This window comes from Planococcus soli (assembly GCF_016881065.1).
GTDB lineage: Bacteria > Bacillota > Bacilli > Bacillales_A > Planococcaceae > Planococcus > Planococcus soli.
This window is the reverse complement of sequence record NZ_WXYN01000007.1, coordinates 1-114631: the sequence shown is the minus strand read 5'-3', so window position 1 is coordinate 114631 and position 114631 is coordinate 1. Positions and strand designations below refer to the sequence as shown.

Sequence of the window (114631 nt, the reverse complement as noted above, 5' to 3'; positions counted from 1 at the left end):
TTTATATACAGCAAGCGTTCACTCCTACACCAAAAATGAAACCAACGACATTTCAGTATCAAAAGATTTTCTTCAAAAAGATGACGTTGTGCTGGTCATGGATGATTTTCTGGCAAACGGACAGGCGGCATTAGGGTTATTGGATATTGTTGAGCAAGCTGGCGCGAAGTTGGCTGGCATCGGAATCGTTATCGAGAAAGGGTTTCAGCCGGGTGGCGGTTTGCTTCGTGAGCGTGGTATCCGTGTCGAGACATTGGCAAATATTTCGTCTTTGGAAAATGGAAAAGTGACATTTTTTGAGGAGGCGAAAAATCAATGAAAAAAACATTGGGTGAAACGGCTTTAGGATTTCAACATGTATTGGCCATGTATGCAGGCGCGGTATTGGTTCCGCTTATTGTCGGAGAGGCTCTTGGGCTGACAGCAGAACAGCTGACGTATCTGGTCGCGATTGATATTCTGCTTTGTGGTGTAGCCACCATTCTTCAAATCGTCAGCAACCGATTTTTTGGCATCGGCCTTCCGGTTGTCCTTGGCTGTACGTTTACTGCTGTTGGACCAATGATTGCTATTGGCGGGCAATACGGCATCTCCGCTATTTACGGGGCTATTCTCGTTTCCGGGGTGTTCGTTGTTTTAATCAGCGGGTTTTTTGGCAGTTTGGTCCGATTTTTCCCGCCAGTTGTCACAGGGACAGTCGTTACTATTATCGGAATCACGTTAATACCTGTAGCCATCAACAATATGGGAGGCGGACAGGGAGCCAGTGATTTTGGTTCACTCGTCAATATCGGGCTGTCGTTCGGTACTCTTTTGTTTATTGTGTTCATGTATCGATTCTCAACTGGTTTTCTAAGAGCCATTTCCATTTTAGTGGGATTGATTGTTGGAACGGTCGCGGCTGCTTTTTTCGGAAAAGTAGATGTTTCACCTATTGCTGATGCTTCGTACTTCCATATGGTCGAACCGTTTTACTTTGGAGCTCCGACTTTTGAATGGCCGGCTATCCTGACGATGATCTTAGTGGCAATGGTGTCCTTGGTAGAATCCACGGGCGTCTACTTTGCACTTGGTGACATCACGAAAAAGAAAATCGCCGAGAAAGACTTGGCAAAAGGATACCGGGCGGAAGGATTGGCCATTGTACTTGGAGGGATATTCAACTCGTTCCCTTATACAGCATTTTCACAAAACGTCGGGCTGATCCAAATGTCGGGCGTCAAATCGCGTAAAATCATTCTGATTGCCGGCATTATGCTGATCACCCTTGGATTTGTTCCGAAAATCGCTGCTGTGACAACAATTATCCCACCTTCTGTTCTTGGGGGAGCCATGATTGCGATGTTCGGTATGGTCATTGCACAGGGCATTAAGATGTTAAGCACAATTATTACCGACTCTCAGGAAAATTCCATGATCATTGCCTGTGCAGTCGGCATCGGACTTGGGGTTACTGTAGTTCCTGAATTGTTTGTTCAATTGCCGTCAAGTGTTCAAATTTTGACAAGCAACGGAATCGTGGCTGGGAGTGTTACCGCTATCGTTCTGAATATCTTGTTCAACATGCTGCCTTCTAAAAAACGGAAGCACGCGGCAGCTGTAGTAAAGGAAAGTGCAATAAATCAAGGATGAACCAAAAACGAGCAAGCCGCAGATAAGCGGCTTGCTCGTTTTTTACGTTACTGACTATGGATGAAAAGAAACTGGAGAGTTTTATCAAGTGTTTCCCGCGCATCTTCCGTGCTTAAATCGTATTGATACTCGTGCTTCAGATTTTTTTGGGTACCTTCAAAAAAGATAGAACTGACTGGAACGTCATAAGATTGCAGAACATCGGCCAGTTCAGTGGATTGCGACACAAAAGGATCTGCGTCACCGACTGTGATGAAAGCGGGCGGAAAGTTCGAGGTGACATGTTGGACCGTCGAAAGCTCATCGATCCTCTGGAACGATTCGAATGGTTCTGCCCCTGTGTAAGCTGATAGATATACATCAATATTGGGAAAGGCCGTGGCTCTGACCGTGTCCAAGTTGTACAAGCCGCACAAAAGCAATGCTCCTTGAAGTTGGCTATTGGCGATAGCTGGTTGAATCGCCATCGTTTCGGCCAATTCTACATTCGATACAAGCGAAGCAACTTGGCTGGCGATCTGCGCTCCTGCCGAATCGCCGCCTACAAATACACGGTCCATGTCGCCGCCGTATTCAGCTGCATGAAGCTGCATATAGGCAAGTGCTTTGTTCGCCTGCAGCACTGGACCTGGATAAAGCGACTCTGGGGCTAAGGCATAATCGATGTTTGCTACTACATAGCCGGCATCTGCCAAAGCCATTGCATAGTCCTGGCGGCTGTCTTTGGAACCTCCAACATAGCCGCCGCCATGAATCCATAAAATGACCGGCATTGAAGCGGCTCCATCTTTAGGATAATAAATATCCAAAAAGCTGTTAGCGGTATCACTATAAGATAAATTTTTTCTAACTTCGACCCGCTCGCTGATTTCATTGATGTTTGGTGGAGAGCTGAAGGCTGCGGAGCCTGCAATTTGTATGGATGCCGAAGCATCGGGGGAGGAGGTGATTTCCCCAAAAGCGGCCATGATAAATAACAGGGCAATCAAGAAAACAGGCATCATCCATTTTTTTTGAATCCAGTGTCTGAATTGAGCTCCCACAGTATCCATCCTTTAAAGTGAATTTTCACTAATAATCATCGTGTTAATTGACCGGCTGGTGCATGTTATAAGAAGATCGGTTTCAAAGTTGCGTGACTGCAATTGTTTTTTTTTAGCTTCTTTATATAATAACTATGCTAACACGAAAAAAGATAGTGACCAATAGATTAATTTCATCAAACTGAAATATGTTTGTAATGATAGAAGAGCAGGAATGCAACATAATATGGGTACCTTAGGAGGTAGAGCTTTTTGGGCTTTCGAAAAGGAGTGAGCGAATGTTCGGATTAGCCGATTTAGTAGCATTGATAATTTCCGCATTTATTATCTTGCCGGTTGTCGTCTTTTTAAGAGAGTCGGGTTATTTAATAATGAGCTTGATTTTGGGCGTGAAAAACCCGCGAATGACGATTGGTTCGGGTACAAGGATTATTAAAATAGGAATGTTCGACATACGGAAATATTATCATCTGTATAGCTGGTATTCGTATGATTCTCTGAAAAGGGAAGGGAAGTTTGCTTATGTATCCCTGTATGCAAGCCCTATTTTAGTGAATCTGGTAGTGGCCGTCACGATAAATGCCATGTTGGCGAATGGCATGCTGGAAGAGTATGCCACTTTCTGGGACAGATTTGTCTTTTATGCTTTTTACTATGTATTATTTGATATTGTTCCAATGAAAACGGCCAATGGGATGCCGAACAACGGACTGATCATTTATGATATGCTCCGTCATGGTAGAAGAACGGATTATAACAATGAACCTTTCCTTCCCTCCACCTCTGAAGTGGAAGATGAGTACCAAGAGGAAGTAGAAAAAATAGAAGAAGTCAAAGAGCATCAAAAAGATCAAGTGGAAGAAGAACACGAAAATTCGAATATCTCTAAAACAGAAGAACAGCAGCGAAAAGAGAAAATTGAAGAAGAAAAACAGCACAACAAAGAAAGCTTGGAAGAAATTAAACAACAGCGAGAAGAACAGTTGGAAAAGCATGAAGACAATAAGCCGCAATGAAGTTTTATTGCTAAATAGTGTCTGAACACAGAATTGCAATCAATATTTCTAATTCGAGATAATACAATGGTAAGATAACCATATAGTTGTAATGACAAAGGAGTGCTGCGCAATGGCGAAGAAGTCAATGGGAATCCATCATATCACTGCAATTGTTGGAGACCCGCAAGAAAATGTAGATTTTTACGCAGGTGTATTGGGGTTGCGCTTGGTAAAGAAAACAGTGAATTTTGACGATCCAGGAACCTATCATCTATATTTTGGTGATCAAACTGCAAAGCCCGGAACCATCATTACCTTCTTTCCCTGGGGAGATGCCTACAAAGGGAAAATCGGGGATGGCCAAGTTGGTGTCACCACTTACGCAGTTCCTGTTGGAGCTCTGGTTTTTTGGGAAAACAGGCTGGAAAAGTTCAAGGTTCCGTTTTCAAAAACAAAGCGTTTTGAAGAGCAATATTTAACATTTGATGATCCTCATGGCTTGCATGTGGAACTGGTTGAAAGACAGCAAGGCGAAGCAAACAGCTGGGGAATTGGTGAAGTTACGGAAGAGGTTGCGATCAAAGGATTTGGCGGGGCTACTTTATATACGGCCAATGCGGAAAAAACCGCTGAATTATTAGAGACGGTCATGGGACTCGAACGGACAGGGGAAGAAGACGGCCTCTTGCGTTTCCGTGCTGCAAGCGATCTGGGCAATATCATTGATGTAAAATTGTCTCCGGTTGGTACAGGGCAGATGGGCGTTGGAACTGTGCACCACATTGCGTGGCGTGCGCAGGACGATGCTGATCAATTGGATTGGAAAGAGCATGTAGAAACTTACGGATTGGGAGTGACCCCTGTTCAAGACCGCAATTACTTTAATGCCATCTATTTCCGGGAATACGGAGACATCTTATTTGAAATCGCAACCGATCCTCCAGGATTTGCAATAGATGAATCTCCCGAATCGCTCGGAGAAGCGTTGATGCTGCCACTGCAATATGAAAGACATAGAAAGAACCTTCAGCAAGAACTGCCGCCAATCCAAGTAAGAAACTTGGATTAAAAAAAGAAAAGCGGAAGCGCCCAAAAGCAGAAGCTAACCTAAGAACGCGACCTCGTGTCGCAACGGTTAGCTGACCCGCATCCTGCGGTCCCTCGACGGGCATAAGACGCACTGGCGAAGCGGCGTTCTTTGCCGAATAGCCAGAGTGGCTTATGACCCTAGAATCTGGGCGCTGGAGTCTGGCCAAAAAGAAAAGCGGAAGCGCCCAAAAGCAGAAGCTAACCTAAGAACGCGACCTCGTGTCGCAACGGTTAGCTGACCCGCATCCTGCGGCCCCTCGACGGACATAAGACGCACTGGCGAAGCGGCATTCTAAAGCGTTTCTTTTGTTCAACTTATATAATGGACAAAAGAAGCACCTCCGAAATCTGGAGGTGCTTCTTTTTATTTAGAAACTAAACTTTTCAACGCCAAGTTGATGTTTTGAGGTCTTTCAGCCAATCGTCTCATATAATACGCATACCAGTCCTGGCCAAAAGGAACATAGGTTGTGAATGCAAAACCTTCTTTTGCCAGATCCTTTTGCATTTCTGTCCGAAAACCGTATAGCATCTGAAACTCAAAGCTGTGCAGTGGAATATTTTCCTCTTTTACAAACGCTTTTACCTGTTCAATAATATGATGGTCGTGCGTTGCGATCGATGTATATCCAGGAGCTTGCAGGTGGAGTTTGATCAGCTTCAAATAATTTTCATCAATCTCTTTTTTCTCCTGAAGGGAAACTTCCGGGCTTTCTTTATAAGCCCCTTTTACGAGGCGGAGCCGAACATTCTTCAAGTTTTCTAGATCTTTTTCGGCTCGGTATAAATAGGCTTGGATCACGGTTCCGACATTATCGTATTCCTGAAGCAGGATGTTGAGGATATCCAATGTTTGCTGCAGATGATCATAATCTTCCATATCCAAATTAATGAAAATATCATAGTTTGCAGCAGCTGATACAATTTCCTGGATGTTTTCCAGACAGAAATCCGGGTCTACATCCAAGCCGATTTGTGTCAATTTGATAGACATATGTGCATTAACGCCATGAACTTGAATGGCTTCCAGTGTTTTTAGGATAGCTTCTTTGGCTTGTGTCGCTTCTTCTTTGGTCTGTACAAATTCACCCAAGTTATCGATTGTGGCACTAATTCCATTCGCATTCAGTTCCTTGACCGACTGCATCATGCTTTTGATGTCAGTTCCGGCAACTACTTTTCCGGCGCCTAATTTTAAACCCCATCTTTTAGCCCCGCTATTGAGCGCCTGGTTTTTGGATAAGGCGATAAAGAAGCTTCTTGTTACACCCACGTTTAATTCCTCCTATACTATGAGAACACGATGTCAATTTATTAAGCCTTTACCATAGGGAATTGCTTCCTCAATGAAATACCACTCATTGTTATCTCAGAGCATATCACATATTAACTGAAAACAAAAAATCTTAAGAAGATGCCGTGAGATTAGTGCAGCCTTAGCCGCCCAGTCCTGAAATCAATCCGAAATCCATGGAACTTGAAAGAATAGTGCAACAAAAGGTGTAGAATGAAAAGAAATGATGGAGCTAGTCAAAGGGGGGATGAAATGAATCAGAAAGCAGCTTTAGGATTTATTTTTTCAGTTTCGGCGTATGCTCTCGTGCATTTTGTCACTTACTTTTTTAAACGCGATGCTCCCAATTTTAGGCGTGCTAATCTTATTGTCGGCCCTGTTCTTGCTGCCATTGAAAAAAGTTCAACTGCAATTGTTCTTGATTGCCGCGGCTTTGATAGTACTCTTTTTTACAAGCAATTCTTTTATGAGTGGTATATTCGAGGGGCTGAAGCAGATGAGAAGCCTCATTGGATTACTGCTGATCGTTCCAATGATCAGCTGGGTTTTGAAAGAAGAACCTTATATAGAAGAGATTATGAGTTTCGCCCATAATTTGCTAAATAAGAGCCAGAAGTTTTACTTTGGGCTGATGGCAATGACCCAAATAATTTCTCATTTCCTGCTGTTTGGGGTGGTGCCGATGATGTACCGCTTTATCGATGTGTTTTTAAAAGAACATAAAGACGAGGCCTGGGAAAACTTTAAAGGAACAGCTATCTTGCGCGGCTTTGGATTGTCTACATTATGGGTCATCAGCATCCCCAGCTTTATTTTTGCAGTGGAAGCACTTGAAGCGACTCTTTGGAAGTCGATGGCGCTCGGGTTTGCTTTCGCTTTCGCAGGAACGATTTTATCTGTAATTTTCTCTTATTTCCAGGAAAAGAAGTACGGAGTGGACTTTACCTACGTTTTGAAACAGGAAATTGATAAAGCTATGAAGAATTCACGGAACCAAGGAAAGTGGAATAAGGATGTGGCAGAGTTTGTGTTCCTGTTCATTTCCCTGTTTGGGACCATTTTCATTGTGCATGAAATGACCGGTTTGGAATTTTTGTTGGCCATTCCATTAGTAATCCTCGGATGGACCATGCTGTATTTTTTAGTCAAAAGAAAACCTTCCAGTTTTGTTGTGGAGGCCCGGTATTATTTTACGGTAGGAATTGCAAAACAGGCGCAGCAGTTCAGCATTTTAATTGCCGCGGGTTTGTTGATCTATGCACTGAATCAGTCAAATGCGGGTGACTATGTGATCGACGGCATGAACTATTTGACTGGAATCGTTCCAGTGCTCAATGTTCTGTTCCTGGTTCCGTTCATTATCATTTTCCTGGGCTTTATCGGTTTGGGGCCGTTGCCGGTCATCGTTTTGGTGACAGGGGTTTTAGAGGCGATCCCTTTTCCATACCCACCGGAACTGGTTGTACTGGCCGTGACTTCGGGAAGCGTCATCTCCATCATTTTATCTCCTTTTGTGATGCCGGTTATTATTTTGAGCAGCGTCAATGGATTGAGCGGCATCCGGAATGGCCTGCAATTCAACTTGAAGTTTGCTGTCGCTTTTTATATCATGGTCCAATTATTCATCCAGACGGCAATTCACTTGTAACGGAATCTTCCGCTGATTTGCTCCATCTCTTTTAAGAATACAGCGGAAAACATGAATTTGATTTGAATTTACTCTACTTCTTAGCGATGGCGCATCCACTGGCTTGTTGTAGGAGCACTCCCCTTTGTCCTGCCCAAAGCACAGAGTAAAAGTTGGTTCCTTTATTTCAGCATATATATTTTACTAAGATAAAAATTGTAAGCTTCCAAAACATATCGTATACTTTAAAATATCTGAATATTAGAACGGGGAGGAGTGGCAGAAGATATGACAAATCAACAAAAAACCCGCCATATGGATATGACGGGTTTCCTCTTTTATTTTGGCTGGGGTGCATGAATTTCCCAGGATAGTTTCAAGGCATCAGCCAAGTAATCAGCCGCTTCTTCCGCTTTGAAATTATCGACCTGGAACTTGGAATGATTTAAAGAATAAATCGTTTGCCGTTCAAGAAACAGCGTTTTCATGTCTTCGAGAGACCGTCCTTTTAAAAGAGGGCGGTTGTCGACGAGGATATGGATGCGGTCTTTCCATGATTCCCATGAGATATCGAGAAACAGGACGATGCAGTCGGCCATGCAGATGTCCTGTATTTCTTTTTGCAAAAAGGCACCGCCGCCGACAGAAATGATGTTCAGCGGCTGTTGGCTGTATTTCACAATCAGTTCTTTTTCTTTGGCACGGAAGGCCTGTTCCCCGTAGATTTCGAATATTTGTGAAATCGGCATAGCAAATGCCTTCTCAATCTCCACATCAATATCGACGAAGTTGCGATACAGTTTTTGGGCCAGCAGTTTTCCAACAGTTGTTTTTCCGACTCCCATGAAGCCGATGCACACAATGCTTTTTTCGCGGACGGATAAACCGAAGTTTCTCATGGACAACCTTCTTTCTCGTATAATAGACTGGTCAGGTTTCATAGCTTACTTTAACTCATCTTCACCGGAAATTCACGGGAATTTAAAATTTTATAATTGGACGAAGAAGTTGCGTCCGTGCCATACCCGCACTAAAAGTGGAGAAGTTTGCTTTGTACTAGAAATCGAGGAGGAATTTGATGGCATCCAGCTACCTGCTGACAGGATCGTATTCATCAGAAAAAGAACCGGGCATCAAACTTTGGGAGTTTGAAGACACCACGGGGGAATTAACAGAGCTAATGGGCATAGCGGGTATTGAACGCCCATCTTTTATCGCTGTTCATCCGAACGGCACAAGTTTTGTAGCTGCCAGTGAAGTGGGCAATGGCGAACTTGTCAGCTATTGGATCCAACCGGCAGCCAGGAAAATAGTGGAAATCAACCGCCAATCTTCCAACGGGGACCATCCGGCTCATGTCACCATCGATGAAACGGGACAATGGCTGCTCACTGTTACATATTCAGGCGCGACCGTGAATGTTTATCCGCTCCATGCTGATGGAGCGATTGGGGAGCTAGCGGCTTCAGTAAAGCACGAAGGCTCCGGGCCGAATCTGGATCGGCAAGATGCTGCTCATCCGCATTCAGTCATACAAGTTCCGGGGGAAAATTTGTTTTTGGTATCAGATTTGGGGACAGATACAATATCCACCTATAAACTGGATGCCAATACCGGGACATTAACGCTGAAGTACAAAGTGAAAACAGAGGCGGGAGCAGGTCCGCGTCATTTAAGCTTTCACCCAGAAAAACCTTTAGTCTATTCCTTAAACGAAATTAACTCCACGCTGTTGGTCTACAAAATCAGCCAAGATGGGCAATTGGAATTTTTGCAGCTGCTGCCTTTAGTGCCTGACAGTTACACAGGAGAAAATACCAGCGCAGAAATTACTGTTTCAAGCGATGGCCTGTTTGTTTACGCATCAAACCGCGGACATGACAGCATCGCATCTTTTGCGGTTCAGGAGAATGGTACATTGGAAAATATCGGATTGACCAGTTCTGGAGGCGAAGGGCCGAGGCATTTTACTTTAATCCCCGGCAATGTCTGGATGGTAGTAGCGAATGAAAACTCACACACACTTGTTGTTTTAAAGATCGTCGGTTCAGGTGCTCCTTGTGCGGTTGAGAATACCATACAGACCACCGCTCCAGTGTGCGTCAAAGTCATAAAGTAAATGCAATAACGAAAAACAGCCCGAGAAAAATTCTCGGGCTGTTTTTTAGTTACCAATCCGTCGATTCTTTTTCCATAATGCCCAATTCTTTCATCAGCCGGATAAATCCACTGTCCCGATTGCCTTCAAAGGCTTTTTCGGTACAGGAAGAATGTGGAGGATAGTTGAGCTCTTTGGCTGTCTCCAGTGTTGATTCTTCCAGGAAATTAGTGGCTTCTGCCTGTTCGAAGCAGGAAGGCGCTATATACGTCCTAAAGGAATGTTCCAGGATGACTCGGCTTTCATCAGCCGGAACATTTTCACGTGGAATGAAAAAAAGGAGGAGCAATGCGGCGGCAGCAAGCAGGAGGGCGACCGTCCAGATTTTTTTCTGTTTCATCTGCTATTCCTCCGTCAGCAGGATTTCTGCGTCTGCTAAAATCTCTTCAACCGGTGGATTTAATCCGTCATATGATTTCATGATGACACCTTCTTGATCGACTAGATAAAAGTAAGTGCCATGAATAACCTGGTCGTCATTTTCAGGTTTTCTTGCTAAAGTCTCGAAATTTTCCATGGCAAATTCATCTATTTCCTGGGGGGTATAGCCAGTCAGCAAATTCCAGGCAGATAAATCGGCGCCATAGTTCTCAGCATAGGATTTTAGAATCTCAGGCTTATCAAACGCGGGATCCACACTGAAGGAAACAATCTGGACATCCAGTCCTTCAGCTGCCAACTGTGCCTGCAAGTCGGTCATATTGGCCATCATTGGCAGGCAGACTGTAGTGCAATTGGTGAACACAAAGTCGGCAAGCCAAACTTCGCCTTCCAGGTCAGCCAAGCCGAACTCTTCATTATTTTGGTTGGTAAAAGTAAATTCTTCTATTTCCCACTCGAGCGGATCTTCAATGCCCTGATTGCATGCGGCCAAAAAGATACTGAAGAAAACAGCCAGCAGCAGTGCTCTATATTTTCGCACAAATTTCAGCCTCTCTTTCAAATAATAGCTATCTTCCTAAGCCTAGTGGATATTCTTCCTTCAAACAAGGGTATAAGAAGAAAGAAATGTGTAGACATTTCGAACGAAGAGACAGCAGAATTTTCAATTTATCGAATTTTTTGAACAATTATCTTTCTTAACAAGGAATTTACAATACTTATGTAGAATTAAAAGAAGACGCGGAACTGTAAAAAATTTGGAGGTGTCAAGATGAATGACCTGCAAAGCCGTCTTACTCAGGAACAGCTGGATGCTTTCCATGCGGGCTTGATGAAAGACGCTTATCTATATTTTGGAGCACATGCAGCTGCAGATACAACAAGGTTTACGATATGGGTTCCGGATGTGGCAAATGTAGAAGTAGCTTTTACGGGTCCTGAAAGTATGGTAGAAGAAGTTTTTCAAATGAAACAGCATCCTCTCGATGAGACAATCTGGGACATACAAATTCCACAGAAGCTTACCGGCTATTCGTATGAATATATCATCGAAACAAGAGATGGCAAGAAGCTGCGGAAGTCGGATCCCTACGCGTTTGAAGGCGAATTGAGACCGGGTACCAAATCGGTGGTAGCAGCAGCCTCCAAGCATAAATGGTCGAAAACAGTTTTGCAGCAAAAGAAAATACAAAATAATGACCACCGTGAAAAACCCATGGCAATTTACGAATTACATATCGGGACATGGAAGCGCAATGCCGAGGGAGGATTTTTGAACTACCGTGAATTGGCTTCAAAACTGATTCCGTACGTCTTGGACATGGGCTTTACGCATATCGAAATCTTGCCCATCACAGAGCATCCACTGGATGAATCCTGGGGATACCAGACTACCGGTTATTTTGCGCCAACCAGCCGCTACGGAACAGCTGATGACTTAAAATACTTTATCGCACAATGCGCTGAGAATAAAATCGGATTGATTCTGGATTGGGTTCCTGGACATTTCTGTGTTGATGAACACGCGCTAGCTCTCTTTAATGGCAGTCCCTTGTACGAGGATGAGCGGGAGGAACGGGGGGCCAATCCTGACTGGGGCACCTTAAATTTTGATATTCAAAGAGGAGAAGTCGTCAGCTTTTTAATATCGAGCGGGCATTACTGGCTCAATGAATTTAAATTTGACGGCTTCCGAATGGATGCATTGGTTTGTTTATTGTTCATCCCAAACAGAGAAGAGCGTCCGCATAATCAGGAAGGCACTGATTTTCTGAGGAAACTGACAAATAGTTTAAGAGAATTTTACCCTGAAGTGCTATTGATCGCCGAAGATGCCTGGCATTACCCAAAAGTGACGCACGAAGTTTCTGAAGGGGGTGTCGGTTTTCACTATAAATGGAACTTTGGGTGGATGCGTGACACGCTGGATTACATGGAAATACAGCCATCCGAACGCTCTGAAGCACACCAAAAGATGAACTTTTCTCTCGTATACCAGTACGAGGAGCGCTACCTTCTCGCGCTGTCGCATGATGAAGTCGTAAATGGAAGAGGCTCCCTATTAAATAAACTTCCTGGAACGCTGGATGAACGCTTTCTGCAATTGCGGCTGCTGCTCGGTTTCTGGATTGCCCATCCCGGCAAGAAATTGCTGTTTATGGGTCAGGAGTTTGGCCATTTCGAAGAATGGGAATTTAAACCAGAGTTGGATTGGGCTTCGTTGGAAACTGAAGAACATAAGAAAATGGCTGATTATACAAGAGATCTGCTGGGATTTTACAAAACAGAAAAAGCATTATTTGAACTGGACGACCATCCGGATGGCTTTTCCTGGATCGATGCAGATAACAATGAACAAAGCGTGGCTGCCTTTATTCGAAGAGGATTCATGCCAGAAGATGAATGCATTGTCGTCTGCAACTTTTCGAGTCGCCGGTACGAGAATTTTAAGGTGGGGGTTCCAAAAAGTACGGAATATAAAAAAATCTTTACATCAGGAAATGATGCCCCAAAGGCTGTTATTGGAACCTTTGATGATCCATACGATGATCTTCCGTACTCCGTAGAAATGGATTTACCTGCATTTACGATGAGCATATGGAAACAAAAACAAGATGGGAGTGAAGCATGATGAACGATAAAGTAGTCGCAATGCTGTTGGCCGGTGGACAAGGAAGCCGATTGAAATCATTAACTTATACGATAGCCAAACCTGCGCTTCCGTTTGGGGGGAAATATCGCATCATTGATTTCCCGTTATCCAACTGCACCAACTCAGGCATCGAAACTGTCGGTGTGCTGACGCAATACCAGCCGCATGTTCTGCACGAGTATATCGGGTTGGGAACCCCGTGGGATTTGGATCGCCACAACGGCGGAGTCACAATGCTCCCGCCCTACGCGGAAATTGATGGGATAAAATGGTACGCCGGAACAGCCAGCGCCATTTATCAGAACATCAGCTTTCTCCAATCCTGTGATCCGGAGTATGTATTGATTCTTTCAGGGGATCATATTTATAAAATGGATTATGAATTACTCGTCGATTACCATAAAGAGCATGAAGCTGACGTGACAATTTCCGTCCTGGAAGTCCCGTGGGAAGAAGCCAGCCGATTTGGGGTCATTAACGTCAACGACGAGATGGATGTGTTGGAATTTGATGAAAAGCCGGAAAATCCGAAAAGCAACTTGGCTTCCATGGGTGTGTATGTATTCAAATGGGAAAAATTGAAAGAGTATTTGGAGACGGACAATGTAGATGAAGAGTCTTCCCATGACTTTGGAAAAGACATTTTACCTGCCATGCTGCAAAAAGGCGAAAAAATGGTTGCCTATCCGTTCAAAGGATATTGGAAAGATGTCGGAACCGTCGATAGTCTATGGGAGGCCAATATGGATTTACTGGACTTGAATTCTGGCCTCAATCTGCACGACCCGGGTTGGCGTATTTTTTCTTCGAATCCGCAGCTTCCTCCCCAAGTCATCAATGAAACCGGGAATGTTCAGGGATCCATGGTAAATGAAGGGTGTGTCATTTCTGGTGACGTTTCAAAATCTGTTATTTTTCAAAAAGTGAAGATTGAAGAAGGCGCCTCGGTTTCGGAAAGTGTGATCATGAGCGGAGTAACAATCGGTAAAAACGTTAAACTTCACCGTGCGATTGTGCCGCCGCGTCTTGATGTGCCGGAAGGGTTTGAAGTATTGAACCAGAAGGATGAAGTGGTTTTGTTGACGCAAGAGCAGTTGGATGAATGGAAGGAGCGTGGCGGAAAATGAATTTAATGGCAGTAGTAGACGCCTCTGTTAAAAAAGAAGGACTGCAGGATCTGACAATGCAACGGACCGTTTCTTCTGTGCCATTTGCGGGGCGTTATCGGTTAATCGACTTTCCTTTATCGAATCTTGTGAATTCCGGTGTTAATACGGTAGGTGTCTTCCCTACCTACCCCTTTGCTTCATTGCTGGATCACATTGGTGTAGGCAAGAGCTGGGATTTGGACAGAAGAAAAAATGGCCTTTTTTTCCTTCCAGTTACACAGCGTGATGGCGGATTATCGAGTGTTGGGGCATTTGCGGCTTTGGAAGAGCATATGCAGTTTTTCACGAAAAGCATTCAGCCGCATGCTGTTGTCATCAATAGCTTCATTGTAAGCCAATTGGATTTCAAAGACATGCTGGATCAGCATATCCGATCAGGAGCAGATATCACTGAAGCGGTAAGTGGAGGTGCTTCCTTAAAAACCTATATTTTGTCCAAAGATCTGCTGATTGAATTGATCCGCACTCACAGGGACAAAAAAGTGGTAAGCGTCGAAGATGTGGTGAATTTAAAGAAGAGTCCATATAAATTCAACGAATATGAATATGAAGGGTATTTTGCCATTATCGATTCTGTTCAAAGTTACTTTCAGGCATCATTGGCTTTGCTGGATGAAGAAAATCGGAAACAGCTGTTTCTGGCTGACCGTCCGATTTATACAAAGGTGAAGGATGAGCCGCCGACACGATACGTAAGCGGTTGCCACGTCGAACGCGCCCTCGTCGCAAATGGCAGTACGATCATGGGGCAAGTGGCTGACAGCATCATCAGCCGTGCCGTTTATATTAAAAAAAGTGCACGTGTCGAGAAATGCATCATCATGCAAAAATGCGTTATTGAAGAAAATTGCGACTTGTCTTATGTCATTGCAGATAAAGACGTCTACATCGGTGAAGGGGTGGTTTTGCATGGGACACCTGAACAGCCGATTGTCTTGCGCAAAGGGGAAAAGGTCACTAAGGAGGACATGCGATGAAAATCATTATGGCAGCAGCAGAATGTGCGCCTTTTGCAAAAGCCGGAGGACTGGCAGATGTAATAGGTGCGTTGCCGAAAGAGCTCAGCAGATTAGGCCATGAAGTCAATGTCATCGTACCCAAATACAGTTTAATTTCAGAAGAATATGCATCTGAATTTGTCCGGAAAGAGTCATTGGAGTTCGATTTTAAAGGGCTGCCGGAAACTTTCGGCGTTTTTGAATATGAGCACGCGGGTGTGAAGTTCCTGTTTGTGGAAAACGACAAATACTTCCAGAGAGATCAAATTTATGGTCAGGCAGATGATTCGGAGCGATATGCTTTTTTCAATCGTGCGGTGCTGGAAATCGTCCTGCACCAGAAAAAGCGGGCAGATCTGCTTCATGTGCACGATTGGCATACGGCCATGGTTCCGTTTCTACTGAAGGAAGATGAACGGTATACGTCCATTCGTTCGATGAAAACTGTCTTGACCATTCATAATTTGCAATTTCAAGGGAAATTCTCAAAAGATGTTTTCCTTGAAGATTTTGAAATGGCTGCACGTTATTATGACGATGGCATTGTGGAGTGGCGCGGCAGCTTTAACTCATTAAAAACTGGGATATCCTATGTGGACAAAGTGACGACTGTCAGTCCCACTTATCGAGATGAAATCTTAACGGACTTTTATGGGGAAAAGCTGAACAGCTTCCTGCAGGAAAGACAGCAGGACCTGGTTGGCATTTTAAATGGCATTGACACCGAAGTTTATAATCCTGCGACGGACCTGTCCATTGAACACGAGTTTGATGCGATGAGCATGGAAGGCAAACTGGTCAATAAGCGGGCAATCCAAAGACGAGCTGGACTACCGGAGCGCGGGGATGTCCCGCTGCTGACGATGATTTCCAGACTGTCAGGGCAAAAAGGGATTGACGTTTTGGAGGAGGTGCTTCCGATATTATTGGCAGAAGAGGATCTTCAGTTTGTCTTGCTGGGTTCTGGAGAAGACCAGTATGAACAGTTTTTCCGGAAGCTGGCAGCTGATTTTCCAGATAAAGTCTATATCCATGTGGGCTTCGATGAGGCGTTCGCCCATCTCCTGTATGCAGGAGCAGACATCTTCCTGATGCCTTCCCACTTTGAGCCGTGTGGCCTCAGCCAGCTGATTTCGATGCGTTATGGAACGGTACCGGTAGCCAATAAAACAGGCGGCTTGAAAGACACCGTAGTAGAATACGACGAACAGCTAAAGGCCGGAAATGGTTTTTTAAGCGATTTTTCACAAAGCCAACCATTTGGTCTGGCACTCGCACGAGCCCTGGCTTTTTATCAGCAGCCAGAGCATTGGGAAGCCGTTAAGACAAACGGCATGAAAGGTGATTATTCCTGGTCGCGCTCTGCGGGAGAATACGCTAAACTCTATGAAAGGATAATCTAAAGGGGTGTGTCAATAATGTTTTCTTCCAAAGAAGAGTTTAAGAAAAGCTTTGTCACTCGAATGGAACAAAAGGGAATGGGGAAAACTGCAGAACTGGCCTATGAAACCCTTTGGGAAATGACCCAGGAGTGGATACAGGACCGTTGGAATCGGACAAGCCAATTATATAAAGATAATAACGAAAAGCAATTGTATTATTTCTCTATTGAATTTCTGATTGGACGTGTTCTAGGACAAAACCTCATCAATTTAAACTTTTATGATACCGTAAAAGAAGGGCTTGATGAATTGGGTCTTCAACTATCTGAGATAGAAGAGCTGGAAACAGAACCAGGTCTTGGAAATGGCGGTCTGGGAAGGTTGGCGGCTTGCTTTGTGGATTCTTTAGCTTCTTTGGGCTTGCCTGGAAACGGCTACGGCCTCAGATACAAAGGCGGTTTGTTCACGCAGCATTTTGTGAATGGCTACCAGACAGAACAGCCGACCCAGTGGATCCAACAAAAACACAATGTAGACGTTCGCCGCGAGGATCTGGTGGTAGAGGTTCCATATTACGGAGAGGTCCAATTGGTCATGGGGATGGATGGGCTTAAAGTCAAAGTGGAAAAACCAGAATGGGTCAAAGCAGTTCCTTATGATATGCCGGTTGTAGGGGCAAACGGCGGTACGGTCAACACCCTGCGATTGTGGCAGGCGGAAGTTTCTGATCGTCCGTTACCCGGCCATAAAGATTATGCGGTCTATGAGCACGATACTGCTAAAATCACTGATCGGCTTTACCCGGATGATTCCTTGGAAGCCGGAAAAATTCTGCGCCTGAAACAGCAATATTTCCTATGCAGTGCATCACTTCAAACTATTTTGAATGAGGGCAGCTTCTCTATAGAGGAACTTCCTGAAAATGTTGCCATCCAAATCAATGACACGCACCCCGCTCTAGCAGTTCCGGAATTGATGCGCTTGTTGATGGATCATCATGCCTTGAGCTGGGATCAAGCCTGGGATATCACTACCCGCACTATTTCCTATACAAATCATACGATCCTGGAAGAGGCAATGGAGAAATGGGACAGTCGGCTGATCCAAACTTTGCTTCCAAGAATTTATATGGTCATTGAAGAAATCGATCGGCGCTTTAAAGAAAGCCTGCAGGAGCAGGAACTGGATGATGAAGCCCTTCATAAACTATCCATTATCGAAAATGGCGTCATTAAGATGGCGGTGCTGGCGGTAGTAGGAAGCTATAAAGTGAACGGCGTTGCAAAATTGCACACCGAGATTTTAAAAAAACGTGAAATGAAAGAATTGAGTGAACAATTTCCGAATAAGTTCCATAACAAGACTAATGGCATTGCCCATCGCCGGTGGTTGCTAAAAGCTAACCATGAGTTGTCCGGGCTGATTACGGATACGATTGGGCCGCAATGGGTTAAAGAACCTGAACGCTTGAGCGAGTTGCATTACTTTTCGCAAAACCATTCATTTCTTCAGGATTTCCAAGCGATCAAGAGCTTGAAAAAAGAGCAGTTGATCCATCATCTCCAAAGAAACCAAAATGTCATCGTGGATCAGGATTCAATTTTTGATATTCACATCAAAAGGTTCCATGGTTATAAGCGCCAGTTGATGAATATACTTCACATTCAGATGCTGTACGATCGGATTAAACGGGATCCGACGTATCGGCCATATCCGCGAACTTTCTTTTTCGGTGGAAAAGCGGCTCCCAGCTACCATTTTGCTAAACAAGTCATCAAAATGATCAATACAGTAGCAGCAAAAGTGAACAATGACCCTCTAGCAAGAAAACACCTTCATGTTGTTTTTGTTGAAAACTACAACGTGACACAGGGGGAATACATGATTCCAGCGGCAGATGTCAGTGAACAAATATCAACGGCATCCAAAGAAGCTTCAGGAACAGGCAATATGAAGCTGATGATGAATGGTGCACTGACAATTGGCACTTTTGATGGTGCGAATGTCGAAATATTTGAACAGGTCGGCGAAGAGAATGCTTTTGTTTTTGGCATGCTTGCCGAGCAAGTTATGCAACACGAAAAGGAAAAATCCTACAATCCGAAGAGCATAATTGATTCGGACCCGGAAATTGCACAATTGATGGAAGAACTGATCAAAGGGGAATGGACAGAAGGCAAAACAAATGTCGATTTTATCGTGGAACAATTGTTGGGGGACGGCGATCCTTATTTTGTATTAAAAGATATTCGCAGTTATTCAAAAGCGCATGAACAGATTTTAAACGCTTATGCGCATCCTGAAAAATGGGCTGAAATGTGTGTCAAAAACATCGCAGCTTCCGGATATTTTTCAAGCGATCGCACCATCCAGCAGTATTCAGACGATGTCTGGCATTTAACGAAAATTCCCAGTTTGTATTAGAAGTTGAAAGGGTGGGAATATGGCAGATAAAGAATTCGACAACACTGATTTGAAAGACTATAAAGCCAGTGGGGTACTCGTCGGGAAAGTGGCTATTGTCACGGGTGCCAGCAGCGGCATTGGCCAGGCGGTGGCAATTGCTTATGCTAAGGAAGGTGCAAAAGTTGTCATCGGATATCTCGGTGACGACGAAGGCGCACAAAAAACCATTCAGCTGATTGAAAGCTATGGCGGCAAAGCCAAAGCGCTAAGCGGTGACTTGGGGAAATCGGAGAATTGCGACCAACTGGTCCAATTTACGTTAGCAGAATTTGGGCAGGTAGATATAGTAGTCAACAATGCCGGCTACCAATATCCCCAAACTTCCCCTTTGGATATTACGGATGAGCAGATGCTGAAAACGTTCGAAATTAAGGCATTTGCCATGTTTTATTTAACACGGGCAGCCTTGCCGCATTTGAAAAAAGGTTCGCGGATTATCAATACAGCCTCCATTAACGCTTACCGCGGCCATTCGGATCTGATTGATTATGCAGGAGCCAATGGTGCAATGGTGGCCATGACCCGTTCGTTGGCAAGGCGTTTAGTGCGGGAGGAAATTGCAGTGAATGGAATTGCGCCAGGCCCAATTTGGACTCCCTTAATCACCAAAACTTTCGGTGATTTAAATCCGGATGTGGCCGAAGGTTTTGGTGAAGATGTTCCGGCAGGGCGTCCGGGACAGCCATATGAGCTGGTGAAAGCATATGTGTTTCTGGCCGATCCGCAGAACTCGTATATGACGGGCCAGTTTCTGCATATGAACGGCGGCGACTACATGTCTACGTAAATGGCAGCAGGCCAAGGGATTTTCCTTGGCCTGCTTTTTCATTTCGATTTGCTTGTGGTAAAATTCACTGGAGATAGAGGAGTGAGTTTTTGAAAAAGATCATATGGACCATATTGGCAGTCCTTGTTTTTGTGCTGCTTGCAGCTTGTACGCAAATAGCCGTACAGCCGGAGGAAGAACGCAATAATGAAAAAACAGATCAAAAAAATGACCAGTCGCAAGCGGAAGAACCCGCTGCAGAAGAAGTTAGCCAGGATGGTTTGACAGTGCATTATATTGATGTCGGACAAGGGGATTCCACGTTGCTTGAATTTGAAGGGTTTACGATGCTGATCGACACAGGCAATTGGAATTCGTCAGAAGCAGTGGATTACTTGAAGCAGCAGGGCATTCAGGACATTGATATTGTCGTCGGTACCCACCCGGATGCAGACCATATTGGGCAGCTGGCACAGGTTGTCGGCGAATTTGAGGTTGCAGAAGTATGGATGTCCGGCAACACAAGCAGCTCCAATACATTCCTTAATGCTCTGCAAGCTATTGAAGCGAGCGGCACGGATTATGTGGAACCTAGAAGCGGAGACCATTTTGATGTAGGCTCCATGCAGATCGAAGTGCTGTACCCGGACGAAATTACGGGTGCGGCAAATGAAGAGTCGGTATCATTGAGAATGACCTATGGCGACGTCCGTTTTGTTTTCACAGGGGATGCGGGTGTTAAAGAGGAACAGGAAATGATCGACAGCGGCATGGAACTCGAAGCGGAAATTCTGCATTTGGGGCATCACGGTTCCAACACATCGACAAGCCCTGCTTTTTTAAAGGCAGTAGCTCCTGAAGTGGCGATTTACAGTGCGGGTGCTGACAATTCTTACGGACATCCGCATGCAGAAGTGATTGCAGCTGCAGAAAATGCAGGGGCAGAAGTGTTCGGAACAGATGTCAATGGCACTATCCTGGTTGAAACAGATGGCCAGTCCTACAGTGTGGAAACACAGCAGGAAGGGGTTCCAACTGAAGGTGAGAACCGTTGCATCGATCTGAATATAGCTTCTTCAGCGGAATTGCAGGAGATTACAGGAATAGGTGAAGTTTATGCGCAGTCCATCATCAACCAGCGGCCGTTTGAAAGTTTGGAAGAATTGCTTGATGTTAAAGGAATTGGCCAGGCAACTCTGAATGATATTCAAGATCAGGGTCTGGCATGCATAGGAGGGTAAGGCGATGAAAGGGATTCTGGATCGGATTGAAGACGACATTTATGCAGTCATTTTAGTGGAAGAAGAAGGGGTCGAATTGGTCTTGCCCGCCAATCGCTTGCCAGAAGGAAGCCGGATCAATTCCTGGTTTACCATTGATGCTGAAAACGGTCAACTGGCAGTCACTTTGGATGAGGAAACAAGCCTGATGAAAAAGAGGCGAGCAGAAGAGCTCATGGCCAGGCTGCGGACGAAGAAAAAAGGCAGCCGCTTTAAGCGGAATTAAAAAGAAGTCCGAGACCTGTACGAGGTTTCGGACTTCTTTTGTCATGGATTGCATCCTACGGCTCTGAAATCGCAGCCGTTTTTTTTTTACACAATAACCCATCTAAGCCTGCTCCACTAATTCCAAGTAATAATCAGCTACTTGGCCTGGCTTGTACAAGTCGGTGATAGAAGTAGAATAATTAGAAATGGAAGCCTCGAATTCCAGTTTTTGCGCTGGAACCCGGATTCGGAAATTCATTTCATACAGCAGTACCGCAATATCATGGTATTCTTCGCTGGTCACTTTAAAGTCGAATGAGATTTTTCTTTTTCGCTGTTGAGAATTGGGTTGTTTACTCAATTCTTTTGTGAAATTAAAAGCATGTATTTCGGTATCGTTGATCCAGACGGTTGTTTCCATCGCTTATTTCACCTCTGTTTTTGAATGTTGTGTAAATTCATTGATTGCCTGCGCCGCCAATTGGGCCTTGACCATGTCTTCCATCGGCGGATTGTAGAGCCCTGCACGAACGTTGAGGTAATGGCGATGCATCGGATTTTCTTCGGAAAGGGCACGGGAGCCAACGATTTTCATGGCCTTGTCAACAATCTCCATCGCTGCTTGAGTAACGGCTATTTTCGTGATATTCAAAGCTTCTTCCATTTCCGCTTTGTTGGCAGCGTGCACATAACGTTCTACAGTGCCATATAGAAGATGGCGGGCAGTGGCGAGCTGAAGTTCCATTTCACCAATGGTCTGCTGGATGGGGGGTGTCTCTGCAATTGGCTTGTCGAGAGATGCCGGACTGTAGTTGGCGGCGAATTCGACTGCATAGGCTCGTGCAGCCGAAGCAATTCCAATATAGCAGGCGGGAATATGAAGCAGCCAGCCTTTAGCAGCAGCCGTGACTCCGGCTGGTTTTAAAATATGGGTGTTTGGAATCCGAACGCTGTCGAGAACCAGTGTGTGACTTGCAGTACCTCTCATAGCGAGCATGTCCCAAGTTTCGTCGATCGACACTCCCTCGGCGTGGCGCGGAATGATAACGGTGATGACTTCATCCGTTTCTGTTGCCGCGGTCACGAAAATATAATCGAGTGCGGGGGCCATGGAAGTATAAGTTTTTTCGCCAGAGACGATATAGTGATTTCCATCAGCGATAGCGGTGGTCTGCGGCAAGGCGCCTCGGGCTGGGCTGCCGGCATTGGCTTCTGTTGCTGCCGTGTTGATGAGTGCGCCATTTGCAATCTCTGCCATCAGCCAATCAGCGGATTGAGGCTGCCAATGGCGATTTTCAGCGTATTCCAGAACAATGCCGACATGCCAGCCGATTGAAAGTGCGGTTGCTCCAGACCCTTCAGCGATGGCTTCCTGTGCCAATACATATTCATACAGCCCGAATCCTTGGCCGCCATGTTCCTGCGGCAAGGTAAGGGTATGATAGTCCAGTTGTTTCAGATCTTTGATATTTTCAAAAGGGAAGGAATCGCGTACATCCAGTTCCGGCTCGCGCGCCTGGAAAGCGGGCTGCAGAGCACGAAGTTGATCGATTAATGCTTGTTGTTCCGGTGTTTTGATAAACTGATTCATAAGGAGGCTCCCTCCGATTTTCTTTGTCCAGAATCCAGCGGCCAGATTATCTTGGACCGCTTCGGCTTTTCTTTGTCCAGACTTCAGCGGCCAGATTCTCGGGGTCATAAGCCACTCTGGCTGTGCGGCTGAAAACATGCCGCTTCGCCAGAGTGGCTTATGCCTGACGAATCTACATGGCCGCTTCCACTTTTCTAAATTAACGGTACCATAAAAAAGCCGCCAAAGCAGTGCAGCAGGCTTTGGCGGCTTGGTTGTCAGCGGGTAAAACCCGCTTAGGAATGCTTCTTTTTATGCGGTTTTCGGATGTCGGCAAAAATTAACGCTCCAACTAGGAAGAAGCCGAGGTAGCCAACGATTGGATAAAACAGACTTACGAGTTCGGTAAATCCGACAAAACTTAAGATGTAAGCGACAACTCCAACGATGATGACAAATATGCGGAATTTTTTTGTGCCCATTACGACAAAGCGTGCCGAAAACGAAAACAGCATACTGACTGCCGTATTGTAAATCATGCCGAAAAGGATGACCGACATAAAGACCCCGAGAACCGGTGAAATGTCATCGGCAATTTGCAGCAATGGCATTTCTGCACTGCCGACAACATCCACTTTGGAGAAAATCGCCAAGTGGCTCAGAATAATCAGGCCTCCGAGAATCAAGCCGCCGATCAAACCTCCGCGTGCAGCAACTTTCTCGTCTTTTTCCGTTCCACCCATGACGATGGCCATTGAAGCACCGACTGCGATGTTGAATGACACATAATTGATCGCAGACAGGAACCAGTTTGGCAAAGTCGACGTTTGTTCGTTGGCGATTGGATTCAAGGATGCAAACGTGGAATCCATCGTTATCAAACTGTAAACAGCCAGACCGATAACTGCGATGATCAGAAACGGTGTAATGCTGCCGATAATGGCAATAACTTTTTGGACGTTCATCATAATGGTCAAAACGACCAGAATGACCATAACCGTACTGCCCAGCGGTGCCGGCAAATTAAATTGCTGTGAAAAGATAGAACCTGCTCCAGCAATCATTACGACTCCCACGCCGAATAAAGTAAGGATGATAATATAATCAACGATAGTCCCAATTATCTTCCCGCTAATGCCAAAAACAGCTTCTTTATGTGAAGTGGTTTTCATACGGCTTCCCAGTCGGGTCAAGCTCATCCCCAGATACGCAAATAAAGCGGTTGCAAGAATGGCTGCGGCTGTCCCCATATAGCCGAAGCTGGTGAAATACTGTAAAATTTCCTGGCCAGAAGCAAATCCGGCACCGACAATAATGCCGACAAAGGCGCTCCCCATTTTTAAACTTTTCATGTTGTTCCCCCTTGATGCAAATTGATGCATGGATAAGTTTTTTAAAAATTAAAAAATCCCTATCTAAATATAGCAAAAATTGAAAGGGGATACAACGTAAAAAAGGTTCTAATGCTATATATAACACAATATACCTATGCTTGCATTTGGTTAAAAATAACATATTAGAATAATTAAATAATAACAACCAAGTCAAGTTTTTTGCATAAAAAAGCATCACCTAATATATAGGTGATGCTTTGGAAATTAATTATTAACGTTTTTATTCGCGACAATAACCAATTTGCCTTTATCAAGCTCTTCTTCGTACTGCTCAGCTTCCTGATCAGATAACCCAGCAGCTGCCAGTTTCGCACGAAGTTCGTCGCCTCGTGAGCTGGTCATGTTTTTCATGCTGTTTAGGAAGCCTTGTTCTTTCACGCCAACCTCTTCTGTGTCTAAGGCTTTTGTAATGTCCTTGTTGCGTTTTTTATCATGCGCAAAAATATAAATATCATCGTGCGTGTATCCTTGCGTCTCTAATTTCTCGATTTCTTTTTTTGCTTGCACTGCGTTTTCAACTGTCATTTTTAAAGTCAATGTAATCCCTCCAAGTAAATTTCTATCTTACTTCTATGCATACCACCACGAGTAGAGGATTAAACAACAGGAACTTTAAAGAATCGGTTATACTGAAGAAAATTAGAGACAGGGAGTGGTTTTTTGAAAATCATACCGATTGGCATTTGGGGCGGCTATCCCAATAAAAACGAAGCAACTTCGGCCTTTTTGATTGAGCAGGACGGTTTCCGCTGTCTGATTGATTGCGGCAGCGGAGTATTGGCGGCAGTTCAGAATTACACAAAATTGCAAGATTTAGATGCTGTTATCATTAGCCATTATCATCCGGACCACATTGCTGACATTGGCGTACTGCAGCATGCCGCTATGGTAGGCATGCAGTTGAAAGAATGGGATACTCCATTGTTTATCCATGCCCATGACAAGGATCCTGATGAGTTCGAGAAGCTGTCTTATAAAGGCGTTACGGAAGGGCGCGCCATTCAGGCTTCGGAAACGCTTGAACTGGGTCCGTGGCAAGTGACATTCTGTGAAACGGTTCATCCGGTGTACTGCCTGGCCATGAAATTCACTGCCAACGGCCGGACCGCGGTGTTTACGGCAGATACAAGCTGGAAAGAAGAGCTGGTTGATTTTTCCCGAGGAGCAGAATTGCTTGTTGCCGAATCGAATCTTTACGAAAAATACATCGGAATTATTCAAGGGCATTTAAGCGGCAGCCAGGCTGGGGAGCTGGCTGAACGTGCAGGTGCCAAACAATTGCTGCTGACCCATCTGCCGCAGTACGGGGAGCTGGATGAAATTTTGCAGGCAGCAAAGTCCAGTTACTCTGGTGAAGTCGAATTTGCTGTAATAGGAAAGAGCTACGAAATCTGAATCGCTGATGGGCAGGCAGATAGTTTGTGTACCAGATATTTTCCTTTTATCCTTAGAGAATAAGAAGGACGAAAGGAAGTTAAACAAATGTCGCAACCCATAGATTTATTTCCGATTTCCGTACTGGATTTGGTTCCGGTCCGTGAAGGAGGCACAACGAAAGATGCCCTAGATGAAATGGTTACTATTGCTCAGCATGCAGAAAAGCTTGGCTATCGGCGGTTTTGGCTGTCCGAACATCATAATACAGCCACCCTTGCAAGCTCCGCTACAGCAATTTTGATTTCCAAAGTGCTTGAAAACACCGAATCCATTCAAGTAGGGTCAGGCGGCATTATGCTGCCAAACCATACACCCTTGGTTGTTGCAGAACAATTCGGTACGTTGGAAACCCTGCATCCGGGACGATTGAATCTGGGTCTTGGACGCGCTCCAGGAACAGACATGCAGACAGCACATGCACTTCGCAGAACCACCCAGGAAACAGCGTTTGCTTTTCCGCAGGATGTTATCGAATTGCAAAATTACTTGAAACCGCTTGATGAGCAAGGACCTGTCCGGGCACATCCGGGTGTAGGAACCGGAGTGCCGGTTTATATTCTTGGGTCCAGCACTTCAAGTGCTCAGCTTGCTGCCAGCCTTGGCTTGCCGTACGTGTTTGCGGCGCATTTTGCACCGCAGCAGCTAAAGCAGGCACTGCAGATTTACCGCAGCGAGTTCCAGCCTTCTGAATACTTGGCTGAGCCGTATGTGATGGTCTGCGTCAATGTCATTGGGGCTGATTCGAACGAAGAAGCTGATAAACTGGCAACGTCCAGTGATCAATTTTATTTGAATGTCGTGAGAGGCAGCAAAAATCTGCTGCAGCCGCCACTCGATACAATGGACGGCCAATGGAGCTACCGTGAGGAAATGATGGTGCGCGGAATGTCTCAATATACGTTCCAAGGCGATGAAGAAACCATCAGCGAGCATTTAGGGAAATTTGTAGCGGAACTGCAGATCGATGAAGTGATTGCGGTTTCCTATATTTACGACCAGGAAAAAAGAAAACGTTCATTTGAAGTATTGAAGCAGGCTGCAAGCCGATTTAACGTGATCCAACAAGATTCTGCCACTTCAAATGTGTAAAAGCCGACCCGCTTGTTATAAAGCTAATCTTTTTGTTCATCTATACAGATTATAGAGACTGGAGGGGAAGTAAGTGAAAATAGGGATTATTGGTGCGACCGGAAAAGCCGGTGATTTAATCTTAAAAGAAGCAGTGAAAAGAGGCCATGAAGTAACGGCCATCGTCAGAAATTCACAAAAGGTTGAGAACCAGGATATACCGGTGCTGGAGAAGGATGTTTTCAGTTTATCGACAGAAGATTTAGCTCCCTTTGACGTAGTGGTCAATGCATTCGGGGTTCCGCCTGAAAAAGCTGAACAGCATATCGAAGCTGGAAGAATTCTGATTAACGCACTGAAAGAAGCCCATGAAACCCGTTTGATTGTAGTCGGGGGAGCTGGCAGTTTGTTCGTCGATGAAGCGCGCACAACCCGCCTGGCAGAAACCCCTGAGTTTCCTGAAGCATTTAAATCGATCGCTAATGGCCAGGCGCAAAATCTGGCAGACCTGGAAGCTTCAGAAGGAGTTCAATGGACTTTTTTGAGCCCTGCAGCATTTTTCGATCCGGAGGGACGCCGCACTGGCCGCTACCAAAAAGGCGATGATGGATTTATTGTTAACAGCAAAGGAAAAAGCTATATCAGCTATGCGGATTATGCCATTGCCCTAGTCGATGAAATCGAAAGCGGTGAACATAAGAATAGACGATTCACCGTCGTTTCTGAAAACCATTAATCTTCTGGAAAAGCCGATCTTCTTTGGATCGGTTTTTGTTTGGCATGAACCGCGTGGAAATCTAACGGAACTTGCCATGAAATGTTCACGTTCCTAAAAAGAATGGAAGCAAGAATCATGTATAATAAGATGAAACTTGAGGTTTAAAGGTGGGAATCAACACAATGGATTTTTTATATTTTCCTGAAGACAAATCGGAATACATCCCAGGGATTATTTCTGTCGTTATTATATTCATTTTATCTGTGCTGATAGTGCGGTTATTGATTAAAGCATCACGCAAGCAAGTCAAACAGTTGGAAGAACAGGGATACCCGGTCGTCTACAGAGACGGCTTTGACCCGGACAAACAAACTGAAGGCGATGCTGATCCGCAAGAAACGGTACGCAAGGTAAATGAACAAAAAGCAGCACGCAATAAACCGAAGGCCTGACAATTGTCGGGTCTTTTTTTGAGCTTTTCAAAAGGTTTATACTGTAAGCAATTGACAGAATGAAGAAGTGGGGGGAAGCGCTTATGAAAAATATTTTTGGCGGTGTGCAATGGGCGGTCTTTTTGATTGCCTCTTCTATCGCAGCACCAATTGCCATTGCCAGCATCTTTGGAATGGATACGGCGGATACAGCGCTATTCGTCCAGCGAACCATGTTTGTGCTGGGCATCGCTTGCCTGGTTCAAGCTTCGATCGGCCACCGCATGCCGATCAACGAAGGGCCGGCCGGTTTATGGTGGGGAATTTTCATTGTTTACGCAGGATTGGTTGGAATTCTGTATGGCTCTATGGAAGAATCGCTTCAAGCGCTGCAAAGCGGCTTGTTGTACAGCGGTGTGCTGTTCATCGTATTTGCTTATACCGGCTTGGTTGATAAGCTTAAGATTTTCTTTACACCGACCATCACTTTTGTTTATCTGCTGCTATTGGTGCTCCAAATCAGCGAGTCGATCTTGGCGGGCTTGTTGGGAATTGTTTCGAAAGGCGATCCGGTGGACGGGCTAGTGCTGATGGGCAGCATTGTGGTCATCTTACTGACTTTTTTTTGCATGGGCCACAAAATGCCCTGGGTCAGCCGCTATTCCATCCTATTTTCGATTACTGCCGGCTGGCTGATTTTCTGGATTCTCGGCAAATCACCTGAAGCGGAAAGCGGGGTGAATACTTTGGTTTCGTTGCCGGAAATGCTGGTTTTTGGACCGCTGATCTGGGATAGTGGGATGTTTGTTACGGCCCTTTTCTTAACCATCCTGCTGATTGCCAATATGATGGCATCGATTCGGGTAATGGAGAGCGTGCTTAAGAATTCCTTCTCGATTCACACGCCGGACCGCATCAAACAGGCTTCAACAGCTTCAGGCATCAACCACATCATTGCCGGATTGTTTTCATCCATCGGTCCCGTGCCAATTTCAGGGGCAGCTGGGTTTGTCAGCGCTACCAGAACCCCAGCGCTCCGGTCGTTCATCTTCGGTGGCGTCATTGTCGTGCTGATCAGTTTTTTTCCGTCAGTGATGGCTATTCTTGCTTCTTTGCCGGCTCCAGTGGCGTATGCGGTCATTTTTGCCGTATTCACCAAGATGGTGGAGATGGCCTTTACGGAGTTGGAAAATGAAAAAAACAGGCAGCATTCCTACAAAGTGGCGGCGTTCGGTTTGATGAGCGGGGTCGGCATCATGTTCGTTCCGCCTGAAAGCATGGCGAACCTGCCATCTGTTGTGGCTGCTACTTTATCGAACGGTTTGATCACCGGTACCATCATAGCTATTTTTGTGGAGCAGCTCCTGCTGTGGCGTAAAAAGAAAGCCTAAAAAAATCTTCCTGGCTTCATTGCAGCAATCTACCGTTTTGTTGCTGCGGATCTAGTCTTGCGTTGCAGGCACGCTGATTTTTTAAGGTCATTTTGATAAGGTCTTATAAAAAAACTCGTTGCCGGGTCGGCAACGAGTTTTTTCTGGTTCTGATACATGGATTTTCTGTTTGTGGTCGCTCACACGAGTTTGCAGCGGTTTAGTCTAAATCATCCGCATGGCTTTTCTTTAGCCATTTTCGATTTCTTCTGTCAGACGCTCGAGTTCGTCCACCAGTTCGCCGATATAAGCGATAGTGTCGCGCAGCGGCTGTTCGGTCGTGATATCGACTCCGGCCATTTTCGCAAGTTCCACCGGTGTTTTGGTGCCTCCGGCTTTTAAAACCTCCAGCCAATCATCTACAGCCGGCTGGCCTTCATTCAAGATCCTTTTGGAAACTTGAGTAGAGATGGTCAATCCCGCACTGTAGGTGTACGGATACAAGCCCATGTAATAATGCGGCTGGCGCATCCAAGTCAACTCGGCGCCATCTGTAATGTCAACGGCATCTCCCCAGAAGTCTTCCAGCACACCGCGTTTAATGGCGTTTAAAATGCCGGCATTGACGCTTTTACCTTCATCGATCCGCTCATACACTTTGCGTTGATAGGCAGCTTCCAGCAAGTGGGTGACAAAGTTATGGTAATAAGTTCTGGCCACAATCGATGAAATCACCCAACGTTTGAATTTTGGATTTTCCGAACTTTTCAGCAGATGGTTGGCGACCAGCATTTCATTCATTGTCGATGGTGCTTCGATAAAGTAAAGTGACGGCCGCGCATTAAAGATGTTCTGTTCACGGTTGGCGTTATAGAAATGGCCGGCATGTCCAAGTTCGTGGGCAAGCACAAAGACTTCATTCATGCGGCCGGTCCAGGAAATCAAAATATAGGGATGGTCACCGTATGGACTTGAACAGAAGGCTCCGGTCGATTTTCCTTTGTTCTGCGCAAAGTCAATCCAGCGTTCAGAATACGACCGGTCAACCATTTCAATATAGTCTGTGCCCATAATGGAAAGTGCATCGTCAATGTATTTTTTGGATTCTTCCACAGTGATTTCCGGTTCGTAGCTCGGATCTAAAGAAATTTTTAAATCGGCGAACGTCATGCGGTCCAAGCCATGAGCTTTCTGCAATAGCTTGGCGTACTTCTGCATATGCGGTGCCAGTTCCTTGGTAATCAAATCAATTTGGCGGTTGTAAAGTGAGCGGTCGACTTCCTGATTGAATAGAAGAAAATCGAAAATGCTGTCATAGCCTCTAAGGTCTGCTGTGGTTTTTTCTGTCTGCAACTGCATGTCATAAGTTTTCGCGGTCGTATGCTGATAATCTTTGAGCTTTTTGGAAAAAGCATCAAACGCTGCCCGGCGAAGCTCTGCATCCGGCTCTGCTTCCCAGTCTCCTTCAAAAGAAACATAGCTGAGCGGATAGGTTTGGCCATTTACTTCGAAATCCTCGAAGTTCATATCGACCATTTTCGTCGTGTTGTAAAGGCCGTAGGGCGCACTGAAAGTGGAAGAATAAGCAGCAAGGCTTTTTTCCACTTCAGGATGCAGCTGGTAGGGCTTTCTGCGAAGCAGCTTTTCAAGAAATACTTTGAACTCTGCAGATTCCTGCATTGCCTGCTCTAAGGTTTCTTTCGGCAAAGCAAGAAGCTCGCTGTTGATAAAAGACAGCTTGCTGCTGATTTTGGCTGATGCAGCGCTGAATTTGCTGGCCTGCAATTGAGATTCATCATTGGTTTGGTCTGTGCTGATCGTCAAACTTGCGTAGGTGCTTACTATAACTAACTTTTCGAGAAAAGCCATGTAATCCGTTAACGCCTGAATGGTAGTTGGCACATCGACGATGGTTCCTTGCGTTTTTTGATTTAAGACTTCTGCTTCCTTTTCCAAGCTTTCCAGGGCTTGATCAAACTCGGCAGCGCTGTTGAATAAACTGGATAAATTCCATTTTTCTTCGGCGGAAATGGCTGAGCGTACGGGCAAACTTTTAACCATATGATCTCTCCTCTATGTATTACGGATTTCGAACTAATTATTAGTATAGAGGGAAGGAGGTGAAAAGTAAAAATATTATTCAGAATTTATTAAAAAAATTAAAAAAATAGGTTTAGTTCTAGTTGAAGGATGGGTAATATAAAAGTACAAGGCGGAATCACCGTCGGAAGATACGACTGGATTCAATCCAGAATCGCCTTCAGACGAGAAACTGCACAGCCTTGGCGGGAAATTTGCTTTACTGACGATATTCACTCTTGTCAGGAACCATCGTTACTCGGGTTTCTATCCGGAAAGTGTTTCAAACAGTAAGCCGTAAGTTTTTTGTGGAAGTGCAATTGAAAGCCTGGCTGCAGAACGAAAAAATTCACTGAGAAGTACACGTGAATCCAATTGCCCTATCGGCAAATGCAAGTCAGCGCAACTAAACTGCAATGACGAGAGTTCCATATTCGTCAGAGATGTACAGTTTGTAGAAAGAATTTAATAAAATTTTCCGCGTGCAAAAATCCCTCAGGATTTTCGAGGGATGGAAAAAGGAAAAGCATGATCTGATGAAAAGGATCATGCTTTTTCCTTTGTGTATAAATAGGCATATTTAAGGAAAGCCAATATTTGAGATTGCCAATCAACTAAAAGAAAAGGGGAATACATTATGGAAAACCACCCAGTAATCGCTATACAGGATGACTATCCAGAAGACTTTGCCTGGTGTTATGGCTGTGGACGGCTCAACAAAGAAGGGCATCATTTCAGAACGGCTTGGAGTGGTGACGAGACTGTCACGTTGTATGAGCCAAAATCTGTTCACACTGCTATTCCGGGATTTGTTTACGGGGGATTGATTGCGTCATTGGTCGATTGCCACGGGACAGGCTCTGCTGCTTTAGCGTTGCATCGGAAAAATGGGTTTGAACCTGGCAGTGGTGAATCACCGCCGCGATTTGTCACAGCTTCTCTGCATGTCGACTACCTGAAACCCACACCCCAGGGAGTTGTTTTGAAAGCTGTGGGAAAAATTGAAGAAATCCATCCGAAAAAATTCAAAGTGAAGACAGAGGTTTATGCCGACAATACATTGTGCGCGACAGGTGAAGTGACCGCTGTGGTTATGCCCGCTTCATTCGCAAAATGATTTATAGGAGGTAGATTGCCAATTTGGCATTTTTCTTATAAAGAATTTAAAGTCTAGTTTACTGGTAAGAATTAAAGGTTTTATTGTATACTATTTTTATTCTATTAAAAGATTGAATCTTTCGAGAAGTCGGCCCGGAAAGGAAAGGTGTGGGTGAATATGAAATATGGATTTTGGTTGCCGATTTTTGGGGGCTGGCTGCGAAACGTGGATGAAGAACAAATGCCGCCGACATTTGAGTATGCTAAGAAAGTTGTTCAATCCGCTGAAAAATGGGGATATGACACAACCTTGATCGCGGAATTGAATTTAAATGATATCAAAGGGATGGCCGCTGATTCTCTTGAAGCTTGGTCTACGGCGGCAGCACTTGCGGCAGTGACTGAAAAAATCGAAATTATGACCGCCATCCGTCCGGCGTTCCATAACCCAGCTATTGCAGCAAAAATGGCTGCTAATATTGATCAAATCTCCAATGGCCGCTTTACATTGAACGTAGTGTCAGCTTGGTGGGCGGAAGAAGCGAAGCAATACGGCGGAGATTTCACAGAACACGATGAACGCTATGACCGGACAGATGAGTTTTTGAAAGTCGTCAAGGGCATGTGGACGCAGGAGGAATTTTCTTTTAAAGGAAAATACTACGATATTCAAAATGCGCGCCTTTCACCTAAGCCGGTGCAGCGTCCGCATCCGATTCTTTATGCTGGTGGGGAAAGCCCGCGAGGCAAGAAGTCAATTGTGGAATCGTGTGATTCTTATGTGATGCATGGCGGAACCGTAGAAGAGATTCAGGAAAAAATCAACGGCATGAAAGAATTGCGCCAACAAGGTGGCGGTTCACCTTTGCAGACATTTGGCATGGCGGCATACGTGATTTGCCGAGATACAGAAGAGCAGGTTGCTGAAGAATACGCGCGCATCACCGACGTCAAAGAAACAGACGGCTATGTCGGGTATAATGACTTTGTCAGCAAATCACAGCTGGAGCAGCAAATAAAGCTGGAGGATTACTCGGTATCAAACCGTGGCTTGCGCCCGAATTTGATCGGTACGCCTGAACAGATTGCAGATCGGATTATCGCTTTTGAAAATGCAGGATTGGATTTGCTGCTGCTGCAATTTTCTCCGCAATTGGAGGAAATGGAACGTTTTTCACAACAAGTTATGCCCTTGGTAGAAGAAAAAAGAAATGCGATTCGCGCGCTGAATATCTAGGAGGATGCAATATGCCAGAAAAAATTTATGTAATTCACGAAAATGAAGAATGGACCACTCATTTGTTCAAACGGCTCAATGAACTGAATTTGCCTTATGAAGACTGGTTTATCGACGAAGGACTAGTCGATTTAAACGAAGCACCGCCTGAAGGCGTTTTTTACAGCCGAATGAGTGCATCTTCCCATACAAGAGGCCACCGTTTTGCGCCTGAACTGACCGAGTCATTGCTGGTATGGCTTGAGCACCATGGCCGTACAGTCTTTAATGGAAGCCGCGCCTTGCGCCTGGAAGTCAGCAAAGTCAACCAATATATGGCATTAAATGCAGCCGGAATCCAAACGCCGAAAACGATTGCTGTAAACGGACAGGAGCAGATTTTAAAAGCTGCTGAAAAAATGGGTGTTCCGTCTTTCATTACTAAACATAATCGTGCCGGCAAAGGATTGGGTGTGCGATTATTCCATTCACTCGAGGCATTGAAAGAATATGTCGAAGGCTCTGAATTTGAACCGTCCATTGATGGCATTACCTTGATTCAAGAGTATATTCAAGCACCGGAACCATTCATCACCCGATGTGAATTCGTCGGTGGAAAGTTTGTCTATGCTGTTCAAGTGGATACATCTGAAGGGTTTGAGTTATGCCCTGCGGACGCTTGCCGGATTGACGACTTATTTTGTCCGGTAGGGGAAGAAGTGGAAGAAAAGCCGAAATTCCAGGTGATCCAAGGCTTTGATGATCCCATCCTCAAAAAATATGAAGCTTTCCTGCAACGGAATGATATCAATGTAGCCGGAATCGAATTTATTCGCAACGCTGCGGGGGATATCTTTACTTACGACGTGAATACCAACACCAACTACAATGCCGATGCGGAAGCAGGAGCCGGCAAGTATGGCATGCTGGAACTTGCCAAGTTTCTCGGACAAGAACTAAAAAGCTTGAAACAAACTGTCTGACAGAAAGTACGGCCATCTTTTAATGTATGATGGCCGTTTTTTTCTGGTGTTTATCCAACTGCGATCAAGGGAAACTTCTAACATAAGAGCAGGTTTATACAAAGGAGTGAAGGGCTAATGAGCAATAACCCAAAAGACGAAGAGCTGGCAGAACGTCCAGAACCTATAGAAGCAGAGGCGATTGAAGAAACGGACGCTGAACCGGCCAAAGACGAGTCGAAGTTTGATAAAATTTACAGTAATGTGGCATCCAACCGATATGAAAATCTTCGTACCAGCCATATTGAGAACAAGGCCAAAGAACTGCGGAAACGCAAAAAGTAAAAGATCGAGTGCTTTTGCACTGGATCTTTTACTTTTGGGGGAGTTTTTCAATTTCTTCCGAAACGACAAAAGCCAGATCATAATTTCCGAACATCTGCAGAACGTCCAGCAAGGTTTCATGGTCTATGTCCATCTCTTCGGTATCCGTCTCATCGATCGCGTCAGTCAGAACAGCACTTTGCGGTTGCCCGGGATACGCACGCTGGTAAAGCTCAGCGGGGTTCAGCTGATAATTCGTGCACCATTGAACAAACAGCTGAACCATAATTTGTTCTTCTTGCTGATACTTTTTAATGATAAATTCATCTCGGTTTTCAATATCCAATTAAGGCACCTCCGCGGTAAATAGTTTTTGTGATAGTAGCATACCAAACAATTCGAGTGCTTGCATGGACTTCTCCGCTTTTTTCCTCTAGAATGAAACCATGGCAATGACAGTATCGGAGGGCAAATTATGAAATTATTGCAAGTACGAAAAGGACAATTTGTTTATTACCAAAATGAATTGCACAAGGTATATTCTGTAAAACCGCTGGCTAAAAAGTCGGTGCTGATGTTCCGCGTTAAAGACATGGAGCAAGTCGCAAGCAAGGCTGATGAAGTTACGTTTTACAAACCAAAGCACATGGACTCTTTCTTGTTCTTTGGAGCACGATACACGTTACGTGAGGATCGTCCAGCAGAAGAAGGCGGATACATCCTAATCACGAGACCAGATCCGGATTACATGGATCATTACTCATTAAATGAATTCGAAAAAGTAGAATCGGTCGAAGGCAAAAATGTTATTACTACTCGCCAAAACACAGTCAAATCCAAAGAGTTTTACGTGATGGTTCCTGGAGAAGAAGCAGGCAGCAACGATATTGTCTACTTCGATAAATTTAAGGTTTCAGCTGAGCAATTGGAGCAGGATGCTCAACTAGAAGAAGTTTTGCGTGAAAAGAACGCAATCCGTCCTTCTATCGGAGACGTTTACTTAAACCTTGATAACACAGGGACCGCAATGGTAGTAGCGATTGTCGGAGAAGAAGTGACCCTCGGCACTGGGGACCGCCTTACTTTCCATGAGCTGTACAAAGCGGACAACTGGAGTTATCTGTTTAACATTGCAGATGGCGAATTTAGATAAATTGACAAAAGGCGGCCCCGCGTGGGCTGCCTTTTTATTTGTGTCATTCTTTAAAAATAGAGCCTATTTCAAGGATTTCTTCAGTGCTCAACTGAACATCCAGTGCGCTCAAGTTTGATAGTACTTGGTCCGCACGTTTGGCACCGGGGATAACGCCATCAATTTCAGGACGTGCCAAGTACCAGGCAAGCACTATGTGTGCTGTTTCTGCCCCTTTTTCTTCTGCCAACGCTTTTAACTTGCGGACTTTCTCTAAATTGCGTTCGAATTCCTGTCCCTGAAGGTGGGGCATATTCGTCCGTAAATCATTAAAGGTTTTATTTTTATCGTATTTACCTGCAAGCAGACCTGCAGCAAACGGGAAGTAAGGGACGTAGGAAATTCCGTGCTCTTTTACGTATGGGAAGTAATCTTCTTCCGCCTGACGCTTCAGCAGGTTGTATTCACCTTGGAAAACGTCGACATAGCCATCTTTATTGGCATCTTTCAGCTGCTCCATGGAAAAGTTCGATACGCCGATTGAACGGATTTTGCCTTCTTCTTTCAAACGCTGCAATGCACCGACAGCCTCAGCTTTCGGCGTTTGCTCATCTGGGAAGTGGATATAGAACAAATCGATATAATCGGTTTGAAGGCGTTTCAGGCTGTCTTCTACTGCCTGTTTTAAAAACGCAGGGGAGTTGTCGGTAATGTGCTCATCGCCTTGACGGCGTTGAGCGCCTTTTGTCGCAACGACCATTTCCTGGCGCGCACCTGATTCCTGCAGCACTTCGCCGAGTAATTCCTCTGATCTGCCATAGCCATAAGCATAAGCTGTATCGATGAAATTCAGCCCGTTGTCAATGCCTGCGTGAACCAGCTCTTTGCCGGTGTCTTCATTTAAATCCGGGTAGAGATTATGTCCGCCGACAGCGTTTATGCCAAGGCCGATCGGATTGATGTATAAGCCGGTATTTCCAAGTTGTTTCTTTTCCGTCATTGTCAGTACAGCTCCTTTGATGGGTAATCATTTTTCAACTCTAGCTCAGTGGATTGTCCCCCTCAAGCAAGTCTGTTTTATCATAACATTCAAAATTTGTAGTGTACGAAAAAATGCTCAAAGCAGAGTCTTTTCTAGCAAACGATTAAAGTGGAGAGAGCGCATGGCTGCGATCGATAAAAATAAAAGCGTCATACCTCTGGGATATTTTCGAAGGTACATAATTGCCGTACGCCTCAAGTTCAGGGTCATAGACTACTCCGATGGCGCGATGGCCGACCCAGCGGTCAAAAAGAGTGAAATTCTGCGAATCGAACAGGAGGAATTTATTGAAAGCACCGGTTCGATGCAAAAGATCCTCCCACGTATTTGGCGTGGCAGGCGGTACCATCATTTTTTCATGAGGCTCTTCCCAGGATGGCGCAGCAATGACCGTACCTGAATGGGTGCCAAAACCGATTGCGTAAACATCTTCCACTCGATTTTGTTCACGGAGAATCTGCCCTACATTGGTCATGCCTTCATTTTTCATATCAGTGGCACTGGCAGCACCGATATGGGTATTGTGCTCCCAAACAATGATTTTCGCTTCTCTGCCGTGATAATCACGTACTTCGTTGATGACCTCCACCATATGTTCATCGCGGATGTTCCAGGAAATTTCATTGCTTTGCACCAAGGCGCGATAATAGTTTTCTGCATTTTTCACGACCAGGGCATTGGTCTTCAAATCCAGATCGCTCTCATAAGAATCTCTGTACAGTTTCTCATTAGAGCGGATGGATGCCAGCAGTTGGGATGCCGCTTTCTCGCATGACTTTGAGAAGTCGACGGCAGCGGCGGCATAATTTTCAGGTATGCGATTAAAGGATTCAAAGCAAGCCAATACTTGTTTTGCCAAGTTGATCGCTTCACCGGAAGGGTCGATATCTGTCAGGCGATGTACGATCTCTTCCATAGATTCCCAAAGGCTATAGACGTCAATGCCATAAAAGCCAACGCTTTGGCGATCGGTGTCATTGTGCATTTTCAGCCAATAAATAAAATCAGCGATTTCTTCATTGGCCCACATCCAGGTTGGCCATCGCTTAAAGGCTTGAAGTACTTCACGCGGCTGTTGCTCTTCTTTGGAAAAACTCTTGATATAGCGATGTACCTGTTGGGCAGCGGGCCAATCGCCTTCAACCGCAATCAACGAAAACCCTTTTTCTAGAATCAGTTTTTTAGTCAAAGCTGCCCGCCATGTATAAAACTCTGATGTTCCATGTGTTGCTTCTCCAAGAAGGACGAACTTTGCATCTCCGGCCGCTTCCAAAAGAGGTGTCAAATCTTCAATTGAATTGAATGGCTGTGCATGCATCTTGACGGCTTCCTCAAGCGACATCTTCACACTATCCAACCCCTTTTTACTGTTCATGTTCCCCTTGACGCACCTCTCAAACAAAGCCATAAGAAAAAGCATCCACTCTAAGTGGATGCTTGATTATTTTGCCAGCACGTCCTGGAATTCTGGAGTCTTTTCAATGACGCTTTTAGCAAATGGACATTGCGGGTCAATCGTTTTGTTTTCGCTGCGGGCATAGTCAACAACCTGTGCCACTAATTTCTTGCCGATTCCTTGGCCTTCCAGCTTTGGAGAAACTTCAGTATGGTCAACCGTCAAAACATCGCCATGTGGTATATAGCTCAGGAAAGCCAATTCTTCGGAATTTTCCAAAGCCGAAAACTTGTTGTTTTCATGTTTAAAATCCATGGATAGTGCCTCCTTTTTATTGCTTTTCTGTTCTTGTATTCCCTCTCTAGCAGTAAATATTCAAGAAAGCTCCAGAGAAGTCTTTAATTGCATGCAATATTCTCAGCGACTCTTAAATGGGAGACTTACACAAGTCAGCACCAAGCCGTTTAAAGACATGAAAAAGGGTATGAAACAGTATAAGAGGTGATAAAATGGAAAAATCAGCAGAAACGGCAATCAATCGAATCGAAAAGGTATTTGGAACGCATCCAGGTTACCGCAGGGCCCATGCGAGAGGAATAAGTTATAGGGCACGTTTTACAGCGACGGGTTCCGGAAACCACTTGACCACAGCATCTCATTTCCAAAAAGGGGAAAGCGAAGCATTTGTGCGCTTTTCGCATTTTTCTCCAGACCCGACATGGGCCGATGCGTTGTCGCCTGTCAAAGGCATGGCGGTTCAGTTCCAATTGCCGAGCGGAGAAGCCACTAATATTGTGGGCGTCACATCTCCTATTTTCTTTGCTAAAACTCCTGAGATTTTCACCGAGATGCTTGGTGTCGTCAAGTCGTTTAAGAAAGGGAAACCAAGTCTAAGGGAACTGGCAGGTTTGCTTACGCATTATCCTGAAAGTGGAGCGATGATTGATAATATCCGAAAAATGCAGGCGCCGGCCAGTTTTGCAACTGGCCAATACAATTCTGTCCATGCATTTTATTTCATCAATCAAGAAGGACAGCGGCAGCCGATCAAGTATTTTTGGGAACCGGAAAGTGGAGTAGAAACCTTATCACCGCTCGATGCAGTTGCCTTGCCGATTGGTTCCTTTGAAGCGGACATGGAAGATCGGATTGCAGAAGGTCCTGTGAGGTTCCGTCTGGATGTGATTTTAGGAGAGCCGGAAGATCCTACAGATGATCCGACAAAAGAATGGCCAAAAAATCGGGAAAAGCTGACGCTTGGCTATTTGGAAATCACTGAAGAAGCACCGGAAGCAGAAGGCGTTATTTATGATCCAACGCTTATGACAGAAGGCATCGAATGTTCAGAAGACCGGATTTTGAACTTCCGGCACGATGCGTATAGGATTTCACATCATCGCCGAATGTCTGAGATGTAAAAACGCACAGCCCATTAAAAAGGGCTGTGCGTTTTCAGTGATATGCCTGTCAGAGATACACGGGCGCTTGCGCTTTTCTTTGTCCAGACTCCAGCGCCCAGCTCTTCGGGTCATAAGCCACTCCGTGTCCAGTTTCAGTGCCTAGCTCTTCGGGACGTAAGCCATTTTGGCTGCACGGCTGGAAACATGCCGCTTCGCCAAATCGTCTTACACCTGTCAGAGCTGGACAGGCACTTCCACTTTTCGCGCTGTGCGGCAAAGAACGCCGCTTCGCCAGTGTGTCTTATGCCTGTCAGAGCTATACGGGCGCTTGCGCTTTTCTTAGTAAAGCTTGCCTTGCCGGTAAATTACCGTCGATAATCGCATGACAGAATGGATAAAGCAGTTTTGGCGAAGGGCATATGGGTCGCCATAATATTGCGGGAGAATCATGTCCATTGTTTCCTGCATTTTTTCAATCAATAACCGGTAGACTTCTTTTTCTGTATAGAACTGCGTCTCACGGCCTTGCAGCCATTCGAAATAAGAGACGATGACTCCTCCGGCATTTGCCAAAATATCCGGGATGATGACAACTCCCTGTTCACTCAAGTACTCATCAGCCTGTGCAGTAGTCGGGGCATTCGCTCCTTCAACAATGATGCGTGCCTTGATCTCTTTCATATTACCCTCGTGGATTTGGTTTTCCAAAGCTGCCAGAACCAGGATGTCGACTGGCAATGTGACGAGGCTGTCGCGTTCTTTTATTTCAGCTTTGATGCCGGCATTTTGTAGATGCTGTTCTGTTGATGGAAGATCACCGCGGCTGGTTTTGGTAAATTCGATCAACGCGGGAATGTCTAAGCCATCTTCGTTGAATAGGGTGACGTTGCGGTCACTGACCGCTACAATCTTGTGGTTGATCAAGGGACAATTATAAGCTTCCAGAGCTGCAACAGAGCCGACGTTCCCAAAGCCTTGAACAGCCATGGTCAACGGGCGGTCATAAAGGGATAATGTAGTTTTAGCAAAACGATTATCGCTCTTAGCCAGCAGTTGTTCATTTGCTTTTACATAATCATAAAGCAGGTAACGGAAAGTGAAGTAAACTCCTTTGCCGGTTGCTTCCCGCCTTCCAAGGGACCCGCCGTTTACCACACTTTTGCCGGTGAAGCTTCCGAGGTATGGAGTGCCATGATGGACTTTTTTATATTCTGCCATCATCCAATCCATTTCGCGTTCGCCCGAACCCATGTCTGGCGCAGGGATGTCTTTGTCAGGTCCGATAACATCCGCGAAATAACGGACATACTTTCTGGAAATCAAGTTCAGCTCTTTCTCAGAGAATTCACGTGGATTGATTTCAATGCCGCCCTTGCCTCCGCCAAATGGCACTTTATGCAAGGCGTTTTTCAAGGTCATTAAAAATGCCAGGTTGATGACTTCTTCTTCATTGACCGTTTCGTGAAAACGGATGCCTCCTTTATAAGGACCCATCGCATCATTGTGCTGTGCACGGAAAGACGGAATGCGAACTACGCTTCCATCGTCCAGCGGCACTCTAAGGAAAGATTTATGTACTTTGTCAGGAGTAGAAAGAATTGCGCTCAGTGAAGCGAAAGCTTGCTTCCGATCTGTTAAATCAGGCAAGAATGAGTCATTCTCAAGCAATGCATCCAATGATTCCTGAATAATTTTTTTGGTTTCTGTTTGCATTTCCGGAACACCTCCAAAGGATATAGTCTAGTTATCCTATACCCACTCATTGCTTCTTTAATCAAAAGAAAAAGCCGCCTTCTGGAATGTTTGCCGAAGGCGGCTTTTGGTTATTTCTTATTCTTCATCAATTGCAATTCCAGGTTCAATGCCTTGAACAACGCAAACACCATCAAGATGATGACAAAAGAGAAAGGCAAAGCCGCAATGATGATGGTATTTTGCACCGCCGTCAAGCCGCCTACCGACAACAGGATGGCAGCAACCATCGACTGGGCAATACCCCAAAGAATTTTGATTTGGTTGCTTGGCAATAGTGAGCCGCGCGTTGATTGCATCCCCAATACAAAAGTGGCAGAATCAGCCGATGTAATGAAGAAGGTGCTGACAAGCAAAATTGCGACGATGGACATGAGGAATCCGAGAGGCATCTCGCTGAACATCGCAAATAATGTTTGTTCAGTGGGAAAGGCCGTTAAATCGATGCCACTTTTTTGAATATTGATGGCAGTTGTTCCAAAGGCGGCAAACCAGATCGATCCGAAAATCGTTGGAGCCAGTACCACGCCAGCTAAAAACTCGCGGATGGTACGGCCTTTGGAAATGCGGGCAATGAACATGCTGACAAATGGCGCCCAAGAAATCCACCAAGCCCAATAAAAGATGGTCCAGCCATCAAGCCAGCTGCGGTTTTCCGCATCCAGAGGAGCCGACTGGAAACTCAAACTGATAAGATTCTGAGCATACGCCCCGAAAGTTTCAGTAAACATATTCAAGATTAAAAGGGTTGGACCCAATATAAGTACCAGAACAAGTAAAATAACAGCCAAAATCATATTGGCATTGGACAGGTACTTGATACCTTTGTTCAGTCCAGACCAAGCGGAAATGATGAACAGGATTGTTACGACGCCGATGATGACCATCTGTACCCAATATTCTTGAGGGGCGCCGAATAGATAGGAAATTCCGCCATTAATTTGAGCAGCGCCAAAGCCGAGTGAAGTTGCTACGCCAAAGACTGTAGCAAAAACAGCAAGAACGTCAACAAACGTTCCTAAAGGACCGTTCATCTTGTCGCCGAAAATCGGCTTCAGTGTTGATGAAATTAACGCAGGTTGGCCTTTTCTGAATTGGAAAAAGGCTAAAGACAAAGCGACCATCCCATACATGGTCCAGACATGGATGCCCCAGTGATAGTATGAACGCTGCAAAGATTCCTTGAATGCTTCATCGGAACCGAGCTCTGCGGTTGCCGGTTGGATAGCGAAGTGGGACAGGGGTTCAGAGGCGCCATAAAATACGAGGCCAATCCCCATTCCAGCTGAAAATAGCATGGAAATCCAACTGAACGTCGAGAACTCCGGGCGATCCGAGTCTTTGCCTAGACGGATTTTTCCATATGGGCTGACCATGATGATGGCCACGAAAATTAACAGGACGGCCATAATCATTAAATAATACCAGCCAAAAGCGGTGTTGATATAGCTGCGGATGTTTCCAGTGGCAGTTTCGAAGGTTTCGGGCGCAATAACGCCGAAAGCGACAGTTAAAATGACCAATGCAAATGTGATGTAAAAGACTTTCGAAGCTTTCTTCATAGTTCCTCCTGATGTAATTATTTCAACATAGTTGTTAAGGTTACCTAAAAGCTTACATATAGTCAACTGGCTAAAGGCATATGCAAGATCTTAATTGTCCCATTCATTCATTTGTTCTTCTTCTGTCAAAACACGCAAGTCGTCGCCAGTTATCGTTAAAACCTGGTAATCCGTAGTTTCTGCGTAACGGTCGGCTTCTTTTTTGATGAATTTCGGTGAGCCATCGGTTTCTTCGTCATAGACAATGAGAATACCATCGGAATTGCGCAGAAAAAACTTGTTTTTTTCGATAAACTGCCAGGGCGCTTCGTATGGTTTGCTGGTCAAGCTGCGGTGAAAATCCGCATTGGAGAGGATCAAACGATATTGCTCCTGTTTGGTTTCGTTCCATCTTTTTTCCTGTTCCAGAAAAGGTGTCAGCACGGCGTATTTCAATTCCGGAAACTCTTCTTTCATATCCATCACCACTTCTGCCGCCCAAGTTTCGACCCCGAGCTGTCCACTTAAAATAATCCATTCCAACCCTTCATCAAGCAATGCGCGAAACCGGTTCTCCAATGCTTTTTTGATAAAGCGGATGCCTGGATTCTTTTCATCAAATATCCCAAGTTCATGTTGCTTGTAGCCTGTGACCACCAATCGCTTCAACAATGTCTCCACTCCTTTCAAGGATTTGAAATCTTAGTTTACAGGAAAGAGAGTGGATTGAATACTTGCACCCACTATCAATATCATTATAGAAGAAGCTAAATCGAGAGCAGCTATTTAGATGCGATAACATTTATCCGAATAATTAAAATCCTTCATGTGAGTATGATAAAATACGGAGCATACAGAAAGAGTCGAGAAAGGAAGCGAGTAATATGGTCAGGCTGGAAGATGTGAGAAAGGCACAGGAGAGAATCGAGAACGTTATTCATAAAACCCCGATTATAACGTCATCCCTATTAAACGAACGATGCGGTCTGCAGATCTTCTTAAAAGCAGAGCACATTCAAAAAACAGGCTCATTCAAAATACGTGGGGCAACAAACGCGGTCAAGCAGGCAATGGCAGAAGGCGCAAAGTTCATCACAGCAGCATCGTCTGGCAATCATGGCCAAGCCGTTGCCTATATTGCAGGCCAGCTGGGAATTCCGGCAGCCATTGTCGTGCCGAAGGACGCTAACAGGGCAAAAGTCGAAGCGATCAAAGCATACGGGGCCAAAGTCGAGTATTGCGGGACGACATCAGCTGAGCGGATACCAAGAGCCAAGCAATTGGCTGAAGACAATTCCGGCATATATATTCCCCCGTACGATCATCCGGCCGTTATTGCAGGTCAAGGAACTGTCGGACTGGAGATTTTAGAGCAGTTGCCGGACATTGGAGCCATTGTCGTGCCAGTCGGTGGAGGCGGTTTGATCGGCGGAATTTTATGTGCGGTAAAGTTCTTGAAACCGGAAGTCCGTGTGATTGGGGTAGAACCGGAGACTGCAAACGATACGCTCCTGTCACTTCAAAAAGGAATTATCACAGCCATTTCTGGAACCTCGACCATTGCGGATGGACTGCGGACCTCGCAGCCCGGTGATTTAACTTTTCCGATTTTAAGAGAGCATTTGGATGAGCTGGTCCTGGTTTCGGAAACGGAAATAAAAGAAGCGTTTCAATTTCTTTTGGAGCGCACGAAGCAGCTGGTAGAACCATCGGGAGCGACTGCTTTGGCTGCGGTGATGTCCGGCAAGGTTAGCGCGGCAAATGAAAAAGTTGCAGTCGTTTTGTCAGGAGGCAATATTGACTTGCATCAAATTCCCGATTTTTTAAACAGCTGATCATAGGCAAAGGGAAAGTGGAAGCGGTGTTTCAGCTAATCCCTCCTTGCAATAAAAAATTGAAAGCGGTAACATAAAATTTAAGTATTCTGAACATACTAACTAGTTAGTATAAAACTTAATCGTCAATTAGGGGGATGGAAGATGAATGTACTGGATTTATTCAAGCTGGAGGGCAAGACGGCTATTATCACTGGAGGCGGCCGAGGTCTTGGCGCTATGATGGCGGAGGCTTTTGCTGAAGCAGGTGCGAACGTCGTATTGTGTTCCCGCAAAGTGGAGGCTTGCCAGGAGACAGCTGACAAGCTTAATGGAATGGGTATTCGCACGCTTGCGCTGGCCTGTGACGTCACCAATCCGGAAGATGTGGAAAACGTGGTTCAACTAACAATCGAGAAATTTGGTTCCGTTGATATCTTGGTCAATAATTCAGGTGCGACATGGGGAGCTCCGGTTATTGACATGCCATTAGAGGCCTGGAAAAAAGTCATGGATGTGAATGTGACCGGCACATTCCTGATGAGCCAGGAAGTGGGAAAGGCAATGATCAAGCAAAAGAGCGGCAAAATCATTAACATCTCATCAGTTGCGGGGCTCGGAGGAATTGATCCGACGCTCATGGATACCATAGGCTATAACACCAGCAAAGGGGCCGTCATCACGTTTACGAAAGACCTTGCTGCCAAGTGGGGCCAGCATAACATTAATGTAAATGCCATCGCACCCGGCTTCTTTCCAACAAAAATGTCGAAAGCAATAATGGAAAAAGGGCAGGAAGGCTTACTGGCACGGACGCCTTTGAATCGCTTTGGTACAGAAGAAGATTTGAAAGGAACGGCGTTGTTCCTGGCATCTAAGGCTTCTGACTACATAACAGGTGATGTCATTGTGGTGGACGGCGGCATGCACGCGATTTAAACTACGGAAAAACGAATGGCGGGGAAAAGTCATGAAACAAGGCATCAAACAGCAAAGCATTCTCCTGTTTGAGAAAAAAGGCTTTAGTGAGACATCCATACAGGATATTGTCGAAGCTTTAGGTGTGACGAAAGGAACGTTTTACTATTACTTTACAAGCAAAGAGCAGCTGCTGATGGACATCCATTTAGGCTACATCGATGATCTGCTGGAACGCCAGCAGAAAATCCAGCAAAGCCAGCTCAGCAACCGGAAAAAACTGGAGCAAGTTGTTGCATTATTGATTACGGATATTGCAAACCATGGACCGAGCGGAAAAGTGTTCTTCAGGGAGATGCGCCATCTTTGCGAAGAGAATGCGGTCGAAGTAAAAGCGAAGCGCGAGAAATTCCGGAAAAACCTTGAGAGGATAATAAGCGACGGCATCGCCGAGCATGAATTTAGGCAAGGGCTTGAACCTGAGATGATTGCTTTTGCCATTTTAGGTGTCACCAATTGGAGCTATCAATGGTTTAATCCAACCGGAGGAATTTCAGCTGATCGGCTGGCTGGCATATACAGTGACTTGATTTTGAATGGCATTGCTTGACGTAAGGAGGAGAACATAAATGGCACATGAAATTCCAGTGAAAGTGCGTTTTAGTGAAACGGACGCATTGGGTCACATCAGCAATATCAGTTACTTTATTTACGTGGAAGAAGCGCGCACTGAATTTTTCGCAGAACTTGGTTTTGGACGTGATATCAAAAATTGGAAAATCATTCTAGCTTCAGCTTCCTGTGATTTTATCAGCCAAGGCTACTACAATCAAAAACTGATCGTTCGGACAGAAGTCAGCAAAATCGGCAATTCAAGTTTTCAGGTGGTTCATGAAATCAAAGACGCAGAAAGTGGGGAATTGATTGCAAAAGGGCAGGCAAGCGCCGTTCATTTTAATTTCAAGATCCAAAGGAGTGAAGCATTGCCCGACGCCAACCGCCGGCAGCTGGAAAAACATCTGATTAGGGAGGGGAGCCATCATGGAAACTAAAACGACTGAATACAAAGGAGCGGCTTTTTTGTACCAGCCGTCCAAAGGCTTTTTTACTCCAGAAGATTTCACTGATGAGCACCAGTTGATCGCTAAGACAGCTAAGCGCTTTTTAGAGAAGGAAGTTCGACCGAACAATGAAGAAATTGAAAATCAAAACTTTGGATTAGTCAAAGAGCTGCTTGGAAAAGCAGGAGAGTTGGGTTTGCTGGGGCACAGTGTTCCAGAAGCATACGGAGGCCTTGGCTTAGACAAAATCAGCAAAGGGCTGGTCGGCGAGTCGCTTGGATCAGCTGGAGGTTATGGAGTGGCGCACTCCAACCATACATGTATTGCAACTTTGCCAATCACTTATTTTGGAACGGCGCAGCAAAAAGAGAAATATTTGCCGAAGTTAGCTACCGGCGAATTTATAGGAGCTTACTGCCTGACTGAACCGGGAGCAGGATCTGATGCCCTATCAGCCAAAACCACTGCCAAGTTGAATGAAGCTGGAACTCATTACTTATTAAATGGAACGAAAATGTTCATTACCAATGCAGAGTTTTCAGATACGTTCATCGTTTATGCAAAAGTGGATGGCACTGCCTTCACTGCATTCATCGTTGAAAAAGACCATCCCGGCCTATCGCTTGGCCCCGAGGAACAAAAGATGGGCATTAAGGGCTCTTCTACACGTGCAGTCATTTTTGAAGACTGCAGAGTACCGGTGGAGAATTTGCTTGGTGAAATCGGAAAAGGCCATGTCATCGCGTTGAATGTTTTGAATTTAGGGCGATACAACTTGGGTTCTGCCTGTATGGGGGCTGCCAAATACGGACTGGAGCTGACATTGAAATACACCAAGGAGCGCCGCCAGTTCGGCAAAGCGATTGCTGAATTTTCGGCCACGCAGGAAAAATTGGCTGATATGGCATTGCGTATTTATGCTTCCGAATCTCTGCAATATCGAACTGCCGGGTATCTGGAGGGTGCGCTTGGCAGCCTTTATGGATCTGAAGATCATGGCATAATCGCCAAACAACTGATGGAATATGCGGTTGAATGCGCAGTTTGCAAAGTGCATGGCTCTGAAACGCTCGACTTTGTAGCGGATGAAGCGCTGCAATTGCACGGGGGTTATGGCTTTATCAAGGAATACAAAGTGGAGCAAATGTACCGGGATTCACGGATCAACCGGATTTTTGAGGGAACGAATGAAGTAAACCGGTTGCTGATACCTGGAAATCTGCTGAAGCAGGCAGCGAAAGGAAAGGTACCGTTGTCTCAATTGGCGGTTTCTGCTATCAAAGAAATGAAGTCTTCCCCAAAAATAGCTGATGGACCGATTTCCATAGAAATGGAAGCAGTAGAGTCGATACGCCGTATTTTTCTGTTCAGTACAGGAATTGCCTACGATTCATATGGCAGCGGGTTAGGTGACGAGCAGGAAGTTTTAATGGCATTGGCCGATATCGCCATTGCCTTGTATGCTTTGGAATCTGCTGTCATGAGAACAGCAAAAGCGATAGAAAGAGACAAAGAGGAGCAATCTGCACAGAAACTTCTTATGGTGCAGGCGTTGACTGGTGATGCGCTATTGGAAGTGGAAATGGCAGCGCGCAAATTGATGCAGGCAGCTTCTCCGGAAGATCAATTGGATCTCAATACGGCTGCTGTGACAAAAGAATTGGTACGGCTGCAGCGCGGTGGACTAATTAAAGTGAAGCGGCAAATTGCTGAAAAACTGATAGATGCGGAACATTATATTTGTTAGGAGGAGACAATAATGAAGGTTATAAAGTTTGAAGAATACGGCGGCCCCGATGTACTGCAATTTGTTGAAGCGGAGAAACCGGACCCTGCAGCTACAGAAGTCATTATCGAAGTAAAGGCGATTGGCGTCAATTATGCCGATACAGCAAGGCGTGAAGGAAAGTATGTGGTGCCGACTGAGCTGCCTTATATTCCGGGATCGGAAGTAGCTGGCGTGATTGTTGAGGCCGGAGAAAACGTGGATAATTTTAAAGCCGGCGATCGGGTGGTGGCGCTAATCGGTTCTGCAGGCTATGCGGAATATGCCGCAGTCGACCAAAGTGTCCTGACAGAAGTTCCGGAAGGCGTCGGTTTTGATCAGGCTGTTGCATTGCCGCTGCAGGGGCTGAGTGCTTATCATATTTTAAAAACCATGGGCCGCCTCGAAAAAGGTGAAACGGTGCTGATTCATGCCGCAGCCGGAGGTGTCGGTGCAATCGCAGTGCAATTGGCCAAGATTTTTGGCGCTGGAAAAATCATCGCAACTGCCAGCACGGAAGAAAAGCTGTTTCATGCACAAAAAATGGGAGCAACTCATCTGGTCAATTATATGGAAGAAGGATGGGTGGAAAAAGTAAAGTCCATCACTGATGGCAAAGGCGTGGACCTGGCACTTGAAATGGTTGGAGGCGAGGTCTTCAATCAAACCGTGAAATGTCTCGCTCCATTTGGTCGGTTGGTCATATTCGGAGCTGCCAGTGGAGAACAGGCCACTTTCAACCCTGGGCAGTTGATGCGCAAGAATCAGTCGGTCATCGGTTTTTTCCTACCTCAAATTATGCGCTACCCGGAGCTGTTCCAACGGAGTTTCAGCGAATTACTGGGCTATATGAAGAGCGGTGAATTGATTTTGACAATTGGAGCCACCTACCCGCTTGCAGAAGCTGCAAAAGCACATCAATCGCTGCAGGGGCGGAAAACCATTGGCAAGCTAGTGTTGAAACCATAAATTAGTCTATATGAAAAGTACAAAAAGGAGTGGAAGAATGAAGATTTTAATTGTTGGAGCAGGTGCGATTGGCGGATACTTTGGCGGCCGCTTATTGGAGAAAGGTGAGGACGTCACTTTTTTGGTAAGGGAAGGCAGAAAGAAAAAATTGCAGCAGACAGGTCTGAAAATTCAAAGCAAACATGGAGATCTCCAACTGCAGCCAAAGCTGATCACCAAAAAAGAACAAAGTTCGCCATTTGATATCGTGCTGGTTTCCACGAAATCCTACCAGCTTGAGGATGCTATTGAGGATATTCAGCCATTCACAGGTCCGAAAACCATGATTTTGCCTTTACTTAACGGCATCTCGCATTTGCAGCCGCTGATCAGAGCATTCGGAGAAGAAAGAGTCATTGGCGGCTTGTGCTTTGTCGAAACGACTTTAGCGGAGGACGGTACAATTGTTCAGACAAGCCCTGTTCATCAATTGATATACGGAGAACGGACAGGCAAAAAAACAGAACGGATTGAAAAACTGGAGCAGGCTTTTTCGGGAACCAAGGCGGAATTTATCAAAAGCGACAACATCAACCAGGAAATGTGGCATAAGTATCTGTTCATCACAGCGATGTCCGGCATCACTTCAATGATGGAATCGCCTATCGGTCCGATACGGGATCTTGAAACAGGCCGGCGCACGATTCATGCTCTTCTGCAGGAGCTTGAAGCAATTATGGAAAAGATGGAAGCTCCGATCCAACCGGGAATTGCGGATACGCAACTAAGCCGAATCGAGAGTATGGCAGCGGGGATGAAATCATCAATGCAGCGGGATATTGAAAAGCTGCAGCCTACAGAAGCCGAGCATTTGCAAGGCTACTTGCTTGCCCGAGCCAAGGAAATGGAAATAGCGGTTCCGGTCCTTGAAGTCATTTACACTAAACTGAAGCTCTACGAACAGAAAATAAATATTGATAAATAAGCTGGTTTGAATAAGTTTGATCTGGCAATATGCCATTAAACAACTTCTGGCGACCAAGAGCTCCTCTATCGGGGAAAAAAGAAGAAGCAACTGAATGCTGCATATAGTAGTGGAGAAAAGCGGAGATATAATGGCTTCTTGAGCATTTTACCGCATCGTCTTCTATATAAAGCAGGTTGGGAACTTGATTTTTAAAACTGAGCTGCAATGTAAATTAACAATATATCAGAACATTTACATTATTGCGTCACTCCTCTATGATTAAACTACAAGTGCTTTGTTAGCGCTTGCAAAAAAATAGGAAAAGGGGTTGGGGTTGTGAATGCCATTGCATTAGCCGCTATTGGAATTTTTATTTTTATACTGGGGTACCGCTTTTATTCCAAATTTGTAGCAGAAAAGATTTTCAGGCTAGATCCGAATTATGTAACGCCGGCGCACCGCTTTAAGGATGGCGTAGATTTTGTGCCTACCAATAAATTTGTGTTATGGGGGCATCACTTTACTTCCGTCGCTGGAGCTGCCCCGATTTTAGGGCCAGCTATAGCTGTTTATTGGGGTTGGCTGCCTGCAGTGTTATGGGTAGTGCTCGGTACAGTTTTTGCAGCAGGTGTCCATGATTTTGGAACATTAGTACTGTCAGTCCGGAACAAAGGGCAGTCCGTAGGAACGCTTGCCCACCGTTTAATTGGCCAGCGAGGAAAAATCTTGTTCCTGTTTATTATTTTAATTTTGGTTCTGATGGTTAACGCGGTATTTGCATGGGTTATCGCTAACCTATTTATTTCCTACCCGGCAAGTGTCATTCCGGTATTCATCCAGATTCCATTGGCAATTTGGATTGGGCATGCCGTTTATAAGAAGAATAAGAAAATGCTCGTTCCATCACTTATCGCCTTGGCAGTCATGTACATAACTGCTGTAGTTGCCAGCCAAGTGGGCTTTATGCAGATTGACCTTGTTCAATATATGGGTGGAGAAGACGGTGCGGGACTATTTGGGCTGGGATCAATCTCAACAGCTTTCTTTATCTGGATCATAGTGTTGATGATCTACGTTTACATCGCCTCCACATTGCCGGTATGGAAATTGCTCCAGCCGCGTGACTTTATCAACTCGCACCAATTAATTGTAGGACTTGGTATTCTTTATCTTGGATTGTTGTTTACCAATCCAGAAATTACGGCACCTGCAACCAATCCAGATGCAGACATCTCCTGGTTCCCGTTGCTGTTCATTACCATTGCTTGTGGAGCAATATCCGGTTTCCATGGTTTGGTATCATCGGGAACTACTTCAAAACAGCTGGATAAAGAAACCGATGCACGTTTTGTCGGTTATTTAGGTGCAGTAGGTGAAGGGGTTTTGGCGCTAATATCAATTATCGCCGTTATTACCTTGTTCCCTGACCGCGAATCGTTTTTTGCGACATACAGCAGTTTCCAGGCATCCAACGGAGCTGGACTGGGCGCCTTTATCGAAGGAGCTACCAATTTGGCTCAAGGTTTGCTAATTCCTGCAGATGTTGCTTCAACGATTGTTTCCATTATTGTTGTTTCATTTGCCGCCACCACTTTGGATACTTCCGTCCGCTTGATGCGCTATATTATTTCGGAATTGGGCGTAGAATACAAAATTCCATCTCTTGAGAAAAAGCATGTTGCGACAACAATTGCTGTTGGAGCAAGTGCCGCACTGGTTCTTCTTCCTGAGGGGCCAAACGGCTTTGGTTCAGGCGGCTACTTGTTATGGCCGTTATTCGGTACAGCCAATCAGCTGCTCGCAGGCATCAGTTTGCTGCTGATTTCCATCTGGCTCCGAAAACTTGGCCGCAATTACATGATTACCATCATTCCAATGATTTTCCTGATGTTTATGACACTTTGGGCAATGTTCCAGCAAGTGTTCCTCCAATGGGCATGGTATGCAGACCAGCCAAGTACGCTGCTGTTCGTCTTTGGAGCCATCATTTTCGTCTTTACACTTTGGATTATCTTGACAGCTATACAGGCATTGCTGAAGAAAACAGATCCTGATTTCTCAGGAGACGATGAATAAAGGAAAGTTCAAACAGTGAATGCTTCATTCCACTGATCATTAAACCAGAAAAAAATAGGAAGACGGCCAAGGGATCATGCAGTTTGTGGTCCCTTCCGTTTTTAAAAGGAAGAGGTGCTGATATGTTGGTGTTCGACAAATTAAAACAGTTGATCGCTTTTTATGAGGCCGTCCTTGAATTGCCGCATCGCACTGAAATTGCCCGTGAACTTCGGGATGAAGACGATCTTTTTCTCCTCATGCTTTACTCGGAGATGCTGGGGATACCAAATCCGGTGTATTACTACACCCTGGAATTGTATCCGTATATGATTGAAGAATTCCATGACTGGCATTTGCGTATGGGCATGGACAAATCGCCGTTAACTGGCATTCGCTGCTGTTAGTTTCTTTAGGAATGAGGGAATAGTATGGATGTATTATCAAAAAGCATCATTTTTGTTGGAGGAAAAGGCGGTGTTGGAAAATCGACATCAGCTGCGGCCATTGCTTGGCGATCAGCCAAAGATGGCAATAAGACATTGTTGATCTCAACGGATCCAGCCCATAATGTAGGGGATATCTTCAATCAAAAAATTGGCGGCAAGACGAAAGCAATCGCTGACAATCTCTATGCGCTTGAAATTGATCCGGAAATTGAAACGGATAATTACATTAAAACAGTAAAAGCCAATATTAAAGGAACCGTCCACTCCAGTATGATGGAAGAAGTAAACCGCCAATTGGATACAGCCAAAGCTTCTCCCGGAGCAGATGAAGCCGCATTATTCGATAAGCTGATACACATTATTTTGGAAGAGCGCCAGAACTTCGATAAATTGGTCTTTGACACTGCACCAACGGGGCACACCATAAGGCTTTTGACTTTGCCGGAATTGATGGGGGTCTGGATTGAAGGGCTTCTTGAAAAGCGCCGCAAGACAAATGCCAATTATACACAGCTGCTGAACGATGGCGAACCGCGTGAAGATCCGATTTATGATGTGTTGAGAGAACGGCAGGAGCGTTTTTCAAAAGCACGGGATCTCCTGCTTGATGAACAGAAGACCGGATTTATCTTTGTGCTGAATCCGGAACGGCTGCCCATTTTGGAAACAAAAAAAGCGTTGGATCTGCTGCATAATTACCATCTTCATGTGAATACGCTCATTATTAACAAAGTCTTGCCAAAAGAGGCCGATGGGGAATTTTTAATGGAACGGAAAAAGCACGAAAAAAAATACATGCAGCAGATTGAAGAAACTTTTCCAAAACAAAAACTCGTTTATGTTCCGTTATTTTCGCAAGATATTGTCAGCAAAACGCAATTGGAATTATTCAGTGAATACTTTAAGGAAGGGTGATGGGATTGAAAGCATTCGTAATAGAATCCGGTGAGTTGAAGCTGAAAGAGATGGAAGAACCCAAAGCGAAACCGGGAGAGGTCGTCGTGTCCCTGGAAGCTGCTGGCATAAACCGCAGGGATTTGGGCTTGATCAAACGCTACGGGGATAATCCCGCAGCCTTGATCATTGGTTCCGATGGGGCTGGTACAGTGGAGTCCGTGGGTGAAGATGTCATCGACTTTACTGCTGGAGATGCGGTTATCATTAATCCAGCATTGCGCTGGTATACAAACAGCGAAGCACCTCCTCCGGAATTCGATATTTTGGGCATGCCCGACCATGGGACCTTTGCTGAAAAAATTGCTATATCTGCTGATCAATTGGAAAAGAAGCCCCATTATCTGACTTGGGAAGAGGCGGGCAGTCTGGCTTTGCCAGGGGTTACCGGATATCGCTCCTTGTTCACGAAAGGGCAGTTGAAAAAAGGCGACACTTTGTTTATTCCAGGTGCCGGCAGCGGAGTTGCGACGTTCTTGATCCAATTCGCCAAAAGTGTGGGAGCAAGAGTGATTGTCACGTCCCGCAGTGAGGAAAAACGCCAGCACGCGGAAAAGATTGGCGCCGATCTGGCCATTCCCACTGACAGCGATTGGGTGAAGGAATTGGCTGATGAGAAGATTGATCTCGTCATCGACAGCGTTGGAGGAGCAACCTTTAACCGCTCACTTGAGGTTTTGAAAAAAGGCGGGCGGATTGTCATTTTCGGAGCTACTACAGAAGACAATGTCGATTTCAATCTTCGCCAATTCTTTTACGGGCAATACCAATTATTTGGTTCGACTATGGGAAGCCGGGAAGAGTTGCGAGACATGCTGAAACATATGGAAGCAACTACTATGCGGCCGGTCATCGACAAAGCATTTCCGATGGACCAAGCGCAGGAAGCCTTTGATCATTTAGCTTCCGGCAGCCAATTCGGCAAAGTTGTTTTAAGTATCAGCCAATAAAATATGAAACTTTATTGTCAGCCATCCGTATGTTAAGTATAAGAAAGATTTGACTGGAGGGTTGCATGATGGAAAATACAGGCTTGAAAATACTTGTCCATGCCAGTGCGTTTTTCGCTCCGTTCCTTGTTCCTGTGATTGTGTTTCTGATTTCACAAGACAAAGAAGTGAAGAAGCTGTCAATCCAGGCGCTATTGTTCCAACTGGCTTTAGGGGTGTTGATTTTCGTCTCGAGCTTGCTGATTGTTTTCATCATCGGAATTCCGATGCTGATCGTATTCGGACTGATGGGCATCATCATTCCAATTATGGGGATTATCAGAGCGCTCAACAACGAACAATTCGACTATCCGATAGTCGGAAGCTGGTACCAATAAAAAAAAGCCCCGTGGGGCTTTTTTTTATTGGCACAAAGCGATGCAGAAGGATAAGGTGAACTTAAAGAATCATCTCTTAACTTCCGCGTCGGATGCTAAGAAATCTGGCGAATTTGACTTGAGCCTATGCTTACTCGCTGTTAACAACCTTTCTCCTCATCCTATCTTTTAAGGTGAAGAAGCGCTGTTTTTATTCGACAATATAAGCCAATGCTTTGATTGCCTGGTCACAAGTTTCGACTGTTGCGTTCGCTTTTCGTGACAGTTCCTTTAATGGGTGGTGTAATTTCTCCGGTCGGATGATAATGACGGGTTTGCCGGAAGCAAGCGCTGTACTGGCATCCATTGCCGTGTTCCATTGCTTGTACTGCTCGCCAAAAAGGGCGATGACCAAATCGGCTTTGTGCATCAGGACGCCTGTACGCAGATTGTTGAAGCTGGAAGCGGCTTGGTCCTTAGCGATAGCATCAACCTGTGCACCGAGAATATCTTCACCGATATTATCCGAGCGTTCGTGAACTTCCATCGGTCCGACAAAATCGATCGGCAAGTCCAAAGCTGCTGACTTTTTCTTAATTTCTTCGCGCCATGCACTGTGGATTTCTCCAGCAAGATAAACAGTTAATCTCATCATTTCACCCTCCAAAAAACATTTCTTTCAGTGTATCATAAGGGCGGATAGGCTTAAATGATCTGGCGTTCTTTATGGATAACGGGCATCAGTGAAAGCACATTCTCCATTTTAAAGGTGCGTTTCTTGCGTCGCAGAAAACAATAGGCCTGGAACGAATCTCCTTGGACTTTCAAAACTTTGATGCGTCGTTTGCTGATGCTTCCATCGTTAGCCATGTACATCATGTCGATAAGCTGCTGGTATTTAAAAGCCTTTAGGATTTGTGCTTTCATGAGTTTCCCTCCCTATAATAAGAACGTTTGTTCTTATTATAGAACATGAAGACAATTTAAACAAGCAGACAGTATCGTGTATAATGGAACGAACATATATTCTTTTGCAAGTCGAGAAAGGAGCAATACGATGAAGTTTTTTCATACCGCCGACTGGCATTTAGGCAAGCTGGTGCAGGGAATTTACATGACAGAAGAACAGCAGATAGTTCTTGAACAATTCATAGATGCCATAAAAGAAGAGCGGCCAGATGCGGTTATCATTGCTGGAGACCTTTATGATCGCGCAGTACCGCCAACCGACGCCGTCAATTTATTAGATGAGGTACTGGCGAAAATCGTGCTGGAATTGAAGACACCGGTCTTGGCAGTGGCAGGAAACCATGACAGCCCTGGAAGGTTGAATTTTGGCAGCAGGCTGATGAAAATGAACGAAATCCATATTGCTGGACACGTCCACAAAGAACATCAAGCGGTTGTTCTGGCTGATCCCTTTGGGGAAGTCCATTTCCATCTGATTCCTTACACCGATCCGTCGATGGTCCGCTATGAGTTTGAAGATGATGCCATCCGCACCCATAACGACGCGATGAAAGCCATCACAGAAAATATCAAGAGCACTTTTGATCCACAAGCCCGCCATGTGTTTGTGGGGCATGCTTTTGTGACGCCGCATGGCGAACAAGAAGAGAATACCAGCGATTCTGAACGGCCGCTGTCGATTGGCGGAGCAGAGCATGTGGAGGCCAGCCATTTCGAAGGGTTTCATTACACTGCGCTCGGCCATTTGCATAAAGCCCATTACGTGCTGAATGAAACGATCCGCTATTCAGGATCGCCTTTAAAATATTCGATTTCAGAAGAGCATCACCAAAAAGGCTTCCATATTGTTGAGATGGATGCAGAAGGCAAAGTGTCAGTAACGAAGCGCCTATTCTCACCAAGACGCAATATGCGGACCGTCGAAGGCACGATAGATGAAATTTTGCGTCATGAAATCAGCGATGATTTTGTTTTCGTGACTTTATTGGATGACGCTCCTGTGCTGTTTCCGATGGAAAAAGTGCGTTCAGTGTACCCGAACGCCATGCATGTGGAACGCAGAAACTTTTCGGGAGGCATGACTCAAACAGAAGCAGGCTCACGTCGGAAAATGGATTCACTATCCTTGTTTCATGCCTTTTACGAAGAAGTGAAAGGCGAAAAAGCGACAGATGAAACAGCCAAAATTTTTGAGGACGTACTTCAGGAGTTTCTGCATGAGGAGCCGGCCGGCAAAGAAGAGGTGAAATCATGAGGCCTTTAAAATTGAAAATGACCGCATTCGGTCCCTATAAAAATACCGAGGAAATTGATTTTGCTGATTTACAGGGAAATCAGCTGTTCGTCATTTCGGGCAGTACCGGTTCAGGGAAAACCACCATTTTTGATGGCATCTGCTTTGCCTTATACGGCTCAGCCAGCGGTTCTGACCGCAGCGAATCACGTATTCTAAGAAGTGATTTTGCAGATGATGCAATGCACACCTGTGTTGAAATGGAATTTGAAATTCACGGCAAGATTTACCGGATTCTTCGTCAGATGGGCCATGTGAAAAAAGGCAATAAAAGCGCAACCGGCGAACGCTACGAGTTTTTTGAGCGCAACGCGGAAGGGGAAAAACCTTGTGTCGAACGGCAGATTGTCTCGGAAATCAATCGGCGTGTTGAAGAGATTCTTGGTCTGACACAAAACCAATTCAGCCAGATCGTCATGCTGCCGCAAGGCGAATTCCGCAAGCTGCTGACGTCTGAAACAGACAACAAAGAAGAGATTCTCCGCAAAATTTTTAAAACAGAGCCTTATAAGCTGATCAGTGAACGCCTCAAGCAAAAGAAGGATGCTGCTGCCAAACTCTTTGAGCGCGAACAGCATGTTTTGGGCAGCTATGTCCAACGAATCACCTCTTCCTTGCCGGAACGTGATTCGGAGCTTTTTGACGTGTTGGGCCGGGAGCATATGAACATCAACCAGGTGCTTGACGGTCTTCAAAAAGAGATTGTCTATTACAAGCAAAAGATCGGTTTGGATGAACAGAAATACCAGGCAGTGTATGGGCTGCATGCAGACAAGTTGAATGCTTATCATGAGGCGAAAAAGTGGAACGACCGCTTTGGCGAACTGGACATAAAAAAACAGCAGCTCGAGCAGATTGAACAGCAGCTGCCGCAGTATGCAGAAAAAGAAACTGCTCTGCAGTTGGCGGAACGCGCCAGTTACATTGCCGGTGTTGAAAGCCTATTCCAGGAATTGCAAACCAATGAATTGGAGAAAAAAGAAGCGCTTACGTCAGCAATACATCAGCAGCAGCAGTCGGAACAAGCAAAGCTTGCTGCCGAGCAGTTGTTTATGAAAGAAAAAGAACTTCAGGGCGAGCGGGACGAGCTGCGTGAAAAGATCACTTACCTGGAAAAGCTGTCCCCGGCAATTCAGGAGTTAAGCCAGAAAAAAGAGAATCTGGAACGTCTTGAGAAAATTTCGCAGCAATCAGAAGCTCGTTTTAAGCAAGTAGAAGAAGAATACAGCATCCAAAAAGAAGACAAGCAGAAATTGGATGGAAAAGTCGCCCAATTGGAAGTTTTTCTGGAATCATCTGTTGAAACACAGCAGGAGCTATCAGTTGTCACAGAGAAATCCCGCGTAGCTGCTGAGTACCTTGTGCTCAAGCAGCAAAGGCAACAGCAAGAAACCAGTCAGGAAGCGAAAAGAATGGCTTTTGAACAGGCAGACGGTTCTTATCGCCAGCTGGAAGCGCAATGGTTTTCCAACCAGGCGCATATTTTAGCTGCCCAGTTGCACGATGGGGAAGCCTGTCCAGTTTGCGGCAGCGTGGATCATCCAGGAGTCAGCTTGAAGAGCGAAAAACAAGCGGTGTCAAAAGAACAAGTAGAAGCTGCAAAATCCGATTTTGATGCAGTTGATAGAGAATATCGCAATGCGTCAGCTAAACTGTTCGCTTTGCAGGAGCAATTGGAAAACAAAGAAAAAGAACTCATAAACCTGGAACTGGTTCCAGAACAGGCAGAAGAACAGTCACGTGGGCTGGAACAAACCAAACGCCAGTTAACCGAACATATAAAAGAACAGCAGAGGGTAAAACTTGAGTTGCGGAACTGGAAAGAACAATTGGCTGGTTGTGTGCGCAGGATTGAACAATCAGAGCAAAATAAACGTGGATTGGCGGAAGAAGTGCAGAAACAGCAATCTTCCTACGAAACGTCCAAAGCCGTTTTTGAAAACCAATTGGCTGCTGTGCCAGAAGATTTACGGGAGCTTACTGTCTTGAAACAACAGCTGCAGCAAGCTGCTTCACGCAAACAACAATTGGAGCAAAGCTGGACCAGCGCACAGGAGCAGTTTCAACATTCGAAAGAACGCTTGGCAAGTGCCCTGGTTTCTGTGCAGCATGCCAAAGATACGGCAGAAGAAATAGCACAAAAAAGAGAACGAGCTCAACAGCAGTTTGCGGAGGCTTTGGCAAAATCGTCATTTGATTCTGAAGAAGCTTATCAGCAGGCTAAAATGGCAGAAACAGTATTTACTGCTTTGAAAAAAGAGGTTCTGGAGTTCAACCAAACCCGCCATACGTTATTGCAGCAAGTCAGCGAACTTGAAGAGCTGCTGGCATCTCAAAGCCGCAGGGACTTAAGCGAGGCGGAAGTGGAGCTAGTGGAACTAAAGGCTGCTTACGAGCAAGCACTGGCAGAGCGTAATCGTTCACAGGACTTTGAAAAGGCTGGATTGGGCTTGATTGACAGCATTCATGAGGTGATCGGGAAAGCGCTTGAAGCTGAGCAAACTTTAAACCGGATTGCCGATCTCTATGACATGATCCGCGGACAGAACGGCTTGAAGATTTCATTTGAACGCTATCTGCAAATCGAATATTTGGAGCAGATCATCCTATCGGCCAATGAACGATTGAAGAATTTATCAAATGGCCAATTTCACTTGATCCGCAGCGACCGCCAGGAAGCGCGCGGCAAACAAAGCGGGCTCGGGTTGGATGTCTACGATGCCTATACGGGGCAGACGCGTGATGTAAAAACTATGTCAGGCGGGGAAAAATTCAATGCATCGCTATGTTTGGCACTCGGAATGGCAGATGTCATTCAAAGCTTCCAAGGCAATGTGTCGATTGATACAATGTTCATCGATGAGGGATTCGGTTCGCTTGATGAAGAATCACTCAACAAATCGATTGAGACCTTGATTGATCTGCAAAAATCCGGCCGGATGATTGGGGTCATTTCCCATGTCCAGGAACTGAAAGCAGCAATCCCAGCTATTCTGGAAGTCGAAAAATCAAAAGAGGGCTACAGCCGTACGAAGTTTCTTATCAAATAAATAAGCCTGCACAAGTTGAACTGAAACAGAATAATTTTTTAATTCAGCTAAATATAGCAGTGTCTCGGACGTTTAGACTTGTCCTAAAAGGTAAAAGTAGACAGAGTAGGATAAATTGCAGAGAATGATAAAGTGCTTTGCTTCGAAAACTATGAAAACCAAAGGAGTCAAAAACATGAAGAATTTTAGTTTTAAGGCACGAATCCTTTATTTCGGTGCAATTGCTTTAATCAGCCTGGCTTTCTTCACTTTACAGCTAATTGCTGTATTAGAGGGGTCTGATGGAATAGGCTCCATTATTTTAGTAATCTTATGGGCACTGATGGCATTATTCGGCTTGGCCGGTGTTGTTTTTGCTTTAAAAAATCGTAACCGTCAGAAAAACTGACGGTTTTTTTATTTGGATGAAAAACGCGGAATAGTGCATAAATTTAGGAAATAATAGGGTCTGCACAATATATGATAAAGTTGTAGCATAACAGCACACTAGGGGAGGACATAAAATGGGGAAAGAATTAACGCCACAGGAAGTTATTGATTTAATCGATTCGAAAGCGGATCTGATCATCCCGATTGCCAATGGGGAACCGATTCGCCTTCTGGATATATTGGAAGAAAACGCCGAGCAATTGGACGGGGTGAAAGTCCATCAAATGCTGGCATTGCGTTCACGTTCTTACATACAAGGCGAAATAGAGCAGTTAAAGCATGTTTCGTATTTTTTGAGCGGGGCTACGCGAAAAGTTTACCAGCAGGCGAAGATGGATCTCGTTCCAAACAATTTTCATGAAATGCCGCGCATGCTTCAAAAAGTCACTAAGATGTCGATGATTTTGACAGTGGCTTCGCCCATGGATGAACATGGTTATTTCACTTTGGGAACGCAAGCCGATTATATTGCTGATTTCATTGGGAAAGTGCCGTTCATTTTGGAAGTGAATGACCAGATGCCGCGGACATTCGGACGAAATCAAATTCATATCAGCCAAATTTCCGGATATGTGCAGCATCATGCCGCTCTATCGGAAGAGCGAGTCCTCGAAGCCAGCGATAAGGATCTGCTGATTGCTTCTTCGATCATTCAGGATATTCAAGACGGCGATACGTTGCAGATTGGAATCGGTGCTGTTCCCAATGCGGTTATCAGCATGTTAAAAGACCACCGCCACCTAGGAATCCATACGGAAATGCTGCCGGACGGCGTCGCAAACCTGGTAGCTGCCGGTGCAGTAGATGGAACACGGAAGTTTACGAATCCCGGGAAAATTGTTGCAACTTTCGCTTTTGGGTCTAAAAATCTGTACAACTTTATCAATAACAACCCGGCCGTTGAATTTCAGCCGGTGAGCGTCGTCAACGATCCAAGGGAAATTGCTAAAGAAAAGAATATTGTCTCTATCAACTCGACCACCGAAGTGGATTTGTTCGGTCAATGTGCGTCTGAGACGGTCGGCGGCAAATATTATTCATCAAGCGGCGGACAAGTTGATTTTGCGCGCGGCGTCCGGTTCGCAGAAAATGGCAAAGGTTATATTTGCATGCCATCGACTGCGAAAGACGATAGCTTGTCGCGTATCAAATTGAACCTTACGCCAGGATCAGTGGTGACTACCGGCAAAAATGACGTAGACAATATTGTCACTGAATATGGAGTAGCCCGGTTGCATGGAGTGTCCATTTCGGAACGCGCCAAGCGCTTGGCAGCCATCGCACACCCGAAATTCCGCGAAGAACTGTTGTTTGATGCAAAAAAACAAGGGTTTCTAATTTAATACAAGAAGAAAAGTCGTCTCCCCATGGAGATGGCTTTTTTTGAGAGTCGAAATGCTTTTCTTTACAAAGAAATTAAATGGTTATACACTTACCTAAGTAAATAAATTGCGAGGATGAAAAGCATGAGAAACCTGCTGTTTCACGAGATCCATCAAAAATCCCGTTTATCCATCAAGGAAGTAAACGAAGCCCTTAAGGAGTTTGATTTATACAGTTCCCAGTGGTCTATATTATTTTGCCTCAATCAATTTGGTTCGATGACACAGAAAGAAATCTGGCAGTATTTAAATGTCGAGGCACCGACTGTGACAAGAACAATTGTCCGCCTCGAGAAAAGCGGGTGGATCGTTCGCCGTGAAGGAAAAGACAAGCGTGAACGGATTGTTCAGCTATCCCCTTTTGCTGAACAAAAACTGCCGGATATTGAAGAGCGGATTCGGCAGACAGAAGCGAGACTGGTTTCCAGTTTGACGGATGAAGAAAAAGAACAGTTGCTTGTGTTGCTGAAAAAAATAGGAATGACGGGTTCTGAAGAAAAGGATGTAAGGAATGGCTGAAAAAAGACCAATTTGGACAAAAAGTTTTATTAATATTTCAATCAGTACGTTTTTCATTTTTGTGGTTTTCTATGCGCTGCTGACGTTTATGCCGCTGTATGTCTTGAACGATTTAGGCGGTACCGCTGCTGAAGGTGGAGTGGCGGTTTCAATTTTCCTGCTGTCTGCCATCATCATGCGTTTTTTTGCGGGCATGATTTTGGAGAAGTTCGGGAAGAAAAAAATCCTGATTATTGCGCTCTTTTTGTTTACCGTCAGTACCGTGTTTTATGTGTTTGTCGGTAGTTTTGCAGTGCTTTTGCTGCTGCGCTTTTTTCAGGGCATCTGGTTTAGTTTGGTCACGACCGTAGCCGGCGCCATCGCAGCGGACATCATTCCGCCAGAGAGGCGCGGAGAAGGCTTGGGCTACTATGGCATTGCCATGAATCTGGCAGTAGTTGCAGGGCCGTTTATTGCGTTAACGCTTCAGCTTTATATGCCGGCGCAGATTGTTTTTATTGTACTCGCCGTTATTATGGTGATCGGTTTCCTATGTGCCTTAGGTGTTAAAGTGGAAGAAGAGCTGGTTGTGAAAAGTGGCAAGCATAAACTGACGATTAACGATTTTTTGGAGAAAAAATCGTTGCCGATTGCCAGTGTCGGCTTTTTCATTTCGTTTGCTTATGCCAGTATCCTGACGTTTATTTCCGTTTATGCAGAATCGCTTGGACTCATCAAAGCAGCGAGCTTTTTCTTTGTGGTATATGCGATCGCTATGCTTGTTGTGCGGCCGCTTACCGGGAGATTGTTTGACGCCGTAGGTCCGAGCGTGGTCATCATTCCTTCCATAATTATTTTCGGAGTGGGATTAATATCGTTGAGTTTTACGGAATCTTCATGGATGCTGCTGGCTTCAGGTGCACTGGTGGGTCTTGGCTACGGGACCTTGCTGCCGAGCTTCCAAACCCTGGCCATTCAGGCGGCTGATAAGCATCGCAGCGGCTATGCCACAGGAACCTTTTTTGCTTTATACGACAGCGGCATTGCGGTAGGTTCAGTGTCACTCGGAGTCCTTGCAGGAATCGCGGGCTATTCAAATCTGTATTTGATGCTTGGCATTTTTGTCATCCTCATTGTCTTTTACTATATGTGGATGATGCCCAAGGAACAGGGGTCTTCTCATTAAAAAATAGCAATATAGAAAAAGTGGTGCACAAAGAAAATTGTGCACCACTTTTGTTATTCGACGGTCAAGGTTACCGAGCCAAGCTCCCCGTAGCTGGCTTCGTAAAGTCCTTTTTCAAGAGGTTTTGGCAAAATGAAAGTGCCGGATGAAATGGCCATGCCTTTTTTGATAGCCAACCCGTGCTCAGCTAGTTCGTTGGCGAGCCATTTAACTGCATGGATGGGATGATCCAGCACTTCAGAGGAACTGCCCGCAGCAATTTCTTTGCCGTTCAACGTTAAGGTGCCAGCCAAATTCTCCAATTGGCGGTAACGGATATTGTCGAGTGGCCGGCCCATGATGATCTTTCCAGCCACTGCACTATCGGCGATCACTTGTCCAAGTGTGATCTTAGGAAACCAGTCGTCAAAGCGGGAATCCGGAACTTCAATCCCTGGAGCGATTTGGGTTTTTTCTAGCAACGCATGAACATCGTCAGCCGCAGACAAATCTTCCTTGGCGATAAAAATCAACTCGATTTCGATTAATGGGGAAGATAACGAATCAAGTTCGATAACGCCATTCGATAAAGCAGAAGTGGTAAGAGCCCCGTACAGCGGGGTTTCCGATTGAAAAAGATTCTGGGTCTCTTTGCTTGTTAAGCTGATTTTATAGCCCTTCAATTCTTCCTGGCCCTTGCTTGTTTTGTTTGCAGTAACAGCGTGCTGGATTGCGTATGCGGGGTTCTTCTCTAACGCAGCTGGTATCTGATCTTTAGCTATGGTGTGTCCGTTTTGGTAGGCACTGTATAAAACTTCTGCCATTTCAGTTTGATTAGAATTTAAATTTTTCATAGATATGCCCCTTTCAGGTGAGTTAGCTCCTATCATATCATTATGCCTGTCGAATCTCCCGGAGCGTCTTATGCCCGTCGAATCTACACGGGCGCTTCCGCTTTTCTTGTTACAGCACATAAAAATAAACCGCTAAGAAATGGCAGAGGCTGCCGAACAGGATGAAGAGGTGGAAGATTTCATGAAAGCCCAAATACTTGGAAGAGAGGAAATCGGGTTTTAATCCATAAACGATTCCGCCCACTGTATAGAAAACCCCACCTGCTACAAGCAGCAGCAAGCCGGTTAGGGACATGCTGTCTGAAAGCGGAACGACAGCGAAAATAATGATCCAGCCCATGGCGATATAGATGGCAGTCGACAGCCATCTCGGAGAATGAAACCAGACCATCTTAAAGAAGATGCCGCTCAGTCCCAAAATGGCGACAAGCGAAAATAGTGTCCAGCCGAGTGTTCCGCCAAGAGCGATCAGGCAAAAGGGTGCGTATGAGCCTGCAATTAAAGCGAAAATCATCGAGTGATCCAGTTTCCGTAAGAATGCAATAATGTAAGGCTGTGAAAGGGCCGAATGGTAAATCGTCGAAGCTGTATACAGCAAAATGAGGCTGATGCCAAAAATGGCGACTGCGGCAACGTGCAAGAAAGGTTCATTGGCATAGGCCGCTTTGATGACCATTGCTAAAAGTGCAGCCAGTGACAATACAGCACCTGCCAAATGGGATAAGGCGTTAAAGGGTTCTCGGATATATGCGTTCATGTGAAACAGCTCCTCGTTATATGTAGTTATTGAAACTACATATAACGATACTCGCATCGATAAATAGAGTCAAGTTTGGAGAAAACTTGATGGTGATGTAAAATAACGAGTATGAAACGGCTGAGGGAGTGTGAATGTATATGGAAAAAGCAAATAGCATCATCGAGGAGATGGCTTTTCACAATCAGGTTTTGCCGGAAGATATTCCGAAGATCGACCTGTATATTGACCAGGTTATTCAACTATTCGAATCCAATTTTTCCGAATCGAAACGGCATCCGGACGAAAAAATCCTGACCAAAACCATGATCAACAATTACGCAAAAGGAAAATTGTTTTATCCAGTTCAAAACAAAAAGTACAGCCGCAACCACATTATGCTGATCAGTTTGATTTACCAGATGAAAAGTGCGTTATCGATCAATGACGTCAAGCTGGTATTGAATGGCATTAATGAAAAGGCAGCACAAAAAGAGCTGGACCTGGAGCGGTTTTACCAAAGTTATCTAAAGCTTCAGCAAGGCAATACGGAGATTTTCGCGGATGCACTGGAGAAGCAAGTGGCAGAAGCTTCCAAACAAACGGCGGATGACGAGGACGCAGAGGAGCTGGAGCAGGTATTGCTCATTGCGTCACTGGTGCATACCAGCAATCTTTACCGGAGAGCAGCCGAGAAATTGGTGGATAGACTGGCGAAAGGAGCGAACGAGTAATGGTTAAAATTCTTATTGATGCAGACGGCTGTCCGGTAGTCGGGCAAACCATCGATTTGGCTAAAGCTTACCGCTTGCCGGTCATTTTGATATGCGATACTTCCCATGAAATGCATCGGGAAGGGGCGGAAACGATTACGGTGTCAAAAGGAGCGGATGCCGTTGACTTTGTCCTGGTCAACCGTGTGGCAAACGGAGATATTGTTGTTACCCAGGATTATGGACTGGCGGCAATGGTTCTTGCCAAGCGCGGCATTCCGATTGACCAGAACGGCCGCGTCTACTCTGATGAAAACATTGAACAATTGCTCCACGGCCGACACGTTGCCAAAAAAATCCGTCAAGGCGGAGGCAGGATGAAGGGGCCGAAAAAAAGGCGAGCCGAAGACAACGAGAAGTTTGAAGAGGCTTTAACAGCGCTTTTGAAAAAAATAAAGGAAGACAAAGAAAGACCCGGCAACTAAAATGCCGGGTCTTTTTTCAGAGTTAGACAGTCCAGCGATCATTAACAATCGCCACCAATACCCAGTCACCGTTGCTGTTTTTCTCGAATACCATGTTCAGGCTTTGCCAGTCCATTTGGTCATACTGAGCTGTGCCAGGGAAATAGAACTCAACAATGGTCGCTTCGGGATACAGGCGGTGAATAAACTCATGCGTAGTTGGCTGGATAGTCCGCCCATAGCGTTCTTTGGCAGTATAGGTCGCATCTGTATCCATCAAGTAAGCATTGTAGTACTCAGCAGGTGTCAAATTGATTTCAAAACCGCTGCCGTCCTGATAGCCCCATAAGTAATCATTGGGGTCGTTCATAAATCCTGGCAGCTGGGCTTTGGTAAAAGTGACCCCGCCATTATCAATACAGCCGCCGCTGTAAGGGCAGAGGGTCAATCCATCCGAAGAGCTGACAAAGGCTGCCACATCACCAAAATCTTCAGCTTGCAAATCCGCCAAAATTTCATTGGCTGTCATCAGCAGTTCCTGTTTTTCAGGAATGAAAGACGGCTCGATTGCACGGGCGAGGAACGCAGAAAACTGAGCGCGTGTAACAGGAATATCGGGACGGAAAGTGTTGTCCGGATAACCGCGCGCGACGCCTTGGTAAGCAAGTCTTGAGACAGCATCAAACGCAAAATGATTTTCCCTCATGTCGCGGAAATTATTGTCTGGTGCTTCAGGGAAATAGAAGGCTCTATCCAGTATAGTGACTGTCTGAGCACGGGTGACCGTCCAATCAGGGCGGAAATAATTGTTCGGGAACCCAACAACGATCTCTTCTTCAACAGCAGAAGCAATATAACCGGAAAAAGGATGGCTCGCAGGTACGTCCCTAAAGCCGGTGGAGCGTGATGTGTCATCCAGGTTCAAGGCACGTCCGATCATGGCGACAGCATGAGCCCGGGTAACAGGATCGTTTGGTCTGAAGGTTCCATCAGGATAACCATTGATGATCCCTTCCTCATACAGGTAAGCGATTTCAAAAGCGAACGGATGATTGGCAAATACATCATCAAACAAAACAATCGCTTTGGCGGGAGACGAAAAAGAACTGAGCACGAGGATGACAGCAGCTAATAAAGACAATAAAGTCTTCATATCTATCCCTCCCTATTTGATCTCATTTTACCACATTGAAAAGTAAATAGTAACAATAAAATGTTATATAAAATAAAATAATGATTAAAAAATAGCTGGAGAGTAGTTTTAGGAAGGACAGGGAATAAAAGAGGAAATACGCTAAATTGAGGCGAAAGGAGACTGTCATGAAAAAAATCTTGATTGTCGCGACGAACTCAGCCCACATTGGAGTCAGAGACAGAAAAACGGGGCTTTGGCTGAGGGAATTGACCGATTTCTACCATGAAATCAAGGATGATTTCAAAGTGGATATTATCAGCACTGCCCCTGCCCGAATTCCGATTGATCCGTTAAGTTTGATGGAAGCGGTAGTCCATAAGCAAACCCGCCAGTATTATTTGGCCGACGGGCTGATGGACAAATTGAAAAGACCGCTGATACCGGAGCAGGTCGAAAGCCGGGACTACTCCGCGATATTTTTTGCAGGAGGACATGGTGCAATGATCGATTTTCCAAATCACCGTGAATTGCAGGAACTGACGGCTACCATATATGAAAGAGGTGGTGTGGTCGCCGCCGTTTGCCACGGGCAGAGCGCTTTGCAGAACATTCATTTATCCAATGGCCGAAACCTGTTGGCAGGGCATGTTGTGACGGGATTTTCAGATTTGGAGGAAAAAATGATGGGGATGTACAGTGATATTCCATTTTCATTGGAGCAGGCATTGAGAAACCAGGGTACCTTATTTCAAATAGCTCAGCTGCCATTCACCGCTTGTGTAATTGAGTCCGGACGCTTAGTTACCGGACAGAATCCGGCGTCAGCAAGTCTGGTTGGAAAAAAGGTGAAAAGCTTATTGCAAGCAGTGAACCCGGCTTAACCATCAGCCGGGTTCGTTTGTCTTCATTTTCTTTTCTGCATAAGCCATGAACTTCAATGGATGGTCTGTCTGAATCAGACTGATGCCACGATTGATAAACCAGCCCCATCCTTTATCGGGATCCAGCAGAGACAAGGAATCCGAATGCCGTGCATTTTCAGCAAAATCCAGCGCGTTGCCCCATAAGTTCGTTTGGCCCTTGAGCTTGGCAATGACAGCATCCGAAACGACTTCGTCATCTTCTGTGTAGAAGAGCAGTTCGATTGCCGTTGGCGAAACGGCCTCCAGCAACAAGTCGAGTTGATGAAGGTTTTTGTCGCTCAGCTTGTGCATATATGACATGTTGCGTGGATTTGAATCAAAAAAAGCGGCCAATTGCTCAATGGGCCTATCACTTTTTAGCAGAAAATGATCAAATAGATCATGCTGCTCAACGAGTTCATAAAGTTCATGCCGCAATTTCCAGGCTTTATCTGCATTGATCATGGCTTTTCCTTTAATCATCGGCAGTACTTCCAAAAGAGTAGGCACTTTTTCTTTTGTGTTTTTGGCGTTGGGACCGCCATTCAATTCTTTTAATGACAATTGTTTTATTTCCGATAGAGTCAGTTCATCAACTTCTCCGGAGCCGTTCGTCGTTCGGTCAACTGTCGTATCATGCATGAGAACGATATGGCCGTCTTTAGTTACTTGCATGTCCAGTTCGATTAAATAAATATGATGGTCAATGCAATGCTGAACAGCAGGAAGTGAGTTCTCAGGAGCAGGATTCCACAGGCCGCGGTGGGCAACGGGAGTGAGTAGCTGCTGTTTTTCCAGTAAAGCTTTTAAAAAATCTGTGTAGCTGGCTAATTGCCATCCGAGTTTCTGTTGGTTCAGCGACATATGCTTCCTCCTAGTCTTCTCCTTTCAGTATACAAGGTTCGGATGCAGAAGTTTATTGGGAAGCTCAATCCAGTGGTTTTAGAATATTCTTGACAGCTGGCACAGCGCTTGCCGCACAGAAGGTTAGGATTGGTCTGCTGCATAAGAAATATAGTTTGGAAATTACGATTTAGAGGAGGAAATTTGGATGGCAATGATTCGAAAAGTAGTTACAGAAAATGCACCATATCACGTAGACCAAAAAGAAATTGTCGGAGTGGTCCGAAGTTTGTTCGGAGGCGACTATAATGACATCGAAAGGCTCTTAAAGGTGTTTGGAAACGGCCAGATTGAAGGCCGCTATTTTGCTGCTCCTTTGGATTGGTTTGAAGAAGAGCGGGGACTGGAAGAAAAGAACAAGCTTTATGTGGAAGAAGCTGTGAAAATGGGAAGCCGCGCTGTGGCACGGTGTCTGGAAGAGGCAAAGGTGGATAAAGAGGATATAGATGCTTTTATCTTTGTGTCGAGTTCCGGGATGTCTACACCGACGATTGATGCCCGGATCATGAATGTCCTGCAGATGCCTCAGCATGTAAAACGCATTCCTTTATGGGGGCTCGGTTGTGCAGGGGGAGCATCAGGCCTCAGCCGTGCTGATGATTATTGCCGGGCTTATCCGGAAGCTGTGGTAGTGGTTCTTTGCCTGGAACTTTGCAGTTTAACTTTTCAGCGCTCCGATCGTTCAAAAAGCAATTTGATCGGAACTTCCCTGTTTGCGGACGGTGCTGCCTGTGCCTTGGTGACAGGAGACAAAGTAAGCTTGCCGGGTGAAGGATTCCATATTAAAGAGTCACAATCGACGCTAATGCGGGACTCTGAAGATGTTATGGGCTGGGACGTCAAAGATGAGGGGCTCCATGTCGTTTTTTCTCGCGATATTCCAAAAATCATTGAAAAATGGCTAAAGCCCAATGTGAACATCTTCTTGGAGAAAATCTCTAAGTCTTCGGCGGATATTATCCATTTTATTGCTCATCCAGGCGGCAAAAAAGTATTGACCGCATACGAAAAATCTCTTGGTCTGACAACGGACAAGACGGATATTTCAAGAGCAGTGCTTGCTAAGTATGGCAATATGTCTTCGCCTACAGTTCTGTATGTGCTGAAAGACTTTATGGAAAAGAAACCTCAGCATGGAGAGGAAGGCTTGCTTACTGCTTTGGGTCCAGGTTTCAGTTCGGAAATGCTATGGCTTGAATGGGGAGATTCGGTGCGATGACATTCTTTTATCTATTGATTGGTCTTGTCGTTGTGCAACGGCTGCTGGAAGTGGTGTATGCCCGGTTTAATGAAAAAGCCATGAGAAAACAAGGTGCCATCGAATTTGGCGCTGGACATTATAAATGGATCGTCCTGCTCCATGTGCTTTTCTTCGTTTCACTCATCATCGAAACTTGGGTGACTGGCACCGGGCTGCGAACCGGCTGGCAAATCTTTTTAGTGATTTTTGCCATCGCACAGCTGCTTCGCTTTTGGGCTTTAACGTCTCTGGGCCGCTTTTGGAACACGAAAATACTCATTCTGCCTGGAGCGGATTTAGTGAAGAAAGGCCCGTATCGCTGGCTTCCGCACCCTAATTATCTTGTCGTTGCCATGGAGATCGCTGCATTGCCGCTCATTTTCGGTGCATGGAGAACCGCTTTGATTTTCAGTATTGCCAATGCTCTTCTGCTTTTGCTCGTACGAATTCCAGCAGAAGAAAAGGCTTTGCAGCAACTGGAATCTTGAAGGAATAAAAAAATTCCACTGGACTAGTTAAAAAAACATATATAGGGTATACAAGTAGAAGTGGAAAAAAACCATGTATTTTTGGAGGGATTCAGATGAAAAAATCAACGATGAATACACTTATTGGCAGCGCACTTGCAGCGGCTTCGGGAATTTTTGTCTACAAAGCATACCAGGAAAAAAACACAGTGCGTGTAGAAGAAGATACCGATATGCGCAATAGTTCAAAAGTGGATGAGCGTGAAAGCGTCAGTGCTTTAGAAGACTCTAGTGAACAAGGTTTGTCTCAATTGGATTCTGCTTACCGTGATGAATGGCAGGCCAATGCATTCCCGCAAACTCATAAAGAAATGCGAGAACTTGAAGAAGATAAATAAAGGCATTGGAAAAAGCGAAAGCAAAGTTTCTTTTTGCTTTCGCTTTTTTATGTGCAAAAAATACCTGTTCTAGAAGGGAAGGAGGAGTCACTATGTGGATTAAAAAACCGTTTTTCGAATACACGACGGCGATTTTACTCGTTGCAGTCACTTTGTTTTTCTTGGGAAAGATTGATTATGTTTTTGAACCCTTACAAATCATCATCGCTACTATTTTTGCTCCGGTTCTAATCGGAGGGTTACTCTATTATCTATTGCGTCCATTTGTGCGATTGCTGATGCGGTACATGTCTAAAATTGCCGGGATCGGAATTGTCTTTACTGCCATTATCTTAAGTTTATCCATTCTGCTTTATTTCTTTGGCCCGGTCATCTCGGAGCAAGTCGAAAGTTTGGCAAATCTTGCGCCTTCAACAGTGGAAGAAGTGACCGAGGAATCGAACGATATGCTTTCCGGTTTTCAATTGGGTGGGGTTACGGGCCCTGAAATAAAAGCATGGGCTGTGGACTACCTGGAAAATCTTTCAGAAGGCTTGCTGAGCAACGTCATGAATATTTTAACGATGGTTATGAACATTGCGATTGTCCTGATCGTTGTACCTTTCGTTCTCTTCTTCTTATTGAAAGACGATGAGAAATTCGTTCCGCATCTAATAAAGTATTTACCGGAAGAGCATAAGCTTGAAGGGGATAAACTATTGAAGGATGTTGATCGGACCTTGTCTGCATTCATAGTCGGCCAAGCGATAGTGGCTGCTGTAGTAGGTACTTTGATGTATATTGGCTACTTGATCATCGGATTGGATTATGCCCTCAGCTTGTCCATCTTTGCGATGTTCCTGATTATCGTCCCTTTTTTAGGTCCGTTGATCGGAATTATACCAGCCTTGTTTGTCGCCCTGATGAGCGGCGATATGTGGATGGCGGTAAAAGTGATTATGGTTTTACTGATCGTACAGCAGCTTGAAGGAAACCTGGTTACCCCAAATATCATGAGCAATCGCTTGAATATCCATCCGTTGACCATTATCCTGCTGCTGATGATTGCAGGAGCTTTGTACGGATTTGTCGGTATTCTGATTGCCATTCCCACATACGCAGTTGTGAAGACTCTTGTTCATAATTTCCGGCTGTTTAACCGCTTGCGGAAAAAAAGAGAAGTTGCCAACAATAAAGAGGTTATTTAGTCCTCATTTATTTTTGCTGAATGTTGGTTATTTTCTATCAAAGGTTCTGAAATTGAGAAGATTGTGATATATTAATATTCAGAAAGACCGATGAAAGAAAACAAGGGGGAACTATTAATGAAAAAATGGAGTCTATTAGCACTATTGATTGCAATGATGCTCGTGCTCGCTGCATGCGGATCTGATGAAAGTGAAGAAGGTACGACAAGCGAAGGTGGCGGCAGCGAAGGAGAAACGTATACAGTGGGTATCGATACCACCTATCCGCCTTTCGAATTTGAAGTGGATGGCGAATACACAGGAATCGACATTGACTTGATCAATGCCATTGCTGATAGCCAGGGCTTTACAATTGAATTCAACCCGATGGACTTTGGCGGAATCATCCCGGCACTGCAGGCAGACCAATTGGATGTTGCCATTGCGGGAATGAGTATTACAGAAGAACGTCAAGCAGTAGTCGATTTTTCAGATCCATATTTTGATGCTGGATTGTCTCTAGTTGTTGCTGAGGACAATACGGACATCATGGCTTTGGAAGATCTTGAAGGGAAAACTGTAGCTGTTAAGAGCGGGACAACGGGTGCACAATTTGCTCGTGACAACGAAGATGAATATGGTTACACGGTTTCCCAATTCGAAGATAGCCCATCGATGTTCCAGGAAGTTTCAAACGGCAATGCCGATGTTCTTCTGGAAGATTACCCGGTTATTGCCTATGCAATTGCCGAAAGTGAACTTTCTTTGAAAACTGTTGGGGAACGATTAACTGGAGATCAATACGGAATTGCGGTATTGAAAGGCGAAAACGCAGAGCTGCTTGAACAGATCAATGCGGGCCTTCAGGAATTGCGCGACAGTGGAGAATATGATGAAATTCTAGCGAAGTATATCGCGGAATAAAAAATGAATGCAGCGCGCAGGAGTGCGCTGCATTTTTTTATGTAAAGGGGATAGGTGTATGGATACAATTGTTAATGCTTTTCCGTACTTAATGGAAGGGCTGCAAGTCACACTGTATATTTTTGCTATTGCCATTGTCTTCGGATTCCTGATCGGCTTGGTTGTGGCACTTTTCAGATTGGCACCATTGAAAATTTTGAACTGGATTGCCAAAATCTTTGTTGATGCTATACGAGGGACGCCATTTATCGTTCAGCTCTTCTTTATCTATTTCGGTTTGAACTCGCTGGACTTTATATCTTTAGATAGTACTACTGCTGGAATCGTCACAGTGGCCATTAATGCGGGTGCCTATTTCTCGGAAATTATCCGTGCAGGCATTCAGTCGATTGATAAAGGGCAGACAGAAGCGGCGCGTTCTCTGGGCTTGAATTCGACACAGAACATGCGCTATGTCATTTTGCCGCAGGCATTCAGACGGATGCTGCCAACCATTACCAACCAGGCGATTATTTCATTAAAGGATACGTCCCTGCTGTCTGTCATTGGGGTTGCAGATTTGACGCAGGAAGGCCGGATTCAGGCCAGTGCAACATTTGATGCTTTTAATGTGTACTTGATTCTGGGGATTATTTACTTCGTCGTCATATACTTGCTCTCCATGCTGGCGAGCTTTGTAGAAAGGAAGTTTGTCTTACGATGACTATGATCAGAGTAGAGAATTTAAAAAAATCATTCGGCAACCTGGAAGTCATTAAAGATATGAGCACTGTAGTGGAAGAAAAAGAAGTCATTTGCGTGATTGGGCCATCAGGTTCAGGGAAAAGCACATTTCTTCGCTGCTTGAACCGGTTGGAAGAAATTACGGGTGGACATGTTTACATTGAGGGTGTGGATATTACGAATCCGAAAGTAGACATCAATCAAATTCGTCAGGATGTCGGCATGGTATTCCAGCAATTTAATTTATTTCCTCATAAATCGGTGCTGGAAAATGTTATCCTGGCGCCGATGAAAGTGAAGAAAAGCGATAGAAAAGCCAGTGAGCAGAAGGCTTACGAATTACTGGATAAAGTCGGATTGCGCGAGAAAGCGAAGGCTTATCCGGGCGAGCTGTCCGGGGGCCAGAAACAGCGTGTTGCCATTGCCCGCGCACTCGCGATGGATCCGAAAATTATGCTTTTTGATGAACCGACTTCTGCGCTTGATCCGGAGATGGTAGGGGATGTACTGGATGTTATGAAGCAATTAGCGCGTGAAGGAATGACGATGGTCGTTGTGACGCATGAGATGGGATTTGCCGCTGAAATGGGTGATCGCGTACTGTTTATCGATGGTGGATATATCGTGGAAGAAAACGTACCGAAGGAATTGTTCGGCAACCCGCAGCATGAGCGGACCAAAGCGTTTTTAAGCAAAGTGTTGTAAAAAATGCGCCTGCGGGCGTATTTTTTTGTGGTGTTTTACCGGTAGAATCATAAATTAGAAGCAATGGATCGTATTTAGCTTGTTATGAATCGTATTTGTCCTGCTGCGGATCGTATTTCACGCGCGACGGATCGTATCTCCCGAAAACAAACAAAAAACCGGCCTGGATCAAGGATCCAGGCTGGTTAAGCTTATAAGTCTTATTCTTCGTCAAAGACGTGAACTTTAGTCATTTTGTCGCCGTTGCTCATTGCTTTGGCAGTCTCAAGTCCTGAAGTCACTTGTCCAAATACAGTGTGAACGCCATCAAGGTGCGGCTGTGGTGCGTGAACGATAAAGAATTGGCTTGAGCCAGTGTCTTTGCCGGCATGCGCCATCGATAAGCTTCCTGCTTGGTGCTTATGCGGGTTGCCTTCAGTTTCGCATTTGATTGTTTTGCCGCTGCCGCCAGCACCAGTACCGGTTGGGTCGCCGCCTTGGCTTACGAAGCCTGGAATTACGCGGTGGAATGTTACGTCGTTGTAAAAGCCAGAGTTTGCAAGCTCTTCAAAGTTTGCAGCTGTGTTTGGTGCTTCGTTCGGGAAAAGTTCGAATTCAATGATTTCGCCGTTTTCCATGTGGATGTGTCCTTTTTTCGCCATTCTAAAAACATCTCCTTTATAATTTGTTCATTTTCCAGTATATCGATTTTTGGGTTGGCTGTATAATGATTTGGCACATTACAGTGCTTTTAATGAACCGCCTTCTATAACCAGTGACTGTCCTGTCAAATAAGAATTGGCAGCAGAAGCGAGAAAAACGATAACTTTAGCGAATTCCTCAGGATCACCATAACGGCCAGCTGGGATATTAGCTTTGCTTTTTTGGATGATCTGCTCAATCGGAACGCCTTGTTTATCTGCTGCAATCTGATCCAGTTCTGCTACCCGGTCTGTGCCAAACCGGCCAGGTCCGACCGTGTTGACCAGAATATTGTCTTTTGCGACTTCACGGGCCAGCGTCTTCGAAAAGCCCACCATTCCTGCCCGGAAAGTATTGGACAAGATCAGGCCGTCAATCACTTCCTTTGTCGAAGAAGAGGAGATATTAATGATGCGTCCGAATTGCTGTTTCTTCATGTAAGGAAGCACTGTGCGCGAAGTTCGGATGTAGCTCAGCAGATTTTGATCAAACGCCTTGTACCAGTCGGCATCTTCCACTGCGTCAAAGCCGCCAGCTTTCGGGCCGCCCGTGTTATTGATCAATACGTCAATTCGGCCAAATTGCTTGACGACAAATTGAAATAATTCCTCTATGTCCTGTTCTTTGGAGACGTCGCAAACATGGGAGAACACTTGCTGGTTTCCAGTAGCTTCTTTTATTTCAGCAGCAGTTGCATCCAGTGATTGCTGGCTGCGGCTTGAGATGATGACGGTCGCACCTTCCTTGGCGAATTCGAGTGCCGTCGCTTTGCCTAAACCTTTGCTTGACGCCATAACTACTACGACTTTTTCCTTGATTCCTAAATCCACTGTCCTCATCCTCTCTGTTCTATCCATTCTTCAGTTTAAGGATAAAAGACGGATAATTCAAACTTTTATTTTTTAAATTTCCGCCATAAGTCCAATGGCGTGAATCCGGGGTAAATATGATAGGATATAGATATTGATTAGATTAGGAGTGTTATAAATGGAAGAACGCGAAGTTTTTGATATTACAATTATTGGCGGCGGGCCAACTGGCCTGTTTGCTTCCTTTTACGGCGGTATGCGCAAAATGAAAGTAAAGATTTTGGACAGCCTTCCGCAGCTTGGCGGTCAGCTGACTGAGCTGTACCCGGATAAATTCATTTACGATGTAGGTGGATTTCCGAAAGTGTTAGCGAAAGACCTGGTGGATAACCTGGTCCAGCAGGCGAAATATGGAGATCCCGAAATTTGTCTGGAAGAAACCGTTACAGCTGCTGAGCGCCACGAGGATCACTTTGTGATTCAGACAGATAAAGGCCTCCACTACACGAAAGTGATTTTGCTGACTGCCGGCGTTGGTGCATTCCAGCCCCGCAAACTTGCAGTTGAAGGATGCGAAGCGTTCGAAGGCAAAACACTTCACTATGGTGTGAAAGATCTGACTCTTTTCAGCGATAAAAAAGTCGTCGTTTTAGGCGGCGGCGATTCAGCGGTTGACTGGGCAATGATGCTTGAAAATGTGGCATCCCATGTGACATTAAGCCACCGCAGAGACAAGATGACTGCTCACGAGGCAAATATCGATGTTTTAATGGAATCAAAAGTGGAAGTGAAAAAGCCATATGGCGTTAAAGAGCTGGTTGGTGAAAACGGCCAGGTCAGCGAGCTTGTACTGATTGACAAAGAAGGCAATGAAGAACGCCTTGATGTAGATCACGTTATTGTCAACTACGGCAATATCACTTCATTAGGCGCCATTAAAGAGTGGGGGCTCGAGATGGATAAAAACTCGGTCATCGTCAATTCCAAGATGGAAACGAGCATTCCCGGCATTTATGCAGCAGGTGATATTGCCACATATGAAGGCAAAGTCAAGCTGATTGCCGTAGGCTTCGGTGAAGCGCCGACTGCCATTAATAATGCAAAATCCTATCTGGATCCAAAATCTAAAGTGCAGCCCCTGCACAGTACCAGCGTTTTTAAATAACAAAAAATAAGAGCCGGCACATTTTTATGTGCCGGCTCTTATTTTTTACTGCCTTTTATTCTTTTTGGCTAATGGATCATGAGAAGCCGCCTTGAGAAAGGAGACTCCCATTAAAATAATGACGACAGAAAAAGGCAGGGCCGCAATGATCAGGGCATTTTGCAGTCCTTGTGTGCCGCCGGTATAAATGACGATAGCAGCAACAGCCGACTGGATAAGCCCCCAAGTGATCTTAACCAAATTCGGCGGATTCAACATGCCGCCAGTTGTTTGCATGCCGAGTACGAACGTAGCCGAATCGGCGGAAGTGATAAAGAAAATCGCGATGACAAACAATGTGATAATAGACAGTAAAGTTCCGAGTGGATAATATTGCAACACCCCGAATGTTGCTGTTTCTAAACTGTATTCAGAAATTTTGGCGATACCGTTTTGTTCAAGGTTTAAAGCAGAAACCCCAAATACCGCAAAAAAGATGAAACATACCAGTGAAGGAACCAACAGTACACCGAGCATAAATTCTTTAACTGTCCGTCCGCGGGAAATGCGGGCGATGAAAATGCCGACAAATGGTGCCCAGGAAATCCACCATGCCCAGTAAAATACTGTCCAGCCATCTACCCAAGCCCGCCGCTCTTCATTAATTGGCTCAAGGTTAAAACTCATGGAGAAGAAGTTGGTCATATAACCGCCAATAGCATCAGCAAATGAGTTAAAAATATAAAGTGTCGGTCCAACAATCAATAAGAGCAAAAGCAGAACAAAGGCAAGAACCATATTGATATTACTCAAGTACTTGATGCCGCGTCCGATCCCGGAAGAGGCAGAGGCAATGAAAAGGACTGTTGCGACAGCAAGAATCAGCATTTGGAATGCAAATGTATTCGGTGTGCCGAATAAAAAGGAAATCCCTTCATTCATTTGAGCAGATCCGAATCCAAGCGTTGAAGCAACGCCGATTACTGTTGCGAAGACCGCCAGCGTATCGATCAGTTTTCCAAGTGGTCCGGCCATCAGTTTTTTGCCGAATAAAGGAATCAGCGTTGCACTGATTAAACCGGGGGCATCGTTATGGAACTTAAAGTAAGCCAAAACGAGTGCAACGATTCCGTATACGGCCCATGCATGCAGTCCCCAGTGGAAAAAAGAGAATTGCATTGCTTCCTGAATTGCCTGATCTGACCCCAGTTCAGCATTTGGAGAACTGATGAATGCGTGTGAAATTGGTTCGGCTGTTGTCCAAAAAACCAACCCCATCCCCATTCCGGCACTAAATAGCATGGCAAACCACGATACGAGAGAAAATTCAGGTTTATCTCCAGGCTTTCCTAACTTCAAATTAGCAAATCTTGAGAATATCAAGTACACGCAGAAAATCAGAATTAGAAAGACTGTCAAAAGATAATACCAGCCGAATGTGCTGGAGATGGCTGCTGTCAATTCGCCCGTCTGTGTCTGGAAGCCTTGAGGTGAAGCCAGTCCCCAAGCAACCAGGCCAATGCAAATTATTAATGAGATCCAAAAAACCGAAGTGATATTTTTCAAGTGACTTCCTCCTTTCATTTTCTATAAACAACTTTTTAATATTCCCTCATATATAGGAGATAAACTGTCTAAGCACAATTTCTTGGTGTAGAAGTTGGTGCAATGATTTTATTTGCCGGCAAATCAGAAGTGTTGGATAGCTGCGCAGTTTTTTGCTGTAGCAGCGGTAATGGAAGAAAGTTGGTTCGATCCAATTCGGATCTTTAACCTCCAGGCATTTAAAATAAGGTTCGGAATTATAAGACTTCGATGCGAATTATCAGTTTTATTACAGCCTGTAATAAAGCGGGCGATCGTGTCACGCAATTGTTATGTTCTATCTGCCATTCTGTCATGTTCCTGAAATGTCGAGGTGTTATGATCATTCCTGTTAGTGAAAAGGAGGAATTTCAATTTATGAAAAAGCAAATCGTTACACTAACTGCTATCGCAGCGTTAAGTGTGGGAGCAGCTACGTCAGCTAGTGCTTCATCATCGTATACAGTTCAATCAGGAGACACTCTCTGGGGAATTTCACAAGATAAGAACGTATCAGTAGAAAGCTTAAAAGGACTAAACAATTTATCCTCAGACTTGATCTTGCCGAGCCAGGAACTTAAAGTTGATGGACAAGCAGCATCAGAAACGAAAGCGGACAACTCAACATATACAGTAAAATCTGGCGACACATTATTCAAAATCGCTAGTGCACACGGAATTTCATTGGACAGCTTAATCAGCTGGAATGGCGTTTCCGGACACCTTATTTTCCCGGGTGAGCAATTGGTTGTCAAAGGCGGAACTGCAACAGCAGAAAAAGCACCAGCTAAAACTGCAGCAGCGCCAGCAGCACCTGCAAAATCAGCGGCACCAGCAAAAGCACCAGCACCAGCAAGTGCTCCTGCAGAAAAAGCTCCTGCAGCAGCTTCAACACAATCTGGTAAAACAATGACAGTGTCTGCAACAGCTTACACAGCTTACTGTGCAGGATGTTCAGGAACTACAGCAACTGGAATTGACCTTCGTTCAAATCCAAACCAAAAAGTAATCGCAGTTGATCCTTCAGTAATTCCACTAGGCTCTAAAGTTTGGGTTGAAGGTTACGGAGAAGCAATCGCTGGCGATACTGGTGGCGCAATCAAAGGAAACAAAATTGATCTATTCATTCCATCACAAGATGCAGCTCTACAATGGGGCCGTAAAGACGTTACGATCAAAGTTTTAAACTAATACCATAATGCTACACAGCCGAGGTGTTCATTCCCTTGGCTTTTTTGTATACATAATTAAGTTCAAGGCAGTCCTGATATTTTGAAGGGCTGCCTTATTGTAAATTGGGGAATTTTGTTGTAATTTCCTGAACTTTAATCATCACAAGGGGGACAGCGTAATGGCAAAAAAAGAAAAGAACTTTTCACGGCGTGACTTTTTAAAAATTTTAGGTATTGCAAAGGGTGCATTGATCGGTGAAGGAATTATCGGCGCCAATACCAATCAGCAGAATGCGGGTTCAACTTCTGCACACCGAATTTTCTGAGCCATCTGCTGGTCTTTCTTCCAATGGCGAGCCTCTATGAAGCGAGCATTTTCATCATCAAGAAAACAGAAGATAGGAAATCAGCAATTGAAGATTCAGTTTGATATACAAAACAGCCTGCAATTTAGGACATGCAGTCTGTTTTGTTTATGTTGAAAGAAAATTCTGATATTTATTGGCAATCGAAACCTAACTGCTATACACTGAAAGAGCAAGCTAATGGCAGGAAATCCGCAAGTGGAAATGGTTATCCATAATGAGGAGGATGCGACATGGCAGTAGAAATCAAAGAAATCCAGGACTTACAGCAAGTAGACGTTTCAAAGCTGGTGGAAGAAAGTGAAGCAGAGGGCTATCGTTTTTTGAGAAGGCTCGTCGACCAGTACGAAGATGGAAGCAATACATTCAATAAAACAGGCGAAGTGCTATACGGAGTGTGGGATCATCATAATCATCTAGTGGCAATCGGCGGTTTAAACCGCGACCCTTATTCCACTAAAGAAGGTGTAGGCAGGCTGCGAAGATTTTATATTTCTGCAAATGCCCGCCGGCAAGGAATCGGAACGAAATTATTGCAGCAAATTCTAAAGGATGCACATGGACATTTCCGCGAACTAGTTGTCCGGACAGACTCCTCTTCAGCGGATGCCTTCTACAGAGCAAATGGTTTCTCAGGAGATCTTGGCCTGCCGGATGCGACTCATGGCATTGTACTGGAACAGGAACAAAGAAAAAAGGCAGAGTAAGGCCCCCGGTTAAACGGCTTGCTTCGGCAAGCTGTTTTGTTTTGCTCTGAATTATTTGCACAACCCCCTCCCGTGTGCTGAAATGTGTGGTAACGTAAAAAGAGCTGGCAGTGTAGTGCCTAACAAAGAAGAAAACTGCTTGTATTGAAAAAGCTATAGGAGAGATCTCATGAAAATGTCGAATTGGCAAGGCGCAGCGGGCGTGTGCGTCAACGAAAAAAACGAAGTGTTATTGGTGTTGCAAGGCGTTCCCGGTGAGGAAAAAAAGTGGACAGTTCCAGCGGGCGGTCTTGAAGAGAGCGAAACAGTGGAACAATGCTGTACGAGGGAGTTCTTTGAAGAGACTGGCTTGACAGTTCGTGTCGTAGAGAAGTTGAACATCAGAGCTGGTCAGTACGAAGACTCGGCAGTTTCCTTTGAAGTTACTTATTTCAAAGTGGAAGTGACAGGTGGTGTAATCGCCTTGCAAGACGGCGACGAATGGATAGAGGCAGTTGCCTGGAAACCGATTTCTGAACTCGGAAACTTGGAGATGGCGTATCCGGATGATGCAGCGCTTATTGAATCACTGGCCGTTCAATAAGCAAAATCGTTTCCTTGGATTATAAAAAAATAAAACGGGTATTTACCGTATAACAGAAGTCCAAGGAGGTGTTTTGGATGAAGAAAGACCGTAAAAGCAAAGAAGGCGAAGAGCTGATTCCAGAAGTTGAGCCGCGCCGGAATATGCCGCCTGAAAAGGATATGGACCCGATGCCGAACAGGGATTTGGAATACAAGGAAAACTCGAATGAAAAATACAAGGACAATACGCAGCAAAAAGAGTAGGCAAGCCAAGTACTGGCTTGCTTTTTGCATCGCGCCGAACGGTCGAAAGGAGACATGATAATGCCGCATTATACGTTTGAAAATGCAGTTTGGCATGAGGAGGACGGTGTCGAAGACTATAGCTTCCGCAAATTCCTTCCCAAAAATGAAAAAATGCTCAGATGGATCGACAAATCAAAAAATCCTGCAGTGAATATCCTTCATACACATACTATCGAAAGCGGAAAGGAATCGCTGTGGGGTTCCTTGATTTACCGGCAAAGTGCAACGTCTGAAGGTTCACGTGAGGTTTTTCATTTCTATTTGTCCCATGAAGTCTTTGTTACGAATAAAATTGATTTCGAAAAAGATGCAGATTTGGAGAAAGAAGAAATTTTGCATCAAATGGAAGGCGCTGCCTCTTCTGTAGAAGTGATGATGATCATCCTAGGCGAAATGGTAGCTTCTATATTACATAAAATTGATAGTTTTGAAGAGCGCCTGCATGATTTGCTGTGGGCAATCAAAGAGAAAAACAATAAAAAAACTTTAGAGAAAATCGAAAATGTACGTCATGAAATTCTCTTATGGAAGCACCTGATCATGGGGTTCCAGGAAATCAAAATGGCGATTGAAGAAACGTTTGGGAAAAGTGTCACGGAAGAAACTGAATACCAACGGACGGCTATCCGCATTGGACGCTGTGTTATGCTCGTCAATTCTTACGAGGACGAAGTCAATAACATGGTTGATATCGAAAATGTAGTGGCCAATTACCGAGGCAACGAAATCATGAAAACTTTAACGGTCCTAACCACTTTGTTCACACCGATTATGGCATGGGGGGCCCTTTGGGGAATGAATTTTGAAAACATGCCAGAATTGAAATGGCAGTTCGGTTACATTGGGGCGTTGCTCGTGATTATTGGTTCGACCTTCGTCCTGTATCTTTATTTGAAACGAAAGGGATGGATGGGGGATATCCTTCAATCGATTGGCAAAAATTCTTCGGGAAAAGAATAAACAAAAACAGGAATCCATCAGGATCCCTGTTTTTGTTTATTTTGCCTTGTCATTTTCAAGCTCCATCAGCAGTTCCGTATAGCGATGAAGGTCCTGATCTCCGTACTTTTCTACGTAGTTTGTAATGGTTTCTTTTAATCCTCTTCGCTGTCGTTCTACTGCCACTAACTTTTCCTTCATTGATTGCCGTCTCCATAGCTCTGCGTCCTGTACATCTTCCATTTTTTCAAGCATGTCAATTTCCGCCAGCAACACCAAAGCTTCAGTCTTTTTGTCTTCGTACTTTTTCAAAGCCTTTTCTACTTTTCGGGTATCGTTGTCAAAAGCCAACTTGGAATACATGGACATTTCCTGATCCCCCTCTCTGCTGAAATGCTGTTACTTTAATGTTTCCCGATTTTAAGGAATTTATACCTACTTTTAAGCGGAGAAAAAGATAAAAAAGAATATTCCGTCAAATTATTGACGGAAAACAGCAGGAAATGTATGATATAAGAAATAAATGAAGGAGGTGGGTAGGATGAATCAAACTGGTAAGCGCATGACAGAATGTCAGGAATATCTATACATTCTTCATGGCGTTACTTTCACTGCAGCAGCTGTACGGGACAAGTCTGTCCTTTTTCAGCCAACTGCATCGAGTGAAAATTACCAGTAAGAGACATCTGCCTGCAAACGGATTTTAGCAAAGGCATGCCTCCTGGCGTGCCTTTTTTGCTGTGCATGCGTCTCTTCAAGTGAGAGGAAGAGGAACATGATCATTAGCCAATTTCAACAAATACTGTGCCATTTTGCGACGCAAAAACTATTCAACCAAATAAAAGGGGAAGTGATGTACGGTCAGCGCATCGGTCTTGTCGGACGAAACGGAGAAGGGAAAACTACTCTTTTGAATGTTTTGGCTGGAACCTTACAGCCCACTGAGGGAGTTGTGACATGGAAAAAAGACTGCAGCATCGGCTTGCTGGAACAGTCGCCTGTGGAAAAGGGAGAGCAGACTGTAGAGCAGCTGATGATCACTGTGTTTTCAGAACTGACGCTTATCCAGCAGCAGCTGACAAAGATGGAACACGAGATGGAAAAGGCATCTTCAGAAGAGTTGGAACGTCTGCTTCTGCGCTATGGCACGTTGCAGGATGATTTTATTCAGCGCGGCGGCTACGACATTGATCTGAAGATTGATCAGGTGCTGAATGGATTGAAAATCAAACAACTGAAATTTGAGCAATGGGGACATCTGAGCGGAGGGGAAAAAACAAAAGTGGGCTTGGCAAAGCTGCTTTTGCAGAAACCCGATTTGTTGCTGCTGGATGAACCGACAAACCACTTGGATCTGGAAGCTATTGAATGGTTAGGTGCATTCATCAGCCATTACAAAGGAACGGTCGTCCTGGTTTCCCACGACCGCTATTTTCTGGATGAAACCGTCACTCATATTTGGGAGCTGGACCAAGGGGACTTGATTCAATATGCCGGTAATTATTCAAACTATGTCAAAGAGCGGGAAGCTCGCCTGCTGATTGAATTCCAGCAATACCAAGATCAGCAGAAGAAAATTCAAAAGATGAAAGAAACCATTAAACGGCTGAAGGAGTGGGCCAACCGGGCCAATCCGCCAAACGCAGGAATGCATCGACAAGCGAAAAGTATAGAAAAAGCCCTAAATCGCATCGAACTTCTCGACCGCCCGGTATTATCAAAAAAACAGATGGCACTTGATTTCAAAATAGATGGACGCAGCGGTAAAGACGTCGTTTTTCTTGACGGAATTTGGAAAGAGTTCGGAGGCCGAATTTTATTCCATGATGTTTCGATGCATATACGCTATGGAGACCGCGCGGCAATTGTAGGCTCCAATGGGTCAGGAAAAACAACCCTGCTCAACATGCTGGTGGGCCAAGGGCATGCTGACGCAGGCGAAGTGAAGCTGGGCAGCGGCTTGTCGATCGGTTATCTGTCACAGCACACGTTGGAGATGGATAATGATCGAACAATTATTGAAGAATTCCGCGACGTGGTTGCCGTTTCAGAATATGATGCACGGCCAATGTTGGCTAAATTCCTATTCTTCGGAAATATGGTTTTCGAGCCGGTTCGGCAGCTGAGCGGAGGCGAGCGAATGAGGCTTCGACTCGCTCAATTGATGCATCAAAACCACAATCTGCTGATTTTGGATGAGCCCACGAATCATCTCGATCTGGAAGCAAAAGAAGTGATGGAAGATGCCTTAAGTGAATTTCCAGGAACCATTATCGCAGTTTCCCACGATCGTTATTTTCTGGATAAGCTGTTTCCAGTGACGTATTGGCTAAGAAACGAAACGGTCGAACGATTTGACGGCAACTATTCAGCTGCAAGAGAAAAAGTCGCAGCTGCTGTAAAATAAAGTTTTTGAAAGAATGGTTAATTTTTGTGCTGTTATGGCATAATAGATGAACACAAGCAAGTGGAAATCAGTAGATAAGGTGGTAACACATGCCAGCTATAGGAAAGATCCCGGAAAATATACTTTTACTGAACGCCCTGGATGTTATCGGGGAAACCATCATTATTGCAGATAGTTCCTATACCATCAGATGGATGAATACCGAAGCATGCCGATTAATGGGTGAAGTCGCTCCTTTATATGGCATGCCGGATTGCGAAGCAATGATTGGGATGAACATGGATGATTTCCACGAGCGTCCGGAGCATCAGAACAAGATTATGCAGAAACTAACCGGAGTTCATCGAACGCGCATTACAATCCGAAATCAAGTGATGACCGATATTGTGATCACTCCCATCATGGGAAGCAGCGATGAACCTGAGGGCTATATCGTTATGCTGATGGATGTTACGATGCAAGCAGAAGAGCAGAAGCGAAGTGCGCAATTGATCAAGGAGCTGTCGATTCCCATTCTGAACATCTGGGACAAGACGATTGCCTTGCCTTTAATCGGAGACTTTGACAAAAATCGTACAGATCAATTGATCGCGACAGTTTTAATGGAATGTTCTGAGAAGCAAATCGAGTACGTCTTAATCGATTTGAGCGGTATCAAGGAGTTCGAAAATCAGGTCCGCTATCAGATTCAAATGATGACTGATACGCTGAACTTGATAGGAGCCACCTGCATACTTGTCGGGATCAGCCCAAAGCTGGCCATGTCAATTGTCCAATTGGACAGCAAGACTCCGATATTCAGTACAGCCCATGAAGGATTAAAACACATCATACAACTGCAGGCAAAATAAAATAAGAGCTTATCCGGTTTACCGGATAAGCTCTTATTTGTTTTAGAGGGAGTATGGTGCGATTAACTGGTTTAGCCATACGGCTGTACGACTGAAAACATGCCGTTTCGCCAAATCGTCTTACACCTGTCAGAGCTACACAGGCGCTTATACTTTTCTTGTTTCAGTTGGTTCTACCCATATTTGTGACCAGTTTTGGATTTCATCCATAACCGGTTTTAGGGAAATTCCTTTTTCGGTCAATGCATATTCAATTCGTACGGGTGTTTCCGGGTAGACGGTTCGTGTAACGAGTCCTTCGGCTTCCAGATTTTTCAGGCGTTCCGATAAAAGGCGGCCGCTGATGCCGATAACTTCAGTTAAATGGCTGAAGCGCTGGGGACCGGATAATAATTGGTAAATAATTAAACCTGTCCAGCGTTGGCTGAGCAGAGAAATAGCTGTCTCAAAACGGGGGCAAATGACGGAAGTATCCATACTCCTCACTCCTTTTCTCCAATAATAGCATAAATAGTAGATTCTTTAAAGGAATTAAGTTACTTGACAGTGTTAAGTTTAATAAATATAATTGGTTACATAAAGTAACTAAAGGGAGAGAGATATATGAACTTTCATCAGAAGCCAGTGACTTATGTAGGTGAAGTAGGATTAAAAGTAATGGATATTAAGAAAATGACACAATTTTACGAGGAAATCATTGGATTTGAAGTGATTTCAGAAGCGCCGACGATTGTAGAGTTGGGTGCAGCCGGCAAGGTCTTGTTGAAGCTTGAGGCCATTGAAGGAATCGCACCAAAACAGGATCGTTATGCAGGACTGTACCATTTTGCGATTTTAGTGCCGAGCAGAGAAGATTTAGGGAAAGTTCTTGTTCACCTCCACCAGAATGGAGTTCAGTTGGGTTCTTCCGATCACCTTGTCAGTGAAGCCTTGTATCTGTCGGATCCGGAAGGCAACGGCATCGAAATTTACCGTGATCGTGAACCGGAACAATGGAACTGGAGCAACGATGAAGTTTCGATGGCAGTAGACCCGATTGATGCCCAAGGTTTAGTGGAAGCGGCGCAAAAATCATCAGAGCCGTGGAAAGGGATGCCTGCTGCTACAGTAATGGGGCATATCCATTTGCATGTTTCAAACTTGGCGGATGCTAAAAATTTTTACGTAAATGGACTTGGTTTTGAAGTGGTTACAAGCATGGGCGGTCAGGCCTTGTTCCTGGCTGACCAGAAATATCATCACCATATTGGCATGAATGTTTGGAATGGCACCGGCATCCCGGCGTTGCCCGAAAAAACAGCAGGCCTGCATTACTATACGTTAATAATTGAAAGTGAAAAACGAAATAAACTGGCAGATAATCTGCGTTCGATGGGAACTGAAGTTGCACAATATGATGATTACTGGGAAGTGAAAGATCCTTCTGGCAACCTGATTCGTTTAGTTGTTTGATGAAAAGAAAAAGCCGACTCGTCATTCGAGTCGGCTTTTGTCGTTCAAGGAGGCTCTGTCACAGCTGTTGTCAATTGCTGTAAAAGCTGTAGTGGTGAAAGCTGCCTGTTCAGGAATGTCAGTAGTCACCTGATTTTGCGGCGGAATTTCTGGCAGGTCGTTCTGGCGTGTTTCGATATATGCGTACATTCTTTCCTGGTTAATCACTTTTTCCAAAGGATTGCCGTAAAAAGATAAGAGGATTAATCCACATGCTCCAACAATTAAAGTGATGCCCAAAAGTGAAAGGAATCCCTTCATACTAAATCCCGCCTTCTCATGTTTGCTTACTATAAAGAACGATGCATCACGCAAGAAAGTTCCCTATTGCTGTACATTGCCGTTTACGGGATACTTGGAGCAAGAGTAAATCAGATTCAAATCGAAGGTGGGGGACTATTCATGATTTCAATGGAAACAGCAATCTGTCAATTGTTCAAAATTGATTATCCAATTATTCAAGCTGGTATGGCGGGCGGACCGACCACTGTTGAGCTGGTTGTTGAAGTCAGTAATGCAGGAGGACTTGGAACTCTGGGGGCTGCCTATATGCCGCCCGGTGCATTGCAGCAAGCAATCAAAGCAATCCAGTCCGCAACAGCAAAACCGTTTGGCGTCAATATTTTTGCAGCACCGGTGCAGGATGATTTCAGCCGTTTAGAAGAAGTCCAGAAGGCATTAAGCCCTTTTCGTTCGCAGTTGAAGATTCAGGAAATTGAATCCTCCTATCAATCGCCGGATTGGAGTGAAGAACAGTTTAATATTTGCGTTGAAGAAGGTGTGCCCATTATTAGTACAGCTTTTGGCTGCCTGTCAGCTGGGCAAATGAAAACTGCTAAAGAACAGCAAATCAAAATTGTCGTGATGGTGACAACAGTGGCAGAAGCAAAGCTGGCAGAAGCGTCCGGAGCTGATGCTATAGTGGCACAAGGAAGTGAAGCAGGAGGGCACCGCAGCAGCTTTTCGCTTGATCGCCATCCGGCAGGGGCACAGATTGGGACGCTGTCTTTAGTTCCGCAGGTAGTGGACGCTGTTGGCATTCCAGTCATTGCGGCAGGAGGAATCGTTGATGGGCGTGGGCTGGTAGCTTCGCTTGCTCTTGGGGCACAAGGCGTCCAAATCGGTACGCGTTTTATCGGCTCTAAAGAATCGGGTGCGCATAAAGCTTATAAGCAGGCGCTATTCAAAAGCAATGAGGAAAGCACGGTTGTGACCAAAAGCTTTTCGGGACGTCCGGCACGCGGCATTAAAAATCATTTTATTGAGAAGTTTGAACAAACCGGTATTGTCCCCTTGCCATTCCCTTCTCAAAATACGATCACCAAAGATATCCGGGCAGCGGCAGCAAAAGCCGATGATCCTGAATTCATGTCGTTATGGGCTGGGCAATCGACCCGGAGCCTGACTGAGGAAGTGGCTGCAGCAGAAATTGTGAGGACCGTCGTGGAAGAAGCGAAAGTGATATTAGGCTAGATTTATCGCTGGATTGGAATGATTAAAGTGATGCTCGAGTTTCCATTTCACACATGCTATACTGGTTAAAGTGATTTTTAAGACAAGGAGACTAGATGAATGGAATGGAAGAATATATACCGTGGCGTCTTAATTGGCATCAGTGATTTGATCCCTGGAGTCAGCGGAGGCACGATTGCGTTTATTTTAGGAATTTACGATCGTTTATTGGAAGCAATCAGCGGCTTTTTCAGCCGGGATTGGAAAAAACATCTCGGATTTTTAGTGCCACTTGGTCTGGGAGTTGTCATTACACTGCTGCTGTTCAGCCGGGTTATTGAATATTTATTGGAGCAGCATTATGAAGCGACGCAGTTTTTCTTCATGGGGCTGATCATCGGCGTTATTCCGTACATCATGAAACAAGCGGAAGTTAAAAAGAACTTCACTTCACGCCATCTGATTATCCTTGTGGTTATTGGAGCGGCGTTAGCTGTTACCGCCTTTATTCCAACAGAGGATAATTTGGCGCCGATTACATCACTTACTATACCTGTCTTCTTCACGCTGTTCTTTTCCGGCTGGCTGGCAAGTATGGCGATGTTGCTGCCGGGAATCAGCGGTTCGTTTATCCTGTTGCTACTGGGTGTCTATTCGACGGCTATCAATGCTTTAACTACATTGAACATTCCAGTTGCGCTGGCTATCGGTGCTGGAGTTATCGTTGGATTTATCGTCAGCAGCAAGGCGATCCAATATTTGTTGGAACACTTTACCTACGTTACGTATGCGGCGATTATCGGTCTGATTATCGGGTCTTTGTTTGTAGTATTTCCTGGATTCTCGACCGATTCGGCCACGCTCATCGCCAGCTTGGTGACGTTTGTTCTAGGTCTGGCAGTTACTTTGCTTTTTAGTTCGCCGAAAAAAATGGCTATTACAGAAGAGTTTTAATTGGATAAAAGAGGGGCCATCATAACTGATGGCCCCTCTTTTGATTTAGTAGCGCTTGTCGGGGCTTAACGGCTGGTTCCGCTTTTCTTATTGTCCAGCCTCCAGCTGCCAGATTCTAGGGTCATAAGCCACTCTGGCTGTGCGGCTGAAGAAATGCCGCTACGTCAGAGCGTCTTATGCCCGTCGAATCTAGATGGCAGCTTCCGCTTTTCTTGTTGTCCAGCTCCGGCGCCCAGCTCTTTGGGTCATAAGCCAACCCAGCTATGCGGCAAAGACCGCCGCTTCGCCGGTTTGTCTTATGCCCGGCAGAGCTACACGTTCGCCTCCACTTTTCTTTGTCCAGACTCCGGCAGCCAGCCCCTCGAGTCGCTTCAGCCTTACCAGCAATGGCAAAGACCGCCATTACCGATAAGGCTTACAGCGCTTGTCGGGGCTTAACGGCTGCCTCCGCTTTTCTTTCACAAAGGCGTTTTGCTTTGTGGATGATACGTTTGCGATTAAACTGTAGGGTAAGAGGTGATGTGTGTGCGGAAACTTTTTTGGTTGATGGTTTTGTTGCTGGCGGTTTTTTTTGCGCGCCCGATTTGGGAAGAACCAGTGGGTGAATATGTCGATTTAAGTTTCTTGGATTCTGTCGATCGCACAATTGAGAACATCACCGAAGATCCGGAAGTATCCCAAGCGTTTGATGGCGCTCGAAATTTTACTTCGCGTGTGGGTACTGAACTGCGGTCTATGATTGCTTCCAGCTCTCTTGAAATGCCGGAGGCTGTGGCAAAACCGGAATTGGCCGAACCTGATGCCTTGTTTGCGGTCCATAATGTTACGCTTGGTATGGACAAGGACGAAGCGCAGGAAAAAGTGGGAATGCCACTTCGGTTAATGCGGAATGAGTATGGCACTGACTGGCATAGCTACCATCAGGATTATCAAAATTATGTGCTCTTGTCTTACGATGAGGATGGAAAAGTGAATGGAATGTTCACAAACCAGGATTTGATTTCTTCTACGGAAGGAATAACGATGGATTCTACTAAATCGGAAGTCCGTTCGTTGCTTGGGGTTCCGCTGAAAAGCCTACAAAAAGGAAACGTTCAATATATACTCGATACTGGGGAAGAATACGATGTATTTAAAACCGAGAATACTTATACAACCGTTTTTTATGATATCCATGAAGAAGATACAGTGACTGCTGTGCAAGTTATCCATAAAGAGCTGGAGAAGGCGCGTCCTGGAATATACGCAGAAGCGAACGAAGAGTTGAAAGAAGGATATGAATACCTGCTTTTTGAATTAACCAATTCCGCGCGTATTCAACGTAATCTGCCGCTATTGAAGTGGGATGAACAGACTAAACTGACGGCCCGCAAGCATAGCGACGATATGGCGGAAAATAAGTATTTCAGCCACACCAACCTGGTGGGCCAGTCACCGTTTGACCGGATGAATGAAGACGATATCGCGTTTTATGTGGCCGGTGAGAACTTGGCATATGGGCAATACAGCAGTATTTTTGCCCATGAAGGATTGATGAATTCCATGGGACATCGTGAAAATATCGTAAAACCCGATTTTGGTTTTCTTGGTATAGGCACAGCGTTCAACGCAGAGAATCAACCCTATTATACGGCTAATTTCTTTAACCGATAAAAAAGAGACGACCTTTCAATCAAAATTGAAAGGTCGTCTCTTTTAATTAATTTAATACCAACCATGCCAGAACGACAAGAGGACCAACGATAAAGCAGTAAATTGCAAAATACTTTAATTGGCCTTTTGCCATGATGTTCATGAACCATTTGAGTGAGAAGTAAGAAGCGACAAGAGATCCCAGGAACGCCATGATGTAGGGGACTGCCATGGAAGCCAGGTTGTCATCATTGACGATGTCGGTAATGCTGAGGACAGCGCCACCCAGGCTGATCGGAATAAACAACAGGAAAGAGAAGCGTAGAGCGGTTTCCTGATTAATGCCACGTGCCATAGCTGCAACAATGGTAGCGCCGCTTCGGCTGATTCCTGGAATAAGTGCTACTGCCTGGGCGCAGCCAATGATGACTGCATCTTTCATCGTCATGTTGCCGTCATTTCGCTGTCCGCGCATATTGCGGATCCACCAGAGGCCGAAACCAGTTACGATTAAGGTCAAACCGACTGTGACAATGGTCGAAAGATTCTCATCAATCGCATCCTGGAACAGCAAGCCGATAACCCCAGCGGGAATTGTTGCGACTACGAGGTAGACAACGAACAGGAAGTCACGCTTTGTTTCTGCATTTTTAACCGTAAAGTACTTTAATCCGTTGATGACCAGGCGCTTGATGTCATCGCGGTAAATAATCAGTACCGCAATCAGCGAAGCGCTGTTGACGAGCAATGCGAAAGTTGAAACACTTCCTTCGATCTGTACGTCCAAAAAGTATTGCGCGATTAATAAGTGCCCGCTTGAAGAAATGGGAATTGGTTCAGTAAGTCCTTGAAATAGGCCGAGAAGCAAAAATTTAATTGTAAGCCATAATTGGTCCATTGGAATAAATCCTCCATTGCTTGATCGCATATTTTGTTTGTTAGAATTTCCTTTTTACGCGATAATTTCAAAATAACATAAAAAAATATAATACCATACTTTCATGATAAACTGGGTATACTATTGAAAGAAAGGAAGTGTGGCGCTTGACGAACAAGCTTTGGTTTCAAGCGGGAGTAGGAATTATCCTGGCTTTAGTCATCATTCGATTATTTATTGAAGTACAAGGAATTTTTGATCCCTTATTCATTATTGCAGGAACAATTTTTGTTCCATTGTTGTTGGGAGGCGTCTTGTTCTATCTGACAAGACCGATTTTGAATTTTCTAATGAAGAAAAGATTTCCGAAATGGGCTGCAGTTCTAACGGTTCTGCTATCCATTATCTTGGTGTTCTATTTGTTCTATGTAATGATCGGACCGATTGTTACAGAACAAATCAATTCACTGGTAGATAATGGACCTGAAATAATTGAAAGTGTGGAAGAATACGGTCAATACATATTCGACCAGCGTGATCGGCTTCCTGATTCCATTGAAGAGCAGCTGAATGGCATGACCGGACAAATTGGCGATCGGCTTGGTGATGTCGGGGGATGGATTCTTTCCTTTATCACCAGCTTTGTCTCAGGTGTCATCACCTTGGTGTTAGTGCCGTTTTTCTTGGTTTACTTATTGGTTGACCATAAGAAATTTGTTCCATTCGTTTCCGGATTTTTTTCCGGGGAACGCAAAAAATGGATCCGCAAAACCTTGCATGACATCGATGAAACCTTGCAGGCCTATATCCAGGGGCAGCTGTTTGTCAGTTTCCTGGTGGGAATTATGCTGCTGATCGGCTACCTGATCATTGGACTGGACTATGCACTGCTGTTGGCGCTGATCGGTATGGCGACCAACGTCATTCCATTTTTGGGGCCTTACATTGCAGTCATTCCAGCCATTATCATTGCGCTTGTGCAAGAACCGATCATGGCAGTGTATGTAGCCATTATCATGCTGGTCGCACAGCAGATCGAAAGCAATTTCATCACGCCGAATGTTATGGGAAAATCGCTCGACGTTCATCCGCTGACGGTCATTACCTTGATCCTGGCGGCAGGAAATATCGCCGGTCTTTGGGGAATCATTTTAGCAATTCCGGTATATGCCGTAATTAAGACCATCGCGAAAAATGTATACGCAAGACGAAGTGAAATACGCAATACGGCTACGCGTGATATTGAATAAACGCAACCTGTGAACTTTATGTTCACAGGTTTTTTTTGTGGAATTGCGGTTCTTTCTTGACCATAGAAGGTTTACCCCCTAGACTATTATTATTGGTTGAGGGGGTAAACTATTATGGACAAACGAATACAAGAAGCGGTAGATCTTTTTCAAGATGTCATGATTTACGGAACTGAAAGGGTAATCAAATCTGTTGATCACCCTTTGTGGAAAGAGTATTCGCCTGAACAAATTCAATTGCTCAAGCTGATCAGCAAAGAAAAAAGGGTTACTTCAGCCAGACTGGCTGTCATGCAAGCCGTACATAAAAGTGCAATTTCGAGCCGCATAAAAAAACTGCTTCAAAAAGAAGTAATTCAGATCGTCGAAACAACAGACAGGCGGGAAAAGTTGCTGGAACTGACGGATAAAGGCCAAACGGTTTTGGCGGAGCTGGACAAGGTGTTGACGGATTATCTCGAGAAGCTGATGTCCGAAAATATTGCGGATGAAGAAATAGAGCAATTTCTCGCGATTTTCCGGAAGCTGAAAACGATCATAAAAATGGATGGAGTGTAACAGATGCATAGCGTATTAAAATTCAAATGGCCGATTGCCATAGGATTGATAGTATTAACAGTCGCCTTATTCTTATTGGCGCCTAATTTAACGGAGCAGGCAGAACAGGCAGGATCGTTTCAGCTGTCTGATGAAGCTTCTTCGCAAATCGCTTCAAGTATTCTGACGGATGCGGATGCCTCGGACCAAACAATTTCTCTCGTCATGCCGCTGGAAAGTGAACTGACGGATTCGATGCGCGAAACGCTCGAACAGATGGCAGCAGATATCGAAGCACTGGGAGAGCCGGTGACGAGCGTCTTAAATCCGGTTGAAAGCGAAGAACTGGAAAGCCAGCTCATTTCGGAAGACCGCCAAACGGTTTTGATGCCCATTACAGTTGATGGAACGGACGAAGAAGTGAACACTGTTGCCGATACCATCAGGGAGACCATTATTCCTGAAGATTTGACCGCCTATGTGACGGGAGAAGCCATCATTAATAATGATGTCAACATTAGTGCACAGGAAGGATTAAAGCGCACCGAAATTATCACGGTTGTCTTGATTTTTGGTTTATTGCTGGCCGTTTTCCGTTCAATTGTGACACCGTTTATACCGCTTGTGGCAGTCGGAATCACATATTTATTGAGCCAGTCACTGGTTGCGTTTTTCATCGATTGGTTCGGATTCCCGGTATCCAACTATACGCAAATATTCCTGGTGGCAATTCTATTCGGAATCGGAACAGATTATTGTATCCTGCTGTTGAGCCGCTATAAAGAAGAACTTTCGGCAGGACATGGTGTAGAACAGTCAATTATTAATACTTACAAAACGGCAGGCCGAACGTTGCTGATCAGCGGAATCGCTGTATTTATCGGGTTTTTTGCCATCGGCTTTGCCGAATTTCCGATTTTTAAATCTGCAGTAGCGGTAGCTGTTGGAATTTTCGTCCTGCTGCTGGTTCTATACACCATCGTGCCGTTTTTCATGTCTTTATTGAGAGAAAAACTATTTTGGCCGGCGAAAAAATCAGCTTCCCATAATGACAGCAAACTATGGGTCACCATGAGCAAGCTGTCGATCAACCGGCCATTGTTGTCGATGCTGGTGGTAGCTGTGATTACAGTGCCTTTGCTGTTCACATACGATAATTCTTTGTCATTTAATACAGTAGATGAAATTGGTTCGGAATATGAATCGGTGAAAGGCTTGCGTGCGATTGAAGAAGGCTTTGGACAAGGTGATTCACTGCCTGTTCAAGTGATTGTGAAGTCAGAAGACTCATTGGCGGACCGATCAACTGTCCCGTATTTTGAATCGTTAAGTGCAGAAATCGAAAAAATTGATGGGGTTGAAACGGTTCGATCCATTACGCGTCCAACGGGAGAAGTAATCGATGAGCTTTACGTCGACGAGCAGCTTGGCTTGCTGGCGGATGGGCTTGGCGAAGCACGCGGTGGAATCGGTGAAGTGCAGGCAGGGCTATCAGAAGTCCAAACCAACTTAACGGCCATCAGTGAACAAACGGGTGATTCGGAAGGACTGGACGAGGCGGCAGCAGGGCTCGGCCAGATCAATCAGCAATTGGAACAGGTTTCTCAAGGTCTGCAGCAAACAGGCAACATTCAACAAACTGTTGGTGCTTTGGCCCAGATCAACGGCGGGTTGTCGGAAATTCAGCAAGGTTTGGCTGGCGCAGCAGGCCAAACAGCAGAACTTAGTGCCGGGTTAACGCAATTGGCAGATGGAGTCGGTGTTTCAAACGATGGCCTGGCAGAAATTGAAACCGGTTTGACGGAAGCTGTCGATATGATGGAGGAAATGAGCGGCAGCGAAGCTGTTCGCGATACGGGCCTGTTCATTCCGGAAGGCACACTTGAAAGCGCTGATTTTGAACAGGTATTGGACCGTTATTCTTTTGCCGACGGCACAGGAATGATGATGGAAGTCATCTTGTCGGAAGATCCATACTCTCATGAAGCCATTGTCATTACTTCTGAGATTAAGGAAACGGTGGAACGCTCTGTAGCCGGAACACCGCTTGAAAGCGCGGAAATTGCATTCAGCGGGATTTCGAGCATCAACAGCGATTTGGAAGAAGTATCTTCCAGTGACTTTACGAATACCGTGATCATCATGCTGATCAGCCTGTTTGTTGTGCTGGCAATTCTTTTCCGGTCATTGATCATGCCTTTGTATATGATTGGATCGCTGTTGTTGACGTACTACACATCGATTTCCATTGCGGAATTAATCTTTGTCAACGGTCTCGGATATGATGGCATCAGCTGGGCAGTGCCATTCTTTGGCTTTGTCATGCTGGTGGCGCTCGGAGTCGACTACTCGATTTTCCTGCTCGACCGGTTCCGAGAAGAGTCATTTAACGGCATCACCGTTCGCGATGCGATGCGTACATCGATGGCGAAGATGGGAACTGTCATCATCACAGCAGCGATCATTTTAGCAGGTACATTCGGTGCCATGATGCCATCCGGAGTCTTGAGCCTTGTGCAGATTGCAACCATCGTCATTACTGGATTGCTGCTGTACGGATTGATCGTCCTGCCATTATTGATACCGGCAATTTCAGTATCCTTTGACCGGGGTGTCTGGTGGCCATTTGGCAAGAAAAAGTAAGTTATTTAAGTAAAATCGTTATTCAATTTTATAGTGAAGCCAAAAAGCTGCGTTCGCGCAGCTTTTTTCTATGGATGTGGGATTGTGGTTGGCATGTTATACTGAATGGTAATTAAAAATGCGAAACGGGTGTAACCATATATTTCTGCGATTTTCTCCATACAGCAGTTCTATATTTTGGATCTTACTAATGTTTTTGATGAACTAACTGAAACTAAGAAATGAGGTAATGAGATTGTTGACATTTGAACAAAAGCTGGAAATTATTGAATCTTTTCCGGAATTGACAAGAAAAGATGTATCGATGAAACGGGTGAACTTTCATTATGAAGAGAGCTTGTATGACAAGAAAATCGTTGTCTACCATTTGCATCCGACAGGCAATGGCTTTGTCTATGTAGGAAACTTGCCGCATTATGAAGCGGATAAGAAAGGCTTCGTCAATATCCGTGATTTTTCTGAAAAGGAATTGCGCAGCGTCCTGGCTGATTCTTTGGATTACTTGTCACTGGAACCGGAACCGCCTTATGATAAAACGTGGGTCAGCCGCGACAACGTGAAATTGGATTTGGTTTATGAAGAGCCATTCTGGAATATTTATACGGGGAAAAACCTGGAAGAAAGCTTCGGAACTTTTGACGATGCTGAAAATTATTTGATCGACCAAGGCTTCAAAGAAAAGAAATGATGGAATTCCGTCTGCTGCAGGCTCATGAACCGCTGCCGATGGACTTGTTGCTCGAAGCGGATCCTTCCGAAAGCCTGGTGCGTGCTTATTGTGAATCCGGCTGGTGCACAATCGGAGAGCAGGGCGGCGCAATTGTCGGCGTATACGTACTGCTCGCTCTGTCAGACACCGTTGTGGAAATAAAGAATATTGCAGTTGCAGAAAGCTTCCGGGGCCGAGGATACGGGCGTCAGCTTCTGCAGCATGCTTTGGCTGAAGCGGCACTCCGCGGATTTACGTTTGTGGAAATCGGTACCGGCAATTCGAGCCTGGATCAACTTGCGCTATATCAGAAATGCGGGTTTCGGATGCATGCGATTGATCCGGATTTTTTCAGGCGGAATTACCCACAGCCGATTTTTGAGAATGGCATTGAATGCCGCGACATGATCCGGCTTCGCTCCGCAGTCAACAATGGCCTGTCTTCTTAAACACTTCCGACAGCCATAAAAAAAGAGCCTCTGGGCTCTTTTTTTATGGCTAAAAGAGGTAAAAAATCGGATTTTTCGGTATGCTAAAGGCAAGGAGTGAGGACATGTTTAAAAAGGTGACCTTATACACAAATCAGTTAGAAGACATGAAGGGCTTTTATGAATACCAACTTGGCTTCCGGATTGTTGAAGAAGATGAAAGCAGCTTTACGCTATCGATTGGAGAATCCCAGTTAGTCTTTCAGGAATCCGAAAGACCAGCTATCTATCATTATGCGCTGAACATTCCAGGCAACCAGTTTACACTCGCTAAATGGTGGGCTGGTGAGCGAGTAACCTTGAATCGCCAAGAGGGAATGGATGAAGTTTTTTACGCCAACTTCGATGCTGATGCATTTTATTTCCAGGATCCTGCCGGCAATGTCATTGAATTCATTGCGCGGCGCAGCGTCGATCGCATGGGTAATTTCACAGTCGACTCTTTGCTTAGCATCAGTGAAGTGAGCATCACAACACCACATGTTGAAGAAGTCGGTGGGCAGCTTGAAGAGATGGATATTCCAGTGAGGGGCTATAAAGGGATCGATCCAAATGCATTGAATTTCCTAGGGAGCGGACATGCTTATATTTTATTGGTGGCACCAAAGCGCGTCTGGTATTTTTCGAAACAAAAAAGTGAGACGCATCCTTTATCGATTGAGCTGTCAGATGGCCGCCACATTAACATTACAGAAGACGGACGGTTTCAGCAGGAGAAACCAGCTACTCCAATTATGGACAAGATGGAAGAAATCGATTTTTCAGGCGCCGCCTTTTTGCGTAAAGAGGAAACCTGGACAGCAGCAAGAGGATTTGCCAATCGTGCAGATGAACGGCCGAATGCTGTCGATACAAGGTTCGGCATTGCATCGGGCAGCAAGATTTTCACGGCTGTCGCTGTGTGCCAATTGGTGGAGGCAGGAAAGCTCAATTTCAGCGACAAGTTATCCGAATTGCTGCCGCAGGCTTTTCCGCATTTCGACGTTACCATTCATCAGCTATTGACTCATACATCCGGCATTCCGGATTATTTTGATGAACAGGTCATGGGCGATTATGAAGAGCTATGGAAACAGCGGCCGATGTACACCATGCAAACCGCTTCAGATTTTATTCCTCTATTTAAAGACCAGCCAATGATGTTCAAGCCGGGTGAGAAATTCCACTACAACAACGCTGGATTTATCGCACTTGGCCTGATCGTGGAGCAGGTGACTGGCAAAGAGTTTGCCGAAGTTGTGGAAGATCAGATTTTTGGTCCAGCCAAGATGGAAAGTTCGGGTTATTTCCGTTTAGACCGGCTGCCTGGTGAAACGGCTTTCGGTTATATTGAAGAAGATGGAATGTGGCGTACAAACCAATACGCTATCCCGATCCGCGGAGGTGCTGACGGCGGAGCTTATGTCACAGCGAGTGATATGGCGAATTTCTGGAGCAGTCTGATGGACGGCGCCTTAGTGACGAAAGAGATGCTGGAGACCATGCTCCAAGTGCATGCATCCGGCGAAGACGGCGATTATGGCTATGGACTATGGATTCAGAGACATGGGGATGAATTGGTGAAATACCATGTTATGGGATACGATCCCGGGGTCTGTTTCCATTCTGCATTTTACCCTGAAGAGGGCAATGTTCTCACAGTCTTGTCGAATAAAGGGGCAGGAGCTTATGAAATTACCGAGACCATTGAAGAATTGAGAATGAAAAAGGAGTGACAGCATGACCGGAAAAAAATTAGCATTGGGGATCGTTTTTGGAACGCTTGCCGTATGTATTTTGATTTTTGCAGTTTTCCAACTGTACTTTTGGCTGAATTAAAAGAAATACGAGACGGTATTTGCTGATAAGGCAATACCGTTTTTTTTTTTTTGAATGAGAAAAAGGCGCGGCCAGGATTTCCCTGATCACACCTTCATAAAATAAAAAAATAAGCTCTTCCGAAGAAGAGCTCATTGATAGTTTGACTTTAGATTAAGCTTTTTGTACGTTAGTAGCTTGAAGACCGCGTTGGCCTTGCTCGATGTCGAAAGTTACTTCTTGACCTTCGTCAAGAGATTTAAATCCTTCGCTTTGAATTGCAGAGAAATGTACGAATACATCGTCGCCGCCTTCGCGTTCGATGAAGCCAAATCCTTTTTCTGAGTTAAACCATTTTACTTTACCTTGTTCCATGTGTGTTTCCTCCTCGTATGCGTAAGCATACATTGTATTACTATCCTTGCTCAAATCTTGCAGATGGACATCTGACACTTTGTAAAAAGTTATCCGAACAAAAATAATTCTTCCTTAGAATAACATGGGGTTACATATATTGCAAGGGATTATGAAATATTCTTTTTGCTACTTTTCTTTTCCACCATGAATTATAATAAAAAAACTGAACAGAGAAACAATCGGGAGGCGCGGTTATGCAGAGAATTATGGTACTTGGCGTATCATCTGGGGTTGGCAAATCAAGCTTTTCAAGAAGCTTGGCAGACATAGCAGCAATTCCGGTCCATCACTTGGATGCTTATTTTTGGAAGCCAGGTTGGGTGGAAAGCAGCGATTTAGAATTCAGTGAAAAACAGCAGCGGCTGGTTGAACAGGACCGTTGGATCATTGAAGGAAATTACACAAGTACTTATGAAATTCGAAGGCAAAAAGCCGATACTATCATCTATTTGGAACTGCCGTTAGCCGTATGCCTGTACCGAGTGTTCAAGCGCCGCATTATGAATCATGGAAAAACACGTCCCGATATGGCCGCCGGTTGTCCGGAAAAACTGGACAAAGACTTCCTGAAGTTCATCATCTCCACATACGGTGCCCGAAAAATAAAGATGAGAAAGCGTCTGGAACAATTTATAGAAGAAAGTCCTGACAACCAAGTCATTTTGCTGCGCAATCAAAAAGAAATTGAGAGGTTTTTAAAAGAGACAGCGGTTGAACTGTTTTCCAGCTCTCCAACAAGATAGTTGGCTTTGTAATATAGTGAAAAACTTGCAGACGTTCTGGAATGGAAGTGGTATTCTATAGCTACAAAATATATGGAGGAGAATGGCTGATGAAGTTGCTGCATGAAGGCACAATAACAAACCAAGTGCTTCATAAAAAACTTCCCTTTTCTATGAAGCGGCTGTATTTGGAAGATTTGCCCGTGATCGAACAGATTCAAGCAAAAGTAATTGAATCGCTTCCCGAAAAGGACTCCCTTCAGGCATTGGCTACCGAAGAGTTTTTGTTTATTCTGAATGAGCGGGGCTTGATGGTTGGGGCATTTGTCGAAGATGAATTGATTGGTTTCAGGGCATTGCTTATTCCTGAAATCGATGAAGAACATTTGGGCTGGGATATCGGCCTGCCGCCAGAGCAATTGCGGAAAGTGATTTACCAGGAGATTTCTGTGGTGCTTCCTGAATACCGGGGAAATCGCCTGCAGCAAAAATTAGCTGAGGTCATTATGAAGGAGTTGCCTAATCTTGAAGAAGAGTATCGCTATGTTTGCTGCACTGTTGCGCCAATGAACATCCCCAGTTTAAAAGACAAGTTTACGCAGGCAATGCACATTGCCGCCCTGAAGGAAAAGTATGCCGGATTACAGCGGTATATTCTTGTGAAAGACCTGGAAAATCCATTGGGCCACTACAGCGACCATGTTACAGTCAAACTGGATGATCTTGAAAAGCAGCAACAGTTGCTCCGTGAAGGGTATGTAGGCATCGGCTTTCAACTGGTACAAGGTTTTCATGAAATTCAATTTGCAAAACCCGTTCTATAAGAAGAACGGGTTTTTATTTGGGTTTAAAAGAATTCTGAAACTTCTTCTGAAGTTATTCGTTATTAGTAAGGGAGATGGAAATTGACTTACTGGAATGGGAGGTTTTGGAATGGTTGTTTTTGGCTTACCTGCGGAGCAGCTTTATATGTATGCGCTGCTTGCATCAGGAGCGCTTACAGTACTGTGTGTCTTTTTTTGCGACATTGCTGACCTTAAGAGTGGTTTGCCGGTGTTCAACCTGACCGTAATCCTCGCTTTCATCATATTTGGCTCTGCAATCGGCTTTTTGATGGAAACAGCAACAGAACTGAGCGAATTGGTGATCTTGGCGATTAGTGGAGGGGCGGCAACCGTCTTAACTGTGGTTTTATATTTTTTAATCTTATTGCCGCTGTCTGCTGCAGAATCATTAAGTACCTATTCGGAAGAGCCGCTGCCTGGACAAATGGCTAATGTGATCATTTCAATTCCTGTCGATGGATATGGGGAAGTAGTGCTGGAGAATTGCGCGGGAATGATTTCAAAACGTGCGACCGGCTATAACAATGAAGCGATCAGGCAAGACGAAAAAGTGCTGATCGTTGAAGTGAATGACGGCACTTTATATGTGCAGGCAAGCAAACCTAAAACTTTATAAAAAATGGCGGCTACAGCAGGAATTAGATGTAGGTTGGCTGAATTTTTTAGGTTCTGGACCCGGGAATCCGGCGATTGCAATAACTTGAAGTGAGATAATTATAAAAGCTCCCTGCTCAAAGAGATTCTTGAGCAGTTTTTTTATGCCCAATAAAAGTACAGAAAAAGTCAGCATTTCAGAAAAATTCGACGTAATTCGACTTAAAATGTTGGCGCTGTCAGAGGGAAATGATAGAATAATGTTACATGTTCCTGTGAAACTATAGGTATTTGACATAATATTTTCCCTAAGGAGCCTTTCAATGGAGATACAACTCACCAGCATCCCATCTTTCCCCGTAATCGAGCAATTTGGACCTGCAATATCAAAAGTCAGTTCAATTGAATACAATTCAACACAAGTTACCCAAGGTTGCACTTTCTTTTGTGTTCCAGGCGAAAACACCGATGGACATTTGTATATCGAAGAAGCAATCGGCAACGGCGCCACCACAGTTATCGGATCGAATCGGCAGATAATCGCTGAATATGCCGAAAAACATCCTGATCTTTCGTTTGCAGTTGTGGCGAATGTTCGGACAGCACTTGCTTATATGTCTGATTTCTTTTACCATTCTCCTCAAAAAAACTTGCTGAAAGTTGGAGTTACAGGAACCAATGGGAAAACAACTACAGCTACTTACGTTTACAATTTATTTAACCTTCTGGGCATTTCCTGTGGGTTTATTGGCACGACAGGGATTATAGGAGCCAATGGCAAAATTCCTTTCTATAAAAGCACTCCGACCACTCCGATTTCGTCCGATATTCACAAAATTTTCGGGAAGTTTGTAACAGAAGGAGACCGCGCTGTGGCGATGGAAGTTTCTTCTATCGCTTTAGATCAAAAACGCGTGGAAGGCATCAGTTTTGATGTCGCCATCCACACAAATATTTCTGAAGAGCATTTGGAATACCACAAGACATTCACCCATTATCTTCAGTCGAAACTTTTGTTATTCAAGCAAGCTAAGGCTGCTGTAGTCAACATCGATGATGAAGGTATGGCCAAGGAAATTTTGGAAGTTATTGATTATCCTCATTTGACATACAGCAACCAGCTGGATTCCGGAGCTGATTTGATCTGGACGGCTTGCGAATCTTCGGATACAGGATTGAAATTTGATTTATGTTATCAGGAAAAGCGATGGCCGATCCATGTGCCGCTTTATGGCGAATACAATGCAGCTAATTTGACGGCAGCGATCGGCACAGCCCTTTTGTCAGGTGTTCAGCTGGAAAATATTTTAGCTGTTCTTCCGGACATGCCCCAGGTTGAGGGCCGGTTTCAGGTAATTCATGGCCCGGAAAACCGCAAAATCATTCTGGATTACGCCCATACGCCGGTCGCTTTAGCCTCGGTGCTGCAAGAAGTGAAGAAGTTGTCGCACAATCGGCTGATTGCATTGATTGCTGGCATCGGGATACGGGATTTCTCGAAAATGCCGAAAATGGCCAAAGCGGCGGAAGGGAAAGCGGACGTTCTTGTGGTCACAGTCGACCATCCTGGCGACAACGAACCGAGTACCGTGATCAATGCGGTATTGGAAGGGTTCACAGTGCCTTACAAGCAACATGTAGTGACCGCCAATTCAAGGCGCGAAGCGGTTCTGGCTGCTTTGAAGGAAAGCGGTCCTGATGACTTGGTCCTGCTTTCCAGCGGATCGATAAACGGTGCACAAATCGTTAAGGGCGAGTATATTCCACATTCTGATGAAGCAATAATCGAAGAATTTTTCAATAGCAAAACCAGCGATTTTTAACTGCAAAGGTCGCTTTTTTAGGCTTGTGTGTGGTTATAATAGAAGAGAAGAATACATAGACATCAGAATTGGAGTGAATGGAATGCAGTATCGTACAGAAAAAGATACCATTGGTGAAATTCAAGTTGAAGCGGACAAAATGTGGGGCGCTCAAACGCAGCGCAGCGTACAGAATTTTGAAATCGGTACGGAACGTATGCCGCATGAAGTCGTCATGGCTTTTGCTCAATTGAAAAAAGCGACAGCCAAAGCAAACCATAAACTGGGCAAATTATCCGAAGCGAAGATGAAAGCCGTTGAACTTGCTGCAAATGAAGTGATCGAAGGCAAATGGAACGATCATTTTCCATTAGTTGTCTGGCAGACAGGAAGCGGTACACAATCCAATATGAACATGAACGAAGTTCTAGCGCGCCGCGGCAATGAGATTTTAGCAGAGCAGAATTCTGACGAAAAACTTCATCCAAACGATGATGTGAATATGTCTCAAAGCTCGAACGATACGTACCCGACAGCAATGCATGTGGCAGGAGTTTTGGCAGTGGCCGAAAACCTGGTGCCTGCTGTTCAAAAGCTGAAGGCAACATTGGATGAGAAACAACAGCAATTCGACGAAGTCATCAAAATTGGACGTACGCATTTACAGGATGCGACGCCTTTGACATTGGGCCAGGAAATCAGCGGCTGGAAGCACATGCTTGAAAAAAGCGAGCGCATGATTCGCGAAAGTGTTGAGCATATGCGTGAATTGGCAATCGGCGGCACAGCAGTTGGAACGGGCATCAATGCCGATCCGACTTTTGGTCCTTCAGTTGCTGAGTTCATCAGTGAAGCAGTTGGAACTTCCTTCACTTCTGCAGAAAACAAATTCCATGCACTGACGAGCCATGACGAAATGGTTTACACACATGGTGCTATCAAAGCATTGGCAGCAGATGCCATGAAAATTGCCAACGACGTACGCTGGTTGGCAAGCGGCCCCCGCAGTGGGATCGGTGAAATCACGATTCCTGCCAACGAGCCTGGAAGCTCTATTATGCCAGGCAAAGTCAACCCGACTCAAAGCGAGGCATTGACAATGGTTGCGGCTCAAGTAATGGGCAACGACGCAACAATCGGTTTCTCGGCAAGCCAGGGGAACTTCGAGTTGAACGTTTTCAAACCGGTTATCGCTTATAACTTCCTGCAGTCTGTCCGTCTGTTGACAGACAGCTTGGTCAGCTTTAATGACCATTGTGCGGTAGGTATTGAAGCCAATTTGGATGTTATTCAAAATCACGTAAGCAACTCATTGATGCTGGTTACTGCATTAAACCCGCATATCGGCTACGAGAATGCGGCTGCAATTGCTAAGCAAGCACATAAAGATGGCACCACCTTAAAAGAATCTGCCGTAAGCAGCGGGCATTTGACTGCTGATCAGTTCGACGAATGGGTTAAACCGGAGAACATGGTAGGAAAATAACAAGATGAAAAGCGGCTGGGAGTTTCCGGCTGCTTTTTTAGCTTGTTGAAAAACTCGTCTTACTTTTCATTTCCCTTCAGGCTGCCACGTTTCACTGGCACAGCATTTCGCGCCTGCTGCATGACCATATCCTGTGGGTTCGAAAGTGAGTGGTAAGCTTCGGAAATCCACGGCTTGGCAGAAGTTTTTCGACAACCTGAAAAAACACTCTTCCCTAAAAAGGAAGAGTGTTTTTTGTGTTCATTTATTTGCCGTTCTTATACTGCATATAAACCACTTGCGTAACTAAGAAGTCTTCCATGCCATGCTTGCCGTCTGCGCCCCCGAGTCCGGATTTGCGCATACCGGCGTGGTAGCCTTGAACCGCTTCAAAGTTTTCGCGGTTCACATAGGTTTCGCCAAACTTCATCTCGTTGACAACCTGCATGGCTTCGTTCAAATCGTTTGTGTAGATGGCGGAAGAAAGGCCGAATTCTGTATCATTGGCTTTTTCGATAGCTTCTTCCAATGTGCTGTAGGTGGTAATCGGCAGAACAGGCCCGAAAATTTCATCGCGGATAATGGCCGAGTCGTGTTCCACGCCTGTCAGAATAGTGGGCTTGTAGAAAAATCCAGACCTGCTGCTGTCACGTTCACCGCCGATTGCGACAGTGGCACCTTCTGTGACCGCCTGTTCGACCATGTCGTGTACCGTATCGAGACGGTCCTGGCTGACGAGCGGGCCGACATCGGCCTCTTTGTTTTCACGCGGATCTCCCAGAACTTTCGATTCAAACACAGCAATGAGTTTTTTTGTGAACTCATCTGCGATGCTGTCATGCACGTAGACCCGTTCGGCGTTTGTGCAGGCCTGTCCGTTGTTTGCCAAGCGGGAAGTGGCGATGGCTTCAGCTGCCAAATCGAGATCCGCATTTTGCGTGACGATGGCCGGAGCCTTGCCGCCCAATTCCAAATTGACTTTGGTAATGTTCTGCGCTGCTGCTTCCATCACTTTTGTACCTGCTGGGACACTCCCGGTCATGGTGATCAGCTGTACTTTTTCGTGTGATGCGAGTGCATTGCCAATCTCTGAGCCTGTTCCTGTAACAACATTGTAGACGCCTGCGGGCACTTCATCCATCTCGTGGATGATTTTAGTGAATTCCATGGCGGTGTTCGGTGTTTGCTGGCTTGGCTTCAAGACAATCGTGCAGCCGGTGACAAAAGCGGTGGCTACTTTTCTGGCCAGGATAAATACCGGGAAATTCCACGGAACAATACCGGCTACGACACCGATCGGTTTTTTGTAGACAAAAATATTTTCGTTCGGGCGATCACTTGGCAAAATTTCACCTTCGATACGCCGAGCCCATTCGGACATGTAATGGAAATAGTCAATGGCAAGGTCCACTTCTCCGCTTGCCAACTCATAGCTTTTTCCCTGCTCTTCCTGCAGCAAGTCGATAAAAGTGTCGCGTCTCTCCGCAATTTTATCCCCGAGCTTGCGGACAATTTTGCCGCGTTCGATGTTGGGGGTCAACTCCCAAGCTGTCTGTGCCTGAAACGCAGCATCCACTGCGCGATCAACATCTTCTTTTGTGCCTTTAGGTATTTGTGAAATGACTTTTTCAGTTGAAGGATTGATGATGTCGATCCATTCTGTTCCTGCAGATTCTATATATTCACCATTTACGTATAATTTATGCTGTTGCATTTTTTTGCCTCCTTTGGGTATAGTTGAGTTTTCCCTTTGCTTTAGCCTATTAAACGGATAGAAGTACAATAAAAAACGAAAAAAGATTTTGCAGCAAACCGCCAAGGGCTTGCCAGTGTTCTCGAAATTCGAAATCCAGATGTGCAAAAGGGTTTTTCGGAAGAGGCGGCGAACTAGTTACAATAACAGCGAATTAAAAAAGAAGAGGTGTAGTATGCAAAAATCATTTGTTATGTCATGGAGCGGCGGAAAAGATTCGGCACTCGCTTATTACCGCGCGGTGCTGGAAGGACATGTGCCGCTCGCATTATTTACGATGTTCGAAGAAGATGGCACCAAATCCCGTTCGCATGGCTTGCCGATTGAGGTTATGGAAGCGCAGGCTGACCGCATGGGATTGCCTTTAGTTATTGGCAAAGCCAGCTGGTCCGGTTATGAAAAGGAATTTATCGAACAGTTGAAGAAATTCAAAGCGCAAGGCATCGACATGGGTGTTTATGGCGACATCGATTTGCAGGACCATTTGGAATGGGTAAAAAAAGTCAGTGCGGAAGCAGACATGGATGTCAGCCATCCACTTTGGCAGGAGCCGCGGAAAAAACTGTTGGAAGAACTGATTAACGAAGGCTTCCGGGCTGTTATTACCGTAGTTGATACGAAGCGGTTGGACGAAAGCTTTTTAGGACGGGAGTTTACGCACGAACTGATCGGTGAACTGGAGGCTGCCGGCGTGGATGCCTGCGGTGAAGAAGGGGAATTTCATACAATTATCATAGATGGCCCTATTTTTGTAGAGCCGGTTCCGGTCCGGTTTGGTGAAAAAGTGAAAGTCGGCAACTACAGAATCCTGGAAGTGAAACTCTATTCAGAGGAGTGATCGTGGATGATTCAAATTACAGGGATGGAAGAAAAGCATATTCGTCAGATGTCCGTATTGTTAGCGAAGCGGCATGAACGGGAACGGAAGATTTTCAATTTTTTGCCTGCCCAATTTGAAGAAATCGATGACACTGAAGCAGTTCTCCGAAAGGTATTGGAGCGGCCTTTTATCAATGGCATTGTCGCTGTAAGAGGCATCGATGTCATCGGATATCTGCTGTATGAATTTAAAGAAGATGCCAAGCGCGGCCGCTATGTGTGGATGGACTATGAATCCATTGCAATCAGTGAGCATGAAAATCCAAGGTTGCTGAGGCTGCTGTATGCAGATGCTGGAGCTGAATGGGTCAAACACGGCTACTTTCATCATATGCTGCTGGCGCCGCTTGGCAATGAGGCGGTCATTGACCAATGGCTGGATCAATCTTTTGGCTTTGAACAGAAATACGGCATCCTTTCGCTCGATGATTTTGAACCGAATAATGGCACGCTTCCAAAGCTTGAATTCCGAAAAGGCGGAAAAGAAGATGCGCCATTGCTCAAGAAAATGGCAATGTGGAACAGCATTCATCAGGCGACGGCTCCGTCCTGGCTGCCGATTACACGTGAAACGATGGAAGATGTTAAAGAGAGTTATGAATCCTTGACTGAAGATCAGGATGCCTATTTGTGGATGGCAGAGCAGGGAGACCAAGTTGCTGGATTCCATGTCTATTTTCGCAAAGAAGACCCAATGAGCATGGTAACGCCCGAGAATTGTGCAGAACTTCCTGCTGCCTCTACCAATCCTGATCTTCGCGGAAGAGGAGTAGGGCGTGCATTAGCCAATCATTGCTTTGGTGAAATGAAAAAGCAAGGATTTGAATATATTTTTGCGGATTGGCATACTCCAAATCAGTTGGCTTCCTATTTTTGGCCTCGAATGGGCTTTCAGCCTATCATGGTCCGTATGACAAGGCAGATTGATCCACGGATTTCCTGGGCGCATGGGGAATAGCGGTAACTTGAAAGAATGCATCAATTTTCAGTTGGCTGTGCATTTGAAAAACGCATTTGGGGTGCAGAAGTTTGGTGGAATAGGGCACTTTACTAATTTCAAAAATTCCGGTAAGCTAGAAATAACAGGAAAACTAATAGTGTTTCCGCCTTGTACTCTCCAACTCAACATTTTGTGACGTTGCCTATAAAAACGAATAATTTGGTCAAGTGCTGCAGAGAATAGAGCTGCCAGCAAAGCCGAAAAGCATCTCTCCTTAGGAGGGCTTTTCGGCTTTTTGTTTGTTCAAATGGAATAATACATTGAACAGAAAGGATGACAGGGAACGTGTCGAAAAATCCATCTGCTGATCAACAAGAAGTGCACTTTTTTTTCTCGAAATCCAAAGCTACGCATGAAGAAGCTGGAAAATGCTTTATCACCCTGTTTGCACGTTTAAGTATGGAGATTCCTGCTTCTGGAAAACAGCGAGGTGCCAGCGAGAACAAAACGATTTGGGTGGACATAGAAGAAGTGGCAAGTGAGCAGGCTACATCTAAAATGAAAAAAATGCCGGACTCGATCGAACGGTATGAAATTTCCAAAGAACTGTTTTGGGAACTTCATAAAATTTCTCAAAGATGTCCAGAGGAACTTTATTACATAACTCCGCTGTCTTATTTGCACGACTACCGTAACAGATGACTTTGTTTTCCTAATAATAAAGCAGCCCGGTTCAATTGAACCGGGCTGCTTTAATTTTTTGGAACTACCATAAAGTCGATGGTTGCACTGATTGTATAAGGGGTACTGGAACCATCGGCATTTATCGCAGAAAAATCCGCGTACCCTTCGATTTTGTAGTAGCCTGTAGGAAACTGTTCTTTCATGACGTTTTCGACAAACTCAATATAGGCATCATCCTCTTCTGCACTGTAGCCGCCGCTGCCGGCATAGCGTTCCTGTAAAGGCTCGCCTCTCGTCAACTTAGTAATCAGCAAAGGTTCATTCATAGGGTACTCTACAGCATAAGCCCGGGTTTCTTCACGAAGTGGGAAATAGAAGGGGGAAGCGGCGTGGGAAATTTCAATAGTTTCCGCCTCGCCAGTATATTCCAGTTCAGCTTGAATTATTATTTCTTCGCCTTCGGTGTATTGATCCCGGTCTGTTGCCAAGCGGTAAATAAAGTCTGCTTCTGAAGACTCGCTGTGAGGAGAAATTACCTGGAAGTCAGTTAATTTGTTCATGTTTTCATTGCCCGCATTCTCCGCGCCACAAGCTGCCTGCAATAAAATAAGAGGAGCGATCCAAACCGATAAAGCCATTTTCATCCCCGTTCCGCCTCCTTTATAAAGAAGACGAAACAATGTGTCCTTCGGTTACAATGGCTATTCCATCTTATCTTCAGGCCGCCAGCCTTGCTGCAGCTCGCGGATGGATAAGCCAAAAGTCATTTCCAGATGAGGATAATCCTTAAAGCGCTGCCAGTCGCCACCCCAGTCAAAGCCCAGGTTTTTGCCTATCGCTGCGACTTCAAACCAGTCACTTTCCCCGTTGCCGTTGCCATCCCGTTCAATATCCCAAACCACCGAGCCATCATCCAGGCGCAATGCATAATCGATGGCCAAACCATAATTATGATAGGATTCCCCCGCTTCTGCATAGGTCACGATAGATCCTGACGAACTACGGCCTTGGCTGTGGAGGCCATCCTGCTCTTCCGGTGAACGATAGCCGTCGGTAATCAGGATATCAATGCCGATTTCAGCAGCTTGCGCCACCAGCAAATCCCGTTTTTCTTCTACGATGGGGTGCAATCCGGAAGGCAAAGTCCGCTGCTCCAGCTCTTCGCGGAACGCCAATTCCTTTTCCAGCCATATGAACAAAAAACCGCCGAGAACCAATAAGAAAAGGATGGAAAAAGCGGTCTTCGTATTTTTCAAATCCATTCACCTCTGTAGGTTCTATTGTAGCAAAAATCATCTGAAGAGTATCGCGGCAGAGAATTTGGTACGATAGAAGAAATGAACTGAGAGGGGATAGGGCCAATGGTTATCGAATTAATGAAAGCACACGCGTCCGTAAGAGATTATAAAGAAAAACAATTGTCACGGGAGGAAGTCAGTGAACTGGTTGAGGCAGCACAGCATGCGGCGACGTCCCATTTTGTACAGGCTTACTCGATTGTGTGGGTCACGGATCCTGAAAAACGCAGAAAGCTGGGCGAGTTATCCAAGAACGCCAAGCAGATGGAAGGCGCCGGAGCGGTCTTTTTAATGTGCGCTGATTACAATCGCCTGCAACACGCTGGAAAATTGCAAGGACAGGAAATCGTCTTTGACCGCGCAGAAAACTTGATTGTTGCCGTTACCGATGTCGGGTTGCTGGCACAGAATCTGGCTCTTGCTGCCGAATCAAAAGGCTATGGCATCTGCTATATCGGCGGTGTCCGCAATAATATGGAAGAGATCAGCGAACTGGTCGGATTGCCGGAAGGCGTTTTTCCGGTCTACGGATTGACGGTCGGTGTGCCAAACGAAGCGAATGGAGTCAAGCCGCGGTTGCCGGTGGAAGCGATTTTACATGAAAATGAATACGATGAAGCCAAATATGAAACTCTCTTGACGGAATACGACAATACAATCGAAGCCTACTACGCCAGCCGCGGCTCGAATCAGAAAACAGCGACCTGGACACAGCAAATGGCAGATTTTCTTAGCAAGCCACGCCGTGAAGGCTTAAAGCAAGTACTGGCGAAAAAAGGCTATCATTTCAAATAAACACCATGCAGGTTTTTGATAGACAGAACATGAGGGGGAAAAACGATGAAACTGGCTATATTCGGAGCGACTGGCCGTGTGGGAGGCGAAATTCTCAAGCGGGCACTCAGAGATGGGCATCATGTAAAGGCCTTGGTCCGCTCAGAAAAATTGGAAACACATCCGAACCTGGAAATTATTCTGGGAGATGTGCGGAACGTGGAAGATATTGAAAGAACAATCGCAGGGACAACTGCGGTTTTTAGTGCCATTGGTACGGACAGAACGACGACGTTATCTGAAGCAGCACCTCTGATTGTCAAATCGATGGCCAATCACGATATCAAACGGATAATTACAATTGGGACGGCAGGGATTTTGGACAGTCGCCTCAGCCCGGGTCTGCTTCGCTACGAGGGTGGGGACTCCAAGCGTAAGCTGACTTTTGCTGCAGAAGAACATGAAGCAGTTTACCGATTGTTTGAAAAAACAGAGCTTCTTTGGACCATTGTTTGCCCTACATACTTGCCAGACGGCGAGGCACGCGGCAATTACCGAGCAGAGAAAGACTTGCTGCCGGAAGAAGGCAAGGAAATTACTGTCGGTGATACAGCAGAATTCGCCTATCGTCAGCTCCAATCACAGGAATTTATTCAGAGCCGTGTAGGCTTGGCTTACTAAAAGTTCAGACAAGAAGGTGGCGCGATGAAAAAGTGGCTGTTGCGTGTTGCAATGAGCGTTTTAGCTTTATTAGTGATTGCGGTTGTCAGTTTTGTTGTTTATGCCCAATTTGATTATGGGCCAAGTGAAGCCTTGGCTGAAAGAGTGGATTTGTCTGCGCTTGAAAGTGACGGGGAAGGGTTGTTCTTCCAGCCCGAATCATCGAATGGCAAAGGAATAATCCTGTATCAAGGGGCTAAAGTCCAAAAGGAAGCTTACGCCTACCTTGGCCAATCCTTGAGTGAACAAGGATTTGTAGTGTCGATTCCTCAGTTGCCGTTGAATTTTGGGATCCTTGGTTCTGAAACAGCGGGTTCTGTGATGGAAGTACATCCCGATGTGGAGGAATGGTTTCTTGGCGGACATTCTTTGGGTGGGGTAGCTGCCTCTTTCTATGCAGAAGACCATTCACCGAAGCTTAGTGGACTTTTTTTCCTGGGGGCATACCCAGCAAGTGACTTTTCAGAAAGTGGGCTGCCAATGCTGTCGATTTATGGAGAGTTGGATGGCTTGTCGACGATTGATGATATTGAAGCGAGCCGTGAACTGTTTCCGGACGGCAGCATCTTTGAGGAAATTGAGGGTGGAAACCATGCACAGTTTGGGTTGTACGGTGAACAAAAAGGTGACAATTCGGCCAAAATATCCGCATTCGAGCAACAGGATCAAGTGGTAAAAGCATTAATCGAATGGATAAACAAAAACTGATCCGGAATTCCGGATCAGTTTTTGTTTTGCTTATTAGTTTGGAGATATGTTCTGTTTAATGCCATTTAGAGCTACACGGGCGCTTGCGCTTTTCTTATTGTCCAGACTTCAGCACCCAGATTCTAGGGTCATAAGCCACTCTGGCTGTGCGGCAAAGAACGCCGCTTCGCCAGATCGTCTTATGCCCGTCGAATCTATACGGGTACTTGCGCTTTTCTTTGTCCAGACTCCAGCGCCCAGCTCT

At 45.1% G+C, this 114631-nt stretch carries 119 protein-coding genes (1 of these 119 cut by a window edge); 85 read left to right on the top strand and 34 right to left on the bottom strand.

Going from position 1 to position 114631, the window contains the following annotated elements; translation table 11 throughout:
- On the top strand, positions 1-319 hold the 3' portion of the coding sequence (locus tag GJB59_RS02900) for a xanthine phosphoribosyltransferase (RefSeq protein ID WP_142827465.1). The gene continues 269 nt to the left of window position 1, outside the view; only the last 319 of its 588 coding nucleotides appear in the window; its start codon lies beyond the left edge, outside the window; it ends in the stop codon at positions 317-319.
- Entirely contained in the window at positions 316-1632 is a 1317-nt protein-coding gene (locus GJB59_RS02895; RefSeq protein WP_185960019.1) for a nucleobase:cation symporter-2 family protein, read from the top strand. Before GJB59_RS02900 ends, GJB59_RS02895 begins: the two co-directional genes overlap by 4 nt.
- Before the next feature lie 47 nt (positions 1633-1679).
- Here the strand turns inward: GJB59_RS02895 and GJB59_RS02890 are convergent, their stop codons facing one another.
- On the bottom strand, positions 1680-2684 hold the full coding sequence (locus tag GJB59_RS02890) for an alpha/beta hydrolase (protein ID WP_236015379.1): 1005 nt from the start codon (positions 2682-2684) through the stop codon (positions 1680-1682).
- A gap of 269 nt (positions 2685-2953) precedes the next feature.
- On the opposite strand from GJB59_RS02890, the gene GJB59_RS02885 reads away from it, so the two are divergent.
- Both GJB59_RS02885 and GJB59_RS02880 read left to right on the top strand, forming a co-directional pair.
- Entirely contained in the window at positions 2954-3691 is a 738-nt protein-coding gene (locus GJB59_RS02885) for a hypothetical protein (RefSeq protein ID WP_142827463.1), read from the top strand.
- Positions 3692-3803: 112 nt separating this feature from the next.
- A complete protein-coding gene (locus tag GJB59_RS02880) occupies positions 3804-4742 on the top strand; it encodes a ring-cleaving dioxygenase (RefSeq protein WP_142827462.1) in 939 nt (312 codons plus the stop codon).
- 384 nt (positions 4743-5126) lie between these two features.
- Here the strand turns inward: GJB59_RS02880 and GJB59_RS02875 are convergent, their stop codons facing one another.
- Positions 5127-6035, bottom strand: coding sequence for a proline dehydrogenase family protein (locus GJB59_RS02875; RefSeq protein WP_142827461.1), 909 nt, complete (start codon positions 6033-6035; stop codon positions 5127-5129).
- Positions 6036-6308: 273 nt separating this feature from the next.
- Between GJB59_RS02875 and GJB59_RS19280 the strand changes: the two genes are divergently transcribed.
- Together GJB59_RS19280 and GJB59_RS02870 are read left to right on the top strand one after the other, a co-directional pair.
- Positions 6309-6650: a hypothetical protein gene (locus tag GJB59_RS19280; protein ID WP_328822957.1), complete on the top strand. Its 342-nt coding sequence runs from the start codon at positions 6309-6311 to the stop codon at positions 6648-6650.
- Positions 6553-7704, top strand: a complete 1152-nt coding sequence (locus GJB59_RS02870) for a hypothetical protein (RefSeq protein WP_328822956.1) — start codon at positions 6553-6555, stop codon at positions 7702-7704. The genes GJB59_RS19280 and GJB59_RS02870 overlap by 98 nt, the downstream gene beginning before the upstream one ends.
- A gap of 317 nt (positions 7705-8021) precedes the next feature.
- Here GJB59_RS02870 and GJB59_RS02865 read toward each other — a convergent pair whose 3' ends face one another.
- Entirely contained in the window at positions 8022-8582 is a 561-nt protein-coding gene (locus GJB59_RS02865) for a shikimate kinase (protein ID WP_142827460.1), read from the bottom strand.
- 179 nt (positions 8583-8761) lie between these two features.
- On the opposite strand from GJB59_RS02865, the gene GJB59_RS02860 reads away from it, so the two are divergent.
- The gene (locus tag GJB59_RS02860; protein ID WP_142827459.1) at positions 8762-9802 is read left to right on the top strand and encodes a lactonase family protein; all 1041 of its coding nucleotides are present in this window, start codon (positions 8762-8764) and stop codon (positions 9800-9802) included.
- Positions 9803-9851: 49 nt separating this feature from the next.
- On the opposite strand, the gene GJB59_RS02855 is transcribed toward GJB59_RS02860, so the two are convergent.
- Together GJB59_RS02855 and GJB59_RS02850 are read right to left on the bottom strand one after the other, a co-directional pair.
- The gene (locus GJB59_RS02855; RefSeq protein ID WP_142827458.1) at positions 9852-10181 is read right to left on the bottom strand and encodes a hypothetical protein; all 330 of its coding nucleotides are present in this window, start codon (positions 10179-10181) and stop codon (positions 9852-9854) included.
- 3 nt (positions 10182-10184) lie between these two features.
- Positions 10185-10763: an SCO family protein gene (locus tag GJB59_RS02850; RefSeq protein ID WP_142827457.1), complete on the bottom strand. Its 579-nt coding sequence runs from the start codon at positions 10761-10763 to the stop codon at positions 10185-10187.
- A 231-nt stretch (positions 10764-10994) separates the two neighbouring features.
- Here GJB59_RS02850 and glgB point away from each other — a divergent pair, with 231 nt between their 5' ends.
- The 8 genes from glgB (at position 10995) to GJB59_RS02810 (ending at position 21162) form a co-directional block, all read left to right on the top strand.
- The gene (gene glgB, locus GJB59_RS02845) at positions 10995-12854 is read left to right on the top strand and encodes a 1,4-alpha-glucan branching protein GlgB (protein WP_142827456.1); all 1860 of its coding nucleotides are present in this window, start codon (positions 10995-10997) and stop codon (positions 12852-12854) included.
- Positions 12854-14002: a glucose-1-phosphate adenylyltransferase gene (locus GJB59_RS02840; protein ID WP_185960018.1), complete on the top strand. Its 1149-nt coding sequence runs from the start codon at positions 12854-12856 to the stop codon at positions 14000-14002. The genes glgB and GJB59_RS02840 overlap by 1 nt, the downstream gene beginning before the upstream one ends.
- Entirely contained in the window at positions 13999-15021 is a 1023-nt protein-coding gene (locus GJB59_RS02835) for a GlgC family sugar phosphate nucleotidyltransferase (RefSeq protein ID WP_142827454.1), read from the top strand. The genes GJB59_RS02840 and GJB59_RS02835 overlap by 4 nt, the downstream gene beginning before the upstream one ends.
- The gene (locus GJB59_RS02830) at positions 15018-16445 is read left to right on the top strand and encodes a glycogen synthase (protein ID WP_142827453.1); all 1428 of its coding nucleotides are present in this window, start codon (positions 15018-15020) and stop codon (positions 16443-16445) included. Before GJB59_RS02835 ends, GJB59_RS02830 begins: the two co-directional genes overlap by 4 nt.
- Before the next feature lie 15 nt (positions 16446-16460).
- Positions 16461-18848: a glycogen/starch/alpha-glucan family phosphorylase gene (gene glgP / locus GJB59_RS02825; RefSeq protein ID WP_142827452.1), complete on the top strand. Its 2388-nt coding sequence runs from the start codon at positions 16461-16463 to the stop codon at positions 18846-18848.
- A 19-nt stretch (positions 18849-18867) separates the two neighbouring features.
- Positions 18868-19677: an SDR family oxidoreductase gene (locus GJB59_RS02820; RefSeq protein WP_142827451.1), complete on the top strand. Its 810-nt coding sequence runs from the start codon at positions 18868-18870 to the stop codon at positions 19675-19677.
- Positions 19678-19766: 89 nt separating this feature from the next.
- On the top strand, positions 19767-20897 hold the full coding sequence (locus GJB59_RS02815) for an MBL fold metallo-hydrolase (protein ID WP_142827450.1): 1131 nt from the start codon (positions 19767-19769) through the stop codon (positions 20895-20897).
- Positions 20898-20901: 4 nt separating this feature from the next.
- Positions 20902-21162, top strand: coding sequence for a DUF3006 domain-containing protein (locus GJB59_RS02810; RefSeq protein WP_142827449.1), 261 nt, complete (start codon positions 20902-20904; stop codon positions 21160-21162).
- Between the two features lie 102 nt (positions 21163-21264).
- Here the strand turns inward: GJB59_RS02810 and GJB59_RS02805 are convergent, their stop codons facing one another.
- From GJB59_RS02805 to GJB59_RS02790, 4 genes are all read right to left on the bottom strand, one after another.
- Positions 21265-21564 (bottom strand): DUF3219 family protein, encoded by a 300-nt coding sequence (locus GJB59_RS02805; RefSeq protein ID WP_142827448.1) that lies wholly within the window; start codon positions 21562-21564, stop codon positions 21265-21267.
- Positions 21565-21567: 3 nt separating this feature from the next.
- Positions 21568-22734, bottom strand: a complete 1167-nt coding sequence (locus tag GJB59_RS02800) for an acyl-CoA dehydrogenase family protein (RefSeq protein ID WP_142827447.1) — start codon at positions 22732-22734, stop codon at positions 21568-21570.
- A gap of 275 nt (positions 22735-23009) precedes the next feature.
- Positions 23010-24065 (bottom strand): YkvI family membrane protein, encoded by a 1056-nt coding sequence (locus tag GJB59_RS02795; protein WP_142827446.1) that lies wholly within the window; start codon positions 24063-24065, stop codon positions 23010-23012.
- Positions 24066-24311: 246 nt separating this feature from the next.
- Complete coding sequence (locus GJB59_RS02790) at positions 24312-24644, bottom strand: YflT domain-containing protein (RefSeq protein ID WP_142827445.1); 333 nt, start codon at positions 24642-24644, stop codon at positions 24312-24314.
- A 123-nt stretch (positions 24645-24767) separates the two neighbouring features.
- On the opposite strand from GJB59_RS02790, the gene GJB59_RS02785 reads away from it, so the two are divergent.
- From GJB59_RS02785 to GJB59_RS02765, 5 genes are all read left to right on the top strand, one after another.
- The gene (locus tag GJB59_RS02785; protein ID WP_142827444.1) at positions 24768-25502 is read left to right on the top strand and encodes an MBL fold metallo-hydrolase; all 735 of its coding nucleotides are present in this window, start codon (positions 24768-24770) and stop codon (positions 25500-25502) included.
- An 87-nt stretch (positions 25503-25589) separates the two neighbouring features.
- Positions 25590-26633 carry an LLM class flavin-dependent oxidoreductase gene (locus tag GJB59_RS02780; RefSeq protein ID WP_142827443.1) on the top strand — a complete coding sequence of 348 codons (1044 nt, stop codon included), beginning with the start codon at positions 25590-25592 and terminating at the stop codon, positions 26631-26633.
- A 73-nt stretch (positions 26634-26706) separates the two neighbouring features.
- Positions 26707-27348: an NAD(P)-dependent oxidoreductase gene (locus tag GJB59_RS02775; protein ID WP_142827442.1), complete on the top strand. Its 642-nt coding sequence runs from the start codon at positions 26707-26709 to the stop codon at positions 27346-27348.
- A gap of 164 nt (positions 27349-27512) precedes the next feature.
- Positions 27513-27782, top strand: a complete 270-nt coding sequence (locus GJB59_RS02770) for a hypothetical protein (protein ID WP_142827441.1) — start codon at positions 27513-27515, stop codon at positions 27780-27782.
- An 83-nt stretch (positions 27783-27865) separates the two neighbouring features.
- Positions 27866-29152 carry a purine/pyrimidine permease gene (locus GJB59_RS02765; RefSeq protein WP_142827440.1) on the top strand — a complete coding sequence of 429 codons (1287 nt, stop codon included), beginning with the start codon at positions 27866-27868 and terminating at the stop codon, positions 29150-29152.
- A gap of 228 nt (positions 29153-29380) precedes the next feature.
- Here the strand turns inward: GJB59_RS02765 and pepF are convergent, their stop codons facing one another.
- Entirely contained in the window at positions 29381-31192 is a 1812-nt protein-coding gene (gene pepF / locus GJB59_RS02760; RefSeq protein WP_142827439.1) for an oligoendopeptidase F, read from the bottom strand.
- A gap of 655 nt (positions 31193-31847) precedes the next feature.
- Between pepF and GJB59_RS02755 the strand changes: the two genes are divergently transcribed.
- From GJB59_RS02755 to GJB59_RS02740, 4 genes are all read left to right on the top strand, one after another.
- Positions 31848-32327 carry a PaaI family thioesterase gene (locus tag GJB59_RS02755; RefSeq protein WP_142827438.1) on the top strand — a complete coding sequence of 160 codons (480 nt, stop codon included), beginning with the start codon at positions 31848-31850 and terminating at the stop codon, positions 32325-32327.
- A 159-nt stretch (positions 32328-32486) separates the two neighbouring features.
- Positions 32487-33545 (top strand): LLM class flavin-dependent oxidoreductase, encoded by a 1059-nt coding sequence (locus GJB59_RS02750; protein ID WP_142827437.1) that lies wholly within the window; start codon positions 32487-32489, stop codon positions 33543-33545.
- Positions 33546-33556: 11 nt separating this feature from the next.
- A complete protein-coding gene (locus GJB59_RS02745; protein ID WP_142827436.1) occupies positions 33557-34507 on the top strand; it encodes an ATP-grasp domain-containing protein in 951 nt (316 codons plus the stop codon).
- A 117-nt stretch (positions 34508-34624) separates the two neighbouring features.
- Positions 34625-34831, top strand: coding sequence for a hypothetical protein (locus GJB59_RS02740; RefSeq protein WP_142827435.1), 207 nt, complete (start codon positions 34625-34627; stop codon positions 34829-34831).
- A gap of 28 nt (positions 34832-34859) precedes the next feature.
- Here GJB59_RS02740 and yxiS read toward each other — a convergent pair whose 3' ends face one another.
- Positions 34860-35156 (bottom strand): protein YxiS, encoded by a 297-nt coding sequence (yxiS, locus tag GJB59_RS02735; protein ID WP_142827434.1) that lies wholly within the window; start codon positions 35154-35156, stop codon positions 34860-34862.
- 129 nt (positions 35157-35285) lie between these two features.
- On the opposite strand from yxiS, the gene GJB59_RS02730 reads away from it, so the two are divergent.
- Positions 35286-35963 carry a hypothetical protein gene (locus tag GJB59_RS02730; RefSeq protein WP_142827433.1) on the top strand — a complete coding sequence of 226 codons (678 nt, stop codon included), beginning with the start codon at positions 35286-35288 and terminating at the stop codon, positions 35961-35963.
- A 43-nt stretch (positions 35964-36006) separates the two neighbouring features.
- Here GJB59_RS02730 and GJB59_RS02725 read toward each other — a convergent pair whose 3' ends face one another.
- The 3 genes from GJB59_RS02725 to GJB59_RS02715 all read right to left on the bottom strand — a co-directional run bounded on the left by GJB59_RS02725 (position 36007) and on the right by GJB59_RS02715 (position 38695).
- Entirely contained in the window at positions 36007-36942 is a 936-nt protein-coding gene (locus GJB59_RS02725; RefSeq protein ID WP_142827432.1) for an aldo/keto reductase, read from the bottom strand.
- A gap of 145 nt (positions 36943-37087) precedes the next feature.
- A complete protein-coding gene (locus GJB59_RS02720) occupies positions 37088-38359 on the bottom strand; it encodes an erythromycin esterase family protein (RefSeq protein ID WP_236015378.1) in 1272 nt (423 codons plus the stop codon).
- Between the two features lie 66 nt (positions 38360-38425).
- A complete protein-coding gene (locus tag GJB59_RS02715) occupies positions 38426-38695 on the bottom strand; it encodes a GNAT family N-acetyltransferase (RefSeq protein WP_142827431.1) in 270 nt (89 codons plus the stop codon).
- A gap of 194 nt (positions 38696-38889) precedes the next feature.
- Here GJB59_RS02715 and GJB59_RS02710 point away from each other — a divergent pair, with 194 nt between their 5' ends.
- A complete protein-coding gene (locus tag GJB59_RS02710; protein WP_142827430.1) occupies positions 38890-39798 on the top strand; it encodes a catalase family peroxidase in 909 nt (302 codons plus the stop codon).
- Positions 39799-40119: 321 nt separating this feature from the next.
- Here the strand turns inward: GJB59_RS02710 and GJB59_RS02705 are convergent, their stop codons facing one another.
- From GJB59_RS02705 to GJB59_RS02695, 3 genes are all read right to left on the bottom strand, one after another.
- Positions 40120-41493 carry a Glu/Leu/Phe/Val family dehydrogenase gene (locus GJB59_RS02705; RefSeq protein WP_142827429.1) on the bottom strand — a complete coding sequence of 458 codons (1374 nt, stop codon included), beginning with the start codon at positions 41491-41493 and terminating at the stop codon, positions 40120-40122.
- Between the two features lie 110 nt (positions 41494-41603).
- Complete coding sequence (locus GJB59_RS02700) at positions 41604-43094, bottom strand: glycine betaine uptake BCCT transporter (RefSeq protein ID WP_142827428.1); 1491 nt, start codon at positions 43092-43094, stop codon at positions 41604-41606.
- 90 nt (positions 43095-43184) lie between these two features.
- Entirely contained in the window at positions 43185-43745 is a 561-nt protein-coding gene (locus GJB59_RS02695) for an SLOG family protein (protein WP_142827427.1), read from the bottom strand.
- A 212-nt stretch (positions 43746-43957) separates the two neighbouring features.
- Between GJB59_RS02695 and GJB59_RS02690 the strand changes: the two genes are divergently transcribed.
- From GJB59_RS02690 to GJB59_RS02635, 12 genes are all read left to right on the top strand, one after another.
- Positions 43958-44908 carry a threonine ammonia-lyase gene (locus GJB59_RS02690; protein ID WP_142827426.1) on the top strand — a complete coding sequence of 317 codons (951 nt, stop codon included), beginning with the start codon at positions 43958-43960 and terminating at the stop codon, positions 44906-44908.
- 144 nt (positions 44909-45052) lie between these two features.
- On the top strand, positions 45053-45826 hold the full coding sequence (locus tag GJB59_RS02685; protein ID WP_142827425.1) for an SDR family oxidoreductase: 774 nt from the start codon (positions 45053-45055) through the stop codon (positions 45824-45826).
- Between the two features lie 31 nt (positions 45827-45857).
- Positions 45858-46415: a TetR/AcrR family transcriptional regulator gene (locus tag GJB59_RS02680; RefSeq protein ID WP_142827424.1), complete on the top strand. Its 558-nt coding sequence runs from the start codon at positions 45858-45860 to the stop codon at positions 46413-46415.
- Between the two features lie 19 nt (positions 46416-46434).
- Positions 46435-46857: an acyl-CoA thioesterase gene (locus GJB59_RS02675; RefSeq protein ID WP_142827423.1), complete on the top strand. Its 423-nt coding sequence runs from the start codon at positions 46435-46437 to the stop codon at positions 46855-46857.
- On the top strand, positions 46847-48613 hold the full coding sequence (locus GJB59_RS02670; protein WP_142827422.1) for an acyl-CoA dehydrogenase FadE: 1767 nt from the start codon (positions 46847-46849) through the stop codon (positions 48611-48613). Before GJB59_RS02675 ends, GJB59_RS02670 begins: the two co-directional genes overlap by 11 nt.
- Positions 48614-48625: 12 nt before the next feature.
- Positions 48626-49600, top strand: coding sequence for a quinone oxidoreductase family protein (locus GJB59_RS02665; RefSeq protein ID WP_142827421.1), 975 nt, complete (start codon positions 48626-48628; stop codon positions 49598-49600).
- A gap of 37 nt (positions 49601-49637) precedes the next feature.
- On the top strand, positions 49638-50564 hold the full coding sequence (locus GJB59_RS02660; RefSeq protein WP_142827420.1) for a ketopantoate reductase family protein: 927 nt from the start codon (positions 49638-49640) through the stop codon (positions 50562-50564).
- A gap of 318 nt (positions 50565-50882) precedes the next feature.
- The gene (locus tag GJB59_RS02655; protein ID WP_142827419.1) at positions 50883-52622 is read left to right on the top strand and encodes a carbon starvation CstA family protein; all 1740 of its coding nucleotides are present in this window, start codon (positions 50883-50885) and stop codon (positions 52620-52622) included.
- 122 nt (positions 52623-52744) lie between these two features.
- Positions 52745-53008, top strand: a complete 264-nt coding sequence (locus GJB59_RS02650) for a cory-CC-star protein (protein ID WP_006829350.1) — start codon at positions 52745-52747, stop codon at positions 53006-53008.
- Positions 53009-53032: 24 nt separating this feature from the next.
- On the top strand, positions 53033-53965 hold the full coding sequence (locus tag GJB59_RS02645) for an ArsA family ATPase (RefSeq protein ID WP_142827418.1): 933 nt from the start codon (positions 53033-53035) through the stop codon (positions 53963-53965).
- Between the two features lie 5 nt (positions 53966-53970).
- Positions 53971-54954, top strand: a complete 984-nt coding sequence (locus GJB59_RS02640) for a quinone oxidoreductase family protein (RefSeq protein ID WP_142827417.1) — start codon at positions 53971-53973, stop codon at positions 54952-54954.
- 68 nt (positions 54955-55022) lie between these two features.
- Entirely contained in the window at positions 55023-55331 is a 309-nt protein-coding gene (locus GJB59_RS02635) for a magnetosome magnetite crystal formation protein family (RefSeq protein ID WP_142827416.1), read from the top strand.
- Between the two features lie 190 nt (positions 55332-55521).
- On the opposite strand, the gene GJB59_RS02630 is transcribed toward GJB59_RS02635, so the two are convergent.
- Entirely contained in the window at positions 55522-55962 is a 441-nt protein-coding gene (locus tag GJB59_RS02630; RefSeq protein WP_142827415.1) for a YtoQ family protein, read from the bottom strand.
- A 53-nt stretch (positions 55963-56015) separates the two neighbouring features.
- Entirely contained in the window at positions 56016-56237 is a 222-nt protein-coding gene (locus GJB59_RS02625; RefSeq protein ID WP_142827414.1) for a transcriptional regulator, read from the bottom strand.
- A 130-nt stretch (positions 56238-56367) separates the two neighbouring features.
- Between GJB59_RS02625 and GJB59_RS02620 the strand changes: the two genes are divergently transcribed.
- From GJB59_RS02620 to GJB59_RS02595, 6 genes are all read left to right on the top strand, one after another.
- Positions 56368-57534, top strand: coding sequence for an exonuclease SbcCD subunit D (locus tag GJB59_RS02620; protein ID WP_142827413.1), 1167 nt, complete (start codon positions 56368-56370; stop codon positions 57532-57534).
- On the top strand, positions 57531-60623 hold the full coding sequence (locus GJB59_RS02615) for an SbcC/MukB-like Walker B domain-containing protein (RefSeq protein ID WP_142827412.1): 3093 nt from the start codon (positions 57531-57533) through the stop codon (positions 60621-60623). The genes GJB59_RS02620 and GJB59_RS02615 overlap by 4 nt, the downstream gene beginning before the upstream one ends.
- A 175-nt stretch (positions 60624-60798) precedes the next feature.
- Positions 60799-61011: a hypothetical protein gene (locus GJB59_RS02610; RefSeq protein WP_142827411.1), complete on the top strand. Its 213-nt coding sequence runs from the start codon at positions 60799-60801 to the stop codon at positions 61009-61011.
- 115 nt (positions 61012-61126) lie between these two features.
- Positions 61127-62395 (top strand): acetyl-CoA hydrolase/transferase family protein, encoded by a 1269-nt coding sequence (locus GJB59_RS02605; RefSeq protein WP_142827410.1) that lies wholly within the window; start codon positions 61127-61129, stop codon positions 62393-62395.
- Between the two features lie 123 nt (positions 62396-62518).
- The gene (locus tag GJB59_RS02600) at positions 62519-62953 is read left to right on the top strand and encodes a MarR family winged helix-turn-helix transcriptional regulator (protein ID WP_142827409.1); all 435 of its coding nucleotides are present in this window, start codon (positions 62519-62521) and stop codon (positions 62951-62953) included.
- Complete coding sequence (locus GJB59_RS02595; RefSeq protein WP_142827408.1) at positions 62946-64118, top strand: MFS transporter; 1173 nt, start codon at positions 62946-62948, stop codon at positions 64116-64118. Before GJB59_RS02600 ends, GJB59_RS02595 begins: the two co-directional genes overlap by 8 nt.
- A 53-nt stretch (positions 64119-64171) precedes the next feature.
- Here the strand turns inward: GJB59_RS02595 and GJB59_RS02590 are convergent, their stop codons facing one another.
- Together GJB59_RS02590 and trhA are read right to left on the bottom strand one after the other, a co-directional pair.
- A complete protein-coding gene (locus GJB59_RS02590) occupies positions 64172-64951 on the bottom strand; it encodes a 2-keto-4-pentenoate hydratase (protein ID WP_142827407.1) in 780 nt (259 codons plus the stop codon).
- Between the two features lie 109 nt (positions 64952-65060).
- Positions 65061-65708, bottom strand: a complete 648-nt coding sequence (gene trhA, locus GJB59_RS02585; protein WP_142827406.1) for a PAQR family membrane homeostasis protein TrhA — start codon at positions 65706-65708, stop codon at positions 65061-65063.
- A 140-nt stretch (positions 65709-65848) separates the two neighbouring features.
- Here trhA and GJB59_RS02580 point away from each other — a divergent pair, with 140 nt between their 5' ends.
- Together GJB59_RS02580 and GJB59_RS02575 are read left to right on the top strand one after the other, a co-directional pair.
- A complete protein-coding gene (locus GJB59_RS02580) occupies positions 65849-66421 on the top strand; it encodes a DUF1836 domain-containing protein (protein ID WP_142827405.1) in 573 nt (190 codons plus the stop codon).
- Positions 66421-66885 (top strand): YaiI/YqxD family protein, encoded by a 465-nt coding sequence (locus GJB59_RS02575; protein ID WP_142827404.1) that lies wholly within the window; start codon positions 66421-66423, stop codon positions 66883-66885. The genes GJB59_RS02580 and GJB59_RS02575 overlap by 1 nt, the downstream gene beginning before the upstream one ends.
- Before the next feature lie 22 nt (positions 66886-66907).
- On the opposite strand, the gene GJB59_RS02570 is transcribed toward GJB59_RS02575, so the two are convergent.
- A complete protein-coding gene (locus tag GJB59_RS02570) occupies positions 66908-68017 on the bottom strand; it encodes an S-layer homology domain-containing protein (protein WP_142827403.1) in 1110 nt (369 codons plus the stop codon).
- A 167-nt stretch (positions 68018-68184) separates the two neighbouring features.
- Between GJB59_RS02570 and GJB59_RS02565 the strand changes: the two genes are divergently transcribed.
- A complete protein-coding gene (locus GJB59_RS02565; protein WP_142827402.1) occupies positions 68185-68880 on the top strand; it encodes a type 1 glutamine amidotransferase domain-containing protein in 696 nt (231 codons plus the stop codon).
- Positions 68881-68883: 3 nt separating this feature from the next.
- Here the strand turns inward: GJB59_RS02565 and GJB59_RS02560 are convergent, their stop codons facing one another.
- On the bottom strand, positions 68884-69765 hold the full coding sequence (locus GJB59_RS02560; protein ID WP_142827401.1) for a glycerophosphodiester phosphodiesterase family protein: 882 nt from the start codon (positions 69763-69765) through the stop codon (positions 68884-68886).
- 187 nt (positions 69766-69952) lie between these two features.
- On the opposite strand from GJB59_RS02560, the gene GJB59_RS02555 reads away from it, so the two are divergent.
- The 7 genes from GJB59_RS02555 (at position 69953) to GJB59_RS02525 (ending at position 75427) form a co-directional block, all read left to right on the top strand.
- Positions 69953-71023 (top strand): type III polyketide synthase, encoded by a 1071-nt coding sequence (locus GJB59_RS02555; RefSeq protein WP_142827400.1) that lies wholly within the window; start codon positions 69953-69955, stop codon positions 71021-71023.
- Positions 71020-71532, top strand: a complete 513-nt coding sequence (locus GJB59_RS02550; protein WP_142827399.1) for an isoprenylcysteine carboxyl methyltransferase family protein — start codon at positions 71020-71022, stop codon at positions 71530-71532. The genes GJB59_RS02555 and GJB59_RS02550 overlap by 4 nt, the downstream gene beginning before the upstream one ends.
- Positions 71533-71627: 95 nt before the next feature.
- On the top strand, positions 71628-71909 hold the full coding sequence (locus tag GJB59_RS02545; protein ID WP_142827398.1) for a hypothetical protein: 282 nt from the start codon (positions 71628-71630) through the stop codon (positions 71907-71909).
- A 92-nt stretch (positions 71910-72001) separates the two neighbouring features.
- On the top strand, positions 72002-73096 hold the full coding sequence (locus GJB59_RS02540) for an AI-2E family transporter (RefSeq protein WP_142827397.1): 1095 nt from the start codon (positions 72002-72004) through the stop codon (positions 73094-73096).
- A gap of 117 nt (positions 73097-73213) precedes the next feature.
- Positions 73214-73999: a transporter substrate-binding domain-containing protein gene (locus GJB59_RS02535; protein WP_142827396.1), complete on the top strand. Its 786-nt coding sequence runs from the start codon at positions 73214-73216 to the stop codon at positions 73997-73999.
- Positions 74000-74057: 58 nt separating this feature from the next.
- On the top strand, positions 74058-74702 hold the full coding sequence (locus GJB59_RS02530; RefSeq protein WP_142827395.1) for an amino acid ABC transporter permease: 645 nt from the start codon (positions 74058-74060) through the stop codon (positions 74700-74702).
- A complete protein-coding gene (locus GJB59_RS02525) occupies positions 74699-75427 on the top strand; it encodes an amino acid ABC transporter ATP-binding protein (RefSeq protein WP_142827394.1) in 729 nt (242 codons plus the stop codon). The genes GJB59_RS02530 and GJB59_RS02525 overlap by 4 nt, the downstream gene beginning before the upstream one ends.
- 200 nt (positions 75428-75627) lie before the next feature.
- Here the strand turns inward: GJB59_RS02525 and GJB59_RS02520 are convergent, their stop codons facing one another.
- Together GJB59_RS02520 and GJB59_RS02515 are read right to left on the bottom strand one after the other, a co-directional pair.
- Positions 75628-76068 carry a peptidylprolyl isomerase gene (locus GJB59_RS02520; RefSeq protein WP_142827393.1) on the bottom strand — a complete coding sequence of 147 codons (441 nt, stop codon included), beginning with the start codon at positions 76066-76068 and terminating at the stop codon, positions 75628-75630.
- Positions 76069-76146: 78 nt separating this feature from the next.
- Complete coding sequence (locus tag GJB59_RS02515; RefSeq protein ID WP_142827392.1) at positions 76147-76938, bottom strand: SDR family oxidoreductase; 792 nt, start codon at positions 76936-76938, stop codon at positions 76147-76149.
- A gap of 157 nt (positions 76939-77095) precedes the next feature.
- Between GJB59_RS02515 and GJB59_RS02510 the strand changes: the two genes are divergently transcribed.
- Positions 77096-78082: an NAD(P)/FAD-dependent oxidoreductase gene (locus GJB59_RS02510; RefSeq protein ID WP_142827391.1), complete on the top strand. Its 987-nt coding sequence runs from the start codon at positions 77096-77098 to the stop codon at positions 78080-78082.
- Between the two features lie 45 nt (positions 78083-78127).
- On the opposite strand, the gene GJB59_RS02505 is transcribed toward GJB59_RS02510, so the two are convergent.
- Positions 78128-79627, bottom strand: a complete 1500-nt coding sequence (locus GJB59_RS02505) for a BCCT family transporter (RefSeq protein WP_142827390.1) — start codon at positions 79625-79627, stop codon at positions 78128-78130.
- Between the two features lie 396 nt (positions 79628-80023).
- Here GJB59_RS02505 and GJB59_RS02500 point away from each other — a divergent pair, with 396 nt between their 5' ends.
- From GJB59_RS02500 to GJB59_RS02475, 6 genes are all read left to right on the top strand, one after another.
- Positions 80024-80836: a LysM peptidoglycan-binding domain-containing protein gene (locus GJB59_RS02500; RefSeq protein ID WP_142827389.1), complete on the top strand. Its 813-nt coding sequence runs from the start codon at positions 80024-80026 to the stop codon at positions 80834-80836.
- Positions 80837-80996: 160 nt separating this feature from the next.
- Positions 80997-81143 carry a hypothetical protein gene (locus GJB59_RS02495; protein ID WP_236015374.1) on the top strand — a complete coding sequence of 49 codons (147 nt, stop codon included), beginning with the start codon at positions 80997-80999 and terminating at the stop codon, positions 81141-81143.
- 272 nt (positions 81144-81415) lie between these two features.
- Entirely contained in the window at positions 81416-81889 is a 474-nt protein-coding gene (locus tag GJB59_RS02490; protein ID WP_142827388.1) for a GNAT family N-acetyltransferase, read from the top strand.
- A 175-nt stretch (positions 81890-82064) separates the two neighbouring features.
- On the top strand, positions 82065-82472 hold the full coding sequence (locus GJB59_RS02485; protein ID WP_142827631.1) for an NUDIX hydrolase: 408 nt from the start codon (positions 82065-82067) through the stop codon (positions 82470-82472).
- Positions 82473-82549: 77 nt separating this feature from the next.
- Entirely contained in the window at positions 82550-82717 is a 168-nt protein-coding gene (locus GJB59_RS02480) for a hypothetical protein (protein WP_185960017.1), read from the top strand.
- 60 nt (positions 82718-82777) lie between these two features.
- Positions 82778-83719 (top strand): magnesium transporter CorA family protein, encoded by a 942-nt coding sequence (locus GJB59_RS02475; protein WP_142827387.1) that lies wholly within the window; start codon positions 82778-82780, stop codon positions 83717-83719.
- A gap of 36 nt (positions 83720-83755) precedes the next feature.
- Here GJB59_RS02475 and GJB59_RS02470 read toward each other — a convergent pair whose 3' ends face one another.
- Positions 83756-84067 carry a hypothetical protein gene (locus GJB59_RS02470; RefSeq protein ID WP_142827386.1) on the bottom strand — a complete coding sequence of 104 codons (312 nt, stop codon included), beginning with the start codon at positions 84065-84067 and terminating at the stop codon, positions 83756-83758.
- 172 nt (positions 84068-84239) lie between these two features.
- On the opposite strand from GJB59_RS02470, the gene GJB59_RS02465 reads away from it, so the two are divergent.
- The 3 genes from GJB59_RS02465 (at position 84240) to GJB59_RS02455 (ending at position 86956) form a co-directional block, all read left to right on the top strand.
- Positions 84240-84377: a hypothetical protein gene (locus tag GJB59_RS02465; RefSeq protein WP_185960016.1), complete on the top strand. Its 138-nt coding sequence runs from the start codon at positions 84240-84242 to the stop codon at positions 84375-84377.
- Between the two features lie 96 nt (positions 84378-84473).
- Positions 84474-86105 carry a ribosomal protection-like ABC-F family protein gene (gene abc-f / locus GJB59_RS02460; RefSeq protein WP_142827385.1) on the top strand — a complete coding sequence of 544 codons (1632 nt, stop codon included), beginning with the start codon at positions 84474-84476 and terminating at the stop codon, positions 86103-86105.
- Positions 86106-86194: 89 nt separating this feature from the next.
- Positions 86195-86956, top strand: a complete 762-nt coding sequence (locus GJB59_RS02455) for an STAS domain-containing protein (protein WP_142827384.1) — start codon at positions 86195-86197, stop codon at positions 86954-86956.
- Between the two features lie 147 nt (positions 86957-87103).
- On the opposite strand, the gene GJB59_RS02450 is transcribed toward GJB59_RS02455, so the two are convergent.
- Positions 87104-87433, bottom strand: a complete 330-nt coding sequence (locus GJB59_RS02450; RefSeq protein ID WP_142827383.1) for a winged helix-turn-helix transcriptional regulator — start codon at positions 87431-87433, stop codon at positions 87104-87106.
- A gap of 126 nt (positions 87434-87559) precedes the next feature.
- On the opposite strand from GJB59_RS02450, the gene GJB59_RS02445 reads away from it, so the two are divergent.
- Complete coding sequence (locus GJB59_RS02445; RefSeq protein ID WP_142827382.1) at positions 87560-88408, top strand: VOC family protein; 849 nt, start codon at positions 87560-87562, stop codon at positions 88406-88408.
- A 21-nt stretch (positions 88409-88429) separates the two neighbouring features.
- Here the strand turns inward: GJB59_RS02445 and GJB59_RS02440 are convergent, their stop codons facing one another.
- Entirely contained in the window at positions 88430-88708 is a 279-nt protein-coding gene (locus tag GJB59_RS02440) for a hypothetical protein (protein WP_142827381.1), read from the bottom strand.
- Between the two features lie 141 nt (positions 88709-88849).
- Here GJB59_RS02440 and GJB59_RS02435 point away from each other — a divergent pair, with 141 nt between their 5' ends.
- The 3 genes from GJB59_RS02435 to GJB59_RS02425 all read left to right on the top strand — a co-directional run bounded on the left by GJB59_RS02435 (position 88850) and on the right by GJB59_RS02425 (position 92506).
- On the top strand, positions 88850-89920 hold the full coding sequence (locus tag GJB59_RS02435) for an NAD(P)H-dependent flavin oxidoreductase (protein WP_142827380.1): 1071 nt from the start codon (positions 88850-88852) through the stop codon (positions 89918-89920).
- Positions 89921-90019: 99 nt separating this feature from the next.
- A complete protein-coding gene (locus GJB59_RS02430) occupies positions 90020-90853 on the top strand; it encodes a DUF368 domain-containing protein (RefSeq protein ID WP_142827379.1) in 834 nt (277 codons plus the stop codon).
- Positions 90854-91378: 525 nt separating this feature from the next.
- Positions 91379-92506: a CAP domain-containing protein gene (locus tag GJB59_RS02425; protein WP_142827378.1), complete on the top strand. Its 1128-nt coding sequence runs from the start codon at positions 91379-91381 to the stop codon at positions 92504-92506.
- Positions 92507-92552: 46 nt separating this feature from the next.
- Here the strand turns inward: GJB59_RS02425 and GJB59_RS02420 are convergent, their stop codons facing one another.
- Complete coding sequence (locus GJB59_RS02420; protein WP_142827377.1) at positions 92553-93383, bottom strand: undecaprenyl-diphosphate phosphatase; 831 nt, start codon at positions 93381-93383, stop codon at positions 92553-92555.
- Positions 93384-93529: 146 nt separating this feature from the next.
- Here GJB59_RS02420 and GJB59_RS02415 point away from each other — a divergent pair, with 146 nt between their 5' ends.
- From GJB59_RS02415 to GJB59_RS02390, 6 genes are all read left to right on the top strand, one after another.
- The gene (locus GJB59_RS02415) at positions 93530-94612 is read left to right on the top strand and encodes an AI-2E family transporter (RefSeq protein ID WP_142827376.1); all 1083 of its coding nucleotides are present in this window, start codon (positions 93530-93532) and stop codon (positions 94610-94612) included.
- Positions 94613-94726: 114 nt separating this feature from the next.
- Positions 94727-95170: a MarR family winged helix-turn-helix transcriptional regulator gene (locus GJB59_RS02410; protein ID WP_142827375.1), complete on the top strand. Its 444-nt coding sequence runs from the start codon at positions 94727-94729 to the stop codon at positions 95168-95170.
- A 3-nt stretch (positions 95171-95173) separates the two neighbouring features.
- Positions 95174-97792: an MMPL family transporter gene (locus GJB59_RS02405; RefSeq protein ID WP_142827374.1), complete on the top strand. Its 2619-nt coding sequence runs from the start codon at positions 95174-95176 to the stop codon at positions 97790-97792.
- Between the two features lie 235 nt (positions 97793-98027).
- On the top strand, positions 98028-98480 hold the full coding sequence (locus GJB59_RS02400) for a hypothetical protein (protein WP_142827373.1): 453 nt from the start codon (positions 98028-98030) through the stop codon (positions 98478-98480).
- Entirely contained in the window at positions 98477-98950 is a 474-nt protein-coding gene (locus tag GJB59_RS02395; protein ID WP_142827372.1) for a GNAT family N-acetyltransferase, read from the top strand. Before GJB59_RS02400 ends, GJB59_RS02395 begins: the two co-directional genes overlap by 4 nt.
- A gap of 104 nt (positions 98951-99054) precedes the next feature.
- A complete protein-coding gene (locus GJB59_RS02390; RefSeq protein WP_142827371.1) occupies positions 99055-100704 on the top strand; it encodes a serine hydrolase in 1650 nt (549 codons plus the stop codon).
- A 256-nt stretch (positions 100705-100960) separates the two neighbouring features.
- Here the strand turns inward: GJB59_RS02390 and GJB59_RS02385 are convergent, their stop codons facing one another.
- Positions 100961-101161 (bottom strand): cold-shock protein, encoded by a 201-nt coding sequence (locus GJB59_RS02385; RefSeq protein WP_006830093.1) that lies wholly within the window; start codon positions 101159-101161, stop codon positions 100961-100963.
- Between the two features lie 236 nt (positions 101162-101397).
- Here GJB59_RS02385 and GJB59_RS02380 point away from each other — a divergent pair, with 236 nt between their 5' ends.
- From GJB59_RS02380 to fumC, 5 genes are all read left to right on the top strand, one after another.
- Positions 101398-101946, top strand: a complete 549-nt coding sequence (locus GJB59_RS02380) for a P-loop NTPase family protein (RefSeq protein WP_142827370.1) — start codon at positions 101398-101400, stop codon at positions 101944-101946.
- A gap of 89 nt (positions 101947-102035) precedes the next feature.
- Entirely contained in the window at positions 102036-102749 is a 714-nt protein-coding gene (locus GJB59_RS02375; RefSeq protein ID WP_142827369.1) for a hypothetical protein, read from the top strand.
- A gap of 109 nt (positions 102750-102858) precedes the next feature.
- Complete coding sequence (locus GJB59_RS02370) at positions 102859-103386, top strand: NfeD family membrane protein (RefSeq protein WP_142827368.1); 528 nt, start codon at positions 102859-102861, stop codon at positions 103384-103386.
- Positions 103387-103687: 301 nt separating this feature from the next.
- Positions 103688-105187, top strand: a complete 1500-nt coding sequence (locus GJB59_RS02365) for a UDP-N-acetylmuramoyl-L-alanyl-D-glutamate--2,6-diaminopimelate ligase (protein WP_142827367.1) — start codon at positions 103688-103690, stop codon at positions 105185-105187.
- 82 nt (positions 105188-105269) lie between these two features.
- On the top strand, positions 105270-106652 hold the full coding sequence (fumC, locus tag GJB59_RS02360; RefSeq protein WP_142827366.1) for a class II fumarate hydratase: 1383 nt from the start codon (positions 105270-105272) through the stop codon (positions 106650-106652).
- 244 nt (positions 106653-106896) lie between these two features.
- Here fumC and aldA read toward each other — a convergent pair whose 3' ends face one another.
- A complete protein-coding gene (gene aldA, locus GJB59_RS02355; protein ID WP_142827365.1) occupies positions 106897-108345 on the bottom strand; it encodes an aldehyde dehydrogenase in 1449 nt (482 codons plus the stop codon).
- A gap of 214 nt (positions 108346-108559) precedes the next feature.
- Between aldA and GJB59_RS02350 the strand changes: the two genes are divergently transcribed.
- The 3 genes from GJB59_RS02350 (at position 108560) to GJB59_RS02340 (ending at position 110905) form a co-directional block, all read left to right on the top strand.
- The gene (locus GJB59_RS02350) at positions 108560-109222 is read left to right on the top strand and encodes a Dph6-related ATP pyrophosphatase (protein ID WP_142827364.1); all 663 of its coding nucleotides are present in this window, start codon (positions 108560-108562) and stop codon (positions 109220-109222) included.
- A gap of 6 nt (positions 109223-109228) precedes the next feature.
- Positions 109229-110221, top strand: coding sequence for a GNAT family N-acetyltransferase (locus GJB59_RS02345; protein WP_142827363.1), 993 nt, complete (start codon positions 109229-109231; stop codon positions 110219-110221).
- Between the two features lie 327 nt (positions 110222-110548).
- On the top strand, positions 110549-110905 hold the full coding sequence (locus GJB59_RS02340) for a hypothetical protein (protein ID WP_236015372.1): 357 nt from the start codon (positions 110549-110551) through the stop codon (positions 110903-110905).
- Between the two features lie 50 nt (positions 110906-110955).
- Here the strand turns inward: GJB59_RS02340 and GJB59_RS02335 are convergent, their stop codons facing one another.
- Positions 110956-111531, bottom strand: coding sequence for a hypothetical protein (locus tag GJB59_RS02335; protein ID WP_142827361.1), 576 nt, complete (start codon positions 111529-111531; stop codon positions 110956-110958).
- Between the two features lie 57 nt (positions 111532-111588).
- The gene (locus GJB59_RS02330; RefSeq protein ID WP_142827360.1) at positions 111589-112143 is read right to left on the bottom strand and encodes a M15 family metallopeptidase; all 555 of its coding nucleotides are present in this window, start codon (positions 112141-112143) and stop codon (positions 111589-111591) included.
- A gap of 105 nt (positions 112144-112248) precedes the next feature.
- Here GJB59_RS02330 and GJB59_RS02325 point away from each other — a divergent pair, with 105 nt between their 5' ends.
- From GJB59_RS02325 to GJB59_RS02315, 3 genes are read left to right on the top strand one after another with little or no spacing between them, the layout of a single operon-like run.
- Positions 112249-112980: an NADPH-dependent oxidoreductase gene (locus GJB59_RS02325; RefSeq protein ID WP_142827359.1), complete on the top strand. Its 732-nt coding sequence runs from the start codon at positions 112249-112251 to the stop codon at positions 112978-112980.
- Between the two features lie 45 nt (positions 112981-113025).
- Complete coding sequence (locus tag GJB59_RS02320) at positions 113026-113640, top strand: NAD(P)-dependent oxidoreductase (protein ID WP_142827358.1); 615 nt, start codon at positions 113026-113028, stop codon at positions 113638-113640.
- Positions 113641-113664: 24 nt separating this feature from the next.
- The gene (locus GJB59_RS02315; RefSeq protein WP_142827357.1) at positions 113665-114387 is read left to right on the top strand and encodes an alpha/beta hydrolase; all 723 of its coding nucleotides are present in this window, start codon (positions 113665-113667) and stop codon (positions 114385-114387) included.
- The last annotated feature ends 244 nt before the right edge of the window (positions 114388-114631 follow it).

Coding starts and splice junctions, on each gene's coding strand:
- GJB59_RS02895 (WP_185960019.1), top strand. CDS start 316: ATGAAAAAAACATTGGGTGAAACGGCTTTAGGATTTCAACATGTATTG.
- GJB59_RS02890 (WP_236015379.1), bottom strand. CDS start 2,684: ATGGATACTGTGGGAGCTCAATTCAGACACTGGATTCAAAAAAAATGG.
- GJB59_RS02885 (WP_142827463.1), top strand. CDS start 2,954: ATGTTCGGATTAGCCGATTTAGTAGCATTGATAATTTCCGCATTTATT.
- GJB59_RS02880 (WP_142827462.1), top strand. CDS start 3,804: ATGGCGAAGAAGTCAATGGGAATCCATCATATCACTGCAATTGTTGGA.
- GJB59_RS19280 (WP_328822957.1), top strand. CDS start 6,309: ATGAATCAGAAAGCAGCTTTAGGATTTATTTTTTCAGTTTCGGCGTAT.
- GJB59_RS02870 (WP_328822956.1), top strand. CDS start 6,553: ATGAGAAGCCTCATTGGATTACTGCTGATCGTTCCAATGATCAGCTGG.
- GJB59_RS02865 (WP_142827460.1), bottom strand. CDS start 8,582: ATGAGAAACTTCGGTTTATCCGTCCGCGAAAAAAGCATTGTGTGCATC.
- GJB59_RS02860 (WP_142827459.1), top strand. CDS start 8,762: ATGGCATCCAGCTACCTGCTGACAGGATCGTATTCATCAGAAAAAGAA.
- GJB59_RS02855 (WP_142827458.1), bottom strand. CDS start 10,181: ATGAAACAGAAAAAAATCTGGACGGTCGCCCTCCTGCTTGCTGCCGCC.
- glgB (WP_142827456.1), top strand. CDS start 10,995: ATGAATGACCTGCAAAGCCGTCTTACTCAGGAACAGCTGGATGCTTTC.
- GJB59_RS02840 (WP_185960018.1), top strand. CDS start 12,854: ATGAACGATAAAGTAGTCGCAATGCTGTTGGCCGGTGGACAAGGAAGC.
- GJB59_RS02835 (WP_142827454.1), top strand. CDS start 13,999: ATGAATTTAATGGCAGTAGTAGACGCCTCTGTTAAAAAAGAAGGACTG.
- GJB59_RS02830 (WP_142827453.1), top strand. CDS start 15,018: ATGAAAATCATTATGGCAGCAGCAGAATGTGCGCCTTTTGCAAAAGCC.
- glgP (WP_142827452.1), top strand. CDS start 16,461: ATGTTTTCTTCCAAAGAAGAGTTTAAGAAAAGCTTTGTCACTCGAATG.
- GJB59_RS02820 (WP_142827451.1), top strand. CDS start 18,868: ATGGCAGATAAAGAATTCGACAACACTGATTTGAAAGACTATAAAGCC.
- GJB59_RS02810 (WP_142827449.1), top strand. CDS start 20,902: ATGAAAGGGATTCTGGATCGGATTGAAGACGACATTTATGCAGTCATT.
- GJB59_RS02805 (WP_142827448.1), bottom strand. CDS start 21,564: ATGGAAACAACCGTCTGGATCAACGATACCGAAATACATGCTTTTAAT.
- GJB59_RS02800 (WP_142827447.1), bottom strand. CDS start 22,734: ATGAATCAGTTTATCAAAACACCGGAACAACAAGCATTAATCGATCAA.
- GJB59_RS02795 (WP_142827446.1), bottom strand. CDS start 24,065: ATGAAAAGTTTAAAAATGGGGAGCGCCTTTGTCGGCATTATTGTCGGT.
- GJB59_RS02780 (WP_142827443.1), top strand. CDS start 25,590: ATGTCGCAACCCATAGATTTATTTCCGATTTCCGTACTGGATTTGGTT.
- GJB59_RS02770 (WP_142827441.1), top strand. CDS start 27,513: ATGGATTTTTTATATTTTCCTGAAGACAAATCGGAATACATCCCAGGG.
- GJB59_RS02765 (WP_142827440.1), top strand. CDS start 27,866: ATGAAAAATATTTTTGGCGGTGTGCAATGGGCGGTCTTTTTGATTGCC.
- pepF (WP_142827439.1), bottom strand. CDS start 31,192: ATGGTTAAAAGTTTGCCCGTACGCTCAGCCATTTCCGCCGAAGAAAAA.
- GJB59_RS02755 (WP_142827438.1), top strand. CDS start 31,848: ATGGAAAACCACCCAGTAATCGCTATACAGGATGACTATCCAGAAGAC.
- GJB59_RS02750 (WP_142827437.1), top strand. CDS start 32,487: ATGAAATATGGATTTTGGTTGCCGATTTTTGGGGGCTGGCTGCGAAAC.
- GJB59_RS02745 (WP_142827436.1), top strand. CDS start 33,557: ATGCCAGAAAAAATTTATGTAATTCACGAAAATGAAGAATGGACCACT.
- GJB59_RS02740 (WP_142827435.1), top strand. CDS start 34,625: ATGAGCAATAACCCAAAAGACGAAGAGCTGGCAGAACGTCCAGAACCT.
- GJB59_RS02730 (WP_142827433.1), top strand. CDS start 35,286: ATGAAATTATTGCAAGTACGAAAAGGACAATTTGTTTATTACCAAAAT.
- GJB59_RS02725 (WP_142827432.1), bottom strand. CDS start 36,942: ATGACGGAAAAGAAACAACTTGGAAATACCGGCTTATACATCAATCCG.
- GJB59_RS02720 (WP_236015378.1), bottom strand. CDS start 38,359: ATGAACAGTAAAAAGGGGTTGGATAGTGTGAAGATGTCGCTTGAGGAA.
- GJB59_RS02715 (WP_142827431.1), bottom strand. CDS start 38,695: ATGGATTTTAAACATGAAAACAACAAGTTTTCGGCTTTGGAAAATTCC.
- GJB59_RS02710 (WP_142827430.1), top strand. CDS start 38,890: ATGGAAAAATCAGCAGAAACGGCAATCAATCGAATCGAAAAGGTATTT.
- GJB59_RS02705 (WP_142827429.1), bottom strand. CDS start 41,493: ATGCAAACAGAAACCAAAAAAATTATTCAGGAATCATTGGATGCATTG.
- GJB59_RS02700 (WP_142827428.1), bottom strand. CDS start 43,094: ATGAAGAAAGCTTCGAAAGTCTTTTACATCACATTTGCATTGGTCATT.
- GJB59_RS02690 (WP_142827426.1), top strand. CDS start 43,958: ATGGTCAGGCTGGAAGATGTGAGAAAGGCACAGGAGAGAATCGAGAAC.
- GJB59_RS02685 (WP_142827425.1), top strand. CDS start 45,053: ATGAATGTACTGGATTTATTCAAGCTGGAGGGCAAGACGGCTATTATC.
- GJB59_RS02680 (WP_142827424.1), top strand. CDS start 45,858: ATGAAACAAGGCATCAAACAGCAAAGCATTCTCCTGTTTGAGAAAAAA.
- GJB59_RS02675 (WP_142827423.1), top strand. CDS start 46,435: ATGGCACATGAAATTCCAGTGAAAGTGCGTTTTAGTGAAACGGACGCA.
- GJB59_RS02670 (WP_142827422.1), top strand. CDS start 46,847: ATGGAAACTAAAACGACTGAATACAAAGGAGCGGCTTTTTTGTACCAG.
- GJB59_RS02665 (WP_142827421.1), top strand. CDS start 48,626: ATGAAGGTTATAAAGTTTGAAGAATACGGCGGCCCCGATGTACTGCAA.
- GJB59_RS02660 (WP_142827420.1), top strand. CDS start 49,638: ATGAAGATTTTAATTGTTGGAGCAGGTGCGATTGGCGGATACTTTGGC.
- GJB59_RS02650 (WP_006829350.1), top strand. CDS start 52,745: ATGTTGGTGTTCGACAAATTAAAACAGTTGATCGCTTTTTATGAGGCC.
- GJB59_RS02645 (WP_142827418.1), top strand. CDS start 53,033: ATGGATGTATTATCAAAAAGCATCATTTTTGTTGGAGGAAAAGGCGGT.
- GJB59_RS02635 (WP_142827416.1), top strand. CDS start 55,023: ATGGAAAATACAGGCTTGAAAATACTTGTCCATGCCAGTGCGTTTTTC.
- GJB59_RS02630 (WP_142827415.1), bottom strand. CDS start 55,962: ATGAGATTAACTGTTTATCTTGCTGGAGAAATCCACAGTGCATGGCGC.
- GJB59_RS02625 (WP_142827414.1), bottom strand. CDS start 56,237: ATGAAAGCACAAATCCTAAAGGCTTTTAAATACCAGCAGCTTATCGAC.
- GJB59_RS02620 (WP_142827413.1), top strand. CDS start 56,368: ATGAAGTTTTTTCATACCGCCGACTGGCATTTAGGCAAGCTGGTGCAG.
- GJB59_RS02615 (WP_142827412.1), top strand. CDS start 57,531: ATGAGGCCTTTAAAATTGAAAATGACCGCATTCGGTCCCTATAAAAAT.
- GJB59_RS02610 (WP_142827411.1), top strand. CDS start 60,799: ATGAAGAATTTTAGTTTTAAGGCACGAATCCTTTATTTCGGTGCAATT.
- GJB59_RS02605 (WP_142827410.1), top strand. CDS start 61,127: ATGGGGAAAGAATTAACGCCACAGGAAGTTATTGATTTAATCGATTCG.
- GJB59_RS02600 (WP_142827409.1), top strand. CDS start 62,519: ATGAGAAACCTGCTGTTTCACGAGATCCATCAAAAATCCCGTTTATCC.
- GJB59_RS02595 (WP_142827408.1), top strand. CDS start 62,946: ATGGCTGAAAAAAGACCAATTTGGACAAAAAGTTTTATTAATATTTCA.
- GJB59_RS02590 (WP_142827407.1), bottom strand. CDS start 64,951: ATGAAAAATTTAAATTCTAATCAAACTGAAATGGCAGAAGTTTTATAC.
- trhA (WP_142827406.1), bottom strand. CDS start 65,708: ATGAACGCATATATCCGAGAACCCTTTAACGCCTTATCCCATTTGGCA.
- GJB59_RS02580 (WP_142827405.1), top strand. CDS start 65,849: ATGGAAAAAGCAAATAGCATCATCGAGGAGATGGCTTTTCACAATCAG.
- GJB59_RS02575 (WP_142827404.1), top strand. CDS start 66,421: ATGGTTAAAATTCTTATTGATGCAGACGGCTGTCCGGTAGTCGGGCAA.
- GJB59_RS02570 (WP_142827403.1), bottom strand. CDS start 68,017: ATGAAGACTTTATTGTCTTTATTAGCTGCTGTCATCCTCGTGCTCAGT.
- GJB59_RS02565 (WP_142827402.1), top strand. CDS start 68,185: ATGAAAAAAATCTTGATTGTCGCGACGAACTCAGCCCACATTGGAGTC.
- GJB59_RS02560 (WP_142827401.1), bottom strand. CDS start 69,765: ATGTCGCTGAACCAACAGAAACTCGGATGGCAATTAGCCAGCTACACA.
- GJB59_RS02555 (WP_142827400.1), top strand. CDS start 69,953: ATGGCAATGATTCGAAAAGTAGTTACAGAAAATGCACCATATCACGTA.
- GJB59_RS02550 (WP_142827399.1), top strand. CDS start 71,020: ATGACATTCTTTTATCTATTGATTGGTCTTGTCGTTGTGCAACGGCTG.
- GJB59_RS02545 (WP_142827398.1), top strand. CDS start 71,628: ATGAAAAAATCAACGATGAATACACTTATTGGCAGCGCACTTGCAGCG.
- GJB59_RS02540 (WP_142827397.1), top strand. CDS start 72,002: ATGTGGATTAAAAAACCGTTTTTCGAATACACGACGGCGATTTTACTC.
- GJB59_RS02535 (WP_142827396.1), top strand. CDS start 73,214: ATGAAAAAATGGAGTCTATTAGCACTATTGATTGCAATGATGCTCGTG.
- GJB59_RS02530 (WP_142827395.1), top strand. CDS start 74,058: ATGGATACAATTGTTAATGCTTTTCCGTACTTAATGGAAGGGCTGCAA.
- GJB59_RS02525 (WP_142827394.1), top strand. CDS start 74,699: ATGACTATGATCAGAGTAGAGAATTTAAAAAAATCATTCGGCAACCTG.
- GJB59_RS02520 (WP_142827393.1), bottom strand. CDS start 76,068: ATGGCGAAAAAAGGACACATCCACATGGAAAACGGCGAAATCATTGAA.
- GJB59_RS02510 (WP_142827391.1), top strand. CDS start 77,096: ATGGAAGAACGCGAAGTTTTTGATATTACAATTATTGGCGGCGGGCCA.
- GJB59_RS02500 (WP_142827389.1), top strand. CDS start 80,024: ATGAAAAAGCAAATCGTTACACTAACTGCTATCGCAGCGTTAAGTGTG.
- GJB59_RS02495 (WP_236015374.1), top strand. CDS start 80,997: ATGGCAAAAAAAGAAAAGAACTTTTCACGGCGTGACTTTTTAAAAATT.
- GJB59_RS02490 (WP_142827388.1), top strand. CDS start 81,416: ATGGCAGTAGAAATCAAAGAAATCCAGGACTTACAGCAAGTAGACGTT.
- GJB59_RS02485 (WP_142827631.1), top strand. CDS start 82,065: ATGTCGAATTGGCAAGGCGCAGCGGGCGTGTGCGTCAACGAAAAAAAC.
- GJB59_RS02480 (WP_185960017.1), top strand. CDS start 82,550: ATGAAGAAAGACCGTAAAAGCAAAGAAGGCGAAGAGCTGATTCCAGAA.
- GJB59_RS02475 (WP_142827387.1), top strand. CDS start 82,778: ATGCCGCATTATACGTTTGAAAATGCAGTTTGGCATGAGGAGGACGGT.
- GJB59_RS02470 (WP_142827386.1), bottom strand. CDS start 84,067: ATGTCCATGTATTCCAAGTTGGCTTTTGACAACGATACCCGAAAAGTA.
- GJB59_RS02465 (WP_185960016.1), top strand. CDS start 84,240: ATGAATCAAACTGGTAAGCGCATGACAGAATGTCAGGAATATCTATAC.
- abc-f (WP_142827385.1), top strand. CDS start 84,474: ATGATCATTAGCCAATTTCAACAAATACTGTGCCATTTTGCGACGCAA.
- GJB59_RS02455 (WP_142827384.1), top strand. CDS start 86,195: ATGCCAGCTATAGGAAAGATCCCGGAAAATATACTTTTACTGAACGCC.
- GJB59_RS02450 (WP_142827383.1), bottom strand. CDS start 87,433: ATGGATACTTCCGTCATTTGCCCCCGTTTTGAGACAGCTATTTCTCTG.
- GJB59_RS02445 (WP_142827382.1), top strand. CDS start 87,560: ATGAACTTTCATCAGAAGCCAGTGACTTATGTAGGTGAAGTAGGATTA.
- GJB59_RS02440 (WP_142827381.1), bottom strand. CDS start 88,708: ATGAAGGGATTCCTTTCACTTTTGGGCATCACTTTAATTGTTGGAGCA.
- GJB59_RS02435 (WP_142827380.1), top strand. CDS start 88,850: ATGATTTCAATGGAAACAGCAATCTGTCAATTGTTCAAAATTGATTAT.
- GJB59_RS02430 (WP_142827379.1), top strand. CDS start 90,020: ATGGAATGGAAGAATATATACCGTGGCGTCTTAATTGGCATCAGTGAT.
- GJB59_RS02420 (WP_142827377.1), bottom strand. CDS start 93,383: ATGGACCAATTATGGCTTACAATTAAATTTTTGCTTCTCGGCCTATTT.
- GJB59_RS02410 (WP_142827375.1), top strand. CDS start 94,727: ATGGACAAACGAATACAAGAAGCGGTAGATCTTTTTCAAGATGTCATG.
- GJB59_RS02405 (WP_142827374.1), top strand. CDS start 95,174: ATGCATAGCGTATTAAAATTCAAATGGCCGATTGCCATAGGATTGATA.
- GJB59_RS02395 (WP_142827372.1), top strand. CDS start 98,477: ATGATGGAATTCCGTCTGCTGCAGGCTCATGAACCGCTGCCGATGGAC.
- GJB59_RS02390 (WP_142827371.1), top strand. CDS start 99,055: ATGTTTAAAAAGGTGACCTTATACACAAATCAGTTAGAAGACATGAAG.
- GJB59_RS02385 (WP_006830093.1), bottom strand. CDS start 101,161: ATGGAACAAGGTAAAGTAAAATGGTTTAACTCAGAAAAAGGATTTGGC.
- GJB59_RS02380 (WP_142827370.1), top strand. CDS start 101,398: ATGCAGAGAATTATGGTACTTGGCGTATCATCTGGGGTTGGCAAATCA.
- GJB59_RS02375 (WP_142827369.1), top strand. CDS start 102,036: ATGAAGTTGCTGCATGAAGGCACAATAACAAACCAAGTGCTTCATAAA.
- GJB59_RS02370 (WP_142827368.1), top strand. CDS start 102,859: ATGGTTGTTTTTGGCTTACCTGCGGAGCAGCTTTATATGTATGCGCTG.
- GJB59_RS02365 (WP_142827367.1), top strand. CDS start 103,688: ATGGAGATACAACTCACCAGCATCCCATCTTTCCCCGTAATCGAGCAA.
- fumC (WP_142827366.1), top strand. CDS start 105,270: ATGCAGTATCGTACAGAAAAAGATACCATTGGTGAAATTCAAGTTGAA.
- aldA (WP_142827365.1), bottom strand. CDS start 108,345: ATGCAACAGCATAAATTATACGTAAATGGTGAATATATAGAATCTGCA.
- GJB59_RS02350 (WP_142827364.1), top strand. CDS start 108,560: ATGCAAAAATCATTTGTTATGTCATGGAGCGGCGGAAAAGATTCGGCA.
- GJB59_RS02345 (WP_142827363.1), top strand. CDS start 109,229: ATGATTCAAATTACAGGGATGGAAGAAAAGCATATTCGTCAGATGTCC.
- GJB59_RS02335 (WP_142827361.1), bottom strand. CDS start 111,531: ATGAAAATGGCTTTATCGGTTTGGATCGCTCCTCTTATTTTATTGCAG.
- GJB59_RS02325 (WP_142827359.1), top strand. CDS start 112,249: ATGGTTATCGAATTAATGAAAGCACACGCGTCCGTAAGAGATTATAAA.
- GJB59_RS02320 (WP_142827358.1), top strand. CDS start 113,026: ATGAAACTGGCTATATTCGGAGCGACTGGCCGTGTGGGAGGCGAAATT.
- GJB59_RS02315 (WP_142827357.1), top strand. CDS start 113,665: ATGAAAAAGTGGCTGTTGCGTGTTGCAATGAGCGTTTTAGCTTTATTA.